Here is a 111,741-nt window from a genome sequence, read left to right as displayed (position 1 = left end):
GGCGCGACCGCGCGCCTGCTCGAAGAGGTCGCGCACGCGCGCGGCCCCCACCCCCACGAACATCTCCACGAACTCCGAGCCGCTGATGGAGAAGAAGGGCACACCGGCCTCGCCCGCCACCGCCTTGGCGAGCAGGGTCTTGCCCGTGCCCGGCGGCCCCACCAGCAGCACCCCCTTCGGGATGCGCGCCCCGAGGCGCCCGTAGCCCTTGGGGTCCTTGAGGAAGGCGACGATCTCGCGCAGCTCCTCCTTGGCCTCGTCGACCCCGGCCACGTCGTCGAACTTCACCCCGGTGTCGGCCTCCACGTAGACCTTCGCCTTGCTCTTGCCGATGGAGAGGAAGCCCGAGCCGAGGCCCTGCTTCTCGGCGATGCGGCGGAAGACGAAGAGCCACAGGCCGAAGAAGACCAGCGCCGGCACCACCCACGAGAGCAGGTCGCGGAAGAAGGTGTCCTCCACCGCGCCGGTGAACTGCACGCCGTGCTCGGAGAGCGTGCGCGCGATGGCGGGATCGACACGGGTGGTGACGAAGCGCCGCTCCACGCTGCCGTCCGGGCGGACGATGTCGCCGGTGATGTAGTTGCTGCCGATGACGATGTGATCGACCCGCCCCTCCTCGAGCAGCTGCTCGAAGCGGCTGTAGGGGATGGTCTCCACCTGGGTGGCCTGCACCCACAGGTGCTGCAGCATGAGGATGCCCAGGAGGGCCACCAGCAGGTAGCCGAGGTTGAACTGCTGCTCGCGGTTCATGGATCCGCCCCGCTCGTTGCACCGCGACCAAGATGGGGGCGGACCCCCGCCCCTTCAACGCTCAGGCTGCCGCCCGGCGGGCCAGGACCTCGGCCAGGGCGGCGGTGAGCCGCCTCGCCGTCGGCAGATGCAGGAACTCGTTGGGGCCGTGGGCGTTGGCGCCGGGACCCAGGACGCCGGTGACGACGAAGGCGGCCTCGGGGAAGCGCTCGGCGAGCATCGCCATGAAGGGGATGCTGCCCCCCTCGCCCATCTGCATCATGGGGGCGCCGAAGAGCCCGCGCGAGGCCTCGTCGAGGGCCCGCTCCAGCCACGGCGGCAACGGCGGCGCGTCCCACCCCGCAGCCACGGTGTCGGGCTCGAAGCGCACGTGCGCGCCGTGGGGCGGATCGGCCTCCAGGGCCGTGCGCACCGCCTCCGCCGCGCGGCCCGGATCCGCCGTGGGCGGCAGCCGGATCGAGAGCCTCAGCACCGTCTCCGGGCGCAGCACGTTGCCCGCCGCCGCGACCGCCGGCAGCCCCGCCGCGCCCGTCACCTCCAGCGCCGCGCCCCAGGTCCGCCGCAGCACCAGCTCCGCCGGATCCTCCGCCCCGGGCCGCACCCCCGCAAGCAGCGGGAAGCGCCGCCACAGCGTCTCGCCGAGGACGGCCCCGGCGGCCTCCGCCTGCACCCGCCTCGCCGGCGGCACCTCCACCGCCAGCGCGGGCAGGCGCAGCCGCCCGCTCGCCCCCTCCTCGATCCGTTCCAGCAGCAGCCGCGCGATGCGGAAGCTGGAGGGCACGACGCCGCCGGCATCCCCCGAGTGGACGCCCTCGCCCGCCACCGCCACCCGCAGCGTCCCCGCCACCAGGCCGCGCAGGGAGGTGGTGAGCCACAGCCGCGCCCAGTCACCGCAGCCGGAGTCGAGGCAGACCACGAGCTCGGGGGAGCCGATGCGGCCGGCGAGCGCCTCCACATGGGCGGCGAGATCGGGCGAGCCGCTCTCCTCGGAGCACTCGGCGAGGATCAGGCAGCGCGGGTGCGGGCGCCCCTGGGCCTGGAGCGCGGCGAGGGCGGTGAGCGCGGCGAAGAGGGCGTAGCCGTCGTCGGCGGCGCCGCGCCCGTAGAGCCGCTCGCCCTCCACCACCGGCGTCCACGGGCCGAGGCCCTCGCGCCAGCCGGTCATCTCGGGCTGCTTGTCCAGATGCCCGTAGAGCAGCACCTCGCCGGGCCCGGTGCCCGCCACCTCGACCCAGAGCAGCGGCGTGCGCCCCGCAAGGCGCGACACCCCCACCGTCATGCCCCGCACCGGCTGGGCCCGGCACCAGGCCGCGGCATGGGCCACCGCCGCCTCCAGATGGCCGTGCCCGGCCCAGTCCGGATCGAACGCCGGCGACCGCGCCGGGATGCGCACGTACTGCGCAAGCGCCGGCAGCACCGCCTCCTCCCAGCGCCGCGCCACCCACGCCATCAGCCCCTGCATCACGCCGCCCCTGCCGCGCACCGCGCCCATTCCACCAGCCTATGCGCCCGCCACCGCGGCCACAAGGGCCGCCGCCTCGGCGAGCTGGATCGCCGCCCCCACGACGTCGCCGGTGAGCCCCCCGAGACGGCGCAGGGCCCAGCCGCGGACCCCGAGGACCGCCCCGCCCGCGCCGGCCCAGGCGGCGAGCGCCGGCACACCGCCCAGCGCCACGCTCGCCCCCAGCGCCACCCCGGCGCCGGCGAGGCAGGCCCGGCGTGGCGCGTGGCGCACCGCGGCCTCGGCCATGCCCCCGGGCCGCACGTAGGGCGTCCACGCCAGCAGCACCGCCGCGAGGGCGCGCGCGGCCACCGCCGCCACCGGCGGCACCACCCATCGCCCCTGGGCGACGAGGGCCGCAAGCCCCTGGTGCGCGAGCAGCAGCACGAGCACGATGGCGGTGACGCCGGCGGGACCGCTCGCCGGATCCTTGAGGATGGCCAGCGTGCGCGCGCGATCGCCGAGCCCGCCCACCCAGGCGTCGGCGGTGTCCGCAAGCCCGTCGAGATGCAGCGCACCGGTCACGAGGACCCACACCGCCAGGGCCACGGCCGCCGCAAGCCCCGCGCCCGCCCCCGAGGCCGCGGCGCCCCAGGCCACCAGGGCCACCGGCGCGCCCACGGCCACGCCCGCCACCCCATACCACGCCAGCGAGGCGCCGTGCTCAGGCCCCGTCGGCCGCGGCACCGCCGGTACCGGCCAGCGGGTCAGCAGCCCCAGCGCGATCCGCAACGGCCTCAGCATCGTCCCCAGCCGCTCGCGAACGACATCCGGATCATCATGTGCCACGATCCTGTCAGGGCTGCCAGAAGGAGGTCGGCATGGCCACGGCCAGCCACGAGGTCCGCATCGGCAAGCAGGGGCGGGTGGTGATCCCGGCCGAGCTGCGTGCCGCCCTGAAGTCAAAGCCTCGAGATCGCCTGATCGCCCGCGTGGAGGGAGACCGTCTGGTACTGGAGACTCGCGAGGCCCTCATCGAGCGGATGCAGGCACGATTCCGGCACATCCCGCCGGAGGTCAGCCTCGTCGACGAGCTGATCAGCGAGCGACGACAGGACGCCCGGCGCGAAGAGGAGGCGCTGCGGAGATCGTGATGAGCGTGGTCCTCGACGCCTCGGCGCTGCTGGCCCTCCTGCACCGGGAGCCGGGTGACGGGCAAGTGGCCGCAGCACTTCCAGGGGCGCGGGTGTCCACCGTCAACTGGTCGGAGGTACTCGCCCGGGCCATCCAGAAGGGTGTCCACACCGACGGGCTCACCGAGGAGCTCGCCGAGGCAGGGGTCCTCTTTCGACCGTTCCCGGTCCATCACGCGGAGATGGCTGCCAGGCTCCGCGGGCGCACCCGACCATACGGCTTGTCCCTCCCCGACCGTGCCTGCCTGGCGCCGGCCCTGGACGAGGGGCTGGCCGTGCCCACCGCCGACCGCGCATGGCGCAAGCTCGAGGCCGGCGTGGAGATCCGGCTCATCCGCCGAGCTCCGGCGGCACATGGGCAATCAGGCTCGCCCAGCGCCGCCCCGCCTCGTCCACGCCGCAGCGCAGGCGGGTGCGGCATGCCGGCGGGACCTCGATGCGCAGCAGCGCCTCGTCCGGCATGCCCAGCACCAGGCCCAGGATGAGGCGGATCACGCCGCCGTGGGTCACCACCAGCACCGGACCGGTGCCGGCAAGGACCGCCTCCCAGCCCGCACACACCCGGGCGCGGAAGGCCTCCCAGGACTCGCCCTCGGGGGGCGTGGCGGCCGCCGGATCCACGAGGCGCTGCAGGTAGCCGGGCTCGTCGGCAAGCTCCCGGGTCGTGCGCCCCTCCCAGCGGCCGAACCCCATCTCGGCGAGCTCCGCCACCGTCTCCAGGCGCGTCCCGGTCCGCCGGGCCAGCCGCCACGCGAACTCGCTGCACCGCCGCAGCGGCGAGGTGAGGATCCGCCGCCACGGCCCCGCACCGCGCAGCGCCGCCTCCATCTGCCGCCAGACCTCCGGGCTCAGGGGATCGTCCCGGCCGCCGCCGCGCAGGATGGGGCCGCCCTCGCAGGCGCCGTGGCGCAGGAGATCCACCTCCATCACGCCGGGCCCCCGCTGACGCCGGCCTCCTCGAAGGTGGCCATGCCGTCGTGGAGGGCGCAGGCGAGGCGCAGCACCGCCACCGACGCCGCCGCCCCCGTGCCCTCGCCGAGACGCATGCCGAGGTCGAGCACCGGCTCGGCCCCGAGCGCCGCCAGCAGGCGGGCATGACCGCCCTCGGCGGAGCGGTGGCCGAAGAGCAGCCACGGCCGGACCTCGGGCCGGACGCGCACCGCCGCGAGCGCCGCCGCGCCGGCGATGAAGCCGTCCACCACCGCCGGGATCCCCGCCTGGGCGCAGGCGATGTAGGCGCCGGCGATGGCGGCGATCTCGAAGCCGCCGAGGCGGCGCAGCGCCTCCATGGGGTCGCCCGCGGCCGCCCGGTGCAGGGCCAGCGCCCGCCGGATCGCATCCACCTTGCGCGCAAGCCCCGCGTCGTCCACCCCGGTGCCCCGGCCCGCCACGGCGTCGGGCGCCAGATCCAGCAGGGCCGCCGTCAGGGCCGCGGCGACGGTGGTGTTGGCGATGCCCATCTCGCCGGCGACGAAGAGGTCGCAGCCGGCCTCCCGCGCCCGGGCCACCGCCTCGCGCCCGGCGCCGAGCGCGCCGGCGAGCTGCCCGGGTGTCATCGCCGGGGCGCGGGTGAAGTTGGCCGTGCCGGCGCCCTGCCGCGCCGCGACCACGCCCGGCAGCGGCCCCGGATCGGCGGCGGCGCCCACGTCCACCACCTCCAGGCTCGCCCCGAGGGTGCGCGCGAGCACGCTGATGGCCGCGCCCCCGCGGGCGAAGTTGCGGATCATCTCCACCGTGACCGCCTGGGGGAAGGCGCTCACCCCCTCCTCGGCGACGCCGTGGTCGGCGGCGAAGACCACGATTCGCACCCGATCGAGGCGCGGCCGCGCCCGTCCCTGCAGGGCCGCCAGCCGCACCGCCAGCGTCTCGAGCCGTCCCAGCGACCCGGGCGGCTTGGTCAGCCGCTGCTGGCGCAGCCGCGCCGCCTCCCCCGCCGCGGCGTCGGGCCGGCGTACCGGCTCCCTCGTCCATGCCGTGGTGCTCATGATCCGCCTCCCTTGAGCAGCAGCGGCAGGCCCGCCACCATCAACGTGACGCGCTCGCAGCGCGCCGCCACCTCCTGGTGCAGCCGGCCCGCCTCGTCGAGAAACCGCCGCGCCAGCGTCCCCTCCGGGATCACCCCCATGGAGGTCTCGTTGGCCACGAGGACGAGGCGGCCGGGAAGCCGCGGCAGCACCTCCAGCAGGGCCGCCACCTCAGCCCCGCGGCGCTCCGCCTCCGTCTCCACGAAGAGGTTGGTGAGCCACAGGGTCAGGCAGTCGACGATGAGGCACCGCCCCGGCGCCGCCTCGCGCGCGAGCGCCTGGGCCAGGGCGAGCGGCGCCTCCACCGTGCGCCAGTGCGCCGGCCGCCGCGCCCGATGCGCGGCGATGCGCGCCCGCATCTCCTCGTCCAGCGCCCGGGCCGTGGCCACGCAGACCACCTCCAGCCCCGAGGCCGCCGCCTGCGCCTCGGCGTGCCGGCTCTTGCCCGAGCGCACGCCTCCGAGGATCAGCTCCCGCATCGGGGCACCTCCCGCCGTCGTCTCCGCCCGCGCACGGGGCGACGCCCCTCCAGCAGGGCCAGCACCGCCTCCATGTCCAGATGGGCCTCGACGGCGTCGGCGAGCCGCTCGAGCGCCGCCTCGCGCGCGGCCTCCATGTCCGGCGCCGCCCCCGGCGCCTCCAGCCCCGCCCAGGCGAGCAGCGCCTCGCAGGCGGCGGGCTCGTCGAAGAGGCCGTGGACGTAGGTGCCCATCACCTGCCCGTCCTCGGACACCGCACCGTCCGGCCCGTCGGCGAGCTCCGCCACCGGCCGCGCGAGCCCCGGCCCCTCGCTCACCCCGGCGTGGATCTCGTAGCCGCGCACCGGTGCGGCGGCGAAGACGAGCCGGCCGGCCACCTGCGCCAGCCGCTTCTGCGGCCGCAGCACCGTCTCCACCGCCAGCAGCCCGAGCACCGCCGTGGAACCCGCCCCGCCCTCGACGCCCTCGGGGTCGTGCACCGCCCGCCCCAGCATCTGGAAGCCGCCGCAGATCCCCAGCACCCGCCCCCCGTAGCGCAGGTGACGCAGGATCGCCGCCTCCCAGCCGCGCCGGCGCAGCCAGTCGAGATCGGCGCGCACGGCCTTGCTCCCCGGGAGCACGATGAGGTCCGCAGGCGCCGGATCGCGGGCGAAGCGCAGGTCCACCCGCGGGTGCAGCCGCAGGGGATCGAAATCGGTGTGGTTGCTGATGCGGGGCAGCGCCGCCACCACCACGCGCAGCACGTCCTGCGCCGGCGCCGCCTGCCTCTGCGCCGCCCCGACCGTCCACGCGGCACAGCACGTCCCGCCTGCCGCGTATCCGCCTCCCCACGACGGCGGCTTGCGCCCGCTCCCGCAGCCGCGTGCTTCGCACGCCCGTGTCCCGGGCGCCGCCTGCACCGCCTCCACGGCGTCCTCCGCCTCCAGCACGAGGCCGTGCAGGTACGGCAGCACCCCGAGCACGGGCCGTCCGGTGCGCCCCTCGAGCCACTCGAGACCCGGCGCGAGCAGCGCCGGATCGCCGCGGAAGCGGTTGATGACGAAGCCGCGCACCTGCGCGCGCTCACGCGGCGCGAGCAGCTCCAGGGTGCCCACGAGGTGGGCGAAGACACCGCCGCGGTCGATGTCCGCCACCACCGCCACCGGGCAGTCCACCGCCTCGGCGAAGCCCATGTTGGCGATGTCGCCCTCGCGCAGGTTGACCTCGGCGGGGCTGCCGGCGCCCTCCACCAGCACCGCCTCGAAGCGCGCCGCGAGCCGCTCGAAGGCCGCCACCACCGCCTCCCGCAGGCGCGGCTTCAGGGCGTGGTAGGCGCGCGCGTCGAAGGTGCCGATGGCCCGCCCGCACAGGACCACCTGCGCCCCGCGGTCGCTCTCGGGCTTGAGCAGCACCGGGTTCATGTCCCGCTCCGGCGCCAGCCCGCAGGCGCGCGCCTGCACCGCCTGGGCGCGGCCGATCTCGCCGCCGTCGGCGGTCACGGCGGCGTTGAGGGCCATGTTCTGTGGCTTGAAGGGGGCCACGCGCACCCCGCGCCGGGCGAGCGCCCGCCCGAGGCCCGCCACCAGCGTGCTCTTGCCCGCATCCGAGGTGGTGCCCTGGATCATGAGCACGCCCCGCCTCACGGCCCGCCCTCCGCGCTGCGCACCGCCTCCAGGGCCCGGCACAGCCGCTCGGCGCCGTCGAGCAGGCGCGGCGTCGGCCTCTGCAGGAGATCGGCGTCGAGGCCGATGAGGTGGCCCCGCCCCACCGCGCGCAGGAAGGGGAAGCGGCGCCAGAAGGCGGCCCAGCCCTCGCGGCCCTCGCGCAGGCCGAAGACGATGGCGTCGGGGTCGGCGGCGATCACCGCCTCGACGGTCACCGTCGGCGCGAGCTCGGCGAGCTGCGCGAAGACGTTGCGCCCGCCGCAGAGCTCGATCAGGCGGCTGATGATCTGGGGCCCGCCGACGGTGATGAGCGGCCGGTCCCAGACCTGGTAGAAGACGCGCACCGGCCGGCGTCCCGACCAGCGCGCGCGCAGGGCGGCCAGCCGCGCCCGGAAGCGCGCCGCCGCCTCGCCCGCGCGCTCCTCGGTCCCCGCCAGCCGCCCCAGGGCCTCGATGGCGGCGGCGATGTCCTCCAGCCGCCGCGGCTCGGTGGCGAAGACGGCGAGCCCCGCCGCCTCCAGCCGCGTCAGCGCCGCGCCGTTGCCGCTCGCCCAGCCCACCACCAGATCCGGATGCAGGGCCACGATGCGCTCGAGATCCAGCGCCCGGTAGCCGCCGACGCGGGGGATGGCGCGCGCCTCGGGCGGGTAGTCGCTCCACTCCACCGCGCCCACGATGCGCCCTCCCGCCCCGGCGGCGAAGAGGAGCTCCGTGGCATGGGGGGCGAGGCTCACGATGCGTCGCGCCGGCGCCGCGAGGCGCACGGTCACCCCGCGGTCGTCGGTGGCCGTGACCGCCGCCGCGGGCAGTGCGGCGAGGACGAGCCAGAGGACGGCCGCGGCCCGCATCATGGCGCCGCGGCCCCGAAGAGGGCCGCCGCCGCGGCCGGGTTGGACGGGAAGTAGAAGTGGACGAAGCTCGCGGTGAGCGCGCCGCTGCGGTAGACGGACTCGCCCGCCCGCCCCGCCGGGTCGCGGGCCACCGCCGCCGGCGCGAGCGCGACCTCGGCGCGGGCGTGGTGGAAGCTGTGCCCGCGCAGGGGCCCCGCCCCGAGGTCCACCTCCTGATAGCCGATGAAGGCGACCTGCCCGCCCACCTCGGCCCGCCCCGGGAGGATGCCCGCCATGGGGCGTGCCCGCCCGTCGTGGGCGAGGACGTCGAGCAGGTAGAGGAGCCCGCCGCACTCGGCGAGCAGCGCCCGGTCCGCCCGGCAGTGGGCCTCGAGCCACGCCCGCGTCCGCGCCGCCGCCGCAAGCCGCTCCAGGTGCAGCTCCGGATAGCCCCCGGGGAGCCAGACCGCGTCGGCGGCGGGCACCGCCTCGTCGGCCAGCGGCGAGAAGAAGGCGATCTCGGCCCCCATCGCCCGCAGCAGCTCGAGATTGGCCGGGTAGAGGAAGGCGAAGGCGGCGTCGCGGGCGACGGCGATGCGCCGACCCGCGAGCAGCCGCGGCGGCGGGGGCGGCAACGGCCCCGCCGGCGGCGACCACGGCGTCGCGGCCCCCTCCAGGCCGAGGGCGTCGGCGAGGGCGTCGAGACGGGCCGGCAGGTCCGCCACCTCGCCGGGCAGCACCAGGCCCAGGTGCCGCTCCGGAAGCAGGCCCTCCGCGCGCGCGGGCAGCGCCGAGGCCGCGCTGATGGGCTGGCGCGTGCTCCGGCAGGCCCTCCGCGCGCGCGGGCAGCGCCCCCCACCAGGCGAGCCCCGGGGGGAGGCTCCGCCGCAGCATCTCGGCATGCCCGGGGCCGGCCACGCGGTTGGCGACGACCCCCGCCACCGCGAGGCCCGGCCGGTAGGCCGCAAGCCCCAGGGCGACGGCGCCGAAGGTCTCCGCCATGGCGGCGGCGTCGATCACCAGCAGCACCGGAAGGCCCAGCCGCGCGGCCAGCGCCGCGGTCGAGGCCGGCCCGTCGTGCAGCCCCATCACCCCCTCCACCAGGAGGACGTCGGCCCCGGCCGCGGCGCGGGCAAGGCGCGCCCGGCAGTCCGCCTCGCCCCCCATCCAGAGGTCGAGCTGCTCCACCGCGGCCCCGGTGGCCGCGGCCAGCAGCGCCGCGTCCAGGAAGTCGGGCCCCGCCTTGAAGGCCCGCACGCGGCGGCCCCGGCGTTGCAGCCGCCGCGCCAGGGCCGCCGCCACCGTGGTCTTGCCCTGGCCGGAGGCGGGCGCGCTCACGAGCAGGGCGCAGGCCATCGCCGCCGCCTATCCGCGGGGCCGCGCGTAGCGCAGGGTGAGGAAGACCCCGCGCCCGGGCTGGGGGTAGCCCGCGGCGGTCTCGTAGTCCTTGTCGAGGGCGTTCTCGACCCGGGCCTGCAGCCGCAGGGCGCGCGAGAGCCGGTAGGCGCCGCGCAGGTCGAGCACGGCGTAGCCCGCAAGCCGCCGCGTGTTGGCGAGATCGTCGTAGCGCGGCCCCTCGGCGCGCAGCGTCGCCCCGGCCGACCAGCGCCCGCGGTCGCGGTCCAGCTCGATGCGGCCGAAGGCCCTGGCGCGCCGCGGCAGCGTGTTGCCGCGCTCGGCGCCGTCGCCGCGGTTCTCCGGCTCCTGCAGCGTGGCGCCGGCGCGCAGCGCCCAGTCGCCGAGCCGCAGCGCGGCCTCGCCCTCGAGACCGACGATGCGGGCCTCGTCGATGTTGCGCGGCGTGAAGCTCGCGTCGAAGCCGATCAGGTCGTCGATGCGGGTCGCGAACAGGGTCAGCGACCACCACTGCCTGCGGCGCAGGCCGAGCTCCACGGAACGGGACCGCTCGGGGTCCAGGTCGGGGTTGCCGAAACCAGGGAAGTAGAGCTCGTTGAAGGTGGGCGCCTTGAAGGCGGTGCCGTAGGCGGCGACGAGGCGCAGCCCGGCGCCCACCTCCCGGCCCCAGGCGACGCTGCCGGTGACGTGATCTCCGAACTGCTCGTTGTCGTCGTGGCGCAGCGCGAGCGCCCAGTCGCCGGCCGCGCTCCCCGCCTGCCACTGCGCGAAGACGCCGGTGTCGCGGCGCGTCTCCACGGCGTAGCCCGCGGTGCCGCCCACCTCGTCGTCCAGGTAGTCCACCCCCAGGCTGAGGACGCCGGCGCCCACAGGGAGGTCGGCCTGGACGGTGGCGCTGTCGCGCTCGGTGACGAAGCGGCTCACGAAGGCGCCGTCGAGGGTGTTGTCGGACTCGTCGCGGGCCCGCCCCAGGCGCACCGTCCACAGCGCCTCCCCCCGCTCGATCCGCGTCTCGAGACGCACCACCTCCTGGAGGGTGTCGGCGCCGTTCTGGAAGGCGCCGTCGAACTCGGTCTCGCCCTCGGACCGAAGCCAGCCCAGCTCCACCTCCACATCCCCGACGCGCCCGCCGAGGCTGAGGCTGGCCCCGAGGTTGCGGTAGCCGTCCTCGTCGGGCTTGATGGCAAAGCAGCCCTCCGTGAGACTGCCGCGGCAGGCATCGATGCCGTCGGTATCGAGGCCGGACAGCCCCAGGGCGTACCAGGCCTTTCCGCCGCCGCCGCGCAGCGAGAGGCTGGCGCTGGCGGTGGCGCGGCTGCCCGCGCCGAGGGCGGCGGAAAGGTCCGGCCCGCCCCCGCGCCGGGTGAAGATCTGGATCACGCCGCCGATGGCCTCGGAGCCGTAGAGGGCCGAGCGCGGCCCGCGCACGATCTCGATGCGCTCGATCTCGGCGAGCGGCAGTTGCTCGAAAGCGGTCGTCCCGAGGGTGGCCGAGCCCACCCGCACGCCGTCCACCAGCACCAGGACGTGGTCGGACTCGGTGCCACGCAGGAAGAGCGAGGTGGCCTTGCCGTCGCCGCCGTTGTTGGCGATCCCGATGCCGGGCAGGCCGGCGAGCAGCTCCTGGACGCTGCGGACCTGGCTGCGCTCGATGGCCTCGCGCGTGATCACGGTCACCGAGGCCAGGGTCTCGTCGGCAGTCTCGGCGGTGCGCGTGGCGGTGACGATGAGGGGGGCGGCGGTCTCGGCGGCGACGGCGGGGCCGGCCGCGAGCAGGGCCGCGACGAGGGCGGTCTTGCGCATGGATCTCCTCCTCCGTGCACACCCGCACGGGTGCGGTGCAACATCGGCGCGCGGAGGAGGGTGGGGAGGAGACGCCCGGCACGACCGGCTCCGCCCGGCGCCGCCCTCCGCAGCGCCACCGGCAGCGTCTCGGGCCGGTCTCCGGGCTCGCGGGCGGGGCCGTGCGACCCCGGGGGCTGCGCCTTCCCATGCCCTAAGGCACAGTGGCCTCGTGCAGCCCCCTCGACCCGCCTACCGTTGCGGGGGCAGCGCCGGACTTGCTCCCGTGGGAGCGCACCGGTCTTCCCGTTTCACCTCCGGCTCCGGCCGGAGGCACCCGAGACATCCCTCCCGCGGGAGGGGCCGCCAATCTAGGCGCCGGGCCCGGAGGCTGTCAAGGCGCCGGGCCGCCCCCGTGGCGGTGCGCGGAGGCGGCCGGTATGATCAGCATTCCGCAAGGGTCGCCGGGGGTACGACGGGGGTGCTCAACCGCATCGGACACAAGATCCTTCTCATGGTGGGGATCGTCGCCACGCTCGGCCTGGTCTCCACGACCTACTACCTGACGCTCAACGAGGAGCGCAACATCATCCGCCAGAACGAGGCGACGGTGCGCAAGCTCGCCGAGAGCGTGATCCAGGCGCTGCAGACGGTGATGCTGGCGGGCTATGCCGACGTCGCCCAGACCTTCGCCGACAACCTCAAGCGCGTCTCGGACGTCGCCGACTTCCGCATCCTGCGCACCAGCGGCATCGAGGCCTTCCGCGACAACGAGACCATCCGCGCGGTCAACCGCCGCCGCGGCGAGGAGGAGTTTCCGCCGCACGAGACCGAGGCCGTGGTGCGGGTCCTGCCGGCCGAGCACAGCGCCCTGCAGGAGGCGCTGCGGACCAAGGAGATGGTCGCCTACTACGAGTGGGACTCCAGCGGACAGCGCTATCTCACCTTCCTCGCCCCCATCCGCAACCAAAATCGCTGCCACCGCTGCCACGGCGGCGACCACGAGGTGCGCGGCCTCCTCAAGCTCACCACCTCCATGGCCCCGGTGGAGCAGGCCGTGCGCGAGACCTGGCAGCGCGGGCTGGTGCTGATGGCGCTGGCGGTGGCGCTGGTGCTCGCGACCACCGGACTGCTCATCCGCCGCTCCGTGGTGCGTCCCATCACCGAGGTCACCGACGCGATGGTGCACGTGGCCGAGGGCGACCTCACGCGCCGCGTTCCGGTGGTGAGCGACGACGAGCTCGGCCGCATGGCCTCGAGCTTCAACCGCATGATCCAGCGGGTGCTGAAGAGCTACACCGGCCTGCAGCAGGAGCAGGACAAGCTGACCACCATCATCCTCAGCGCCCGCGAGGGCATCGTGGTCACCGACCGCACCGGCCAGGTGGTGCTGGTCAACCCGGCGGCCGAGACGCTGGTCGGCAAGGACATGCGGCGCATCGCCGCCGAGGGCTTCCTCAACCTCTTTGACGACCCCGAGGCCATGGTGGAGTGGCTGTCCCGGGACCACGCCGACGAGCCGGTGGTCCTGCACCGCGGCGGGCGCGTGCTGAGCGTGCACGTCGCCACCATCCGCACCCGCAAGGACCAGGTCGTGGGCTCGGCGGCCCTCATCCGCGACATCACCAAGGAGAAGCAGCTCGAGGAGGAGCTACGCCGCGCCTCCGTGACCGACCCCCTCACGGGGCTCTACAACCGGCGCCACCTCGACGAGACCCTGGCCCGCGAGTACCGGCGCGCCGAGCGCTACGAGCTGCCGCTCTCGGTGGTCATGTTCGACGTCGACCACTTCAAGCGCTTCAACGACGAGCACGGCCACGAGCAGGGCGACCGGGTCCTGCAGGCCATCGCCGAGGTGACGCGCCGCGCCGTGCGCAACACCGACATCCCCTGCCGCTACGGCGGCGAGGAGTTCCTCGTGATCCTGCCCAGCACCCCCCTCGACGGCGCCGCGCACCTCGCCGAGCGCCTCCGCGAGGAGGTGGAGCGCACCCCGGTGGACGGCCTGCGCGTCACCATCAGCGTCGGGGTGGCGGCCCTGCCCGAGCATCGGGGCCAGGGGCCCGACGACCTCGTGGAGGCGGCCGACGCCGCCCTCTATCGGGCCAAGCAGGCGGGACGCAACCGCGTCTGCCGCGCGGCCTGAGCCCGCCGCCGAGGCGCTCACGGGGCCGGCGCGAGCTCGAAGCGCAGCGTCCCCGAGACGCTCTTGTGCTGGTCGTAACCGCGGTCGAAGACGGCGATGGCGCCGCGGATCGTGCGCCCGGGCTGGAGGCGTGCGTCGTCGGCGTGGCCGGTGTCCAGGGCGCGGGAGAACTCCACCTGCCAGAAACCGTCGCGCCAGACGCCCTTCGCCTTCACGTCCGCCCGGCTCCCCGTGGGGCCGCCCGCCACGGGCTCGACACTGGGGATCTCCGTGGGCCCTGCGCCCAGCGGCTTCCTTCGCAGGCGGTAGACACCCTCGCCCTCGTCCGGGCGCTTGCGGATGTAGACCGTGCGGCCGTCCGGCCCGTCGTACTCGGCCGCGTCCTCCAGGGGGTCGTGGCCGATGACGAAGTGGAGGTCGTCGGCGAAGCCGGCTGCATCGGTGCGACCCGCGGCCCAGAACCAGACGTCCACCTCGTAGTCGGCACGGGTGAGCATGCACCAGTCGTAGCTGCCGCCCATCTCGAAGCGCACGGCGAAGGCGTCGTCGCGCTCGCGCCCCCGGCGGTAGCGGTTGCCCCGGCGCTTCCACGGCCGGTGCTCTCGGTTCTCCTCCGAGTCCGGCCAGCGCGCCGCGAGGTAGATGCGGTCGCCGGCCATGCGGGCAGCGAGAACCACCACACGCTCGCCGGTGGTGTTCTTCTCGTCGCCCTCCAGCGCCGGGCCGACCGGCACCGGCACCCAGCGGGCGTCCTCCCACTCGGAGAGGTCCCCGTCCACCACCGGCGCCGCACCCGCCCACGGCACCGGCACCGCCACCTCCGCCGGCTCGCGTGGGATCTGCTCGGCACCCGCCCCCGCCGCGGCAACGGCGAGGGCGAGCGCCCAGCGGACGCGCCCCCGCGCCACCTCAGCGCACCACGATCTCGCCTTCCATGCCCCTGTCGCGATGGTCGTCGATGGTGCAGTAGACGGGGAAGCTGCCCTTCCCCACGGCGACGAAGAAGAGCTCCAGCTCGCCGCCCGGCTTGATCTCGAAGGCCTTGAAGTACGGGGCCTTGACCTCGACCTTCTCGGCCTCGGCCTTGCGCCAGGCCACCGCCTTGTAGAACTCCGGGGCGGTGAAGTAGTGCGCCTTCTCGCCCTCGTTCTCGATCACGAGCTTGTAGGGCTTCCCCGCCTCGAGCACGATCCGGTCCGGCGCGTACTCGTACTCCTCGATACGCACCTCGATCCGCTGCGCCTGCTTCCAGTCCGCCGCCTTGACGATGGCCTCGCCGTCGCGGATGGGGTCCTGCCCCGCCGCCCCCATCACCGGCACGATCCCCGCCAGCATGACGACCCCGATGCGCTTGTACATGGCCGGACCTCCCCAGCATTGAACGTCGCGGTATTGTACATCGGCAGCGGCACCCCGGTCCTGAAGCGCGATCCGCCCCTCCGGACGGAAAAGGGCCGGGGCCGCCACGCGGCCCCGACCCGGGCACGAAGGCGTCAGCGGTTGCCCACCGCCTGGCTCGGATCCACCTCGTACATCGCCGGCAGCGAGTGCGCGATGCCCTTGTGGCAGTCGATGCAGGTCTTGCCCTCGTCCAGGGCCCGGCTGTGCTGGGCCACGGCGCGGCGCCCCTGCACGGCGAAGTCCATGGAGTCGAAGTCGTGGCAGTTGCGGCACTCGCGCGAGTCCGTCTCCTTCATCGCTTTCCAGACGTGGCGCGCGAGCTCCAGCCGCTTGGCCTCGAACTTCTCCGGCGTGTCCACGGTGCCCATGAGCCAGTGGTAGAGCTCGTTGGAGGCCCTGATCTTGCGCACCACCTTGTGTACCCAGGGCCTCGGCACGTGGCAGTCCGGACAGGTGGCCCGCACGCCGGTGCGGTTGCTGTAGTGGACGGTGTCCTTGTACTCCTGGTAGACGTTGTCGCGCATCTCGTGGCACGAGATGCAGAACTGCTCCGTGTTGGTGGCCTCCATGGCGGTGTTGAAGCCGCCCCAGAAGATGATCCCGGCGACGAAGCCCACGCCCAGGAGCCCCCCCACGGACCACTTGGCCGCGGGGCTGCGAAGCCGCGCCCACAGCCCCGGACGCGCCGCCGCGCGCCCGTTCACCGCTCGCTCGTTGGTGGCCATGACTCGCTCCTTTCCCGCGCCTCAGCGGCGGATCGTGGGCAGGGGCTTGAACTCGTTCTCCACCAGCGGCGGCGCATTCACCTGCGGCACGTGGCACTGGGTGCAGAAGTAGCGGCGCGGCGCCACGTTGGCGAGATCGTTGCCCTCGCGGTCCTTGAAGTGGGTGATGCTGATCTTGGTCGCCCCCGACTCGCGGGCGTTGGCCCAGCTGTGGCAGGTCAGGCACTTGTTGAACTTGAGGTCGATCCTGTAGCCCTGGATGCTGTGCGGGATGAGCGGGGGCTGGGTCATGTAGTCCCGCGCGTACGGGGCGCGGTCCTTGACGTACTGCTTGAGCTCCGGCGGCGGCGTCGTCTCCTCCACCGCATGCTCGCCCCGCAGGGAGTGGATCCCCGCCGACTCGGCGTCGGCGCGCGGCAGCCACACCGCGCCTGCCGCCACGATCACGAGACCGATCCGCATCACCTTGTTCATGGCTGAACCTCCGCACTCCTGGAAATCTCGACCGAATCCTCCCGCCCGCCGCCGCGCAGCCCGAACCGGAACACGTCCTGCGGGCAGACGTCGATGCAGCGGCCGCAGTTGGTGCAGTCGCCGGAAAGCACCACCGGACCGGCCCCCCCGGTCCCGCGCAGCGGCGCGCGCAGGACCTGCGGCTCGGGGCAGACGCGGTAGCAGTCCATGCACTCGTCGCAGCGCGCACGCTGCTCCGCCCGCACCCGCACCTGGGCCACCCTGCCCAGCAGCCCGTAGAAGGCCCCCATGGGACAGAGATGGCCGCACCAGGCCCGCCGCGCCAGCAGCAGGTCGGCGAGGAAGACCGCCGCGATCACCGCCCAGCCGGCGCCGAAGCCGAAGATGAGGCCGCGGTGCAGGATCGAGACCGGATTGACCAGCTCCCACGCCGCCATCCCGGTGGCCGCCGCCACCGCCAGCACCGTCCCCAGCAGCCAGTACCGCAGCCTCGGCGAGACGCCCGCCCCGCCGCGGATGCCCAGCCGGTCATGGAGCCAGCGCGCGGCGTCGGTGACCGGGTTGACGGGGCAGACCCAGGCGCAGTAGACGCGCCCACCCACGAGGGCGTAGAAGGCGAGGACGATCCCCGCCCCCACCAGCGCCGCGAGCTCCGGCACATGCCCCGCGGCCAGGGTCTGCGCCAGCACGAATGGATCCGTCAGGGGCAGCACCCCCAGGGTGAGGCTGGAGGAGAGGTTGCCCTTGACGATCCACAGCCCGAACCAGGGCCCGGCGAGAAAGAGCCCCAGCACCGCGAGCTGGCTCGCGCGCCGCAGCACCAGCCACTTGTGGGCCGGCCACCAGCCCCGCACGCGCACCGCTTCCCTCCCGGGGATCCGTTCCATGGCTCACCCTCCCGGCAGCCGGTCCGGCAGGTCGATGACGCCGGGCACCAGCGACCGCCCCGCCTTCGCCTTCTCCTCCCAGCCGAGCCGGTAGTGCCGGCCCATGGCGCCGCGCGCGAGGCGGCGCGGGAGGACCCGGATCGCGGCCTCGTCGAGCACGCAGGCGTGCTCGCACTTGCCGCAGCCGGTGCAGGCGTCGGCGTGGACCACGGGTTCGAAGATGGCGTGGACCCCGGTGCGGGTGTTCTCCCGCATCTCCAGCGTGATGGCCCGGTCGATGAGGGGGCAGACGCGGTAGCAGACATCGCAGCGCAGCCCGCGCAGGTTGAGGCAGTTCTCGCGGTCGATGAGGACCGCAAGCCCCATGCGGGCGTCGTCGATGTCGGTCAGCCCCTTGTCCAGCGCCCCCGTCGGGCAGGCCGCCACGCAGGGGATGTCCTCGCACATCTCGCAGGGGACCTCGCGGGCGACGAAATAGGGCGTACCCGCGGCGACGTCCTCGCCCAGGCGCGCAAGGCGCAGGGTGTCGAAGGGGCAGTCGCGCACGCACAGGCCGCAGCGGACGCAGGCGCCGAGGAAGTCCCGCTCCGCCAGCGCCCCCGGGGGGCGCAGCGCCACCGCCGGGCGCGCCGCCACGCGCCGGGCGTAGAGGCCGAGGCCGAGCCCGATCATCGCCATCCCCGCCGCCCCCCGGGCGAGGCCCACGAGGAAGCGACGCCGGGCCGCCTCGGCCGCCGCGCGTCCCTGTCCGTTCCCGCCGGACACCGCGCCGCCCTCAGGCCCGCGTGACCCGGACCGCGCACTTCTTGTAGTCCGTCTCCTTGGAGATGGGGCAGGTGGCGTCCAGGGTCAGCTTGTTGACCAGCCGCGCGGCGTCGAACCAGGGGATGAACACCAGCCCCCGCGGCGGCCGGTTGCGGCCGCGGGTCTCGACGCGCACGGTGATCTCGCCGCGGCGGCTCTGCACCTTGGCGGCCATGCCGCGGCGCAGGCCGCGCTCGCGCGCATCGTCCGGGTGCATGAAGACCACCGCGTCGGGGAAGGCGCGGTAGAGCTCGGGCACCCGCCGGGTCATGGAGCCGGAGTGCCAATGCTCGAGCACGCGGCCCGTGACCAGCCACAGGTCGTACTCGCCGTCGGGCACCTCCGCGGGCGGCTCGTAGGGCAGCGCGTAGATCACCGCGCGCCCGTCCGGCTTGCCGTAGAAGCGGATCCCCTCGCCCTCCTTGACGTAGGGGTCGTAGCCCTCGCGATAGCGCCACAGGGTCTCCTTGCCCTCCACCACCGGCCAGCGCAGGCCACGGGCCTGGTGGTACATGTCGAAGGGCGCAAGATCGTGGCCCTTGCCGAGGCCGAAGAGGCGGTACTCCTCGTAGAGGCCCTTCTGGATGTAGAAGCCGAAGTGCTCCGACTCCAGGTTGTCGTAGACGTTGCCCGCGGCGTCGCGCACCGTCCCCTTCTCGTAGGGGTACTTGTCCACCTGCCCGTTGCGGAACAGGATCTCGTAGAGGGTCTTGCCGCGATACTCGGGCTTCTTGGCAAGGAGCTCCTCGGGCCAGACCTCCTCGACCTTGAAGCGCTTGGAGAACTCCACGATCTGCCACAGATCCGAGCGCGCCTCGCCCGGCGGGGCCACCTGCTGGCGCCAGAACTGGGTGCGCCGCTCGGCGTTGCCGTAGGCCCCCTCCTTCTCCACCCACATGGCGGTGGGCAGGATGAGATCCGCGGCCATCGCCGTCACCGTCGGGTAGGGATCGGAGACGATGATGAAGTTCTCCGGGTTGCGGTAGCCGGGCCAGGTCTCGTTGTTGAGGTTGGCCGCGGCCTGCATGTTGTTGTTGCACATCACCCAGTAGACGTTGAGCTTGCCGTCCTTGAGCATGCGGTTCTGCAGCACGGCGTGATAGCCGGGCTTGCCCGGGATCGTGCCCTCCGGCAGCTTCCAGATCTTCTCGGCGATGTCGCGGTGCTCCTTCTTCATGACCACGAGATCGGCCGGCAGGCGATGGGCGAAGGTGCCCACCTCGCGCGCGGTGCCGCAGGCCGAGGGCTGCCCCGTGAGCGAGAACGGGCCGTTGCCGGGCTCGGAGATCTTCCCCACCAGCAGGTGGACGTTGTAGATGAGGTTGTTGACCCAGGTGCCGCGGCTGTGCTGGTTGAAGCCCATGGTCCAGAAGGAGGTGACCTTGGTCTTGGGGTCGGCATAGAGCTCGGCCAGGGCCTCGAGGTCCTTCTCCGGCACCCCCGACATCTTCGACACCTTGTCGAGGGTGTACTCGGAGACGAAGCGGGCGTACTCCTCGAAGGTGATGGGCTTGGAGGCGGCCGGGTTGGCCGCGTTCTTGGCCCGCTTCTCGCGCGGGTCGTCGGGGCGCAGGCCGTAGCCGATGTCGGTCACACCGATGCGGAAGTTGACGTGATCCTTGACGAAGGCCTCGTTGACCCGCCCGGTCTGGATGATGTGGTTGGCGATGTAGTTGAGGATCGCCAGGTCCGTCTGGGGCCTGAAGACGATGCCGATGTCGGCGAGGTCGAAGTTGCGGTTGCGGAAGGTGGACAGCACCGCCACCCGGACGTGGTCGGCGGACAGGCGCCGGTCGGTCAGGCGCGACCAGAGGATGGGGTGCATCTCGGCCATGTTCGAGCCCCAGAGCACGAAGGCGTCGGCGTGCTCGAGGTCGTCGTAGCAGCCCATGGGCTCGTCGATGCCGAAGGTGCGGATGAACCCCGCCACCGCCGAGGCCATGCAGTGGCGCGCGTTGGGGTCGATGTTGTTGGAGCGGAAGCCCGCCTTCATGAGCTTGGCCGCGGCGTAGCCCTCCCACACCGTCCACTGGCCGGAGCCGAACATGCCGATGGAGGTGGGTCCCTTCTTGCGCAGGGCCTCCTTGAACTTCTCGGCCATGATGTCGAAGGCCTGCTCCCAGGTGATGGGCGTGAACTCGCCGTTCTTGTCGAACTTGCCGTCCTTCATGCGCAGCAGCGGGGTGGCCAGGCGGTCCTTGCCGTACATGATCTTGGCGAGGAAGTAGCCCTTGATGCACTGCAGCCCGCGGTTGACCGGGGCGTCCGGGTCGCCCTGGGTGGCCACGACGCGGCCGTCGCGCACGCCCACGAGGACGCCGCAGCCGGTGCCGCAGAAGCGGCACGGCGCCTTGTCCCAGCGGATCCGGGTGTCGGCGGCCGCAAGCGCCGTGCCCGCCCCCGGAAGGCTCAGACCGGCCGCGGCCGCGGCGGCGGCTGCGGCCTGCGCCTTCACGAACTCTCGCCTGGTCATCTTCATGGTCATGCCTCCGCTTGGTCCGCAGAATCGCAATACTCGTAAACCGTCGCCGCGACGAGGACGCCGGGCAGGGCGCTGACCCGCGCCAGGGTCTCGGCCACCGGGGTCCGCGGGGTCTCCTCGACGGTGACGACGATGCGATGCGCCCCCGCGCGGCCATGCACCTCCACGCCCTCGACGCCGCGCAGCGCCTCCAGCACCGGCTCGGTGCGCCCGGGCTGCACGTAGACCACGACCCCCGCCACGTCCATCGTCGTCCCTCCGTATTCAGGCGGCGCCGCGCGCCGCGTCCTCCCGCCGTACCATCCGGATCGCGCCCACAGGACAGGGCCGCACGCAGGCGCCGCACCCGTCGCAGCGCGCCGCATCCACCTGCGGTGCGAGCCGCCCGCACAGCGGCCGGAGCGCGATGGCCTCGCGCGGGCAGGCATCGAGGCAGCTCATGCAGCCGATGCCCTGCAGGGCGAGACAGGCCGCATCGAGCCGCGCCTCGAGCATCCAGGGCCGCCCCCGTCCCCAGGGCGCCAGCGCGCCCCGCGCGCAGGCCGTCACGCAGCGGCCGCAGAAGGTGCAGCCGCCGCGGGTGAAGTCGATCTCGGGAAAGCCGCCGCCGCCGCGGCGCAGGATCCGCTCGGGACAGGCGCGGATGCAGCCGTCACACCGGTCGCAGCGGGCGACGAAGACCGCCTCCGCACACGCGCCCGGTGGGCGGAGGGGCTGCGGCAGCCGCCGCCGCCCCCGCAGGAACGCCCTCCGCTCCATGGCGACCCCCATCGCCTCCGGTCCTCCCGCGATCCGACCACGGACAACCTAAGGGGGCGCGGCGGGCTTGGACCTTGATCAGGATCAAGCCTACGGAACGCATGGTTTTTCCGAGCATTCAGCTCGGTTAATATTCTAATAATTGCACGTACTGAGAGACCGCGGCCCCGTCAGCCGCGGCGGCGGGCCTCGTAGAGGCAGACGGCGGCGGCGACCGAGACGTTGAGGCTCTCGACGCCCTCGGCCATGGGGATGGCGACGCGGCTGTGGCAGCGCTCCCGCGTCAGGCGGCGCAGGCCCCGCGCCTCGCCGCCGAGGATGAAGGCGAGCGGCCGGGGCAGCTCCGCCTCGGCCAGCGCGGTCGGCGCGTCCGCCTCGGCGCCCACGAGGTGGACGCCGGCCTCCGCGAGGCGGTCGAGGGCGCGGGCGAGGTTGGTCACCCGCACCAGCGGCAGCCGCTCGGCGGCGCCGGCCGCTGCCTTCTCCGCCGCCGGGGTGAGCCCCGCGGCCCGGTCGCGGGGGACCACCACGGCGGCGGCGCCGAAGGCCGCCGCGCTGCGCAGGGCGGCGCCGAGGTTGCGCGGGTCCTGCACCCCGTCGAGGACCAGCAGCAGCGCCTCGGCGGTGACCAGGCCGGGGAGCGCCGCCTCGTCGAGCTCGGCAAGCCCCGCGCATCGGGCGGCAACCCCCTGATGGGGCAGGCCCGGGAAGCGCGCATCCAGCTCCGCCCTCGGGACCTCGCGCACGGGGATGCGCCGGCGGGCGGCGGCCGCGCGCACCCGCGCCGCGCGCCGGTCACGCCGCGGCGCCGCCAGCTCCACCGCCTCCACCGCCGCCCGCGGCGACTCCAGCGCCGCGAGCACCGCGTGGACGCCGCAGATCCAGCGCCCGGGGCTCACCCGTCGGCCGCCCCGACGCCGGCGGCGCGGCGCTCCGCCTCCCGGACACCGCCGCCCTCGAGGATCGTGACCTCGACACGGCGGTTGCGCGCGCGACCCGCCTCGCTGTCCTCGGGCGCAAGGGGCGCACCCTCGCCGAGCCCGCGCAAGATCATGCGCCGGCGCGGCACGCCCGCGGCCTCGAGGACCCGGGCCACGGCCTCGGCGCGCCGGTGCGAGAGCTTATGGTTGTAGTCCTCCGGACCGTCGCCCGGACCGTCGCCCGAGGCGTACCCCGTGATGTGCACGCGCAGCAGCGGCCTCTGCGCAAGGCGCGCGGCCAGGCGCCGCAGTTTGGCCAGGGAGTCGCTATCGAGGACCGCGGAATCCCGCTGGAAGCGGATCCGCAGCGTCCGCTCGGGACCCGCCGCCGCGGCCGCATCCGCCTCCACGGAGGCGGAGACCGCGGACCCGGCGGCCGACTCCGCCATCGCGACGGCCCCTCCGCCCGCACCAGGCGCCTCGGAGGCGGGCTCCGCAGGCGCCTCCGGCGCCGGCCCTTGGGGCGCCGGGGGCGCGGGTACCCCCTGCGGTCCGGACGGGACCGGCGGGGCCGCGTCGTCTCCTGCCGCCGGTGCGGCTTCCTGCGCCTTCTCCCGCAGGCGCCTGAGCCGCTCGCGGATCTCCTCCGGCGTCGCCGGGCGCGCGCGGATCACCCCCGGGGCCTCCACGGGCCGGCTCGGTCGGGCCTGCTCCTTGCCCGCCGGCTCCCGCGCCGCGCCCTCGCCGCACCGGCCGGGCGGCGCGCCGCGGTCGCGCAGCCGTCCCAGATAGGCGCCGGCGGCCCCTTCCGCGAGGGCGTAGCCGGCCGCCGACGCCCCCACCAGCGTGCCGGTGGCGGCGCCCGCCAGGGTCCCCACCACGAGACCGGTCTTCAGGCCGCGGTTGGGATCGCAGGTGGCACAGGCCCCGAGGGCCAGCGACAGCGCCGCCACCAGCGCCGGGCGCGCCGCCCTCATCGCCGCCGCCTCCCGCCGCGACGCCGCCCCCGACTCCCTGCGCCCTCCGCGGGCTCGAGGTCGATCTTGCGCTCGTCCACGTCCACCCGCACCACGCGCACCGCCACCCGCTCGCCGAGCCGGTACATGCGCCGCGTGCGCTCGCCCAGCAGGCGGTGCCTCACCGGGTCGAAATGGTAGTAATCGTTGGGCAGCGAGGTCACGTGCACCAGCCCCTGAGCATAGACGCCGTCGATCTCGACGAAGATGCCGAAGTTGGTGACCCCGGTGATGACGCCCTCGAAGACCTCCCCCACGTGGTCCAGCATGTAGCGGCACTTCATCCAGTCCACGGCGTCGCGCGTGGCCTCGTCGGCGCGCCGCTCGGTCATGGAGCAGTGCTCGCCGTAGCGCGCCATGTCCTCGTGGGCGTAGGGGAAGGTGGCGGCCTTGCCGCCGCGCAGGACATGGCGGATGCCCCGGTGCACCAGCAGGTCCGGGTAGCGGCGGATGGGCGAGGTGAAGTGCAGGTAGGCCTCGTGGGCGAGGCCGAAGTGGCCGGTGTTGTCGGGGCTGTAGACGGCCTGGGCCAGGGAGCGCAGCACCACGCCCTCGATGAGGTGGGCGTCGGGCCGGCCGCGCACCTGCTCGAGCAGGCGGGCGAAGTCGCGCGCCTGCGGCTCGTCGCCCCCGCCGAGGCCGAGACCAAACTCCTGCAGGAAGGCGCGCAGGTCCTCGAGCTTCTGCGCCGGGGGCGGCTCGTGCACGCGATAGAGGGTGGGGATGCGGTGGCGGCCGAGGAAGCGGGCGGCGGCGACGTTGGCCGCGATCATGCACTCCTCGATGATGCGGTGGGCGTCGGTGCGCACCACCGGGACCACCCGCGCGATGCGCCCGTCCTCGGCGAACTCGATGCGGGTCTCGGTGCTGTCGAAGTCCAGCGCGCCCCGCCGGCGCCGGTCCTCGGCCAGCGCCTGGTAGAGGCGGTGCAGCTCCTCGAGGTGCGGCACCAGGTCCTCCCGCTGGCGCCGTGCCCGCTCGTCGCCGGCGAGGATCGCCGCCACCTCGTCGTAGGTCAGGCGCGCCGCCGAGCGCATGACGCCCTCGTGGAAGCGCGCCCGCGTGATCCGCCCGTCGCGGCTGATGGTCATCTCGCAGGCGATGCACAGCCGGTCGACGCCGGGGTTGAGGGAGCAGAGGCCGTTGGAGAGGACCTCGGGCAGCATCGGCACCACCCGACCCGGGAAGTAGACCGAGTTGCCGCGCTCTGCGGCCTCGCCGTCCAGGGCCGACCCCGGATGCACGTAGTGGGAGACGTCGGCGATGGCCACCACCAGGCGCCAGCCGCCCCGGCGGCGCTCGCACCAGACGGCGTCGTCGAAATCCTTGGCGTCGACCCCGTCGATGGTCACCAGCGGGAGCCGGCGCAGGTCCTCGCGCCCGGCGAGCGCCGAGCGCGCCACCCGGGTGCCGAAGCGCGCGGCCTCCTGCGCCACCGCCTGCGGCCATTCCCACGGGATGCCGTGGATGCGGATGGCGGTATCGATCTCGGTGCCGGGATCCACGTGCTCGCCGAGGATCTCCACCACGCGCCCGATGGGGAGGCTGCCGCTGGTGGGGGCGCGGGTGATCTCCGCCACCACCCGCTGCCCCGGCCGGGCGCCGCCCTCCGCGCCCGGCGGGATCACCACCTCGTGCAGCATGCGGGCCTCGTCCGGGACCACGAACCCCACCCCGGCCTCCTGCTGGAAGCGCCCGACGATGCGGCGCACCGCGCGCTCGAGGACCTCGACCACGCTGCCCTGGGGCACCCCGCCGGGGCCGAGGCCGCTCACCGCCACCACCACGCGGTCGCCGTGCATCACCGAGCGCATCTGCCGCGGCGGCAGGTACACCTCGGTGCCGCCGTCCTCGCCGATGACCCGGCCCCAGCCGTCGGGGTGGGCGAGCACGCGCCCCCGCACGAGATCCATCTTCTCGGCCAGGCCGTAGGAGCCGCGGCGCGTGCGCACCAGCTGCCCGTCGCGGACCATGGCCTCGAGCCGACGCTCGAGCCCCTCCCTTGCCGCCGCCTCGGCCAGGCCCAGCCCGCGCGCCAGCGAGGCCACCGAGGCCGGCCGTCCGCGCCGGCGCAGGAAGCGCACGATGTCCGCGCGCGAGGGGATCTCGACCTTGTGCTGGCGGAGGCTTGCGCGGCGGCGCGCGCCGCGCCGCCCGTCCGATGTCCTGGCCACTGGTGGTTCTCGCTCTTCGTTGACAGCCACCGGCCCCGCGGGTACATTTTGCGCCCGCGCCGAGGTGGCGGAATTGGTAGACGCGCTAGTTTCAGGTACTAGTGGGGGAAACCCCGTGGAGGTTCAAGTCCTCTCCTCGGCACCAGACACCCGAAGGGCCCCGCACGGGGCCCTTTCCATGTTCAGGCCCGCCCGAAGGGGTCGCGCCGGGTGATGATCTCCCCCCGCTCGGGACCGGTGGAGATCATGTCCACGGGCACGCCCACGAACCGCTCCACGAACTCCAGGTAACGCCGCGCGTTCCCGGGCAGCGCCGCCTCGTCGGTGAGCCCCGCGGTGGACTCGTGCCACCCCGGAAGCTCCTCGTAGACCGGCTCGCAGCGGGCGAGCGCCTCGGCCCCCGCAGGCGGGGCATCCAGCAGCCGCCCGCCGTCGCGGTAGCCCACGCACACCCGCACCCGCTCCAGCCCGTCGAGGACGTCGAGCTTGGTGATGCAGAGGCCGTCGACGCCGCTCAGGCGCACGCTGCGCCTCAGCGCCACCAGATCGAGCCAGCCGCAGCGGCGCGGCCGCCCGGTGGTGGAGCCGAACTCGTGCCCGCGCTCGGCGAGCCGCCGCCCGGTCTCGTCCTGCAGCTCGGTCGGGAAGGGGCCGCCGCCGACCCGGGTGGTGTAGGCCTTGGTGATGCCGAGGACATAGTCGAGGTCGCCGACGCCGACCCCGCTGCCGACCCCCGCCGCCCCGGCGACGCAGTTGGAGGAGGTCACGTAGGGATAGGTGCCGTGGTCGATGTCCAGGAGCGCCCCCTGGGCGCCCTCGAAGAGGAGGTCGGCGCCCGCCTCGCGCAGCCCGTGCAGCGTCCCGGCCACGTCCGTGACCAGGGGCCCGATCACCTCCGCCGCCGCCAGCGCCCCCTCGAGCACGGTGTCGTAGTCCACCGCCTCGGCGTTCAGGTAGCGGGTGAGGACGAAGTTGTGATAGTCCATGACCTCGCGCAGGCGCTCGGCGAAGCGCGCCGGCTCCAGCAGGTCGGCGACGCGCAGCCCCCGCCGCGCCGCCTTGTCCTCGTAGGCAGGCCCGATGCCGCGGCCGGTGGTGCCGATGGCGTCGCGGCCCCGGGCCCGCTCGCGGGCGAGATCCAGCGCCTGGTGGTAGGGCAGGATCAGGGGGCAGGCCCCGCTGACGCCGATGCGCTCGCGCGCCGGCACCCCGCGCGCCTCAAGCCCCTCGATCTCCCTCACCAGAGCGTCGGGGGCCACCACCACGCCGTTGCCGATCAGGCACCGCACCCCCTCATGCAGGATGCCCGAGGGGATCAGGTGCAGGACCGTCTTCTCGCCGTCGATGACCAGCGTGTGGCCGGCGTTGTGCCCGCCCTGGAACCGCACCACCGCCGCCACCCCGGGGGTGAGCAGGTCCACCACCTTGCCCTTGCCCTCGTCCCCCCACTGGGTGCCGACCACCACCACGCTCCTACCCATCGTCGCCCTCCCCCGGGGGCGCGGAGACCTCCTCCGCGACCCATGCGTCACCGCGCCGGACGAGCACCCGCGCGCAGCCCATCGCCCGCGGCGTCTCCCCCGGCAGCCCAAGCGCCTGCACCACCCGCTCGCCCCGCGCGCGCAGCCGCGCCACCGCCTCGGCGAGCGCCGCATCCTCCACCGCGGGGGCGAGGACCGCCCCCTCGCCCGCCTCCGCCGCCGCCGTCCCCAGGGCGAGCAGCAGCCTCAGGTCGGTGCTGAACCCCGTCGCCGGGCGGGCGCGCCCGAAGGCGGCACCGACCCCGTCGTAGCGCCCGCCGCGCGCCACCTCCTCGCCGCAACCCGCGACGAAGGCGGCGAAGACGACGCCGGTGTGGTAGCGGTAGCCCCGCAGCTCGGCGAGATCCACGTGCAGGCGCACCGCGGGGAGCCGGGCGCCGAGCCTGCGCGCCAGCGCCTCGAGCCGAACCAGCGCCCGCATCGGCCCCTCGCCGCAGGGGGCGAGGACCTCCGCCGCCCGCGCCAGCACCTCCACCCCGCCGTGCAGGCGCGCCAGGGCCGCGAGCGCGGCCCGCTCGGGCTCCGCCACCCCCCACGCCGCGAGGCGCTCGGCGATGGCCGCCTGCGCCTTGCGCTGCAGCAGGCCGAAGAGCTCCGCCTCGTCCTCCGGCGCGAGGCCCACGGAGGCCGCCAGGGCGCGGAAGATGCCCACGTGGCCGAGGTCGAGGAGAATCCCCTCGAGGCCTGCGCAGCGCAGCGTCTCCACCATCAGGCACGCCACCTCGGCGTCGCTCTCGACGCCGTCGTGGCCGTAGAGCTCGGCCCCGGCCTGGATGGGGCTGCGCCCCCCCTGCGCGCCCTGGGGCCGGGCCCGCAGGACGCTGCCCACGTAGCACAGCCGCGTGGGCACCTCGGCGCGGATCCGGCTCGCCTCGATGCGCGCCACCTGCGGGGTCATGTCCGCCCGCACCCCCAGCATGCGCCCGCTCGCCGGATCCACCAGCTTGAGGGTGTCGAGCTCGAGATCGCCGCCGGTTCCGGTGAGCAGCGACTCCAGGTGCTCCACCAGCGGCGGCACCACCAGGCGGTAGCCCCAGGCGTGGAAGAGGTCGATGAGGCGCCGGCGCAGGGCCTCGGCCCGCTCCGCCTGATCGGGCAGGAGCTCCTCGATCCCCTCGGGCAGCAGCCAGGGTGCGGGACGCGGCATGGTCACACCAGACGCACGAGCAGCGCCCCGGCCGCCATGGCCACGAGCCCCGCAAGACGCAGGCGGCGGTCGTCGAGGGCGGCGAGGCTCGCCACCGCGGCGCGGTAGCCGCGGGGGCTGACGAAGGGCAGCAGCCCCTCGATGACGAGGACGAGGCCCAGCGCCTCCAGCAGCCGTGTCCCCACCGCGCGCCTCCCCGCCCTCAGCGGCCCCCGGCCCCACCCAGGGAGTCGCCGAAGTAGCGGAAGAAGTCCGAGTCGGGCTTGAGCACCAGCACGTCGCGCTCGTCGCGGAAGATGCGCCGGTAGGCCGCGAGGCTGCGGTAGAGGGCGTAGAACTCCGGATCCTCGCCGAAGGCCTCGGCGTAGATGCGCGCCGCCTCGGCATCGCCCTCGCCGCGGATCGCCTCGGCGTCCCGGAACGCCTCGGCGAGGATGATGGTGCGCTGGCGGTCGGCGTCGGCGCGGATGCGCTCGGCGGCCTCGGCGCCGCGCGAGCGGAACTCGCGGGCGACGCGGGCGCGCTCCGACTCCATGCGGCGGAAGACCGAGCTCGAGACCTCCGGCGGCAGATCCACGCGCTTGATGCGCACGTCCACGATCTCGATCCCCATCTTGGCCGCCTCGCGGTTGGCGTTCTCGGTGATGATGCTCATCACCTGCGCCCGCTCGCCGGAGACCACCTCCTGGATCGTACGCTTGCTGAACTCGCTGCGGAGCCCGTCCTTGATGAGCTGGTCGAGGCGCAGCCCCGCCTGGAAGGCGTCCCCGGCCACCGCCGTGTAGTAGCGCCCGACGTCGCGGATGCGCCACTTGACGAAGGCGTCCACGATCACGTTCTTCTTCTCCACCGTGAGGAAGCGCTCGGGCTTGGCGTCCAGGGTCTGGATGCGGGCATCGAACTTGCGCACGTTCTGCACCACCGGGATCTTGAAGTGCAGCCCCGGCGAGAAGTCGGTGCGCACGATCTCGCCGAGCTGGAAGAGGATCGCACGCTCGCGCTCGTCCACGGTGAAGGCGGCGAACCACACCGTCGCCACGAGCGCGAGGACCGCGGCCACCCCCAGCGACTGGATCCTCGCCATCAGCGCGTCCTCCCGCTGCGCAGCCGCTCCCGCTCGCGCACGTCGCGGCGGCGCGACTCGCTGCCCTGCCCACCGGCCGAGCCCTGCGGCACGACCGGCGCCACGCCATCCGCCCCCTGCTGCCCGAGCATCCGGTCGACGGGGAGGTAGATGAGCGGCATCCCGGCACCCTCGGTGTCGAGGACCACCTTGCCGGCGTTGGCCAGCACGGCCTCGATGGTCTCGAGATAGAGCCGCTCGCGGGTGACGTCGGGGGCCCTCCGGTACTCCTCGAGCAGCTTGCGGAAGCGCTGCACCTCGCCCTGGGCGCGCGCGATCACCTCCTCGCGGTAGGCGGCCGCCTCCTCGAGCTGCCGCGCCGCCGCGCCGCGGGCCTTGGGGATGATCTCGTTGGCGTAGGCCTCGGCCTCGTTCTTGAGCCGCTGCTCGTCCTCGCGCGCCTTGATGGCGTCGGCGAACGCCGCCTGCACCTCCTCGGGCGGCTGCGCATCCTGGAGGGTGACGTTGGTCACCCGCAGCCCGGTGTCGTAGCCGTCGAGGATCGTCTGCAGCAGCTCGCGCACGCGCGTCGCCACCTCGGCCCGCCCCTCGGTGAGGACGAAGTCCATGCGGCTGCGCCCGACGATCTCGCGGACCGCGCTCTCCGTGGCCTGCTTGAGCGTCTCGTCGGGGTCGCGCACGCTGAAGAGGTACTTGCGCGGGTCGCTGACCTGGTACTGCACGGCGAGGCGGATGTCGACGATGTTCTCGTCCGCGGTGAGCATGAGCGCCTCGGCCGGCACCGAGCCGCCGCCGCGGCCGCCCACCCCGGAGCGGTAGCCCACCTCGACGAAGCGGCGCCGCTCCACGTCCACCAGCTCGACCCGCTCCACCGGGTAGGGGATGTGCCAGTGCGGTCCCGGCAGGGTCGTCGCGCGGTAGGCCCCGAACCGCAGCACCACACCGCGCTTGCCCTCGTCCACGATGTAGATCCCGGACAGCCCCCAGACCACGAGGGCGACGACGATCACGCCGAGGATGCCGCCCGCCCCGCCGCGGCCGATGCCGCCGCCGCGGCCGCCTCGTCCGAAGACGCGCCCGAGGCGGGCCTGCAGCCGCCGCACCACCTCGTCGAGGTCCGGCGGCCCCTGTTCCCCGCCACCGCCACCCCAGGGGTCGCGGCGCCCGTCACCGGGGTCGTTCCATCCCATGCCCTGCTCCCGCTGCTGATTCCGGCCCCGCGGGGCCCGGCCCGCCCCCGCGGGGCCGGCCATTGTAGGGAGGCGCGAGCGCCCGCGGCAACCGCTAGCCGGTTCGCGCCTCCGGCAGCCCCTCGCGGCGGCGCAGACGCTCGTAGTGGCTGCGCTCGAGATCGATCTCCAGCTCCCAGCCGCCGTCGTCGCGCACCCGCTCGCCGCAGACCGCGCCGAGGGCGAAGAGCCGCGCCCGCAGCCGCCCCGCCCCGGCGGGCAGCGCCAGCCGCCCCCGCACCCGCTCCGCGGCCACCTGCCGCGCGAGAACCTCGCGCAGGAGATCGAGGCCGGCGCCGGTGCGCGCCGACAGCCACACCCTCAGCCGCCCCCGCGCGGGATCCTCCTCCAGCCGCGGCGCGAGCCCCAGACGGTCGATCTTGTTGTAGACCTCCACCTGCGGCACGTCGGCGGCGCCGATCTCCTCCAGCACCGCCTCCACCTGCGCCGCCTGGTCCTCGCGCTCGGCCGCGCTGGCGTCGATGACGTGGATCAGCACCGAGGCCTGCGCGGTCTCCTCCAGGGTCGAGCGGAAGGCGGCCACCAGCTCGTGGGGCAGGTGGCGGATGAAGCCGACGGTGTCGGCCACGAGCAGCGGCCGCCCCCGCCCCAGCTCGATGCGACGCAGGGTGGGGTCGAGGGTGGCGAAGAGCTGGTCGGCGGCGTGGACCCCCTCCCCGGTGAGCCGGTTGAAGAGGGTGGACTTGCCGGCGTTGGTGTAGCCCACGAGGGCCGCCACCGGCAGCTCCGCACGCCGCCGCGCCCGCCGGCCCTGCTCGCGCCGGGCCCGCACCCGCTCGAGCCGGGCGCTGATCTGGCGCATGCGCTCGCGGATCATGCGCCGGTCGGTCTCGAGCTGCGTCTCGCCGGGCCCGCGCAGACCGATGCCGCCCTTCTGCCGCTCGAGGTGGGTCCAGCCGCGCACCAGCCGGGTGGAGAGGTGGCGCAGCTGGGCGAGCTCCACCTGCAGCTTGCCCTCGAAGGTGCGCGCGCGCTGGGCGAAGATGTCGAGGATCAGCCCCACGCGGTCGAGCACGCGCACCCCCACGAGCCGCTCGAGGTTGCGCTCCTGGCTGGGGCTGAGGGCGTGGTTGACGAGGATGAGCTCGGCGCCGGTGGCCGCCGCCTGGGCACGCACCTCCTCCGCCTTGCCGGCGCCGATGAAGTAGCGCGGATCCGGCTCGCGCCGCCGCCCCGTGACCTCACCCACCGGCTCGGCGCCCGCGGAACGGGCGAGTTCGCGCAGCTCCTCCAGCAGCTCCCGCCGCGTCTCGCTGCCGAGATCGACGTGGACGAGCAGGGCCCGCTCGCCGCTGCGCGGCCGCTCGAAGAGCGCGCTGGGGACGGCCTCGTTCCGGCGCCGGCTCACGGGCTGGGCGACGGCTCAGTCCTCGCCCTGCTCACCGCCGCCCTGGCCGAGATGCAGGCGCACGTTGCGGGAGGGCACCACCGTGGAGATGGCGTGCTTGTAGATCATCTGGCTGACGCTGTTCTTCAGCATCACCACGTACTGGTCGAAGGACTCGATCTGCCCCTGCAGCTTGATGCCGTTGACGAGGTAGATGGAGACCGGGATGCGCTCCTTGCGCAGGGTGTTGAGGAAGGGATCCTGCAACGACTGGGCCTTGGACATCGCGTCACTCCTGGTTGTTCTTCTCGCGCAGCGCCCGCTGCGGTGCCCCCGACGACGCACGCGGCACCCCCCCGGACGCGGGCGATTGTAGCACAGCGGCCCCGCCCGCCCGGCGGGCGCGCCCTTGTTCATTGGACGCGGCGCCGCCCGCCGAATTCCCCGCGAGCGGCGCCATCATGGCCGCCACTCGCTCGAGGCAGCGCGGATCCAGGGGGTCCACCGCCACGAGCCCCGGCCAGCGCCGCAGCCAGGTGAGCTGGCGCCGTGCAAGCCCCCGTGTCGCCGCCACCGCCTGCGCCGCCATCTCCTCGCGCCCCACGGCGCCATCCAGGTGGGCCCAGGCCTGACGGTAGCCCACGGCGCGGATGGCGGGCAGCGTCGGGTCGAGATCGCCGCGGGCGCGAAGCCGCGCCACCTCCTCGAGGAAGCCCGCATCCAGCATGGCCTGGAAGCGCCGCTCGATGCGGGCATGAAGCGCGGCGCGGTCCGAGGGCACGAGGGCGATGCGCGTCAGCGGCCAGGGCGCCGGCCGCCCGCCTCGTGCCTGCCACCAGCTGAGGCTGCGCCCGGTCACGCGCCAGATCTCCAGCGCGCGCTGGATCCGCTGGGCGTCATGGGGGCGGATGCGGGCGGCCGCCTGCGGATCCACCCGCGCCAGCTCGGCGTGCAGCGCCGGCCAGCCGCGCTCGGCGGCCTCGGCGTCGATGGCGGCCCGCACCTCAGGCACCGCCTCCGGCAGCGGCGCAAGCCCCCGCTCCAGGGCGTGGAAGTAGAGCATCGTGCCGCCCACCAGCAGCGGCAGCCGTCCGCGCGCGTGCGCCTGCTCGACGGCCTCCGTGGCCTCGCGCACGAAGCGCCCCGCCGAGTAGCGCTCGGCGGGGTCGGCCACGTCCACGAGCCGGTGGGGGAAGCGCGCGCGCACCTCGGGCGGGGGCTTGGCGGTGCCGATGTCGAGCCCGCGGTAGACCATGGCCGAGTCGACGCTGATGATCTCCACCGGCAGCCGCTCGGCCAGCGCGCAGGCGAGCTCCGTCTTGCCCGTGGCCGTCGGCCCCATGAGGAAGACCACCGGCGCCGTCATCACCGCCCCCGCAGGAAGAGCCGGTCCAGCTCCTCCAGGGAAAGCTCGCGCCACGTGGGGCGGCCGTGGCTGCAGTGGCCGGCGCGCTCGGTGCGCTCCATGGCCCGCAGCAGCGCCTCCTGCTCGGCGGGCTCGAGCCGCCGCCCCGCCCGCACCGAGCCGTGGCAGGCCATGGTCGCCAGCACCTCGTCCACGGCGCGCAGCAGCGCGCCCGCATCGCCCGCCTCGGCGAGCCCCTCGAGCACGTCGCGGGCGAGCGCCGCCGCATCCGCACCCGCAAGGAGCGCCGGGACCCGCCGCACCACCACCCGCTCCGGCCCCACGCGGCCGAGCTCCAGGCCCAGCGCGGCGAGCGCCTCCGCGTGCGCCTCGGCGAGCTCCGCGCGGCGCCGCCCCACCTCCACCACCACCGGCACGAGGAGCTGCTGCGACGGCACCCCGCCTCTGCGGTGCGCCTCGCGCAGGGCCTCGTAGGTGATGCGCTCGTGGGCGGCATGGATGTCCACCAGGATCAGCCCGCGGGCCGACTCGGCGACGAGATAGACGCCGTGGATCTGGCCCAGGGGCCGCCCGAGCGGCGGCAGCGCCGGCGCCGCCCCCTCGGCGACCGCCGCGGGGCCCTCCGGCGCGCCGTAGACGGCCGCGGCCTCGCGCACGCCGAGAGCCAGTCCCGGCTGCACGGGCGCGGCGGGTGGCGCCTGCACGGGGGCGCCGGACGGGACGCGCACGGGCGGGGCCTGCACCGGCACCGCCGGGCGCGCCAGCGCCGTGCGCACGGTCTGCGCCACCAGCTCGTAGACCGCGCCCGGCCTGCGCAGCCGCACCTCGAGCTTGGCCGGATGGACGTTGACGTCCACCTCGGCGGGATCCATCTCCAGGTAGAGGAGAAAGGCCGGCTGGCGGGCGTGGTGCAGCACGTCCTCGTAGCCGCGGCGCACCGCCGCCACCAGCAGGCGGTCGCGCACGGCGCGCCCGTTCACCAGAAGGTGCTGGAGGTCGGAGCGCCCGTGGGCCTGCTCGGGCCGTCCCAGCCAGCCCCAGAGGCGCACCCCGGCCTGCTCGCGCTCCACCCACACCGCCCCCTCGGCGAAGGCCTCGCCCATGAGCGCGGCGAGGCGGCGCGCGCGCCCCGCCTCGTCGGCCGCCGCCGGGGCGTGCAGCAGCAGCCGCCCGTCGTGGCGCAGGGTGAGGGTGACGTCCTCGCGCGCGAGCGCGACGCGCCTGACCGCAAGCTCCACGTGGCCGAGCTCGGTGCGGGTGCTGCGCAGGAACTTGCGCCGCGCCGGCGTGTTGTGGAAGAGGTCGCGCACATCCACCGTGGTCCCGGGCGGATGCGCCGCCGGCACCGGATCGCGCGCCGCGCCCTCCAGACGCCAGGCGGTGGCCGCCCCGGCGGCGCGCGAGGTGAGCACGAGCCGCGAGACCGAGGCGATGGCGGGCAGCGCCTCGCCCCGAAAGCCCAGGGTCGCGACCCGCTCCAGGTCCTCGAGGCGGGCGATCTTGCTGGTGGCGTGGCGCTCGAGAGCGAGCACGAGCTCCTCGCGGCTCATGCCGCAGCCGTCGTCGCGCACGCGCACCCGCCGCACGCCGCCCTCCTCCACGTCCACCTGCACCGTGCGCGCACCGGCGTCGAGGGCGTTCTCCACGAGCTCCTTGACCACCGAGGCGGGACGCTCCACCACCTCGCCGGCGGCGATCTGGTTGACCAGCTCGGGCGGCAGGAGACGGATGCGGGGCGGGCTCACGGGCGCGATTCTAGCAGGCCCGCGCCCGGCGCTCAGTTGGGCACAGCCGCCCCGGGGATGCGCAGCACGCGGCCGACGCGGATGAGGTCGCCGCGCAGGTCGTTGGCCGCCCGCAGGTCGTCGACGCTCACCCGGTAGCGGCGGGCGATCTCGGCCAGGGTCTCGCCGCGACGGATGACGTGGTGGGTCGCCGCCCACCGCGTGCCCGGCGGCGGCCGGCTGCGGAAGTAGTCCACGAGGCCCTCGGCGATGGCCTGCGCGATGCGCTCCTGGTGACGCGGGTCCCGCAGCCGGCGCGCCTCGGACGGGTTGGTGATGAAGCCCGTCTCCACCAGCATCGAGGGCACGTCCGGGGCCTTGAGGACGACGAAGCCCGCCCGCTGCACCTCGCGGCTGTGCAGCCTCCCCGCCCGCCCCAGCCGCTGCAGCACCCGCCGGGCGGCATCGATGCTGGCCTCGAGGCTGCCGGTCTGGGACAGATCCAGGAGCACCCGGCGCAGGGTCTCGTCCTTGTCCTCGAGGCTCACGCCGCCGATCTGGTCCGCCGCATTCTCCTGGTCCGCCAGCCACTTGGCGGCCTCGGAGCTCGCCCCCCGGCGCGAGAGGACGAAGACCGAGGCGCCGCGCGCGCTGCGGTCGCGGAAGGCGTCGGCGTGGATGGAGACCAGGAGGTCGGCGCGCGCGCGGCGGGCGATCTCGAAGCGCTCGCGCAGGCCGACGTAGTAGTCGCCCTCGCGCACGAGGAAGGCCCGCATCCCCGGCTCGGCCTCCAGCCTCGCCACCAGCCTGCGGGCGATGGCGAGGACGACGTCCTTCTCGCGCAGCCGGCCGTGGCCGATGGCGCCGGGATCGTCGCCGCCGTGGCCGGCGTCCACCGCCACCACGATGTCGCGCAGCGCCTCGGACGGCGCCGAGGCCTGAGCCACCACCTTGCGCTCCGGCGTGAGGAGGTCGACGACCAGGCGGTGGCCGTAGGGCGGGTTCGGGGGCAGGAGGAAGCTGCGCACCCGCGCCTGCCGCTTGAGATCGGCCACCACCCGCAGCGTGCCCCCCTTCCGCTCCCCCACGCGAAGCACCCGGACGAAGGCGTCCTCGGCCACCGGCAGGGGCACCGACGCCGCCAGCCGCGCCCCCTCGAGGTCGATGACGACCCGCTCCGGATCGCGCAGGGTGAAGACGGTGTGCTCCAGCGGGGCGTCGAGGTCGAAGACGAGGCGCGTGCTCTCGGGCGCGGCCCACAGCCGCAGCCCCTTGACCGGGACGGGGGCGGCCGTCGCCGAGACCGCCGCCAGCATCAGAAGCGCCGCCCACAAGCGTCGCACGCGCATCCCCCTTGGTCGCGGAACCCGTCCGCCCCGGCCCTCCGGCCCCGGCGTGACGCCGGGCGAGGCCGCGGCGGGACCCCTCCCGCGGCAGTATACCCGGTGTAGCCGGAATTGCCACACCGGTTTCTCTTTCTGCACGGGAGGATACGGAAGCTTTCTCGAGAACGGTTCAGGATTCCGCCGCGGCCGCCTGAACCAGCGCCGCCACAAGGCGTTCCCCCAGCGGGGTCTGCGCCTCGGCGACGAGGTCCCGGCCCTGCGCCCGGTGCGCCAGCCGCAGGACGAGGTCCGGCGCCGGCAGGTGCCCCGCCCCGCGCTGCGGCCACTCCACGAGCAGCACCGCACGGCCGTCGGCGAGGTCGCGGATCCCCAGGAACTCCAGCTCCTCCGCATCCGCCAGGCGGTAGAGGTCGAGGTGCAGGAGCCGCAGCCCCCCCGCCTCGTAGGGCTCCACCAGGGTGTAGGTGGGGCTGCGCACCGGCCCCGGGTGGCCGAGGGCGGCCAGCAGCCCGGCGACGAGGGTGGTCTTGCCCGCACCGAGGTCGCCGCTGAGGTGGAGCACCGCCCCCGGCGCGAGCGCAGCCGCGAGGGCCGCCCCGGCGCGACGCGTGGCCGCCTCGTCGGCGAGGCGAAGATGCACCGCCCCGCTCACGGATTGGCGAGGCCGCGGATCCACGGCATCAGGTCGCGCGCCAGGAGGCCGCGCTCGCCGCCTTCGGCGGCCGCGAGGTCTCCCGCCCTGCCGTGCAGCCAGACCCCGGCGCGCGCCGCCTCCTCCAGCCCGAGGCCCTGCGCCGCAAGCCCCGCGATGACCCCCGTGAGCACGTCGCCCATGCCCCCGCTCGCCATGCCGGGGTTGCCCGTCGCGGCGAGGGCGAGCCCGGCGGGGCCCGCCACTACGGTGCCCGCGCCCTTGAGCACCGTCACCCCGCCGTGGCGGGCCCGGATCGCCTCGGCGGCGGCGAAGCGGTCCCGCTGCACTGCCTCCGTGGCGCAGCCGAGCAGCCGCGCCGCCTCCCCCGGATGGGGCGTGAGGACCCAGTCGTCGCGGCGCAGGGACCGCCCGGCGAGGAGGTTGAGGGCGTCGGCGTCCACCACCCGGGGCCCGCCGTCGGCGAGCACCGCCTCGAGCATCGTCTGCGCCCAGGCGTCGCGGCCGAGGCCCGGCCCCACCGCCACCACCGTGGCCCGCGCAAGCAGCGGCGTGAGGGCCCCGCCGTCCTCCACCCCCACCGCCATGAGCTCCGGGCGCGCCGCCACCAGCGCCGCCACGTGCTCCGGCCGCGTCGCCACCGTCACCAGCCCGGCACCCGCCCGCGCCGCCGCCTCCCCCGCGAGCAGCGCCGCCCCGGCCATGCCGTGGTTGCCGCCCACCACCAGGACGTGCCCGTGCTCCCCCTTGTGCGCGCCGCGCCGGCGCCGCCCGAGACCGGTGCCGGCAAGGCGCGGGATGCCGCCGCCGACGGCGGCGTAGGCCTCGTCGGGCACGCCGATGCGGGCGAGGCGCACCTCGCCGGCGTGGTCCGGCCCCGCCGCCGTGAACAGCCCCCGCTTGAGGCCGACGAAGGTCACGGTGGCGTCGGCGCGGACCGCCGCGCCGCGCACCGCGCCGGTGTCGGCGTCGAGCCCCGAGGGGATGTCGAGGGCGAGGACGGGGCGGCCCGAGGCGTTGACCGCCGCCACCGCCTGCGCCCAGGCCCCGGCGAGGTCCCGGTCGAGGCCGGTGCCGAGGAGGGCGTCGACGACCACCCCCTCCAGACGCGCGGGATCGAAGGGCTCGACCCCGCCCCCGGCCTCGCGCCAGGCCCGCCAGGCATGGGTCGCATCCCCCCGCAGCCGCTCCGGCTCCACCAGCGCCATCACCCGCACCGCACGGCCGCAGGCCCGCGCCCGCGCCGCGAGGACGTAGCCGTCGCCGGCGTTGTTGCCGGCGCCGCAGAGCACGGTCACCTGCGCCGCGTCCGGCCACCGCCGCGCCAGCACGCGCCAGGCCGCCTCCCCGGCCCGCCGCATGAGGGTGTAGCCGGGAATACCGCAGGCCTCGATGGCGTGCCGGTCCAGGGCACGCACCTCGGCCGCGGTGTAGAGCCTGAGCTGCGGGTCGATCGCCTCCATCGCCTGCGCTCCTGCCGCCCCTCCCGGGGGCGACTATACTGCGCCATCCGGCCCGAGGCCCCAAGCCCGATGGACCCGCACCGGCTCGCCGAGGACATCCGCCGCTGGGCCCGCGAGCTCGGCTTCGCGGGGGCAGGCTTCGCGCGCGCCCCGCGCCCCGCCGACCTCGCCCGTCTCGACGCCTGGCTGGCCGCCGGCCGCCACGGCGCCATGGAGTGGATGGCGCGCCACCGCGCCCTGCGTGCCGACCCGGCCGCCCTCCACCCCGGCACCCGCACCATCATCAGCGTGCGCATGCACTACACCCCGCCGACCGCGGCGCCGGCGCAGGCGGTGCTCGCCGACCCGCGCCGCGGCTACATCAGCCGCTACGCCCTCGGCCGCGACTACCACAAGGTGCTGCGCGGCCGCCTGCGGGCGCTGGCGCGGCGCATCGAGGCGGCCGCGGGACGGTTCGGGCACCGCGCCTTCGTGGACAGCGCGCCCGTCCTGGAGAAGCCCCTGGCGCGGGAGGCCGGCCTCGGCTGGATCGGCCGCCACAGCAATCTCGTCCACCCCCGGGAGGGGTCGCTGTTCGTTCTCGGCGAGCTCTACACCGACCTCGAGCTGCCCGCCGACCCCCCGTTCGCGCGCGACCACTGCGGACGCTGCACCGCCTGCATCGACGCCTGCCCCACCGGGGCCATCGTCGCCCCCTACCAGGTGGACGCCCGCCGCTGCATCAGCTACCTCACCATCGAGCTGCGCGGTCCCATCCCGGAGCCACTGCGCCGCCCCCTGGGCAACCGCATCTTCGGCTGCGACGACTGCCAGCTCGTCTGCCCCTGGAACCGCTTCGCGCGCACCGCGGCGGTGGCCGACTTCGACCCCCGCCACGGCCTCGATGCACCGGCGCTGACCGCCCTCTTCGCCTGGGACGAGGCGACCTTCCTCGCCCGCACCGAGGGCAGCGCCCTGCGCCGCACCGGCTACGAGGGCTGGCTTCGCAACGTCGCCGTCGCCCTCGGCAACGCCCCGCCGGACCCGGCGGTGGCGGCGGCGTTGCGCGCCCGCGCCGACCATCCCTCGGCGCTGGTGCGCGAGCATGTCGCGTGGGCCCTTCGCGAGCAGGCACGAAGGCGCGGCGCCCCGCCGGCCGGGTAGGCGGCCGCGCTACTCCACCAGGGGCCGGCGGCCGCGGCCCTTCCCCGCCGCCCGCTCCGCCGCCGGCTCCAGTCCCAGGACCTCGTGGGCGAAGCGCTCGGCCGGCAGCGGCCGCGCGAAGAGGAAGCCCTGCAGCAGGTCGCAGCCCGCGGCGCGCAGCACCTCGCGCTGGCGCTCGGTCTCGACCCCCTCGGCGGCGATGGCCATGCCGAGGCGGTGCCCGAGCTCGATGATGCCCTCCACCAGCGCGCGGTCGGCGTCATCCTCCACGAGGTCGCGGACGAAGACCCGGTCCACCTTGAGCACGTCCACCGGGAAGCGCTTGAGATAGGCGAGCGAGGAGTAGCCGGTGCCGAAGTCGTCGATGGCCACCCGCAGCCCCATCTCCCGCAGCGCCCCCACGGTGCGCATGGCCGCCTCGGGGTGGCGCATGAGCGTCCCCTCCGTGATCTCCACCGCGAGGAGCTCGGCCGGGACCTCCTCCTCGGCCAGGATCGCCTCCACCTGCCGGGGCAGCTCGTCGCGCTCGAACTGGAAGGCCGACAGGTTCACCGCCACCCGCACCCGCCGCCCCTGGGCGGCCCATGCGCCGGCGGCGCGGCAGGCCAGGCGCAGCATGCGCTCGCCGAGGCGCAGCACGAGCCCCGTCTCCTCGGCCAGCTCGATGAACTCCGCCGGCGGGATCATCCCCCGGCGCGGGTGATGCCAGCGGACCAGCGCCTCGGCCGCCACTACCTCTCCGCTCGCCGCATCGACGATGGGCTGGAAGTAGGGCAGGAGCTCCTCGGTCTCCAGGGCCCGGCGCAGGTCCCCCTCCAGGTTGAGGCGGGCGCTGACCGCGTCCTCCATGCCGCGCTCGTAGAACTGGAAGGCGTTGCCCGCCTCCTTGGCCCGGAACATGGCGGTGTCGGCGCGCTTGATGAGGGTGGCCACGTCGCGGCCGTCGTCCGGGTAGATGGCGATGCCGATGCTGGCGCTGACGTACATCTCCCGCTCGATGAAGACGAAGGGCCGGTTCAGGACCTCGCCGATCTTGCGCGCGACACCGGCGGCGAGCTCCCGCGAGCGCAGCCCGTCCAGCATCACCGTGAACTCGTCGCCGCCGAGGCGGGCCACCAGGTCGGCGCCGCGCACGCAGCCCTGGAGGCGCTCGGCCACGGCCTTGAGGAGGAGATCGCCGATGTCGTGGCCGAGGGTGTCGTTGACGTTCTTGAAGCGGTCCAGGTCGAGGAAGAGCACCGCGATGCGGCTGTCGCCGCGGGGACGGGCGATGGCCTCGCCGAGCCGCTCGACGAAGAGGGCCCGGTTGGGCAGCCCGGTGAGCGGATCGTGATAGGCGAGGTGGCGCACCCGCTCGTCGGCGCGCACCATCTCCACCAGGCGGCCGACCCGCTGGCGCAACACGCCGAGGTGGATGGGCTTGGAGACGTAGTCGGTGGCGCCGACGGCGAAGGCGCGCTCCACCGACTGCGCGTCGTCGAGCGCGGTCACCACGAGGATCGGCACCATCGACCCGCCCGGCATCTGCCGGATCCTGGCGCAGGCGGTGAAGCCGTCCATGACCGGCATCACCGCGTCGAGCAGGATCACGTCCGGGAGCTGACGTTCGCAGATGGCGAGGGCCTGGGCGCCGTCGGCCGCCTCCTCGACGCGGTAGCCGTCCTGTCCGAGGACACGGCGCAGCATCTCGCGCTGGCCGCGGTCGTCGTCCACCACCAGGACCCGCGGCGGCGACGCCGGGGCGGGCTCCTCCGCCGCCGCCTCGGTCTCGCGCCGCGGCGCATCGGCGCGCCGCAGCGTCTCGGCGACGAGGCGGTACTCGAGGCGCAGCGGCTCGAGCTGCGCCAGGGCCGCCTCGGGCCGGGATGCCTTGAGCGCCGCCTCCGCCTCGGCGGCGATCGCCGCGAGCCGCCGCGCGCCGAGGTTGGCGGCCGCCCCCTTGACGCCGTGCGCAAGCCCCGCCCCGCCCTCGAGATCGCCCCGCTCGATGGCCTCGGCGAGCGCCTCCACGAGGGGCGGCGTGTCCGCGAGGAAGGCCTCCACCATGCGCCGGTAGGCGGGGCCCAGCTCGCGGCGAAGCTCGGCCTCGCGCTCCTCGTCCAACACGTCGTCCGCACCGTCCCCGTGCTCCTGCACGCCCGCCTCGGCGGCCGGCCTCGCCTGCACCCATTGCGCCAGAACGGCACGCAAGGCCTCCATCCGCAGGGGCTTGACCAGGACGCCGTCCATGCCCGCCTCCTCGCAGCGGCGGGCGTCGTCCACCGCCGCGTGCGCCGTCATCGCGACGATGGGGATGCGGCGGACCTCGTTCTCCAGCACGCGGATGCGCCGCGTGGCGTCGAAGCCGTCCATGACCGGCATCTGGCAGTCCATGAGCACCAGATCGTAGCGGCGGCGCGTCACCGCCTCGACGGCGTCGCGGCCGTTGGCCGCCACGTCCACCTCGCAGCCCAGCCGCTCCAGCATCCCCACCGCGACCTGCTGGTTGGCACGGTTGTCCTCGACCACCAGCACGCGCGCGCCCAGCGGCAGGGGCTGGGCCGCAGGCGCGGGCGCAGGCTCCACCTCCTCCGCCCGGCCGGCCAGGCGGCGGACCGCGTCGCGGAACGAGGCGCGGCGCAGCGGCTTGTCCAGCGTGAGGTCCGCCGGCGCCGCATCCCGCCAGCCGCCGCGCCCGATGCTCAGGACCTTGATGCGCCGCTCCTGCGAGGCCGCGGCGAGACGCAGCAGCACCTCCGCGGCCGAGCGCCCCCCCACCATCTCGTCGATGACGAGGATGTCGAAGCCGCCCTCCCCGGCCCCGCCCGGCAGCGCCGCCTCCACGGTCTCGATGCGCTCGGCGATGACGCACTCGGCGCCGTCCTCCTCGAGCACCTGCTGCATCATCGTCCGGGCCACGCCGTCGTCGTCGGCGACGAGCACCCGCAGCCCCGCCAACGGCCTCTGCCTCGCCGGCCGGCCGTCGCGCGCCTCGCGCAGCGGCACCTCGAACCAGAAGGTGCTTCCGCGACCGGGCTCGCTCTCGACCCCGATGCGCCCCCCCATGGCCTGCACGAGGTCGCGGCAGATGGCGAGCCCCAGCCCCGAGCCGCCGTAGCGGCGGGTCGTGGAGCCGTCGGCCTGCACGAAGGCGTCGAAGATGCGCTCGCGCGCCTTCGGCGGGATGCCGATGCCGGTGTCGCGGACCTCCACCCGCAGCCGGCGCTCGTCCCCGTCCTTGCCGCGGACGCCCAGATACACCCCCACCTCGCCGCGGTGGGTGAACTTGACCGCGTTGGAGACCAGGTTCATGACGATCTGGCGGAAGCGCGCGGGATCGCCCATCACGAGCCGCGGCGTGTCGGAGCCGACCACGCTGGCGAGATCGAGGCCTTTCTTCTGCGCCTGCCGGGCGTAGAGGGCGATCACCTCCTCGATCTCGCGCACGACGTCGAACTCCACCGCCTCGAGCTCGAGGCGGCCGGACTCCGCGCGCGAGAAGTCGAGGATGTCGTTGATGAGCGCCAGCAGCGCCTCGGCGGAGCTCAGGGCGACGTTGACGTGCTCGAGCTGGCGCCGGTCGAGCCCCATCTCGCGCAGCAGCTCCAGCATGCCGATGATGCCGTTGAGCGGGGTGCGGATCTCGTGGCTGACGTTGGCCACGAACTCGCCCTTGAGGCGCGCGAGCTCCATCGCCGCGTCGCGGGCCTCCACGAGCTCCCGCGTCCGCCCCTCCAGCGCCCGCACCATGCCGTTGAAGGCGCGCTCCATCTCCTCGACGTCGCGCGGGCCGCGCATCTGTGCGCGCACCGTGAGGTCGCCCGCGCCGGCGCGGTGCATGGTCTCGGCGAGGTGCGCCAGCGGCCGGGTCACGCGCGCGGTGATGACCCAGAGCGCCAGCAGCAGCGCCGCGCCCAGGGCCGTGGCGATGCCGAAGTGGGTGAGACGGATGTCGCGCACGGTGGCGGCGAGGCTCGCCTTGCCCACCGTGACCACCACCTGGCCGAGCAGCACGGGCTCGGCCACCGTCTCGCCGAAGGGCGAGGGCGCCTCCGCCTCGCCCGAGAAGACCGGGGCGGCGAACTCCCACCGCCGCCGCATGTCGCGGGCCAGCACCGCCTGCCGCGGCGGCTCCGGCAGCGCCGGGCCCGCCGCCCCCATGGCCAGCAGCGCCCGCCCCTCGGCATCGTAGACGGCGACCCCCAGCACGTCGGGGAAGGACATCGCCGCGCTCATCGCCTCGGCGACGTTCTCCGGGCTGCCCACGAGGAGCGCGAGCCGGCTCTGGGCCGCGAGCCGCTCGGCGAGGCTGACGCCCTGCGAGACCAGGGTGCGCTCCACCGTCTCCGCCGTGCGCTCCGTGATCACCACCGTGCTCACCACCGTGAGCACGGCGATGCCCACCGCCATCGCCGCGATCAGGATGGTGCGAAAGCCCGGCCGCCGCCGCTCGCGGGCGGGCACCGCGGCCGGCCCGTCGGCCTCGCGCCGGTCCTCTGCCTGCTCGTCCCTCACCACGTCGTCACCGCTGCGGGAAGACCACCTCGGCGGCGCCGAGGATCTCCTCGCCCAGCTCGATGCCCATGTGGCGCGCCGTGCGCAGGTTCACCGCGAGGGCGAGCGCCTCCAGCGGCCGGATCCCGGCGGGGCCGCGGCCCGCCGCCGCCTCCGCGGCAAGGCGCGCGAGGCGCCGCCCGAGCCCGAGGCTGTCGGGATAGGCCGCAAAGAGCGCCCCACGCCCGGCATGCGCGGGGCTCGAGGAGAAGAGCACGAAGCCCTGCTCCCAGGCCCGGCGCACCAGCTCGGCGAGCACGACCTGCTCGGCCACGGCGCGCCGGTCCCGCAGCAGCCACACCGCCTCCTCCGCCCCCCGCAGCCCCCGGGTCATCTCCAGCAGCCGCCGCGTCCCCTCACGGGCGTCGGCCACCGCCTCGGCGTGAAGCGAAAGCCCCATCGCCGGCGCCGCCTCCTTCGCCCGCGCCACCAGCCAGCCGCTCTCCTCCACGCTGTAGACCACGTGCACGCGCCGCACCCCGGGTGCGATGCGCCGCAGGCGCGCGAACACCGCCCCCGGCTCCGGCACCAGGCTGACCCCGGTGACGCCCTCCGCCGGACCGGGGCGCAGCGACACCGCCCCCACCACCACCGGCAGCGCGCCCTGCAGCGTGCGCGCCGCCTCCATCCCCTGCCGCCCGAGGGCGATGACGGCGTCGAGCCGCCGCCTGCTCGCCCACGCGGCGAGCGCCTGCGGGTCCGTGTCATCCGAGACCGCCAGCGTCTGCACCCCTCCCCCGTTCGCGTCCTCGATGCCCTCGACGATGCGGAGGAAGAGCGCCCGGTACGGCTCGGGCACGTCCGGGTAGACCACGCCCAGCGCGAGCGCCGGGGCCGCCGCCACCGGCCCCAGCATCAGCGCGAGCACGCATCCCGCCAGCGCCCGCACGAGCGTCCTGCGATCGGCATCCCTCATTGCATCGCTGCCCCGATTCCGTCCGGCGGCCCCGTGCCGCGCTCAGCGCCGGTAGCGCACCTCGACGAACCAGCTCCGCCCCGGCAGCGGCAGATCGTCCGGGATCAGACCCGGCGCCGGAGACGGCTCCCGCGCATCGGCGTCGAAGAGGTTGCGCACCGAGGCGGCAAGCTCCAGCCCGCGCCGCAGCTCGTGCCGCAGCACGAGATCCGCCGTGGCGTAGTCGTCCACCTCGTCGCTGCGCGGGTCGTCCGGCGCCCGATTGCGGTCGAGGACGGCGTTGGCCTGGGCGCTCACGCTCCAGCGCGGCCGCGGGTTCCATGCCCCCCGCAGGTAGAGCTGCGCCCGCGGCGCATGGCCGGGATCGGCGTCGGCGTCCTCGTCGCGGGCCCGCTGCAGCGCGAGGTTGGCGGTGAGGGCGAAGCCCGGCGCCGGGCGCCAGTCGAGCTCCGCCTCCATCCCGTAGCCTGTCTGCTCGCCGCTGTTGGCGGCCCGGGCGGTGGCGCCGCTGCCGGTGGGGACGAAGCGGATGATGTCGCGCCAGCGGTAGTAGAAGACGTTGGCCCCGATCCGCAGGGTGCCCGCCGGGCGGTACTCCAGGGCGCCCTCCCAGGTGTCGATGGTCTCGGGCTCGAGGTCCGGGTTGCCCAGGGCGACGGGGTTGTTGACGTTGAACTGCTCGGCGAACGACGGCGCACGGAAGGCGCGGCCGTAGAGGAACTTGGCGGTCAGCGCCACGGAGGCGTCCCAGACCAGCGCGAGGCGCGGGTTGAAGGTGCCGCCGAAGTCCGAATAGTGGTCGTAGCGCGCCCCCCAGGTGAGGTTCCAGTCGCGCGCGAGGCCCCACTCGTCCTGGACGAAGACGTACCCGAGGGTGCGCCGCTTCTCCGGCACGAAGACCGCGTCCGTGTCGCTGACGTCCACCAGTCCGCCCAGGGGCACCGGGAAGCCGGTGGCCGGGTCGCTCACGAAGTTCTTGCGCTCCTCGCTCCGGTAGAGATCCGACACCGCCCACCCGGCGCCGAGACGCAGGTCGTGGCCGCGGATGCCGGTGTAGAAGGCCGAGACCTCGAGCCGCCCGTGGCGCTCGAAGACCCAGGGATTGCCGAGGACGCCGTCGGGGAAGCTGCAAAGGGCCGTGCCGGGAGGGGTCTCGCCGGTGGTGCAGCCCGGCGCACCCGTCGCGGCGGCCTTCCCCACGAGAAAGGCCGCCCCCGGCGGGAAGAGCTGCAGGTCGGTCTTGTTGCTGAGGTCCAGGAAGCTGCCGCGGACGGTGAGGTCCCAGTCGGGGCGCAGGTCCGCCCGGTGCCAGGTGACGTCCAGCAGGAGGCGGTCGCCCTCGCCCTCCCCCTCGGGGTCCAGGGCCTGGGCGGCGCCGGCGCCGATGCCGCCGTTGCGCCGAAGCTGCGCCCCCAGCCGCGCAAGCCACGGCCCCCGCGCCAGGGTCAGCCACGCGTCCAGCCGGTCGAGGCCGAGCTCGGCGGGGCCGGGGGCGAGGGACGCGCTCGTCAAGCTTCCGTCCAGGGCGGTCTGGGCGTCGGCGCCGATGGTGCGCCCGCCGCCGTCGGTGGTGTCGGCCTCGAGGCTCAACGCGGCGCGGAAGCCGGCCCACTCCCCGCCGGTCTGGAACCAGGCGCCGGCGCTGTCGAAGCGCCCCGCCCGCGCCCCGAGCGCGACGCCCCGGATCTCGTCCGGACCCTTGGTGACCACGTTGACGACGCCGGCGAAGGCGTCGGCGCCGTAGAGGGCGGAACCGGGCCCGCGGATGACCTCGATGCGCTCGATGGCCTCCACGGGCATGCTGCCCCACGACTGGCCGCGGTTGCCCGTGAAGACGTTGGTGATGGGCACGCCGTTCACGAGCACCAGCACCTGCGGGTTGACCTCGGTGTAGATGCCGCGGATGAGGTACTGGGCGTTGTAGCCCGCCGGCGAGACCGAGACGTGCACCCCGGGCACCGCCTCCAGGGCCTCGCCGAGGTCGCGGGCCCCCATGGCGCGCAGGTCCTCGGCGGTGATCACGGAGGCCACCGCGGGCGCCCGCCGCAGCGGCTGGCTGCGCCCGGTGGCGATGGCCACCATGTCCTCGCCGCCGAGATAGTCCAGCAGCCCCTCCGGGGCCGTCCCCCCCTGCGCCAGGGCCGCCCCCGCGGCGAGGACGAGCGGCAGGCAGGCCGCGGCGATCACAGTGGCACGACGCATCCGAACCTCTCCCCCGCCCCTTGGGCGGGCCCTCTCACCGACCCTTCGTCTCCTCTGGATCGGCAGGCGGCGCCGATTCCGTAGTCCCGGGCCAGCGCCGGCGCGCGGGTCCTTCGTATGCAAGACTCGTCACCGGGAGCGGGAAGAAGCCGTTCTCCTCGTGCTCGAGCGCCTCCAGGTAGCAGGGCGGCATGCCGGCGGCGAACACCAGCAGGGCACCGACGTAGTAGTCCCGCGGACTCATGCCCATGTCGGCGCATAGGGCGGCGGTCAGCCCGGCGAAGTTCATCTGGAAGCGCCACCGCCCTGCCTGCAGGAAGGCCTCCACCTCGCGGGCGAGGGCGAGATGGGGACCGCCGTCCAGCCCCAGCTCCCGCGCCCGCGCCAGCAGATGGGGGATGCGCTCATCACCCCGCACGATGGGCCGCCCGAAGCCGGGGACGCCGCGGAAGCGGCGGAGCTCCTCGGTGACGATGGCCTCGATGGATTCGCCCGCCTCGCGCCGCGCGCGGGCGCGGCGCAGGAAGTCGGCGGCGCGCAGATCCGCCCGGCGACCGTAGATGGTGGCCTCGGAGACCGCGATCGCGGCGCCGACGGCAAGGGCGGCGGTGCTCCGCGCGGTGCCCGCGAGGGCGCAGACGCGGTTGTTCCAGATGCGCGGGTCTGGGTAGCTGGTGTAGACCCACATGGCGTGGATGAGCTCGATCTGCGCCCGCGTGTAGCGCCGCCCCTGCGCCCCGTAGAGCCAGAGATCCACCCAATCGGCGCGGGCGAGGTCGCGGTGCAGGTCGAGCCCGCGGAAGACCACCCGCTCGCCGGGAAAGCACTTGCCCATGCGGGTGCGGTAGCGGCCCTCGGTGCGGCGCAGCCTCCCGGGGCCGTACGGCGTGCGCGCCCTCACGGTGCACCCTCCCCTGCCCCGCCCGGGTCGTCCAAAAGCTCGAGCCCCTCGGCGAAGAAGGGGTAGCGCCGCCACCCGAGCCCCTGCTGCTCGAGGGCGTGCACCGCCGCCCCGGGCAGGCGTAGGAGCAGGTGCAGCATCTCCGCCTGCTCCGGCGACAGCCCGAGATCGGCGTAGGCGGCGGCGGCAACGCCGCTCATGGCCAGGGGACAGCCCACGGCCGCCTCCAGCACCGGCCGCTGCGCACGAAGCCACGCCAGCCGCTCCCCCGCCCCGGTGGCGGCGAGCGCATCCAGGGTACGCCGCACCGGCTCCGCACAGGAGGCGCCGTTGGGGTCGAACCCCACAGGATGCTCCGGCGCCGGCCAGACGTCGGCCCGCGGCTCCACCGGCGGCTCACGCAGCCAGCACACCCAGGCCTCGAGATCGGTGCCGCAGGCGTGCCAGCCCCGCACCGCCCACCAGACCTCGCGGCCGCCGCCGAGCCCCCCCGCGCCCACGGCGAGCGCGGCCATCAGGGCCGAGGCGGCGCTCGATCCGCCGGCCCCCGCGGCCATGGCGGCGTTGACGCTGGGCTCGCGCGGGCCGGGGTTGGCGAGGGCCAGGGCCAGCCGATCCAGCAGGCGCGCCTGCGCCGCCGTGGGGGGATCCCCCGCGAAGAGGAGAAAGAGATACTCGATGAAGCCGGCCTTGGTAAGGAGCTCACCGTAGACGTCGAAGCCGCGACAGTAGCAGGCACGCGCCGCGAACTCGTTGTCGGCCTCGGGCTCCTCCTCCCAGATGCGGCTGCGGATCACATCGCGCGGAAGCTCCACGGGCGCCTCCGCCTCAGGCCTTACCCTGCAGGACGCGCACCCGCTTGCCCATGGGCGGGATCTCCTCGGGATCGATGCGCACGTCCAGCAGCGTAGGCCCGGGACGGGCGCAGATGGCCGCCACGTCCAGCGCCTCGAGGTCCTGCGGCGAGCGGATCACATGCCCGGGCACGCCCATGGCCCGCGCCATGGCGGCGAAGTCGGTCTCGGGCAGCTCGGTGCCGATGCGCTCGGCGCCCCCGAGCCGCTGGCCGTGCTTGACCATGCCGAGGGCGCCGTCGTTGAGCACCACGAAGACCACCGGCACCCGCTCCTGGAGGGCCACCGTGATCTCCTGACCGCTCATGAGCATGGCGCCGTCGCCGACGATGCAGACCACCGGGGTGCCCCTGGCCCCCACGGCTGCCCCCACCGAGGCGCCGATGGCCCAGCCCATGGAGGCGAAGTTGACGCAGGTCCGGTAGAGCCCCCCGTGGGCGTCCCGGCGCCCGGCCACCCGCCGGTCGTAGGGGTGCAGGTAGTGGATCGTCCAGGCCAGGCTGCTGCCGGTGTCGGCGAAGTAGCGCGTGCTGGGCGGAAACAGGCGGGTGAGCTCCGTCATCAGCCGCTGCGGCTTGATGGGCGCGCCCTCGTCCCGGCACTTGTCCTCGTCGTCGAGCTCGAAGTGCCGCCGGGGCGCCTCCCCGCTCGCCGGCGCCCCCCAGACACTCCGCCGGGCCCCCTCCAGCAGGTCCTCGCGCGTGGCGTAGCCCCGCTCCAGCAGATGATCCTTGACCCGCTCGAAGATGGAGAGGATGCGCCCGCGGACGTGGAGCCGGGCCATGGGGGAACGGGTGAGATGCCCCTCCGTGCTCTCCACGTGGACCAGTCTGCGGTTGAGCAGTCCCCGCTCGTCCCAGGCATTGCTCTCGAACTCCCCGAGCCCGGTCCCGACGGCAACCACCAGATCCACGCCCGGATCCTCCAGCACCCGCTCGGCGCTGCGATGACCGGCAAACCCGATGACCCCGCGGAAGAGCGGGTGGTACGGACTCACCAGACCCTTGCCGTGCGGCGTAGTGAGGACCTGCGCCTCGAGCAGCAGCGCCACCTCGAGGAGGGTGCCGATGGCCTCGCTGCATCCGTCACCGATGACGATCACCGGCCGGCGCGCCTCCGTCAGCGCCTGGCAGAGCCGCTCCACGGCGTCCTCGTCCATCAGCGACGGCCGCCTCAGCAGCGCGGCGAGATCGAAGCTCGGCGACGAAACCGGCGCGGGGCCGCGCAGGATGTCCAGCGGAATGCTCAGATGCGCCGGCCCCGCCGGCGACTGGAAGGCGGACAACACCGCCGAGGCGAGCTTGCGCTCCAGCTGCTCCGGGTGCGAGACGAGGGTGTTGTACCGCGTGCAGTACTGGAACATCCCGACCGTGTTGACGCCGGTGCACGACGATTCCTGGATCGCCCCCTTGCCGAAGGTGTTGAGGGCGGTCTGGGCCGTGATCACCAGCATCGGGATGTTGTTGTCGTAGGCGGACGAGACCCCGGTGATCAGGTTGGTGGCACCGGGACCCGTGGTGGAGCAGCACACCCCCAGCCGCCCCGTGATCCGGGTGTAGCCGTCGGCCATGAAGGCGGCCCCGGTCTCGTGGCGGGCGACGATGGGCCGCGGCCCGCCACGTCTTGCGCTGCGCGCGAGCGCGTTGTAGAGCGGTTCGATGGCCCCACCGGGGACACCGAAGACGTACTCCACCCCGAGCTGCTCGAGGTAGGCGACGATCAGATCGGCGGCCTCGATGCGGGATTGTGCCTGCACATCGGCGACGGACGGATCCACGGCAGCCATAGCCCCACCTCCCTCTCCCGACCCTTGCGGTCGGTTTTTTTGGTCTGATCCTCGGTGGTTCTTTTATCTTTTTCTTATCCAACTTGAACTGGATTATGTAGACGCTTCTTTTGCCTTGCAAGCCGTGCCGGGGGACGGCGTTCAGGAGGGAAGCCGCAGGAGATGATCGCGGTAGTGCCGCAGCTCGCGGATGGAGTCGTGGATGTCGGAGAGGGCGAGGTGGGCCGGGTCCTTGCGGAAGGCCGCCGCCACCTCCGGCGCCCACCGGCGCGCCAGCTCCTTGAGGGTGCTGACGTCGAGGTTGCGGTAGTGGAAATAGGCCTCGAGGCGGGGCATGAGGCGGGCGAGGAAGCGGCGGTCCTGGCAGATGCTGTTGCCGCACATGGGCGAGGCGCCCTCGGGGACGTGCCGGCGGAGGAAGGCGAGGGTGCGCTCCTCCGCCTCGGCCAGGGTCACGGTGCTCGCGCGGACGCGCGCGATGAGGCCCGAGGCGCCGTGATGGCGGCGGTTCCACTCGTCCATCGCGGCGAGCACCTCGTCGGGCTGGTGGATGGCCAGCACCGGCCCTTCCGCCACCACCTCGAGCCGCGCATCCGTGACCACGGTGGCGATCTCGAGTATGGTGTCGCGCGCCGGGTCGAGGCCCGTCATCTCGAGGTCGATCCAGATGAGACGGTCGGCGCCGGGCGCCTCGCTTGCTTCGCTCATGACAGGCTCTCGAGCTGATCTCCGCCGGCAGGGCCCGGCGATTGTAGCAGAGGCCGCACGGTGAACCCGGCGGCGGCGGCGTTCTCGGCCCTGGTGGCCGCGGTGACGGCGGTGGAGCTCGCCCTCGCCGCGCGCCAGGTCCGTTTTCTCGCACGCCGGCGCGCCCAGGGCCCGCGGGCCGCGGACTACGGCGCGGCGCGGGCCCGTCTCGGCGCCGTCGCCGCGGTGCAGGAGGCGGTGCTGGCGCTCGCCTGGACCGTGGGCGGCGGCCTCGACGCCCTCGACCGCGCAGGCCGGGCGGCGGGGCTCGAGGGCCTCGCCCTGGGCCTCGCCGTGGTCGGCGCCTTCGCGCTGCTGTCGGCGCTGCTGCACCTGCCCCTCGCCGCGTACCGGACCTTCGTGGTGGAGGAGCGCTTCGGCTTCAACCGCACCACGCCGCGCCTCTTCCTCGCCGACCTCGGGCGCATGGCCGCCCTCGCGGTCGTCCTCGGCGGCCCTGCGGCGGCGGCGGCGCTGTGGCTCGTGGCCGCGGCCCCGCGCACGTGGTGGCTCTGGGTGTGGCTGCTCTGGATGGCCCTCAACCTGCTCCTGGCCTGGATCTTCCCGGTCCTCATCGCGCCGCTCTTCTTCCGCCACCGGCCGCTCGCGGACCCGACCCTGTCCGAGCACATCCGGGACCTGCTGCGCCGCTGCGGGCTGCGGGCGCGCGAGGTGCTGGTGGCCGACGGCTCGCGCCGCAGCGCCCACGGCAACGCCTACTTCGCCGGCCTCGGCGCGGCCCGCCGCGTCGTCCTCTTCGACACCCTGCTCGCCCGCCTGGGCCCGGAGGAGGTGCTCGCCGTCGTCGCCCACGAGCTCGGCCACGACCGCCTCGGGCACATCCGCCGCCGCCTCGCGCTCGCCGCCGCCGTCTCGCTCGCGGGCCTCGCCCTGCTCGGCTGGCTCGCCTCGCAGCCGTGGCTCCAGAGCGGGCTCGGACCCGCCCGGCCCGCCCCCCACGGGACCCTGCTCCTGATCGTCGTCGCCGGTCCCTGGCTCGCCGCCCCGCTCACCCCGCTCGTCCACGCCGTCAGCCGCCGCCACGAACGCGAGGCCGACGCCTACGCCGCAGCCGTCGTCGGGCGCGTGCCGCTGCGCAGGGCGCTGCTCACCCTCTACGAGGACAGCGCGGCGGCGCAGCCGGACCCGCTCTACTCGGCCTGGCACGACAGCCATCCGCCCCCGGCCGAGCGCCTGGGCTGGCTCGGGGCTACACTGCCGCAGGACGGGGCGGCGCCACGGGCGCAGGCGCCCCGCGAGGAGGCAAGGCGATGAGCGACGATCTGGCGAAGAGACGCTGCCGGCCGTGCGAGGGCGGGACGCCGCCGCTGGAGCCGGCGCAGGCGCGGCACCTGCTCGGGCGGCTGGCCGAGGGCTGGGCCCTCACCGACGACGGCCGTGCCATCCGGCGCACCTTCCGCTTCGCGAACTTCCACGAGACCATGGCCTTCGTCAACGCCGTGGCCTGGGTCGCCCACCGCGAGGACCACCACCCGGAGCTCGCGGTGGGCTGGGGACGGTGCACCGTGACCTGGAGCACCCACGCCGTCGGGGGGCTGTCCGAGAACGACTTCATCTGCGCCGCCAAGGTGGACCGGCTGGTGGAGGAGGCGTGAGCCGGGAGGGGGCGGCTTGAGGCGGGCGCACCCGCCGCCGCGCCGGCGCCAGGCGGGACCGGGCGCGGGGGAGGAGCGCGGCGGCCTGGTGCTCGCCAACTACGGCCGCTTCCTCGCCGTGGAGGGGGGGGACGGGACGGTGGTGCGCTGCGTCGCCCGCGCCCGTCTGCGCGACGTCGTCTGCGGCGACCGCGTCGGCTGGGTCCCGGACGGCTCGGGCCAGGGCGTGGTGGTCTCGGTGGCGCCGCGCCACGGCGTGCTGCTGCGCCCGGACCGGCGCGGCAGGCCCCGCCCCGTCGCCGCCAACCTCGACCGCGTGGTGGTGGTGGTGGCGCCGCAGCCGCCCTTCGACCGCCACCTCCTGGACCGCTACCTGGCGGCGGCGGAGCTGTGCGGCATCGGCGCCGCCGTCCTCGTCAACAAGGCGGACCTCCTGGACGAGGCGGCGCGCGCCGACTGGCGGGCGCGGCTCGCCCCCTACGCCGACATGGGCTACGCGGTGGCGTTCGCCAGCACGTGCACCGCCTCCGGGATCGACGCCCTGGCGGCGCTGCTGGCCGGGCGGACCAGCATCCTCGTGGGCCAGTCCGGGGTGGGCAAGTCGTCGCTGGTCAAGGCGCTGCTCCCGGACCTTCCGATCCGCATCGGGCGCCTGTCCGAGGCCACCGGGCTCGGCCGCCACACCACCACCGCCACCACCCTCTACCACCTGCCGCGCGGCGGCGACCTCATCGACTCGCCCGGGGTGCGGGCCTTCGCCCTGTGGACCACGGAGCCGCGGGAGGTGGCGCGGGGCTTCGTGGACATCGCGCGCCTCGCCCCGGCGTGCCGCTTCGCCGACTGCCGCCACCTCGGCGAGCCCGGCTGCGCGGTGGAAGCGGCGGCCGCGCGCGGCGCCCTCGACCCGGAGCGGCTCGCGAGCTACCGCCGCATCGTCGCCGGGTGAGGGGCCTTGCTCAGCCGGGGGGCCAGCCCATCTGGCGGCCGCCGAGCACGTGCATGTGCAGGTGGAAGACGAGCTGGCCGCCGGCCTTGTTGCAGTTGACCACGGTGCGGTAGCCGTCCTCGGCGACACCCTCCTGCTCGGCCACCCGGCGCGCGGCGAGGAACAGCCGCCCCGCAAGCGCCGCGTCCGCCTCCTCGAGGTCGTTGAGGGTGGCCACGTGCCGCCTGGGCACCACCAGCACGTGCACCGGCGCCTGGGGGTTGATGTCGCGGAAGGCCAGCACGTGCTCGTCGTCGTAGACCACGTCGGGCCGGATCTCGCCGGCCACCATCTTGCAGAAGAGGCACTCTTCGCTCATGGCTCACTCCTCGTCGGCCACCTCGCGCCGCCCCGCGAGGGCGTGCGACAGCGTCCCCGCATCCAGGTACTCCAGATCCCCGCCGAGGGGGACCCCGCAGGCGATGCGCGTCGCCCGCACGCCGGCCGCGCGCGCCATCTCGGCGATGTAGTGCGCCGTGGCCTCGCCCTCCACCGTGGGGTTGGTGGCCAGGATCACCTCGCGCACCTCCCCGCCCCGCAGCCTCGCCTCGAGCCGGTCCAGACCGAGCTCGCGCGGGCCGATCCCGTCCAGGGGCGAGAGCCGCCCCATGAGGACGAAGTAGAGCCCGCGGTAGACCCCTGCGGCCTCGATGGCCTCCACGTCCGCCGGCGTCTCCACCACGCAGAGCACGCTGCGGTCGCGCCCGCTCCCGGCGCAGAGCCGGCAGCGGGGCTCCTCGGTGAGGGTCCGGCACGCCTCGCACCGCCCCACCCGCTCCATCGCCTCGCGCAGGACCTGCGCTAGCCTCCGCCCGCCCTCGCGATCGCGCTCCAGCAGATGATAGGCCATGCGCCGCGCCGAGCGGGGCCCGACCCCGGGCAGCACCCGCAGGGCCTCCATCAGCGCCTCGATGAGGGGCGAGGCGGCGGCCATCCCCTCAGAATGGCAGCTTCAGGCCCGCGGGCAGCCCCATGCCCGCGGTGAGGCCCGAGAACTTCGCCTGGATCGCCTCCTCGAGCCGGCGCGCGGCGTCGTTGAACGCCGCCGCCACCAGATCCTCCACCATCTCGGGATCGTCGTCGGCGAGCAGGCCGCGGTCGATGGCCACGCGGCGCACCTCGTGCCGCCCGCTCATGGTCACGCGCACCAGGCCGCCGCCGGCCTCGCCCGTGACCTCCAGCGCGGCGATCTCCTCCTGCGCCTTCTGCATGGCCTCCTGCATCTTCTGGGCCTGCTTCATCAGATTGCCCAAGCCTCCACGCATCGCTCACTCGCCTCCTCTGGCATCCGTCCCACCGTCCCGCGGACGCACGCTGCCGTGCTCGATGCGCGCATCGAGCACGGCCTGCAGCCCCTGCACCACGGGGTCCTCCCGGATCGCGGCCTCGGCCGCCGCCTGGCGCTCGCGCGCCTCGCGCACACGCCGCTGCGCCGGGGTCTCCGCCTCGGGCTCGGCGACCACGATCTCGAGGCGCAGATCCTCGCGCCCGAGATGCCGCGCCAGCGCCGCCCGCAGCCGCCCCTCCACGGTGGCGCTGCGAAGCTGCGCCCGCGCCGGGTCGAGGCGCAGCCGGATGCGCCTGTCGTCGCGCGCCTCGAGGACGCAGTTGAGGGCCAGCTCCCGCGCCATGCCGCGCACCCCCGAGGCCTCCACCAGCGCCCCCCAGTCCCCGCCGCCGCCCGCGCCCGCCGCGACCTGCAGCGGTGCGGCCGGCTTCGCCGAAGGGGCCTGCGCACCGACGGGCTCGACCCGGGGCGGGCGCGGCCCGCCCTGGTCCGCCGTCCCGCCCGGGGGGACGCGCGTGGCCAGCCCCTCGGGGCGGAAGACCAGCATCCGCACCAGCGTCATCTCGAAGGCGGTGCGCGGATCCGGGGCCAGGGCGAGGTCGGCGCGGGCCGTGAGCGCGATCTGGTAGTGGAGCTGCACCGCCTCGGGGCTAAACCGCGCCGCCAGCTCGCGCACCGTCTCCGGGTCGTGGAGGGCGCCCTCGGCGCTCTCCGGGACCACCTGCGCCAGCGCCACCTCCTGCAGCAGCCCCACGAGGTCCGCGAGCACGGTCTCGCAGTCGGCGACCTCGTCGGCCACCTCCCGCGCCACCGCCAGCAGCCGCGCCCCGTCGCCCTCGGCCAGGGCCTCGAGGATCGCTTTCAGGCGTCCCCCCTCGGCCTCGCCGAGCATGGCCCGCACGTCGGCGTCGCGCACCGCGCCGGCGCCGTGGACGATGGCCTGGTCGAGCAGGCTCAGCGCATCGCGCATGCTCCCCTCCGCCGCCCGCGCCAGGCGCACCAGCGCCGCCTCCTCGTGCTCGATCCCCTCCTCGCGCAGGATGCGCCCGAGCTGCGCCGCGATGCGCTCGCGCGGCAGCCGCTTCAGGTGCAGCTGCAGGCAGCGCGAGAGCACGGTCACCGGCAGCTTCTGCGGGTCGGTGGTGGCGAGCAGGAACTTGACGTGCTCCGGCGGCTCCTCGAGGGTCTTGAGCAGCGCGTTGAAGCTGTGGGCCGAGAGCATGTGCACCTCGTCCACGAGGTACACCTTGTAGCGGCCGCGGCTCGGCGCGTACTGGACGTTGTCCAGGAGCTCCCGCGTGTCCTCGACCTTGGTGCGCGAGGCGGCATCCACCTCGATCAGATCCACGAAGCGGCCCGCGTCCACCTCGCGGCAGCTCGTGCAGCGCCCGCACGGCGCGGCGCTCACCCCCTCCTCGCAGTTGAGGGCCTTGGCGAGGATCCGCGCCAGCGTCGTCTTCCCCACGCCGCGGGTGCCCGTGAAGAGGTAGGCGTGATGGAGCCGGCCGCTGTCCAGCGCGTGCACGAGGGCGCGCACCACGTGCTCCTGCCCCACCACCTCCTCGAACCGGCGGGGGCGCCACTTGCGGGCCAGTGCGAGATAGCTCATGAAGGACGATCGCCGATGGAGTGGCGGGCCGGGCCCGCCCGGGCCCGGCGCCCGCAATGGGCGGCCGCTCGTGCCAGCCGCACCCCGGCGCCCGAGTCCGCTGCTACGGCTGCTCCCTTCCGGGCCTGACCGGGTTCACAGCGTATCGTCGCGGGGGGACCGGCACAAGCCGGCCATCGACCCGGCGCAGGGTACAGGGAAGCCCCCACCGCCGCAAGCGGCCCTCAGCCCGCCGCCCCGCCGGCCCCGCGCACCGCGGCGGCGAGGGCGGCGCCGAGGTCCTCACAGAGCGCCCCCAGCAGGGCAAGCTCGCCCTCGTCCCACGCCCCCGGCTCGGCCCGGTACAGCGCGAGCACGCCCACGACCCGCCGCCCCCACGGCACCGGGAGGAAGAGCGCGGCACGCAGCCCCCGGCCGAAGGCCTCCTCGCGCCAGGGCTCGCCGCTGCCGATGCGGGCGAGATCGTCGACGTGGACGGCGCGGCCGAGCAGGGCCTCGCGCCACGGGCCGGCAGGGACGCGGCCCGGACCCAGCGCCGCGACGTCCACCCCCTTCGCCGCACCGCCGGCCCAGGCGAGGGCCGCGCCGGGCTCGGCCCGTGCGACCCAGACCGCGGCGTAGCCGCCCTCCTCCACCAGCGCCTGCGCCAGGACGCGGGCGCCGCCCGCCCCCCCGGGCGCGGCGGCCAGCGCCTCGGCGCCCCGCCGCTGCAGCCTCAGGGCGCGGTTCTCCCGCGCCAGGTCGAGCTCGCGGCGGCGCAGCTCCGTCACATCCAGCATGACGCCGACGAGCCCGCCGCCCGCGGCGTCCGTCCACGCCCCTTTCTCGCGCACCCGCCGCACCGCGCCGTCGGGACGCCGCACCCGGTACTCGACGACGTAGCCGCGGCGCCGCGCCACCGCCTCCCGCAGCGTCTCGCGCACCGCCCGCGCGTCGGTGCCGTCGACCCGCGCCAGCACCTGGTCGCGATGGCGGATGCGGGCATGCGCGCCGAGGCCCAGCATCGCCCCCGCCGCCGCCGACCAGCGGCCGCGGCCCCAGGGGTCCGAACGCCATACCGCGACCCCGCCCGCGGCGAGGGCCGCCTCCGTCCAGCCGAGGCGTCCTTCCAGGGCCTGCCGCACCCGCCTCATGCGATGGATGTCCTCGCCGAGGGCGGCGAGGCGCAGCGCGCGCCGGCGCTCGCGCCCGGCGACGAGGAGCGTCACCGCAAGGCCGAGCGCCGCCACCGCCGCGCTCGCAGGCCACGCCCCCGCCGGCACGACGGGCGCCCCATGGACGGCGAGGGGAAGCTCCGCCCCGGGGAGCGAGACCACGCGCCGCAGCAGCACCCGCCAGCCGGCGGCGAGCCCGTCGCCGCGCCCCTCGAGGGCGACCCGCAGCCCGGCATCGCTCTCGGGCGCGCCCACGACGACCCAGAGGACGCCATCCCCGGTGCGCAGCGCCAGCGTGCCCAGCCACGGCGCCTCGCCGGCGCCGGCGGGCACGAACCAGAGGGGTCCCCCCTCCGGCTCCAGCGCGGCCCGGTAGAGGACCGCCGCCGCCCCCGAGGCGCCCTCGCGCACCACCAGGGCCTCGGTCGCCCCCGCCCAGCCCACCGCCCCGATCCCGGGCTCGCCCACCAGCAGGTGGCGGGCCAGCCGCTGGAAGCCCGAGGCCCGGGCCGGTGGGGTCTCGAGGGCGATGGCGGCAAGCCGCGCCGCCTCCCACAGCCGCGCCAGGGAGCGCTCGACGCGGTTCATGAGCCGCAGCGCGCGGGCATCGCGCTCGGCGCGCGCGGCCTCCGCCTGCTCCACCCGCACCAGCGCCTCGACGAGCCCGCCCGCAGAAAGGCTCAGGAGGATCCCCACGACCAGGATCGGCAGCGGCCACCGCGCCACACCCCGCCGTCCCTCGTCCCTCGATGCCGCTGCCATCCCGTGCCCGCCCCTGGCCATGCACCGGTCCCTGACGCCTCCGCCCAAGCATAGCAGCACCGACACCCCCGGGGCGGATGCGGCCACCCCCTTCCGCACGGTGCGAGGTCTTGCCGCCCCGCCCGGATGCGGGCAGAATATGCGGATATTCCCATCCACTGGTGACGACATGCCGCGCACCCCCGAGGAGCTCTTCCGCGCCCTCGCCGACGGCACCCGCCTTCGCCTCGTGCTGCTGCTGGCCGCCGAGGGCGAGCTCTGCGTCTGCGAGCTGACCCACGCCCTCGATCTCGCGCAGCCGCGCATCTCGCGCCATCTGGCGCTGCTGCGCGACCTCGGCATCCTCGAGGCGCGCCGCGAGGGCCAGTGGGTCTTCTACTCGGTGGCCCGCGATCTGGCCCCGTGGGCGCGCCGCATCGTGGAGACCACGACGGAGGTGCTCGCGGGGTCGGTCCTCGCCGCCGACCGCGCCCGCCTCCAGACCATGCCGCAGCGGCCGCCGGCCCGCCGCTGCGCCTGACCCGGGGGAGCCGCGCATGCCGCGTCGGGTGCCGCGCGTCCTCTTCCTGTGCACGGGCAACAGCTGCCGCTCGCAGATGGCCGAGGGCTGGCTGCGGGCGCTGGGGCGCGGCCGTGTCGAGGTGCAGTCGGCGGGGATCGAGGCCCACGGCAAGAATCCGCGCGCCATCGCGGTCATGGCCGAGGCGGGCGTGGACATCTCGGACCAGGAGTCCACGCGCCTGACCCCCGAGATGCTGGCGTGGGCCGATCTGGTGGTCACCGTGTGCGGCCACGCCGACGCGCACTGCCCCACCCTGCCGCCGGGCACGCGCAGGCTGCACTGGCCTCTGGAGGACCCGGCGCGGGCGCAGGGCAGCGAGGCGGAGGTGATGGCGGTCTTCCGGGCGACGCGGGACGAGATCCGGCGCCGGGTCGAGGACCTGCTGGACACGCTGGACGAGGAGCACGAGACGTGAGCGCACAGTGCGAGGCGACGGCCCGCCGCGAGGCGGGCGCCCCCATGGGCATCTTCGAGCGCTACCTCACCGTGTGGGTGCTGGCCTGCATCGGCGCCGGCATCCTCCTCGGGCAGCGCTTCCCGGGCCTGTTCCAGGCCCTCGGCCGGCTCGAGGTGGCCCGCATCAACCTGCCGGTGGCGGTGCTCATCTGGCTCATGATCATCCCGATGCTGCTGAAGATCGACCTGCGGGCGCTGCGCGGGGTGCGCCGGCACTGGCGCGGGGTGGGCGTGACCCTCTTCGTCAACTGGCTGGTCAAGCCGTTCTCCATGGCGGCGCTGGGCTGGCTGTTCCTGGGCCAGCTCTTCCGCCCGTGGCTGCCGGCGGAGCAGATCGACAGCTACATCGCCGGGCTCATCATCCTCGCCGCCGCACCCTGCACGGCGATGGTCTTCGTCTGGAGCCATCTGATGCGCGGGGAGCCGCACTTCACCCTCTCCCAGGTGGCCCTCAACGACGTCATCATGGTCTTCGCCTTCGCCCCCATCGTCGGCCTGCTGCTGGGCGTCTCCTCCATCACCGTGCCGTGGGAGACGCTGCTGCTGTCGGTGCTGCTCTACATCGTCGTGCCGCTGACCGCGGCGGCGGTCTGGCGCGGCCGGCTCCTCGCCCGTCCCGGCGGCGTCGCCCGCCTGGAGGCCACCATCCGCGCCCTCGGCCCGGTCTCGCTGGTCGCCCTGCTGGCGACGCTGGTGCTGCTCTTCGGCTTCCAGGGCGGCTTCATCCTCGCCCAGCCGCTGGTGATCGCGCTCATCGCCGTGCCCATCCTGGTGCAGGTCTTCTTCAATTCGGGGCTGGCCTATCTGCTCAACCGCGCCGTGCGCTCGCCCCACTGCGTCGCCGGGCCCTCGGCCCTGATCGGCGCGAGCAACTTCTTCGAGCTTGCCGTGGCCACCGCCATCGCCCTCTTCGGCTTCGAGTCGGGCGCGGCCCTGGCCACCGTGGTCGGGGTCCTCATCGAGGTGCCGGTGATGCTCGCCGCGGTGCGCATGGTCAACGCCACCCGCGCCTGGTACGAGCGCCGCGATGGGGTCGAGCCGTACGAGCGCTGCTGCCCCACCGCCCTCCACCTGCACCACGGCGGGGGCTGAGCCGCCTCAGTAGAGCAGGCAGCGGACGCGGTGGCCGGTACCGAGCTCGCGCACCGCGGGCAGCGCGCGCGCACACGCCGGACGCGCCTCCGGGCAGCGCGGATGGAAGGGGCAGCCCGCGGGCGGGCTCAGCGGCGAGGGCGGCTCGCCGGCGAGCCGCAGGGCCGGCGCCTCCCGCCCGGGGACCGGGCGCGGCACCGCGGCCAGCAGGGCCTGGGTGTAGGGGTGCGCCGGCCGGGTGAGCACGGCCTCGACCCCGCCCTCCTCCACGATGCGCCCCAAGTACATCACCGCCACCCGCTGGGCGAGATAGCCCACCACCGCGAGGTTGTGGGTGATGAAGAGGTAGGCGAGGCCCAGCCGCCCCTGCAGCTCGCGCAGGAGGTTGAGGATCTGCGCCTGCACCGAGACGTCGAGCGCGCTGGTGGGCTCGTCGCAGACCACCAGCCGCGGCTCCACGGCGAGGGCGCGGGCGATGCAGATGCGCTGGCGCTGCCCGCCCGAGAACTCGTGGGGGAAGCGCGCCGCCGCCTCCGGCGGCAGCCCCACCGCCTCCAGCAGCTCCGCCACACGCCGGCGGCGCCCCTCGCGCCCGCCGCCCACGCCCTGCACCACCATGCCCTCGGCGACGATGTCCCCGACCCGCATGCGCGGGTTCATGGAGGCATAGGGATCCTGGAAGATCATCTGCAGGGCGCGCCGCCGGCGCCGCAGCGCCCGGGCGGGCAGCGTGGTGAGCTCCACGCCGTCGAAGCGCACCCGGCCCGCGGTGGGCTCCACGAGGCGCAGGATCGCCTTGCCCACGGTGGTCTTGCCGCAGCCGGACTCGCCCACGAGGGCCACGGTCTCGCCCGCGGCGAGCGCGAGATCGACGCCGTCGACGGCCCGCACCCAGGCGGCCGGACGGCGCAGCGGCCCGCGGCGCACCGGAAAGTGCACCCGCAGCCCCTCGACCTCGAGCAGGGTCCCGGCCGCGGCGGTGCCCGCGGCCGGTGCCGGGCGCGGCGGCCGCGCCGGGGCGGGCTCCGCCGGGTGGTGGCAGCGCACGCGGTGATCGTCGGCGAGCCGGCGCCAGTCCGGGGCCTCGGCCCGGCAGCGCCCGTCCGCCCGCGCGCAGCGCGGGGCGAAGCGGCAGCCCTCGAAGGGGCGGTCCAGCGGCGGGACCATGCCGGGGATCACGGCCAGGGGTTCGCCGCGCCGCGCCGGGTCGGGCAGGGCGGCGAAGAGCCGCGCGGTGTAGGGGTGGGCGTGGTGGTGGAAGAAGCGCCCGCGGGGGGCCTCCTCGACGATCTCGCCGGCGTACATCACCGCGACCCGGTCCGCCGTCTGCGCCACCACGCCGAGGTCGTGGGTGATGAGCAGCATGCCCATGCCCCGCTCGCGCTGCAGCCGGCGCAGCAGATCCAGCACCTGGGCCTGGATGGTGACGTCGAGGGCCGTGGTGGGCTCGTCGGCGATGAGGAGCTCGGGCTCGCCGGCGAGCGCCATGGCGATCATGACGCGCTGCTTCATGCCGCCCGAGAGCTGATGCGGCCAGGCGTCGAGGCGCGCCGCCGGGTCGGGGATGCCCACCGCGGCGAGAAGCTCGGCCGCCTGCGCCCGCGCCTGCGTCCCGCGCAGCCCTCGGTGCACCGCCAGGCTCTCCATGATCTGGCGCCCGACGGTGAGGACGGGATTGAGGGCGGTCATGGGCTCCTGGAAGATCATCGCCATGCGCCCGCCGCGCAGCCGCCGCATGGCGTGCTCGGGCAGGGTGAGGAGCTCCTCGCCGGCGAGGCGCACGCTGCCCGCGACGACGCGCCCGCCGGGCTCGGGCAGCAGCCGCATGAGGGCGAGCGCCGTCATCGACTTGCCGCAGCCCGATTCGCCGAGCAGCGCCACCACCTCGCCGCGCCGCACCGCGAGATCGACCCCGTCCACCGGGCGCACCGCGCGCGCCCCCTCGCCGATGCGGACCGCAAGCCCGCGCACCTCCAGCAGCGCCTCCGCGCTCATCCGCTCCCTCCCGCCAGGCCGGCCCGCAGGCGCGGGTCGAGGGCGTCGCGCACGTGGTCGGCGAAGACGTTGGCCGCGAGCACGAGCCCGAACATGAACAGGAACGAGGCCGCAAGCGACCACCAGACCACCGGCTCGCGCGCCAGCTCCAGCCGCGCGCCGTTGATCATGTTGCCCCAGCTCTCCATGGTCGGGTCGACGCCGACGCCGACATAGGACAGCACCGCCTCGGCCAGCACCAGCCCGCTGAAGTCGAGGACCACGGTGATGAGCACGATGTGCCAGACGTTGGGGACGACATGGCGGGCGAGGATGCGCAGGTGGCCCGCGCCCTGGGCGCGGGCCGCGGCGACGTAGTCGAGCTCGCGCAGCTTCAGGGCCTCGCCCCGCAGCAGCCGGCACAGGTGGGTCCAGCTGGTCACGCCGAGGATCACGCACAGGAAGAGCAGCCGCGCGTCGGCGCGGGCCTCGTTGGTGGGAAACGCCTCCGGATGGGTCCCCATGTAGACCTGGAGCATGAGCACCGCGGCGGCGATGAGGAGCACCCCGGGGATGGAGCTGAGGGTCGTGTAGGTGTACTGGACCAGGTCGTCCACCCGCCCGCCGAAGTAGCCGGCGGCGGTGCCGAGGGCGACGGCGAAGGGCAGCATCACGAGGGTGGTCAGGGTGCCGATCACGAGCCCCGTGCGCACGCCCTTGAGCGCCTGGTAGAGGACGTCCTCGCCCACCTTGTCCGTGCCCAGCACGTGGTAGTGCGGCGCAAGCGCCGCCACCGCGCCGGCGAGCACCCCCAGCGCAAGCCACGTCGCCGCCCCCGCCCGCGCCGCCGCGCTCCACCGCCGGCCCCGCTGCGCCCACGCCGCAGGCAGGAGCGCCAGCGCCCCGGCCGCGAGCCCCGCCGCGGCGCCGAGGCCGCCGCGGCGCGCGATGTCGGCCGCCCGCCCGGCCTCGTCGCGCAGGTGCGCCCCGCCGAAGCGCAGGCGGGGGCGCACCCGCTCCACCCGCCCGTCGGGGCGCTGCACCATCTCGCCGCTGAGCTGGCGCAGGGCGAAGGGCGCCGAGTACGTCTTCTCCACATGGGTGCGCAGCGGCGTCAGCGCCAGGTCCAGCACGCTGAGCACGGCGCCGTCCGGGCCGCGCAGATGCACCGAGTCGGCGAGCCCCACCCCGGCGTAGGCCGCAAGCACCACCGCCGAGGCCGCCCCCAGGGGCCGGCCCACGATGCGGCCCCAGGTCTCGCGGGCGGCACCGCTGCGGCGCAGCCCGAGCGCCAGCCCCAGCACCGCCAGCGCGAGTCCCCACACGAGGGCGTCGGTCCACAGCAGCACCGGCTGCCAGCCCACCGCGCTCATCGCAGCCGCACCCGCGGGTCCGCCAGGGTGTAGGCCACGTCGGTGGCGATCAACCCGAGGATGTAGAGGACCGAGCCGATGAAGACCATGACGCGGACGATGGCGAAGTCCTGGGCGGCGATGGCGTCGATGGTGTAGCTGCCGAGCCCAGGGATGCCGAAGAAGGACTCCAGGATCAGGCTTCCCAGGAAGAGCATGGGCAGGATCACCACCGCCCCGGTGAGGATCGGGATCAGGGCGTTGCGCAGGACGTGGCCGAAGAGCACGCGCGGCTCGGCGAGCCCCTTGGCGCGCGCGGTGCGCACGTACTCGCGGTGAATCTCCTCGAGAAACAAGGTGCGGTACCAGCGCACCCCCGAGCCGATGCCCGAGACCACCCCCACCGCCACCGGCAGGATCAGGAAGCGCCAGGCGTCGAGCCCGTCGCCGAAGCCCGAGATGGGCACCAGCCGCATGAGCCGGCCGATCAGGTACTGGCCGGCGATGACGTAATAGAGGGGCGAGATCGACATCAGGATCACCGCCGCCACCTGCGCCCAGGCGTCCAGGTAGCTGGCGCGGAAGAGGACGATGAAGAGGGCGATGGCGATGTTGGTGGCGAGCCCCACGAGGAAGACCGGCACCGCGATGGCGAGGCTCGGCCCCATGCGCTGGCGCAGGTCCTCGCCGATGTCGCGCCCGGCGTCCGAGCGGCCGAAGCGGAGCAGGAACAGCCCCAGGGACTTCTGGAAGAAGACGGTCTCGGTGAACCGCCCCAGGCCCTCGGCCTCGGGGTTGTAGAGCAGGGGCCGGTCGTAGCCGCGCTCGTGCTTCCACTGCTGGATCGCCTCGGGGGTGACGCGCTTGACCCCGAGGTGGATGCGGGCCATGTCGTCCGGCGTGTTGACGACGAAGAACAGCACGAAGGTGATGAGGTTGACGCCGAGCAGGATCGGCACCGCGTAGAGCAGGCGGCGGACGAGGTAAGCGGTCATGCCCCGCCCTCCCCGAAGGCGGTGCGCCGCTCGCGCCGCCGATAGGCGGCCCAGGCCGGGAGCACCGCCGCCGCCAGCAGCCCCAGCGCCACCCCCAGCGGCCACAGCACGGGCCGGTTCCACGCCCCGCGCAGCCGCTCGCGCAGCGCCGGGTCGATGCGCACGTACTTGAGGGTGTCGTTGGCCATGGCGTTGAGGCTCGCGTTGCCGTACCAGGCGTGGTGCAGGAGGAAGCGCTTCGGGTGCAGCCCCCACACCCACGGCGCGTCGCGGCGCACGATCTCCACCATGCGGTCGATGACCGCCTGGCGCGCGGGGCCGTCGGGCATCGCGCGCATGCGCTCGAAGAGGCGGTCGAACTCGGAGTCCGCGTAGTTGGCCGCGTTCTCCCCGCCGTGGGCCGCCTTGCCGTTGGCCCCGTAGAGCAGGAAGAGGAAGTTCTCGGGATCGGGGTAGTCGGCGTTCCAGCCCCAGAGGAAGATCTGGGCGTCGCCCCGCGCCATCTTGTCCTGGAAGCGGTTGTAGTCGGTGGCGCGGATCACGAGCTGGATGCCCAGCTTGGCGAACTGCTTGCGGAACCAGTCCAGACGCGCCTTGTCCTCAGGACCCGTGGCGGTGACGTCCAGGTGCAGGACCAGCGGCCGCCCGGTCCGCGGATCGCGCCCGTCGGGGTAGCCCGCCTGCGCGAGCAGGGCGCGCGCCTCGTCGAGGCCCCGCCGCACCGGCCGCCCGTCCACCCAGCGGTAGACATACGGGTTGACACCCGCCGCCCCCGGGCGATGGCCGAAGATCCCGGGCGGGATCGGGCCCTGGGCGGCGATGCCGCGGCCGTTGAGGAAGATCGCGATGTACTCGTCGTAGTCGATGGCGATGGAGAGCGCCCGGCGCAGCAGACGCGCCGACGCCGACCCGCCCCCCACCACCGGGTCGAGCATGTTGAAGCCGAGGTAGAAGATCGACGGGGCGACGTCCGTGAGCAGCCGGATCCCCTGGGCGGCAAGGGCGGGGCTGACCTCGGCCTCGCCGCGCCCGCCGATGCGCACCGCCTGATCGAAGCTGTCGGAGCTGATCCCCGAGACGTCGTACCAGCCCTGCAGGAACTTGTTCCAGTACGGGATGTCCTCCTTCTCCAGGCTGTAGACGGCGCGCTCCACCAAGGGCAGCGCCTGCCCGGCATCGCGCAGCAGCCCGCGCGCCTCGTCCCCGGGCGCGCCCTCGACGGGGTAGGCCTCGCCGTGGAAGTTCGGGTTGCGCGCGAGCACCATGCGCCGGTTGGGATTGTTCTCCACCAGCATGAACGGGCCGCTGCCGATGGGGTACCAGTCCATGGTGATGTTGCGCTCGGCGAGCCCCGGCTGGGCGTAGAAGCGGTCGGCCTCCGGCGGCACCGGTGCGAAGAAGGGCATCGCGAGCCAGTAGATCATCTGCGGGTAGCGCCCGCGGATGCGGATGCGGTAGGTGTAGCGGTCCACCACCTCGGCGCCCTCGAGGCGGTAGCGCCCAAGGTCCAGGAAGCCGCGCCCGCCCGCCTCCCAGTCGGCCCGAAGCCGCGCGGCGAGCTCGGCAAGCCCCACGATGTGCTCGGCCATGAGGCCGAGGATCGGCGAGTGCAGGGCGGGGTGCGCGAGGCGCTTGATCTGGTGCACGAAGTCCGCCGCCGTCACCTCCCGCGTGCCGCTGCGGGGGAAGTCGGCGAGGCGGCGCACCCGCCGCAGCAGCTCCGGCGGCGCCCGCGCATAGAGCAGACGGCCCGCATCGTCGCGGGCGAGCGCCGGATGCGGCTGGTAGCGCATGCCGCGGCGGATGCGGATCTCGTACACCGTGAAGGCCACCGCCTCGGGCGGCGCATCGGGGGGGAGCACCCGCCCCGCGCCGTCGAGGAGGATCTCGCGGGGCATCGCCGCCGCCGCCAGCGGCTCCAGGGTGTAGGGCCGCTTGAGGTAGTGATAATGCAGCGGCGGCTCGTAGATCTGGGCGATGAAGGCGTACTCGTTGGCGCTGTAGGCGCGCGCCGGGTCGAGGTGCTTCGGCCGCTCCTGGAAGGAGGCGTAGAGGATCGGGCGCCCCGCCTCCTCCACCGGATAGGGGCTGTTCCAGGGCCGGTCGCTGCAGCCCGCGGCAAGGAGCGCCGCCGCCATCGCCGCGCCCCACCGCGCGATCGGTATAATGCCGCCCTTGCGCCGGCGCCGGGGCTGGGTCCGCGACCGCATGACGGCGGCGATTATATCCCGCAGCCCGGGGCGGCAGGTCTCAGCGGGGGAGGAAGAACCATGGGATTCCTGACCGGCAAGCGCGCCCTCATCGTGGGGGTCGCCTCCAACCGTTCCATCGCCTGGGGGGTGGCCCGGGCCATGCACCGCGAGGGCGCCGAGCTCGCCTTCACCTACCAGAACGACAAGCTGCGCCGCCGCGTCGCGGAGCTCGCCGCCGAGCTGGGCTCGGATCTGCTCCTGCCCTGCGACGTCACCCGCGACGAGGACCTCGAGGCCCTGGCCCGCGGGCTCGGGGCACGCTGGGACGGGCTCGACATCCTCGTCCACGCCGTCGCCTACGCGCCCAAGGAGGAGCTGGAGGGGGCCTACGTGGACACCGTCACCCGCGAGGGCTTCCGCATCGCCCACGAGGTCTCCAGCTACAGCTTCACCGCCCTCGCCAAGGCCCTGCTGCCGATGATGGCGGGCCGCGAGGCCGCCCTCCTCACCCTGACCTACCTCGGTGCCGTGCGCGCGATCCCGCACTACAACGTCATGGGCCTGGCCAAGGCCAGCCTCGAGGCCAGCGTGCGCTACCTCGCCGCCGACCTCGGCCCCCGCGGGATCCGCGTCAACGCCATCTCGGCCGGCCCCATCCGCACCCTGGCCGCCTCCGGGATCCGCGACTTCCGCCGCCTGCTGGACTACGCCGAGCGCCACGCGCCGCTGCGCCGCAACGTCACCATCGACGACGTGGGCAACGCCGCCGCCTTCCTCTGCTCCGACCTCGCCGCGGGGATCACGGGGGAGATCCTGTACGTGGACGCCGGCTACAACGTCACCGCGATGGGCCTCTCCGAGGCCGGCACCGACTGAGGGGCGGGCGGCGCGCGCCCGCCGCGCCGGCTACAGGTTCTCCTCGAAGATCCGCACGCCGAGCTGCTGGCGCAGGCGGCCCACCAGGCCGGCGAGCTCGTCGCGCCCGCGCCCCTCGGCGATGGCCTCGCGCAGCCGCCGCCGAAGCTCGGCGTCCGCCGCCGAGGGATCCCCGGGCTGGACGCGGGCCACGCCCACCACCATGCGGTCCCCGCCGCCGAGGGCCACCACCCCCCACGACACCGCCCCGGCACCGGGCCCCGGCAGCCGGAACGCCGCCTCGGCCACCTCCGGCGAAAGCCCGCCGCCGTCGCGGCCGACCCCATCGCGGCGCTCCACGGCGAGGCCCTGCGCCGCCGCCACCTGCTGCGGATCCTCCCCCGCCGCGAGCCGCCCGCGGAGCCGCTCCGCCAGGGCCTCGGCCTCGCGCGCGGCCTTCTCGGCGCGCACCGCGGCGGCCACCTCGTCGCGGACCTCCTCCAGCGGACGCACCCGCTCCGGCCGCTGCTCGATCACCCGCAGCACCACCATCCGGTCCGGGGCGAGCTCCAGCGGGTCGCTGTTGAGCCCCTCCTCCAGCACCGCGGCCGAGAAGGCCGCGGCGCGCACGCGCGCATCGGCGGCGATGCCGGCGCCCTGCTCCGGCGAGAACCAGTCGGTGGTCTTCACCGCAAGGCCCAGCGCCTCGGCCGCGGGCTCCAGCGACTGCGGGTTCTCGTAGGCGAGGGTCGCGAGCCGGTCGGCGAGCTCGAAGTAGCGCTGCTCGGCCTGGCGCCGGCGCAGCTCCTCGGCCAGCGTCTCGCGCACCGCCTCGAAGGGCCGGCCCTCGCCGCCCCGCCGCTCCAGCACCTCGATCAGGTGCCAGCCGAAGGCGCTGCGCACGGGCTCGCTCACCTTGCCGGAGGGGAGCGCGAAGGCGGCCTTCTCGAAGGCCGGGTCCATGATCCCCTGCTGGATCCAGCCCAGATCCCCGCCCTGGGGGGCCGAGCCCGGATCCTCCGAGGCCTCCTTCGCCACCTCGGCGAAGTCCTCCCCCGCCTCGATGCGGGCCCGCACGGCCTCGATCCTGCTGCGCGCCGCCGCCTCGGTGGCCTCGTCCGCATCCGGCGGCACGGCGACCAGGATGTGGCGCACGTGCCGCTCCTCCGGGGTGACGAAGCGGTCGCGGCCCTCCTCGTAGGCCTGCCGCAGGGCCTCCTCGCTCACCTGCACATCCCGCGCGAGCGCCTCCACCGACAGCTCCAGATAGGCCGCCTTGACGCGGCGCGGCTCGCGGTAGCGGTCCTTGTGCGCCTCGTAGTGGCGGGCGATCTCGGCCTCGGTCGCCTCCGCGGCCTCGGCGAAGCGGGCCACCGGCACCCGGATCAGCACCAGGTCGCGCCGCTCGAGCTGCAGGCGCAACGCCTCGTCCACCTCGGCGGCCGCCACCAGCGCCGTCCCCTGCACGGCGAGGGCGAGCTGCTCGCGCACGAGGGCGCCGCGCAGGCCCGCCTCGAAGGCCGGCGCGCTCTCTCCGCGGCGCGCGAGGAAGGCCTCGTACCGCCCCCGGTCGAAGCGCCCGTCGCGCTGGAAGGCGGGGTTGGAGGCGATGAACTGCGCCACCTGGACGTCGCCCAGGCGCATCCCGGCCTCGCGCGCCGCCTGCAGCAGGACCTCGCCCTCGATGAGGCCGTCGAGGACCTGGCGCTTGAGCGCGATCTCGTCCGGGGCGAGCTCGTCGAAGCGCTCCCCCAGGGTCTCGCGCAGCCGCTCCCGCTGCGCGCGGTAGGCGCGCTCGAGCTCCGCCTGCAGGATCTCGCGCTCGCCCACCTTGGCCACCACCACCCGCGAGGCGGCCTGGAAGTACTGGTTCACGCCCCAGAGGGCGAAGGGGACGGTGATGAAGAGGACGATGATCCAGGCGAGCCAGCCCTGGGCGCGATCTCGGATCCACTGCAGCATCGGCGCAACCCGCTCCCGTTCGAGGCCCCGGTGGGCAAAGAAAAGGGGCGCCCGCCTCGGGCGCCCCTCTTAGCGTTGGCGGAGTGGACGGGACTCGAACCCGCGACCCCCGGCGTGACAGGCCGGTATTCTAACCAGCTGAACTACCACTCCGAAATCTGCACCCGTGGTGGGTGCTGAGGGACTTGAACCCCCGACTTTCGCCTTGTAAGGGCGACGCTCTCCCAGCTGAGCTAAGCACCCCGGGAAGGCGCGCTAGTTTACGGCATCCTTGAGCGCCTTGCCAGCCTTGAAGGCGGGGACACGCGAGGCGGCGATGGTGATGGTCTCCCCGGTCTTCGGGTTGCGGCCCTCGCGGGCGGCCCGCTGGCGCACCGTGAAGGTGCCGAAGCCCACCAGCGAGACCTGCTCGCCGCGGGCGAGGGCCTCGGTGACCGCCTGCACCATGGCATCGAGGGCACGCGCCGCGGCGGCCTTGGAGATGTCCGCACCCTCGGCGATGCGGTCGATGAGCTCGCTTTTGTTCATGGATTCCCCCTTTTTGTCTCTGCGGGCGCACCGCGATGCGACCCGCCGTCGCATGGCGCCGCACCCGGCGCAGGTCGGCTTTATAACGGTCCGCTTTCCGGCCTGTCAAGGAAGCCTGCGGCCTCCGGCGCGCCCCCCTTCAGTGGGCACGGATGCCCTTCGCCGTGCGCCGCTTGGGCTTGTCCGCCTTGTCCTCGGCCGGCGGCGGCGCCGACTCCCCCTCGCCCTCGGCCGCCACCGGCCGCGGCATGCGCACCAGCGCCAGCTCGAGCACCTCGTCGATCCACCGCACCGGCCGGATGTCCAGGCTCTTCTGGATGTTCCTGGGGATCTCGGCGAGGTCCTTCTCGTTCTCCCACGGGATGAGCACGGTGGTGATGCCGCCCCGGTGGGCCGCGAGCAGCTTCTCCTTGAGCCCGCCGATGGGCAGGACCTCGCCCCGCAGCGTGATCTCGCCGGTCATGGCGACGTCGGCGCGCACCGGGATCTCGGTCAGCGCCGAGACCAAGGCCGTGCACATGGCCACGCCGGCGCTGGGCCCGTCCTTGGGGATGGCGCCCTCGGGGACGTGGATGTGGACGTCGTACTTCTGGTGGAACTCGGGGTCGATGCCCAGCGCCGCCGCCCGCGAGCGGACCACGGTCATGGCCGCCTGGATCGACTCGCGCATGACCTCGCCGAGGTGGCCGGTGTGGATCAGCCGGCCCTTGCCCGGAATCACCGCCGCCTCGATGGTGAGCAGCTCGCCGCCCACCTCGGTCCAGGCGAGCCCCGTCACCTGCCCCACCTGGTCGCGCTCCTCGGCGCGGCCGAAGCGGAAGCGACGCACGCCGAGGTAACGGTCCAGGTTGCGCGGGGTCACGAGGCGCCGCCCCTTGCGCGGGTGCAGGAGGATGTCCTTGACCACCTTGCGGCAGATCTTGGAGATCTCCCGCTCGAGGTTGCGCACGCCCGCCTCGCGCGTGTAGTAGCGGACGATGTCCCGCACCGCCGCCTCGGTCACCTTGAGCTCGCCCTCCTTGAGCCCGTTGGCCTTCATCTGCTTGGGCAGGAGGTAGCGCTCGGCGATGGCGACCTTCTCGTCCTCGGTGTAGCCGGGCAGGCGGATGACCTCCATGCGATCCAGCAGCGCCGGCGGGATGTTCAGGGTGTTGGCGGTGGCCACGAACATGACCTCGGAGAGGTCGAAGTCCACCTCCAGGTAGTGGTCGTTGAAGGTGTGGTTCTGCTCCGGGTCGAGCACCTCCAGCAGCGCCGAGGCCGGATCGCCGCGGAAGTCCATCGACATCTTGTCGATCTCGTCGAGCAGGAACAGGGGGTTGCGCGTGCCCACCTTGGCCAGCTTCTGGATGATCTTGCCCGGCAGGGCGCCGATGTAGGTGCGCCGGTGGCCGCGGATCTCGGCCTCGTCGCGCACCCCGCCCAGGGAGACGCGCACGAACTTGCGGTTGGTGGCGCGGGCGATGGACTGCGCCACCGAGGTCTTGCCCACGCCCGGCGGCCCCACCAGGCAGAGGATCGGCCCCTTGAGCTTCTCCACCCGCTGCTGCACCGCCAGGTACTCGAGGATGCGCTCCTTGACCTTCTCGAGCCCGTAGTGGTCGGCCTCGAGCACGCGCTCGGCCTGGGCGAGGTCGCGCGAGACCCGGGTGCGCTTCTTCCAGGGCACGCTCACGAGCCAGTCGATGTAGTTGCGCACCACCGTCGCCTCAGCCGACATGGGCGACATCATGCGTAGCTTCTTGAGCTCGGCGAGGGCCTTCTCCTTGGCCTCCTTGGACATGCCCGCCTTCTCGATCCTGCGCTGCAGCTCGTCGGCCTCGCTGCCGCCCTCCTCGAGCTCGCCCAGCTCCTTCTGGATCGCCTTCATCTGCTCGTTGAGGTAGTACTCGCGCTGGCTCTTCTCCATCTGCCGCTTGACGCGCGAGCGGATGCGCTTCTCCATCTGGAGGATGTCGATCTCGCCCTCGAGCACCCCCATCAGGTGCTCGAGGCGCTGGCGTACCTCCGCGAGCTCCAGCAGCCGCTGCTTGCCCTCGATCTTGAGCACGAGATGGGCGGCGATGGTGTCGGCGAGCCGGCCCGGATCCCCGATCCCGGCGAGCGAGCTCAGGACTTCGGGGGGGATCTTCTTGTTGAGCTTGACGTACTGGTCGAAGAGCTCGGTCACCGTGCGCACCAGAACCTCGGCCTCGCGCTCGTCGGCGAGCGGCGCCTCGGGGACGCGCTCGGCCTCGGCCACGAACATCCGCTCGGTCTCGACGTAGGTGCGCACGCGCGCCCGCTCGACGCCCTCCACCAGCACCTTGACGGTGCCGTCCGGGAGCTTGAGCAGCTGCAGGATGGTGGCGAGGGTCCCGAAGCCGTGGATGTCCTTGGGCCTCGGATCGTCGATCTCGGCGCTCTTCTGCGCCACCAGGAGGATGCGCTTGTCCGCCTGCATGGCCGCATCCAGAGCGCGGATCGACTTCTCCCGCCCGACGAAGAGGGGGATGACCATGTGCGGGAAGACGACCACGTCCCGCAGCGGAAGCACGGGTACGGTGACGGTCTGCATCGCCTGCTCGGACTGTTCGGATGCCATGGATCGGGATCCCTCGGTCGGTGGACGGCGGCGGGCCGCGCCGGCGCCGGCCGCATCATGGGGGCGGGCCGGGCCGGCTTCAAGGGGCGCACGCCCCCGCCGGCGCCTTGCGGCCTCAGTCCGAGGCCGCCCGCTGCTGCTCGCCGCCCTCGTAGATCAGATAGGGCTTGGACTCGCCCTGGATGACCGCCTCGTCGATCACCACCCGCGCCACCCCCTCGAGGGAGGGCAGCTCGTACATGGTGTCGAGGAGCACGCTCTCGAGGATGGTGCGCAGGCCCCGGGCGCCGGTCTTGCGCTCCATGGCCCGGCGGGCGACGGCGCGCAGGGCGTCGTCGCGGAACTCGAGCTCGACCCCCTCCATCTCGAACAGCCGCCGGTACTGCTTGACCAGGGCGTTGCGGGGCTCGACCAGGATCCGCACCAGGGCCGCCTCGTCGAGCTCCTCCAGGGTCGCCACCACCGGCAGCCGCCCCACGAACTCGGGGATGAGGCCGTAGCGGATGAGATCCTCCGGCTCGACGTTGATCAGGATCTCGCCCAGGTTGGCCCGCTCGGCCTTGCTCTTGACCTCGGCGGCGAAGCCGATGCCGCCGCGCTCCGAGCGCTGGCGGATGATCTTGTCGAGGCCGTCGAAGGCGCCGCCGCAGATGAACAGGATGTTGCGGGTGTCCACCTGCAGGAACTCCTGCTGCGGGTGCTTGCGCCCGCCCTGGGGCGGGACCGAGGCGACGGTGCCCTCGATGAGCTTGAGCAGGGCCTGCTGCACCCCCTCGCCCGAGACGTCGCGGGTGATGGAGGGGTTGTCGGACTTGCGCGAGATCTTGTCGATCTCGTCGATGTAGACGATGCCGGTCTGGGCCTTCTCGACGTCGTAGTCGCACTTCTGCAGCAGCTTCTGGATGATGGACTCGACGTCCTCGCCGACGTAGCCGGCCTCGGTCAGCGTGGTCGCATCGGCGATGGCGAAGGGGACGTTGAGCAGGCGGGCCAGGGTCTCGGCGAGCAGCGTCTTGCCCGAGCCGGTGGGGCCGATGAGCAGGATGTTGCTCTTGGCGAGCTCCACCTCGTCCTTGGCGCGGGCGTGCTCGAGCCGCTTGTAGTGGTTGTAGACCGCCACCGCCAGGATCTTCTTGGCCCGGTCCTGGCCGATCACGTACTCGTCGAGGATCTGCTTGATCTCCTGGGGCTTCGGCAGCCCCTTGCTCCCCGCCGCGGCGGTGCGGTCCTGCATCTCCTCGCGGATGATGTCGTTGCAGAGCTCGACGCACTCATCACAGACGTAGACGGAGGGGCCCGCGATGAGCTTGCGGACCTCGTGCTGGCTCTTGCCGCAGAACGAGCAGTAGAGCAGCTTGCCGTCGTCGCCCCTGCCCCGCTTGTCGTCGCTCATGGCGCCACCTCAGGCCTTACGGCGTGGATCGTCGCCGCCATCATTGCAATGATCGGCCGCGGACTTCAACCCCTGAACCCGGCCCCCTTGACCTCCGTCAGGCCGTGCCGCCGCATCCGCACCGAGCGGGCTCCAGGGGAGAAGGGCAAGCACCGCCGCCATGCCCTTCGGACGCCCCGGAGGGGGTCCAGGTTCCGCGCCGGCGCCGCCGTGCGGGGCGGCGGCCGCTCAGGCCTCCTGGCCGGCCCCCTGGCGCCGCTCGAGGACGCGGTCGATGAGGCCGTACGCCACCGCCTCCGCGGCGGTCATGAAGTTGTCCCGGTCGGTGTCCTGCTGGATCTTCTCCAGGGGCTGCCCGGTATGGTGGGCAAGGATGCGGTTGAGCCGGTCGCGCACCTGGAGCATCTCGCGGGCATGGATCTCGATGTCCGCCGCCTGGCCCTGCACCCCGCCCAGGGGCTGGTGGATCATGATGCGGGAGTGGGGCAGCGAGTAGCGCTTGCCGGCCGCGCCGCCGGCGAGGATCAGCGCCCCCATGCTCGCCGCCTGCCCGATGCACATGGTGCTGACGTCGGGCTTGATGAACTGCATGGTGTCGTAGATGGCCAGCCCGGCGGTCACGATCCCCCCGGGCGAGTTGATGTAGAGGTGGATGTCCTTGTCCGGGTTCTCCGCCTCGAGGAAGAGCAGCTGGGCCACCACGAGGTTGGCGGTGTGGTCGTCCACCGGCCCCACGAGGAAGACCACCCGCTCCTTGAGGAGACGGGAGTAGATGTCGTAGGCCCGCTCCCCGCGCGCGGTCTGCTCCACCACCATGGGGATGAGATTGAGGGCGCGCTCGGGGATCCGCTGCTGCTCGGCCATGGGGACTCGCTCCTTGCTCACGCGGCCTCGGCCTGCCGCGGGTTCATGATCTCGTCGAAGCTGTGCGCGCGCTCGGTGACCTTGGCCTGCTCCAGGAGCCAGTCGATGATCTGCTCCTCCAGCACCAGGTGCTCCACCGCCGCCCGCGCCTGCGGGTTGGCATGGTACCAGCGGACCACCTCCTCGGGGTCCTCGTAGGCCGCCGCGCGGCGCTCGATCTCGGCCCGCACACGCGCCTCGTCGAGCTCGATGCCGGCCTTCTTCATGGCCTCGCCGAGCAGCAGCCCGGCGGCCACCCGCCGCCGCGCCTCGGCCTCGAAGAGCGCGTCCGGGGCCTGCTCGGCCCCGGGGCCGAGCTGCTTGCGCAGGGCGTCGATCTCCTCCTTGACGAGCGCCTGGGGAAGCTCCACCGGATTGGCGGCGAGGAGCGCCTCCACCACCGCCCGCTTGGTCATGGCGCGCAGGGTGTCGGCGAGCTCCCGCTCCATGTTGGCGCGCAGCTCCCGGCGGAAGCGCTCCATGTCGCCGTCCTCGATCCCGTAGGCCCGGATGAACTCCGCATCCACCTCGGGCAGCACCGGCTCCTCGACGCTGCGCACCCGCACCTCGAAGCGCGCCGGCCTGCCGGCGAGCTTCCTGTCGCGGTAGTCCTCCGGGAAGGTGACCTCCACGACGCGCTCCTCGCCCGCCTTCGCGCCCACGAGCTGCTCCTCGAAGCCCGGGATGAGGCTGCCGGCGCCGATCACCACCGGCACCTCCTCGGCCCGGTTGCCGCCGAACTCCTCGCCCTCGCAGGTGCCGTGGAAGTCGATGGTGACCCGGTCGCCCTCGCGCGCCTCCCGCGCCACCGCCTCCCAGCGGGTGCGCTGGCGGCGCAGCCGCTCGATCATGGCGTCGATGTCGGCGTCGGTGACCTCCGCGGTCGGGCGCTCGATCTCGAGCGCCGCCGGGTCGGCGAGCTCGATCTCCGGATAGACCTCGAAGGTTGCCGTGTACTGGAAGGGCTTGCCCGCCTCCAGCTCGCCGGGCTCGATGGTGGGGCCGCCCGCCGGACGCAGGGACTCCTTGATCAGGGCTTCTTGATAGGTGCGCGCCATGACGTCGCCGATCACCTCCCGGCGCACCTCCTCGCCGAACTGGCGCTGCACCACCCGGAAGGGCACCTTGCCGGGGCGGAAGCCCGGGACCTTGACACGCCCGGCGAGCGAACGCAGCCGGCTCTCCACCTCCTGCTCAATGGTCTCCGCGGGCACCTCCACCTTCATCCGGCGCCCCAGCCCCTCGGTGACCTCGACCGTGACTCGCATCGTTCCGCTCACTCCCCGCCCCCGGGCCCGGCCCGGTGGTGACAACAACAAGGCCGCCCCCGTGGGAGCGGCCACCGCCTCGATGCCTCGCGGCGCCCCGCCGGTGGCGGCCGTCTCACCGCCCGCCCCTGCCTGGTGCGAAAGGAGAGACTCGAACTCTCACGGGGGGTCACCCCACCGGCTTCTAAGGCCGGCGCGTCTACCAGTTCCGCCACTTTCGCCCGTGCGACGCCGAACGCCTATTATACCGCCGGCGGTCCGGGCCGCACCCCCGCGGAGGCGCCATGCGTGCCATCGGCATCCTGTCCCTCGCCCTGCTCGTCGCCGGCTGCGCCGGGACCGGGAGCTTCCGCCGCGCCCTCGACGGGCTCGTCGGCCGCCCGGCCGGCGAGGCCGTCGAGCGGCTCGGCTACGGCTACCTCGAGCACGCCCTGCCGCAGGGCCGGCGGGCGCTGACGTGGCGCCGGGTCGAGACCGGCGTGCAGCCGGGCCTCGAGGCCCCGACCCACATCTTCGTCGGGGGCGACGAGGGCGACGTCCGCTGGATCACGGTGATCCCGGGACCCGGCCTGCCCCCCGAGCCCTACGTCATCACCTGCGAGATCACCCTCTTCGTCGACGAGAGCGGGATCGTGCGCGGCTGGCGCGCCCAAGGGGCGGCCTGCCGCGGCAGCCCCTGGCCCGAGCCCGTGCTGCGCTCCGATCAGACCCCCTCGCGCAGCCCGCGGTAGACGATCTTGAGGGTGAAGAGCAGCGGCACCGCCGCGATCATGCCGAAGAAGCCGAACTGCCCCCCCGCCACCACCACCGCCACGATCACCGTCAGCGGATGCAGGGCCGCGGCCTGGGCGATCACCAGCGGCACCACCAGGACGTTGTCCACGATCTGCGCAAGGAGCACCGTCCCGGCGGCGGCCGCCACCTGCCAGAGCTCGGGCTGCGGCGCCGCCAGCGCCACCAGCACCGGCCCCGCCATGGCCAGCAGCGGCCCCACGTAGGGGATCACGTTGAGCAGCCCCGCGAGCGCCCCCAGCAGCACCGCGAGATCGAGCCCCACGAGGGCGAAGCCGACCCCGGTGATGCAGGCCATCACCAGCGACTGCAGCATCACCCCGCGCACGTAGGCCTCGAGGCGGCGGGCGACGCGGCCGTAGATGCGCCAACCGGCCTCGAAGGCCCGGTTGGGCAGCAGCCCCATGAGGCGGTCACGCAGGGCCCGGAAGTCGCGCAGCAGGAAGAAGGCCAGCACCGGCACCAGCAGCACCAGCCCCGCGGCCTCGGCGAGGGCCCCGCCCACCGCGCGCAGCGCCGCCGCCCCGAGCCGCTGCAGCTCCCCCACCAGCGGCGGCAGCATCGAGCGCAGGTCGACCGACAGCCCCAGCGTCGCCTCGAGCCAGTCCTGCAGCGCCGCCGCCGCGCGGCCGAGGCCGGCCCAGATCGCCGGCAGGCGCGCCTGCAGCTCGCCGAGCTGCGCCGCCAGGGACGGGACCGCCACCGCCAGCGCCAATGCGGCCCCGCCCACCAGCACCGCAAGGGCCGCGAGCACCGCCACCCCCCGCCCCAGCCCGCCGCGCTCGAGCGCGGTCACCAGCGGCTCCAGCGCCGTGCGCAGCAGCAGCGCCAGCACCAGGGCCGGCAGCAGCGGCGCAAGCAGCCAGGCGAGCGCCGCACCCGCCGCCGTCACCGCCACGAAGAGCGCCCCGGCGCGCAGGGCCGGCAGCCGCCACAGGGTCACGCCGCCGGCTCCTCCAGCAGCCGCCGCGCCAGCACCGAGGCCAGGTTGAGGGCGAGCCGCGCCCCCGCGCGTGGCTCGCGCCCCATCCACGCCTCCACCTCGAGGCGCAGCAGGAAGGCCGCCTCCACCCGCTCCAGGGCCACCGCATCCACCCCCCGCGGCGCCTCCAGGACGAGCCCCGTCTCGCCCGCGAAGTCCCCCGCGGCGAGCTCCGCCACGGCGTCTGCGCCGTCGCGGATCTCCACCCGGCCGCTGACCACGAGCAGCGCCCCGGCCGCGGGTTCGGCGGCGCGGAAGAGGACCTCGCCGGGGGCGTAGACGCGGCGGTGCGTGGTGGCGGCGAGCCGCCGCAGCGCCGCCGCCGGCACGCCCTCGAACAGCGGGGTGGCCGCCCACAGCGCCGCCACCCGCTCGGGCCACGGCGGCGGGCGTCGGAACAGGTTGCGCCACAGGGCCCTTCTCGCCATGTCCCCCCCTTCTCCGGTTCCGGCCGCGATCGCGCCGCGCCAGCCTAGCACAGCCCGGCCTCCGGACGCCGCCGGCTCTGCTATGGTTGCGCATGGGAAAGGGGGCGGAGCTTCCGGCGTGAGCAGGGAAGGCGACTGGACGACGGCGCTCGCCGCCCCGCCCGCGGGCGAGGCGCGCGGGACGCTGATCGCGGCCTACCGCGCCGTGCGCGGCTTCAGCGAGCGGATCTGCCGCCCGCTGGAGATCGAGGACCACGTGGTGCAGAGCATCCCGGAGGTCAGCCCGCCCAAGTGGCACCTCGCCCACGTCACCTGGTTCTTCGAGACCTTCGTCCTCGCCCCCCTGGCCCCGGACCATCGCCCCTTCCGCCCCGCCTACGCGCAGCTCTTCAACAGCTACTACGAGACCGTGGGCAGCTTCTGGCCGCGCCCGCGCCGCGGCCTGCTCTCGCGCCCCACGGTGGCGGAGATCCTGCGCTACCGGGCCCACGTGGACGCGGCCATGACCGCGCTGCTCGCGCAGGCCCCCGCCGCCGCCTGGCCCGAGATCGCCTTCCGCACCGTGCTCGGCCTCCACCACGAGCAGCAGCACCAGGAGCTGCTCCTCACCGACATCAAGCACAACCTCGGCATCCACCCCCTGCGCCCGGCCTACCGCGACGACCTCGCGCCGCCGCCGGCGGTGGCGCCTGCGTCCATGGACTGGATCGACCACCCCGGGGGACTGGTGGAGATCGGCCACGGCGGCGCGGGCTTCGCCTACGACAACGAGACCCCGCGCCACCGGGTCTGGCTCGCGCCCTTCCGCATCGCCTCGCGGCCGGTCACCTGCGGCGAGTACCTCGCCTTCGTGGAGGACGGCGGCTACCGCGACCCGCGCTGGTGGCTTGCCGACGCCTGGGTGCGGGTGCGCGACGAGGGCTGGCGCCATCCGCTGCACTGGCACCGCGGCCCGGAGGGGTGGGAGGTCTACACCCTCGGCGGCGTGCGCCCCCTCGCCGCCGACGAGCCGGTGGCCCACCTGAGCTTCTACGAGGCCGACGCCTACGCCCGCTGGGCGGGGGCGCGGCTGCCCACCGAGGCGGAGTGGGAGGTGGTGGCGCGGGAGACCGCGCCGGAGGGCAACTTCGTCGAGGACGACCACCTCCATCCGGTGCCGGTGGCGGAGGGGGCGGGCGTGCGCGGGATCTGGGGCCAGGTCTGGGAGTGGACGGCGAGCCCCTACCGCCCCTACCCCGGCTTCCGCCCGCTCGCCGGCTCGCTCGGCGAGTACAACGCCAAGTTCATGGCCAACCAGATGGTCTGCCGGGGCGGCTCGTGCCTGACCTCGCGCACCCACGTCCGCGCCACCTACCGCAACTTCTTCTACGGCCACGACCGCTGGCAGATGACCGGGATGCGCCTCGCCGCCGACCCATGAGCGTGCGCCTGACCGACCTCGCCCCGCCGCCTGCGCGCTTCCGCGAGGCGGTGCTCGCCGGCCTCGCCCGCCGCCCGCGCGCGATCCCGCCGGTCTTCCTCTACGATGGCGAGGGCTCGCGCCTGTTCGAGGCCATCACCGAGCTGCCCGAGTACTACCCGACCCGCACCGAGCTGGCGATCCTGCGCGCGGCGGGTCCGGAACTCGCCCGCCTGCTGCCGGCGGGGGCGCTGGTGGTGGAGCTCGGCAGCGGCTCGGAGCGCAAGATCCGCACCCTGCTCGCCCACCTCCGCCCGGCCGCCTACCTGCCCATCGACATCTCCCGCGACCACCTGCACGCGGCCGCCGAGGCCCTCGCCCGGGACCACCCCGGGCTCGAGATCCTGCCCACCTGCGCCGACTACACCGCCCCCCTCGCCCTCGACCACGCCCCCGCTGGCCTGCCCCGGGTGGTCTTCTACCCCGGCTCGAGCATCGGCAACTTCGAGCCCGGCGAGGCGCGGGCGGTGCTCGCCCGCAGCGCCGCCCTCGCCGCCGGCGGGCACGTCCTCGTGGGCGTCGACCTGCCCAAGGATGCCGCCGTGCTCGAGGCCGCCTACGACGACCCCGCCGGCGTCACCGCCCGCTTCAGCCGCAACCTGCTGGCGCGCATGCGCCGGGAACTGGGGGCGGAGGTGGCGCCGGCCGCGACCGCTTCACATTCGACCCCGGCGAGCCCCTCCGCATCGAGCACGCCTACAAGTACGACCCCGACGCCGTCCTCGCCCTCGCCGGCGAGGCGGGGCTCGCCCCCGTCGCCCTGTGGACGGACCCGCAGCGGCGCTTCAGCCTCCACCTCCTCGCCGCCCGGGGGCGGCGAGCCCCCGATCAGCGCTCGAGGACGTAGGTGCCGGGCGCGGGCGCGAGGGCGGGGAAGGCCTCGCTGCCGGGGGCGCGCGCGGGGACCTCGTCGCCGCAGCGCTCCCCGAGCCAGGCCGCCCAGTCCTCCCACCACGTCCCCGCGACCTTGGGCTGGCGCTCGCGCCAGGCCTCGGCGTCGGCCGCACCCGCGGCCTCCCCCGCCCAGTAGGCCCGCTTCGGCGGCTGCACCGGCGGGTTGACCACGCCGAGGACGTGGCCGGAGGTGCTGAGGGCGTAGCGCACCGGGCCCTTGACCAGGCCGCAGATGCGGAAGCTCTGCCGCCACGGGACGATGTGGTCCTGCTCGGTGCCGACGGCGTAGAGGGGCTGGGCGATGCGCCCGAGGTCGATCTTGCGTCCGCCGAGCACGAGGGCGTCGGACTGGGCGAGGCGGTTGTGCAGATAGAGCTCGCGCAGGTAGAAGCGGTGCATGGCCTCGGGCATGCGCGTCGAGTCCATGTTCCAGTAGAGGACGTCGAAGGCGGGCGGCTCCTCGCCCAGCAGGTAGTTGTGGACCCAGTAGTGCCAGATGAGGCTGTTGGGCCGCAGCATGCGGAACGAGGTCGCCATCTCGGCGCCGTCGAGATAGCCGCGCCCGGCCATCCGGCGCTCGATCTCCTCCACCGCGGCCTCGTCGATGAAGGCGCCGATGTCGCCGGGGTCGGAGAAGTCCACCAGGGTCGTGAACAGGCTCCAGTGCGCCACCGGCAGGCGCGACTTGGGCTTGGCCTCCCGGTTCATCCAGGCCATGTAGGCCGCCACCGCGGTGCCGCCGATGCAGTAGCCGGTCAGGTGCACCTGCGGCACCCCGCAGATCTCGCGCGCGGCCTCCACGCAGGCCCCCACGCCCTTGAGGACGTAGTCCTCGAAGGTGGTGTCGCGCATCTCCGGACCGGGGTTGCGCCAGCTCGTGACGAAGACCGTGAAGCCCTGCCCGGTGAGCCAGCGCACCAGGCTCTTTCGCTCGTTGAGGTCGAGGATGTAGTACTTGTTGATCCACGGCGCGACGATCACCACCGGGATCGCGCGCACCCGCTCGGTGGACGGCGCGTACTGGATCAGCTCCACCAGCTCGTTGCGCATCACCACCGCCCCCGGGGTTGTGGCGAGGTTCCCGCCCACCCGGAAGCGGGACATGTCCACCATGCGCGGCAGGCCCTCCGGGGCCTCCTCGATGAAGTGCCGCAGCCCGTCGGCGAGGCTCGCCCCGCCGGTCTGGAGGGCGCGCAGCAGCGCCACCGGATTGCCCCAGAGGAAGTTGGTGGGCGCGAGCGCATCCACATACTGCCGCGTCCAGAACCCGGCGCGGCGCCGCTCTTGCTCGTCGAGGCCGGGCGCGCCGTAAGCGAGGTCCACCAGCCAGCGGCTCAGGAGGAGATACTGCTCCTTGAGCGCGTCCCACCCGGGGTGGGCGCTCCAGACCGGGTCCTGGAAGCGCTCGTCCTCGGCCACCGGGACCTCGACGTCGGGCATCGGCAGGCCGAACCAGCGTGCCCCGACCTGGGCCGCCACCGCCGCCATCCCCCCCTGCAGCCGCAGCAGCTCGCCCCACAGGGCCTGCGGGTGCTCCAGCCACGCCTGCTGCGCCCGCGTCAGGGAACGGGCGATGCCGTAGGGGTCGGGCTGCGGCGCGGCGCCGCAGGCGGCGATGGCGCGGTTCTCCTTCCGTGCTTCCATGGGGGTGTCTCCGTCCGGATGGTGCAGTGCAGCATAGTCTAGCGGACGGCGCGGGCCTGCGCCAGCCGGGGCGCCCTCAACCGCCGCCGAGCGGCGGCGCGAGAACGACCCGCGGCGGGGGCGAGGTCTCGATACGCAGCCGGGCGCGCATCACCGGGTCCATGTAGAGCACCCCGGCCTCGTCCACGAGCAGGGCCCCGGAGGCGCCCATGGCCGCGGCGACCTCGTGCCAGCGCGCCACCCCCGCCACCACCAGCGCGGTGGCGGCCGCATCGGCCCAGGCGCCGTCGTGGTGCAGCACCGTGGCCGAGGTGACGCCCTGCACCGGCCACCCGGTGCGCGGATCGAGGATGTGGGCGTAGCGCACGCCCTCGTGGACGTTGAAGCGCTCGTAGTTGCCGGAGGTGTAGACGCTCTCGTCCCCGCTCACCTCCAGCGCGGCGAGCACGCCCCGCCCCTGGGGGTGGCGGATGCCGATGCGCCACGGCGCGCCGTTGCGCGAGCCGATGGCGCGCAGGTCCCCGCCGGCGTTGACGATGGCGTCGGCGATGCCCAGCTCGCGCAGGCGGGCCACCGCCAGATCGACGGCGTAGCCCTTGGCGATGCCCCCGAAGTCCAGCGACACCGCCGGGTTGCGGCTGCTGACGCAGCCGGCGGCGTCCACCGTGACGTCGTCCATGCCCGGGTCGGCCGCCACCAGGGCGCGGATGCGCTCGGCCGGGGGCGGCGGCCTGCCCGTGAGCGGCTCGTCGCTGTGGAAGCCCCAGAGCTCGATCAGCCGGCCGATGGCCGGGTTGAACAGCCCGCCGCTCGCGGCGTAGGCCCGCTGGCTCAGGCGCACCAGCTCGGCGAGCTCCCGCGGCGGGCAGGCGCGCCGGCCCTCGGCCAGCGCCCGGTTGAGCGCCACCAGCGCGCCCGGCCGCCACGGGTGCCACTCGCGGTCGAAGCGCTGGAAGTCCTGCCCGATGCGGGCGATGGCCTCCCGCGCGCGCGCCTCCTCGACCCCGGCGATGGTGAAGTCGACGTAGGTGCCGAAGACCACCAGGCGCTCGCGCACGAGCGGCGGCGGCTGCCGCTGGCAGCCGGCCGCGAGGACCGCCAGCGCCATCAGCAGCGCCGCCCGCCGCATCAGCCGCCGAGGCATCCCTCGAGCCCTGCCACCACCCCCTCGAGGAGCCGCCGGTACGCCTCGGGGCCGGGCCGCAGCCCCGCCCCGACGACGTCCACCGCCACCACCGGCACCCGCGTCCCCGCCACCAGCCGCGCCAGCAGCCGCGGGGGGAACTGGGGCTCGCGCACCACGCACGCCACCTCGCCGCGGGCGATGCGCGCCCGCAGCTCGCCCACGTGCCGCGCCCCCGGAAGCCGCTCCGGATCGGGTGCCACCGTCGCCACCACCCGCAGTCCGAAGCGGGCGGTGAGGTAGCCCAGGGCGTCATGGTAGACCACCAGCCCCCGCCCCCGCAGGGGCGCGAGCCGCCGCGCCATCGCCCCCTCCAAGGCCGCGAGATCCGCGGCGAAGCGCGCGGCCCGGGCGCGGTAGCGCTCCGCCGCGGCCGGATCCAGCGCCGCGAGCCGCTCCGCCAGCGCCTGCGCCAGCACCGCCGCGTTGGCCGGATCCAGCCACAGGTGCGGGTCCACCCCCTGGGGGCCGGCCTCGCCGCCGCGAAGCCGCACCCCCGCGAGCGCCGTCCAGGTCAGGACCCGCTGCGCCGGCAGCGCGGCGACGGCGCGGGCAAGCCCCGACTCCAGGGTCGGCCCCACCCAGACCACGAGGTCGGCCTCGGCGAGGGCGCGCGCGGCCGAGGGCCGCAGCGCCGCACCGTGGGGCGACTGCCCCCCGGGCAGGAGCAGCCGCAGGGACGCCGCGCCGTCGGTGACTGCGGCCGCGACCGCCGCCGCCGGCGGCACCGTCGCCACGACGCGCGGCGCCGCACCCGCCGCAGCGGCGAGGAGCAGGAGCAGCACGGCGAGGCCCGGGCGCAGCATGGCACGTTATGTTATAACATTGCTGCATCAGGGCCCACCGCGGGTTCCGGGGCGGGGGCGAGGGAACCGAGGGCGCTCGCCGTGGGGAACGGCTGCACCGATCACGGACGCTGCATCGAGGAGGCGGTGACCCGCGCCGAAGCGGCCTGCCGCCGCAGCGGCGCGCGCCTGACGCCGCTTCGCCGCCGCGTGCTCGAGCTCGTCTGGCGCGGCCACCGCCCGGTGGGCGCCTACGAGATCCTCGACGGCCTGCGCGCCGAGGGGCGCCGCGCCGCGCCCCCGACGGTCTACCGCGCCCTCGAGTTCCTGCAGGGGCTGGGCCTCGTCCACCGCATCGCGAGCCGCAACGCCTGGCTCGGCTGCCCGCGCGGCGGACCCCACGCCGGCGGCTTCCTCGTCTGCGCCGCCTGCGGGCGCACCGAGGAGATCGAGGACCGGGCGCTCGCCGCCGCCGCGGCGGCGAGCGCGGCCCGCCACGGCTTCTCCGCCCCGCCCCGCGCGGTGGAGGTGGTGGCGCTCTGCGACGGCTGCGCCGGCACCCATGGCGGCTGACCCCGGGACGCTGCTGGAGCTGCGCGAGGTCTCGGTAGCGGGCGCGGGCGGGCGGCCGCGCCTCGAGGCGGTGTCGCTGCGCCTTGCCCGCGGCGAGATCGTCACCCTCATCGGCCCCAACGGCGCCGGCAAGACCACCCTGGTCCGCGTCGCCCTCGGCCTCGAGCCGCCGACCGCCGGCAGCGTCTGGCGCCGCCCGGGGCTGCGCGTCGGCTACCAGCCGCAGCGGCTCGCCCTCGACCCGCGCCTGCCGCTGCCGGTGCGGCGCTTCCTCGCGCTCACCGGCGAGGTGCCGGCGGATGCGGCCCGGGCGGCGCTGGCGGAGGTGGGGGCGGCCCACCTCTGGGACCGGCCCCTGCACCGGCTCTCGGGCGGGGAGCTGCAGCGGGTGGGCCTGGCGCGGGTGCTGGCGCGCCGGCCCGAGCTGTTGGTGCTCGACGAGCCGAGCCAGGGGATCGACCTCGCCGGGCAGGAGACCCTGTTCGAGGTCATCCGCCGCACCCGCGACCGCACCGGCTGCGCCGTGCTGATGGTCTCCCACGACCTCCACCTGGTGATGGCGGGCACCGACCGGGTGCTCTGCCTCGACCGCCACGTCTGCTGCCAGGGCCGCCCCGAGGCGGTGAGCCGCGACCCCGCCTTCGGGCGCCTCTTCGGCAGCGCCGCGCTCGCCCTCTACAGCCACCACCACGACCGCTGCGAGCATGGATGAGCTGCTGGCACGGGCGCTCGCCGCCGGCGCCGGGGTCGTGCTCGCCACGGCGCCGCTGGGCTGCTTCGTGGTCTGGCGGCGCATGGCCTACTTCGGCGACGCCCTCGCCCACACCGCGCTGCCCGGGGTCGCCGCCGGCATCGCCCTCGGGATCGCGCCGCAGGCCGGCGCCGCCGCGGTGCTCGTCGCCGCGGCGCTGCTCCTCGGCACCCTGCGCCGGCGCGGACGTCTCGCCGACGACACCCTGCTCGGGATCCTCGCCCACACGGCGCTCGCCGCCGGCATCGTCCTCATCGGCGCCCTCGAGGGGCTGCGGCTGGACCTGCTGGGCTATCTCTTCGGCGACCTCCTGGCGGTGGACGACGCGGGCCTCGCCTGGATCGGGGCGACGGCGCTGGCGGTCAACGGGGCCCTGGTGCTGCTGTGGCGGCCGCTCGTCGCCGCCACCGTCTCCGAGGAGCTCGCCCGCGCCGAGGGCATGCGCGTGGGCGCCGCCCAGACCGCCTACGCCGTGCTCGTGGCGCTGGCGGTGGCGGTGGGGATGCAGGCGGTGGGGGTGCTGCTGGTCACGGCCATGCTGGTGATGCCGGCGGCGGCCGCGGCGCTGCACGCGCGCACGCCGGAGCAGATGGCGCTGCTCGCCGCCGGCGCGGGGCTCGCCGCCGTCGCCGCCGGCCTCGCCGCCGCCTTCCGCTGGGACCTGCCGGCGGGCCCGGCGGTGGTCCTCGCCGCCGCCGCCCTCCTCGCCCTCGCCGCCCTCGCCGCCCTCGCCGCCCGGCGCTGAGGCGCCTCAGGCGGGCTCCGGCGGCATCACGTGGATGGCCTCGCCGAGGAGGCTGAAGGCCACCTCGTCGCCCGCCCGCACCCGGTTGCGCCGCACCACGTGGGGCGGCAGGTCCATGTGCACCAGGGCGTCGCCGGGCTGGGTGCGGATCAGCACGTTGACCATGCCCCCGATGGCCTGGGCCTCCACCACCCGCCCGCGGCAGGGGTTCTCCGCCTCGCCGCGGGAGGGCCGGTCCCGCCGGTGCAGCAGCACCAGCTCCGGGGGGATGCACCAGGTCACGGCCTCCCCCGGACGGTAGCGGGGCGCAAGGGGCGCCTCCAGCCGCCCCCCGGCCCAGCGCAGCACGGTCACCCCGTCGGCCTCCCGGTGCCCCTCCACCGTGGCCGGGAAGACGTTGCGCAGGTCCAGCAGCCGCGCCACGCGCGCATCCCGCGGGCGACGCCGCACCAGCTCCGGCGCCCCCGCCTGCAGCAGCTCGCCGTGGTGCAGCACGCACAGGCGCGTCCCCAGGACGTGGGCCTCCTCCAGGTCGTGGGTGACCAGGACCACCGGAACCGCCAGCCCGCGCACGATCTCGGCCATCTCCAGCCGCAGCTTGCGCCGCGTGACCTGGTCCACGGCCGAGAAGGGCTCGTCGAGGAGCAGCACCCGCGGCTCGCGCGCGAGCGCCCGCGCCAGGGCCACGCGCTGCTGCTCGCCCCCGGACAACCGCCCCGGCCGCACCCCGCCCTTGCCGCCCAAGTGCACCCGCTCCAGCAGCGCCTCGGCGCGGCGGCGCCGCTGCGCCGCCGGCAGATGGCCGAGGGCGAGGGCGACGTTGTCGCGCGCGCTCAGATGCGGCAGCAGCGCGTAGTGCTGGAAGACCATCCCCACCCGCCGCCGCTGCGGCGGCAGCGCCACCCCGGCGGCGGTGTCGAGCCAGGTGGCGCCGTCGCAGCGGATGCGCCCCGAGGCCGGCCGGTGCAGCCCCGCGATGGTGCGCAGGAGGGTGGTCTTGCCGCTGCCGGAGGGGCCGACGAAGACCACGGTCTCGCCCGGGGCGGCCGCGAACTCGGCAAGCAGCCGGCGCGCCCCGCGGTCGCGCACCGCCACCTCCAGGCCCGCCTCAGGCATGGTCCCGGCGGCGCCGTTCGAGGGCGAAGACGGCGCCGATGGTGAGCACCGCGAAGAGCAGCAGCAGCGCCGACATGCGCGCCGCGGCGGCGTCGTCGAAGGCCTGGACGCGGTCGTAGATGGCGATGGAGACGGTGCGCGTCTCGCCGGCGATGTTGCCGCCGACCATGAGGACCACGCCGAACTCGCCCATGGTGTGGGCGAAGGCGAGGACGAGGCCGCTCAGCACCCCGGGCCAGGCCAGGGGCAGCTCCACGCGCAGGAAGGTGGCCCAGCGGCCGAGGCCGCTCAGCCACGCCGCCTCCCGCATCTCGGCCGGCACCGCCTCGAAGGCCCGCAGCATGGGCTGCACCGCGAAGGGCAGGCTGTAGACCACGGAGGCGAGCAGCAGCCCGGCGAAGGAGAAGGCGAGGGTGTCGCCGGTCAGGCGCAGGAACAGCCGCCCCAGCACCGCCTCGGGGCTGAAGAGCGCCAGCAGGTAGAAGCCCAGCACCGTCGGCGGCAGCACCAGGGGCAGGGCCACCAGGGCCTCCACCACGCTGCGCCCGGGGAAGCGTCGCCAGGCCAGCAGCCGCGCCGTCGCCAGCCCCATCCCCGCCAACACGAGGGTGGTCCATGCGGCCAGGCGCAGGGAGAGGGCGAAGGCCTCCCAGTCCACTCAGCCTCCCGGGAGCAGAAAGCCGTAGCGGGCCAGCACCGCGCGCGCCTCGGCCCCTTGCAGGTAGGCATAGAGGGCGCGCGCGGCGGCGCCGGCGCCACGGATCAGCACCATGCGCTGGCGCAGCGGGCGGTGCAGCCGCGCCGGCACCAGGCGCCAGCGGCCGCGCCCGGCGAGGGCCGGGGCCCTGGCCATGGAGAGGGGGATGATGCCGGCGTCGGCGCCGCCCTCCACCGCGAAGCGCGTCGCCTGGGCGGCGTTGTCGCCGAGGACCAGCAGCGGCTCCACCGCCGCCCACACCCCCGCCGCGCGCAGGGCCTCGGCCGCCGCGCGCCCGTAGGGGGCGTGCGCGGGGTTGGCGATGGCGAGCCGGCGCAGGCGGCCGTCCCGCGCGGCCGCTCCCAGCCCCTCCAGGGAGCTCACTTCCCCGATGCGCGAGCCCTCAGGGACGAAGAGGACGATGCGCCCCTCCGCATAGAGCGCGCCCTCGCCCTCGGTCCGGCCCGCCTCGGCGAGGCGGCGCACGTAGCCCTCGTCGGCGCTCATGTAGAGCTCGAACGGGGCCCCCCGCAGGATCTGGCGCGCGAACCGCCCGGATGAGCCGAGGCTGAGGCGGACGTGGTGGCCGCTTGCGACCTCGAAGCGCGGCAGGATCTCGCCGAGGGCGTAGGTCAGATCGGCCGCCGCGGCGAGGCGCACCTCGCCCGCCGGCGCCGCGCCGGCCCAGAGCAGCAGCGTCGCCCAGAGCAGCAGTCTCGCCATGCCCCCTCCCAGCCGTGGCCCCCGATTCTATCGGCGCGCGCCGCCGCACCGCCAGCGCGCTACAATGGCCGGGAGCCGACACCCGGGAAAGGCGGCCCGATGAAGACGGTGACGCGCGCGTTCATCCTGGGGCTCGTGCTCCTGCTGGGCCCCGCCCCCGCCTCGCCGGCGCCGCCGCTGCGCATCGGCCTCACCGCGGTCATCCTCGACGACCGCACGGGGCTTCTGGAGCAGTGGCGCGACTACCTGGCGCGGCGTCTCGGCCGGCCGGTGGCGTTCGTCCAGCGCACCGCCTACCGCGAGGTGGTGGAGCTGCTCGTCACCGGGCGCGCCGAGGCCGCCTGGCTCTGCGGCTTCCCCTACGTGCGCTTCCGCGAGCGCCTGCGGCTGGTGGCGGTGCCCCTCTATCGCGGCGAGCCCCTCTACCAGTCCTATCTCATCGTGCCCGCCTCCGACACCGACACGCGCTCCATCCTCGACCTCAATGGCAGGGTCTTCGCCTACTCGGACCCGGACTCCAACTCCGGCTTCCTCGTGCCCCAGTACCGCCTGCGCACGCTCGGGCGGGATCCGGCCCGCTTCTTCCGCCGCACCTTCTTCACCTGGGCCCACCGCAAGGTGGTGGAGGCGGTGGCGGTGGGCCTCGCCGACGGCGGCGCCGTCGACGGCTACATCTGGGAGAGCCTCGCGCGCACCGAGCCGCAGCTCACCGCGCGCACCCGGGTGGTGGAGCGCTCGCGCAAGTTCGGCTTCCCGCCCATCGTCGCCCGTGCCGACGCGGACGAGGCGACGGTGGCGGCCCTGCGGCGGGTGCTGGTGGGGATGGCGCGCGACCCCGAGGGCCGGCAGATCCTCGCGCGGCTCAATCTGGACGGCTTCACCCCGGGCGACGACACCCTCTTCGCCGACATCCGCGCCATGATGCTCGCCGTCGCCCCCTGACGCCATGACCCTGCGGGATCTCAGCCTGCGCTACAAGGTGCCGCTGCGCACCACCGTCCTCATCCTCGTCACCGCGCTGGTGGTGACCAGCGCCCTGCTCGTGCGCGCGGCGCAGGACCTGCGCGCCGACCTCACCGCCACCGCCACCGCCACCGGCCGCCTGCTGGCCCGCACCCTCACCCCGGCGCTGCTGCACGACGACGTCTGGAAGGCCTACGAGATCATCGCCTCGGCCCTTCCCGAGGCCCACGCCCGCGGCGGACTGCGGCCGGACCTGCTGATGATCCTCGACCCCATGGCCCGGGTCTACGTCTCCACCGAGCCGCGGCGCTTCCCGATGCAGAGCGACCCCGGCGAGGACGGCCCCGAGTACGCCGCCGTGCGCGACCTCGTCGCCGCCGCGCGCACCGGCACCGAGCAGACCTTCACCCCCCCCTCGGGTCAGGGCTTCCACGTCACCGTGCCCATCGTCTCCGACGGCGTCCTCCTGGGGACGCTGGTGATGTCCTACCCGCGCGAGATCTTCCGCCAGCGCATCCTCGGCTTCGGCGGCCGCGCCGTCGCCGCGACCCTGCTTGCGGTGGTCTTCCTGCTGCCGCTGGGCGCCTACTGGGGGGCCCAGTACGCCGAGCCGCTGGTGCGCCTGGCGCGCGCCATGCGCGCGGTGGGCCGCGAGGTGCCGGAGCGGGTGGAGCTGGAGCTGCCCGCGGCGGGGGACGAGATCGGCCAGCTCGCGGTCCAGTTCGAGCGCATGGTGGCGGAGCTGCGCGAGAAGCAGCGCCTGGAACAGCAGATGGTGGTGGCCGAGCGGCTCGCCGCCATCGGCCGCTTCACCGCCGGCATCGCCCACGAGATCAACAACCCCCTCGGCGGGCTGCTCAACGCCGTGAGCACCCTGCGCCGCCATGGCTGCGACGACCCCCTCACCCAGCGCACCGTCTCCCTGCTCGAGCGCGGCCTGCACCAGATCCGCGAGACCGTGGCCGCGCTCCTGGTGGAGGCGCGTCCCGACCCCCACCCCCTGACCCGGGAGGACATCGAGGACGTGCGCCGGCTGGTGGCCCCGGAGGCGGGCCGCCGCGGCATCACCCTCGCGTGGGACAACCGCATCCCCGAGCGCACCCGCCTGCCCGCGAGCCTGGTCCGCCAGGTCCTCATCAACCTCCTGCTGAACGCCGTCCAGGCCGCCCCCGAGGGCGGCCGCGTGGGCGTCCGCGCCTCGATCGAGGGCGGCCTCGTCCGGCTCGAGGTCTGCAACGACGGCCCCCCGATCCCCGCCGAGGCCCTGCCGCGGCTGTTCGAGCCCTTCGCCACCACCAAGGCCGGCGGGCGCGGGCTCGGCCTCTGGGTCACCTACCAGATCGTCGACGGCCTCGGCGGGGAGATCCAGGTCACCAGCGAGGCCGGGGACACCCGCTTCCGCGTCACCCTCCCCCTGGACCGGGAGGACGCACCCGGCCACCCGCCCGATCGGGAGATCGGTGTCCTCCCATAGGGGATACATGGCCCCTGTCTAACAAAACGTTATTGGCAGCCCCGGGCGGCCGCCCATTAGACTTCCTGATCCCTGCAGCAGAAGAGTCGATGGGCACCCGCGCGTCCGCCGGCGACCGCTGCGGGATCCAGCGCGCAACCCGCCGAGACGATCCTGCGGGCCGGCACACCGGCCTTGGGTGCGGCCGCCCTGCGGCCGCGGGGGCGCCGGCGGCCGGGGGCCCGCAACGGGAGGAGGTGCGGTCTTGCTGAGCATCGGGATTCCGAAGGAGACGGCGGCGGGGGAGACCCGCGTCGCCGCCACCCCGGACAGCCTTCGCCGGCTCCTCGGCGAGGGCGTCGAGGTGGTGGTGGAGGCCGGCGCCGGCGAGGCCGCCGGCTTCCGCGACGCCGACTACGAGGCGGCCGGGGCCCGCGTCGCGGACGCCGCCGCCGTGTGGTCCTGCCCCGTGGTGTGCAAGGTGCGGCGACCGGCGCTGGCCGAGCTGGAGGGCGCGGCCGAGGGCGTGCTGGTGGTCGGGCTGCTGGAGCCGCACCGCGACGAGGGGCTGTTCGAGCGCCTCGCGGCGCTGCGGGCGAGCGCCATCGCCATGGAGCGCATCCCCCGCATCACCCGCGCCCAGGGCATGGACGCCCTCTCCTCGCAGGCCAACATCGCCGGCTACCGGGCGGTGATCGAGGCCGCCGCGGCCCTCCAGCGCTTCTTCCCGATGATGATGACCGCCGCCGGCTCGGCCCGCCCGGCGCGGGTGGTGGTGCTGGGGGCGGGTGTGGCCGGCCTGCAGGCCATCGCCACCGCGCGCCGGCTCGGGGCGGTGGTGGAGGCCTTCGACGTGCGCCCCGAGGTCGCCGAACAGGTGCAGTCCCTGGGGGCCTCCTTCATCGACATCCGCCTGGAGGAGGACGCCCACGGCGAGGGGGGCTACGCCCGCGAGCTCTCCGCCGACAGCCAGCAGCGGCTGCGCGACGCCCTCGGCGAGCGCCTGCTCGACGCCGACGTGGTGATCAGCACCGCCCTCGTACCCGGCCGGCGCGCCCCGCTGCTCATCGAGGCCAAGACCGTCGAGCGCATGCGCCGGGGGGCCGTGATCGTGGACCTCGCGGCGGCGAGCGGCGGCAACTGCGAGCTGACGCGCGCCGACGAGATCGTGCGCGTGGGCGACGTCACCATCCTCGGCCCCACGAACCTGCCGGCGCGGCTCGCCACCGACGCAAGCCAGTTCTACGCCCGCAACGTCGCCAACCTCATGGGGCTGCTGCTGCACCGGGAGGACGGCGACGCGAGCCTGGTCCTCGACACCGGCGACGCCATCGTCGATGCCGCCCTCGTCGTGCACGAGGGCGACATCCGGCACGCCCCCACGTCCTAGCGCCCATCGCGGAGGTCCCGCCATGTCTGCACCCATGGAGACCCTCTACGTCTTCGTGCTCTCCTGCTTCATCGGCTACTGGGTGATCTGGGGCGTCACCCCGGCCCTGCACACGCCGCTCATCTCCCTCACCAACGCCATCTCCGGCGTGGTGATCGTCGGCGCCATGCTCGTCGGCGGCTTCGGCGACGGCGCCCCCGGGGCGGCCTGGCTCGGCTTCCTTGCCACCCTGCTCGCCTCCATCAACATCTTCGGCGGCTTCGCGGTGACCGAGCGCATGCTGCGCATGTTCCGCGGCCGCGACGGGGGCTGACGGCGATGCATGCGCAAGACCTCTACGCCCTCGCCTACCTGGTGGCGGGCTCGCTCTTCATCCTCGGCATCAAGGGCCTCACCCATCCGGCGACGGCCCGCCGCGGCAATCTCCTCGCCATGGCGGGGATGGCCATCGGGATCGCCGCCACCGCGCTCCTGCCGCAGGTCCGAAGCTACGGCCCCATGCTCGCCGGCGTCGTCGGCGGCGCCGCGATCGGGATCCCGCTGGCGCGCCGCATCCCGATGACGGCGATGCCGCAGCTCGTCGCGCTGCTGCACAGCTTCGTGGGGCTTGCGGCGGTGCTGGTCGCGGCCGGCACCTTCCTCACCCACCGCGCCACGGGCGGGACGGGCGGCGTGCTGCTGACCGAGATCTACCTCGGCGCCGTCATCGGCGCGGTGACCTTCACCGGCTCCCTGGTGGCCTTCGGCAAGCTCCATGCGCTGCTGCCCTCGAAGCCGCTGCGCTTCACCGGCCAGCACGCGATCAACGCCGCCCTCGCCGCCGGCGCCCTGCTCGCCGGCATCGCCTTCCTCGCCGCGCCCGGGCTGGCGCCGCTGCTGACCGGGACGCTGCTCGCCTTCGCCCTCGGCGTCCTCCTCATCACCCCCATCGGCGGCGCCGACATGCCCGTCATCGTCTCCATGCTCAACTCCTATTCGGGGTGGGCGGCGGCGGCCACCGGCTTCACCCTCGGCAACCACCTGCTGGTGATCACCGGCGCCCTGGTGGGCTTCTCGGGCGCCATCCTCTCCTACATCATGTGCCGGGCCATGAACCGCTCGCTGCTGAAGGTCCTCTTCGGCGGCGTCGGATCGGGCGGGACGAGCGCGGTGGCCCAGGCGGCGGAGCGGGGGGCCAAGGTGGCGGCCCCCGAGGATGCGGCCTTCCTCATGGCCAACGCCGCCAAGGTGATCATCGTCCCCGGCTACGGCATGGCCGTGGCCCAGGCCCAGCACGCGGTCAAGGAGCTGACCGAGGCGCTGGGCGAGCGCGGGGTGACGGTGAAGTTCGCCATCCACCCGGTGGCGGGACGCATGCCCGGGCACATGAACGTGCTCCTGGCCGAGGCCGAGATCCCCTACGACCAGGTCTTCGAGATGGAGGCCATCAACCCGGAGTTCGCCACCGCCGACGTCGCCCTCGTGGTAGGCGCCAACGACGTGGTCAACCCGGCGGCGCGCCACGACGCCTCCAGCCCCATCTACGGCATGCCCGTGCTGGAGGCCCATCGCGCCCGCCACGTCTTCGTGATCAAGCGCAGCCTCAAGCCGGGCTACTCCGGGGTGGACAACCCGCTCTTCTACGAGGAGAACTGCTCCCTGGTGCTGGGCGACGCCAAGGAGGTCTGCGAGCGCATCGCCCAGGACGTGCGCGCCCTCTGAAGACCGGGGCGTCCGCGGCCGGGCCGCGGACGCCCCCCGTCAGCCCGTCTCCTCGAAGAGCATGTCCTCGCGGTAGGTCTCGCCGGCGATGCGGCAGAGATCGCGCACCTTGGCCCGCCCCAGCCCCTTCTCGGTGGTGACCAGGTTGAAAAAGCGGTAGAGGGGGTCGCCCTCGATGCTGAGGACCACCAGTTCCTCGCCGTAGCGGCCGTTGGAGAGCGACAGGCGCGAGACCAGCCCCGCCCCCTGGCCGCGGCTCACCATGAGCTTGACCAGCTCGCTGCTCTGCAGCTCCATGACGATGTTGAGATCGCTGTCGTTCCTGCCCTCCACGGCGAGGCGCTCGCTGAGGAGCTGGCGCGTGCCCGAGTTGGGCTCGTGGGTGACGAGCGGCAGCTCGCAGAGCTCGTCCAGCGTCACCGTACGGCTGCGCCGCTTCGCCAACGGGTGGTCGCGGTTGCAGATCACCACCACCTCGTCCTTGAGCAGCGGCATGACGTGGTAGCGCGACTCGTCCACCGACTGCTCGACGATGACCGCATCCAGATAGCCCGCCGTGAGACGCTCCAGGAGCCGGTCCGAGGCGTGGACCTCGGTGCGGATGCGCACCTTGGGGTTGGCCTCGTGGAAGGCGATCAGCAGCCGCGGCAGCATGTAGGAGGTCGCGCTGCGGTTCGCCCCCAGGTAGAGATGGGCCTCGTCGCCCTCGGCCACGTCCTTGGCCGTGCGCTGCGCCTCCGAGGCCAGCAGCTCGAGGCGCTGCGCGTACTCGTAGAAGACGCTGCCCGCCGGCGTCAGCCGCAGCCCCGACGGCATCCGGGTGAAGAGCTCGAAGCCGAGGTATTCCTCCAGCTTCTTGATCCGCACCGTCACCGCCGGCTGCGAGACGTAGGCCTCGCGCGCCGCCACCGTGAAGCTGAGGTGGCGCGCGGCGAGCAGGAACATGCGCAGGTTCTGGCTCAGGATCATGACCCACCCTCCCCCGGCGTCGCATCCCCGTCCGCACCCTCGGCGCCACCCCGCCCGTCGCCGGCGCGGATGCCGTGGCGGCGCATCTTCTCCCACAGGCTCTTGCGGCTGATGCCGAGGGCCTCCGCGGTCTCCGCGATGCGCCAGCCGTGGGCCTCGAGCGCGTCGCGGATGTACTGCGCCTCGCAGTGCTCGAGAAAGCCTCTAAGGTCCATGCGCTCGGCCGCGGGCTGCGCCGCCCCCTGCCGGCCCAGCCCCAGCTCGCGCGGACCGATGGCCGGGCCGTCGGCGAGGATGCAGGCGCGTTCCACCGCATGGCGCAGCTCGCGCAGGTTGCCCGGCCAGTCCTGCTCCATCAGGTAGCGCTCGGCCACCGGGAGCAGATGGCGCGGCTCGCCGTGGGCGCGCGCGAACTCCTCGACGAAGCGGTGCGCGAACCACAGCACGTCCTCGCGGCGCTCGCGCAGGGGCGGGATGGCGACGTGGGCGACATGGATGCGGTAGTAGAGGTCCTCGCGGAACGCCCCCGCCTCCACCATCGTGCGCAGATCGCGGTTGGTGGCGCAGACCAGGCGCACGTCCACCTCCAGCGGCTGCTCCCCGCCGACGCGCTGCACCGTGCGTTCCTGCAGCGTGCGCAGGAGCTTGGCCTGCATCGCCGGCGACATCTCCGCCACCTCGTCGAGGAACAGGGTGCCGCCGTGGGCGCGCTCGAAGACGCCGCGGTGGCTGCGCACGGCGCCGGTGAAGGCCCCCTTCTCGTAGCCGAAGAGCTCCGCCTCCAGCAGCGACTCCTGGAAGGCGGCGCAGTTGACCGCCACGAAGGGGCGCTCGGCGCCGCCGCATGCGTGGAGGAAGCGGGCGGCATGCTCCTTGCCCACGCCGGACTCGCCCGTGATCAGCACCGTGGTGCGGTGCGGGGCGAAGCGGCGCAGCATCGCCTCCACGGACCGCATCGCCGGGGAGACCCCGAGGACCGCCTCGCCGCCGTCCTCGGCGAAGAGCTCCGGCGCCGTCCCGCGCAGCTTCTCCAGCAGGGCGTCGAGGTCGAAGGGCTTGGTGATGTAGTCGCGCGCCCCCAGCTTGAGCAGCCGCACCGCCTGCTCCACCTGGCCGTAGCCGGTGATGAAGATGACGGGCGGCACCGCCGGCAGGCGCTCGCGCAGGGCGAGGAAGAGATCCTCGCCGCTGCCGTCGGGCAGGCGGATGTCGCTCACCACCGCGGCGTAGCCGCCGCGCCCGAGCGCACGCAGGGCGGCCCCGACGTCACGGAACCAGTCGCAGGCGACCCCCTCCAGCAGGAAGCGGTCGCTCAGCGACTCGCCCATGATGGGATCGTCCTCCACCAGGCACAACCGTGCCATGCCATCCTCCCCGGCGGTCCGGATCGTTCATTGTATCAGCGCCTCGCCGCCCCACCGCCGGCCGGCGCCAGCGCCGGCGGGCGACGAGGACGGCGTCGGGCCCCTCGGGCTCGGGCGACGGCGCAAGGCGATAGAGCACCCGCGCCGCCACCGCCACCGCCTGGGGCGGGACGGCGAATCGGCGGCGGGCCGGCCGGTCGGGCCACAGGGTCCGGTCGACCCAGCCCCCGTCGGCGTACTCCCAGCCGAAGCGCCAGCGCGCCTCGGCCACCACGCGCCCGGCACCGTCGCGGGCCTCCGCCACCAGCCACAGGGCCCGCCCCGAGGTCCCCCCGGGCACCGCATGCCCCGCCCGCGCCGCCAGCACCAGCTCCACCTCGTCGCCCCGCCACAGGCCGGTCAGATCCACCGACCCCGGCAGCAGCGCCCCCGTGGCGGGTCCCCGTAGGGCGTGGGGCCGTCCCCGCGGGGCGTGGCAGTCGATGCAGGTCCGCCCGGCGCGCGCCGCCCGGCTCGCTGCATAGCTGCGCAGGGTGTTCTCCCCCGGTGCGTCGTGGCAGCGGGCACAGGCCCGCACCGGGTCCGCCTGCGCCCCGGGATGGCCCTCGCCGTGGCAGGCGGCACACCCGACGCCCGGGCCCCCAGCGGGGGCGTGGCAGCGCAGGCAGGCGGGGTCGCGCCCCGCCCGCCCCCACTCCGCCACGAAGCCCGGGGTCGAGGCCGCGCGCGCCATCGCGGTGCCGGCGAAGTCCGCGGTCGCCCCCGGGTGGCAGCCGGCGCACGCGGCCAGCGCCGCCGCCACCGCCGCCCAGGCCACGCCTCAGCGGAAGACCTGGGCGGGGGTGTTCATCTCGCACAGCCCCCGCGGCACCACGAAGGGGACGGAATCCGGGCGCACCCGCCCCACCCCCGGGACCTCCAGCGCAAGTCCGGCGGCCTTCCACGCCTCCACGCCCCCCGCCAGGCGATAGGCGCGGTAGCCCGTCCGGGCGAGCGCCGCCCCCCATCGCGCCACCAGACCCTCGTCGGCGTCGGCCGGCAGGAGCAGCACGGCGCGCCCGCCCCCCTCCGGCAGGCCCACCGCCTCGGGCCGCGCGGGGTCGGCGTGCAGCGCCCCCACCGGCGTGCCGGCGAGGTAGTCCCCCTGCGGGCGCAGGTCGATCACGGTGACCGCCTCGCCGGCCTCGAGCCAGCGCGCCAAGGCGGCCGCGTCCACGGCGCCGACCTGGGCCGCCGCCGCGCCCGCGGCGAGGGCCAGGAGGACGGCGGCGAGACGCCGCATCAGGCGGGCAGCCCCTCGCCCGCCGCCCCCGGGCAGCCGCCGCGGGCCACCTCCACCGCCAGCGCCTCGCCCGCCTGAGGGCGCAGGGCGGCCAGCGCAGGGGCCACGCCCAGGGCGGCGATGCGGTCCGGCGGCAGCACCACCGCCGCCGCACCGCCCTCGCGGCGCAGGTTCTCGAGGTGACGCAGCTCCGTCACCCCGCCCGAGATCCAGATCGCGCCGTCGTAGCGGCTGCGCGCACGCACCAGGGCCTCGAGGTCGAGGCCGCGGCCGCGCTCCTCGGCCTGGCTGCCGTGCAGCCACACGGTACCGAAGCCGAGCTCGGCGGCGCGCACCACCCAGCGGCGCACGTCCTGGTCGCCGTCGCCGACCCGCCGCGCCAGCATCGCCCCCATGTCCGGGACGTAGAACTTGAAGCTCTCGGTGCCGAGATGCGGCGAGAACTCGTAGCGCACCGTGGGCTGGTACACGGTGGTGCGCGGCACCCAGACGAGATCCGGCCAGGCATCGCGCAGCCGCGCCGTCTCCTCGAGCCCGCCGTCGCAGACCCAGACCGTGTCGGGCCGCCCGTGCCAGGCCGGTGCCACCTCCGGATCGACACCGCAGAGGGCAAGGGGCGCCCCTTCCGGAAGCGGAGGCAGCGGCCCCTCCAGGGCCTGCGGGCCGAGGGCGAGACCCTCCACCCCCGCAAGCCCCTCCACCGCCTCCGCCTCCGGCGGGGTGCCGAGCTCCACCACCAGTCGCGTCACGCTCATTCCGGTCACCTCCTCTCCGCCGCGGGCCCGCGGCGGTCAGTCGTCCTCGTCCTCCAGGAGGCCCTCCCAGAAGGCCTCGTGCTCGGCGCGGGCCTCGTCGCTGATGACGGCCTCGCGCGCCCTGCGCTCCTGCGCCACCGCCCGCTCCACCGCCTCGGCGACGCGATCGAAGGCCTTCGCCGCCTCGCTCTCCGGGGCCGCCACCACCAGCGGGCGGCCGCTGTCCGCGAGCTCCTGCGCCCCCGGGTCGAGGGGGATGCCGCCGAGGTAGCGCACATGGCGGCGCCGCGCCAGCAGCTCCACCCCGCCCTCGGCGAAGAGGCGCTGGCGCTCGCCGCAGCAGGGGCAGACATAGGCGTCCATGTTCTCCACCACCCCGAAGACGGGGATGTCGAGGTCGTGGAACATGGCGATGCCGCGCTCGGCGTCCACCGCCGCGAGCCGCTGCGGCGTGCTCACGATCACCGCCCCGGTCACCGGCACCTGCTCCAGGATCGTCAGCTGCACGTCGCCGGTGCCCGGCGGCAGGTCCACGAGCAGGATCTCCAGGTCGGGCCAGGCCACCTCCCGGAACATCTGCATCACCGCCTGCGCCACCAGCGGCCCCTTCCAGACTACGGCGGCCTCGGGCGGCAGGGCGTTGGCCACCGACACCGACCACACCGCGTGGCTGTGGGCGGGGATGACGCGCCCCTGCTCGTCGAGATCCAGGCCCTGCCCGGTGCCCATCATCCGCGCCACCGAGGGGCCGTAGATGTCGGCGTCGACGATGCCGACACGACGGCCGCGCCGTGCCAGGGCGCAGGCGAGGTTGGCCGCCACCGTGGACTTGCCCACCCCCCCCTTGCCGCTGGCCACGAGGACCACGTCCTCCACGCCCGGGATCGGATCCGGCTCGGGGGTGCCCCGCGCGAAGGGGTCCTCCGCCGGCCCCTCCGTCACCACATCCACCGGAAACGACCGCTGCCCGCTCATGCCGAGGCCTCCACGCGCGCGCCGAGACCCAGCCGCTCCACGAGGGCGGCGGCGATGCGCTCGATCCCCTCCGCGGTGCGCGAGCCGGGTGCCGCCGTGACCACCGGACGGCCGCCGTCGCAGAGCTCGCTCACCTCGGGCTCGAAGGGGATCTCCGCCAGCAGCGGCAGCCCGGTCTGCTCGGCGAGCTCGTGCGCACCGCCGGCGCCGAAGACCGCCGCCACGTGGCCGCAGCCGCGGCAGGCCACGCCGCTCATGTTCTCCACCAGGCCGAGGCAGGGCACCGCCATGTCCGCGAACATCTCCATGCCGCGGCGCACGTCGTCCACCGAGACCTGCCCCGGCGCGGTGACGGTGACGATGCCGGCAAGCCGCACGTAGCGCGCCACCGCGATGTGCACGTCGGAGGTCCCGGGCGGAAGGTCGATGAGGAGCACGTCGAGCTCGCCCCAGGCCACGTGCTCGAACAGCTGCGGCAGGCCCTCGTCCACCAGCGATCCGCGCCAGATCAGCGCCTGCCCCTCCGGCAGCAGGAAGCCGAGCGACATGACCTTGACCCCGTGCCCGACCTTGGGCTCGATCCGGCCCTGCTCCGGATCCTCCTCGGCCCGGCCCGAGAGGCCGAGCAGGGTCGGGCAGGAGGGTCCGTAGACGTCCGCGTCCAGCAGCCCCACGCGCAGGCCGCGCTGGGCCAGGGCGACGGCGAGGTTGACCACCACCGTCGACTTGCCCACGCCCCCCTTGCCGCTGTGCACGCCCACCACGTGGGCGATCCCCGGGATGCGCTCGCGCTGCGCCACCGGCCGCGGCCGCGGCTTGACCACCACGCGCTCGACCCCGGGCAGCGACTCCACGTAGGGCGCGATCACCTGCGCCAGCTCCTCCTGGAGCGGCTCCGGCACCTTGTCCGGGTCGATGAGGATGCGCACCGCGCCGCCCGTGGCGACGACGTCGTAGACCTGCCCCGAGGTGACCACGTCGCTGCCGTCGACGCCGACGGTGACCGCCGTCAGCGCCGCCAGCACCCGCTGCTCCAGGCCCAGCTTGCGGGCCGCGTCCTCTACGGACACTTCAGGCCCTCCCTCAGATACGCCTTGATGCGCGCCGCCTCCTCGGGGTCGATCACGGCATCGGCCCCGTTGGCGCTGCGCATGGTGTCCACGATCGACGGCCGGTCCGCCGGCGCGAAGACGCAGACGTCCGGCAGCTCATGGCAGGTGGCGCAGCGGGTGCGGAAGAGCTCCGCCGGCGTGCGCGGCTGGGCCGACCACCACCACGCCGCGCCGCCGAGCGAGACCGCCGCGACCGCCACCAGCCACCGCACCTCAGCCTCCGAGCCAGGACATCCATTCGTCGTCGAGCTCCCGCTCGTTGCGGCAGGTCGGGCACAGCCCGTCCTCCGACTCCGGCAGATAGGGCGTCTCGCAGTGGGCGCAGGGCACCAGCGCCCGTGCCATCAGCACCACCGTCCCCTCGCGCACCACCGCCGGCGGGGCCGGCTCCGGGTGGATCGCCTTCGCCGGGCAGATCCGCTCGCACAGGGCGCAGTCGGTGCAGCGGGCGGCGTCGTAGACGATGCGCCGCTCCCCGTCGCTCTCCTCCGCCCGCAGCGCCCCCGTGGGGCAGCGGGTGCCGCAGCTCAGACAGGCGGTGCAGTGGGCCTCGATGCGCCGCCCCCGCCACGGCGGAGCCTCGAGATCGGCGACCCAGGGCAGCCCGGCGAGCCGCGGCGCGAGCACCGCCTGGTAGGCCGCCTCGCGCTGGCGCTCCACCTCGCCCTGGAAAAAGGGCGACGGCTCGTCGAGGTCGAGGCGCTCGTCCTCGTCCTCGGCGGCGAGCGCCCAGGTGGCGGGCACCGCCGCCAGCGCGCCGTCGGCGGCCCTCGCCCCCGCGAAGCGCAGGAAGGCGCGCCGGCTCATGCGCACCTGGTCGGCGCGCGCGCGCACGTCCCCTGCCTGCGCCGCGCCTTCCTCGGCGCCGTCGGCCGCCCGCAGCTTGGGCGCCTGCGGCCCGAACCACGCCGAGAGCCGCTCGTGGACCTGCTCCACCGCCGCGCGGGCGTCACCCCGCGCGCAGCCCTCGCAGCCCTCGAGACCGTGCAGCACCACCTCGGCGACGCCGTCGGCGGCCATCGCCGCCACCAGGCGCGCATCGAGGACCGCGTGGCAGGGGATCACGACCCCGCCTGCGCGGCTGCGACTCTCCCGGCAGTGCAGCCGCACCGTCTCCTGCCCGGCCACCGTCTCCAGCAGCCGCGCCGGGGAAAACCCCGTCAGCCGTAAGGCCCCCGCCGGACAGGCCGGGACGCAGGCGCCGCAGCCGGTGCAGCGCTCCCCGTCCAGCGCCACCTCGTCCAGGCTCAGGGCCAGGGCCTCATGGGGGCAGACGTCGGCGCAGGCCGAACACCATTCGCTGCGGCCCCTGAGGTTGAGACAGAACTCGTCGTCCACCACCAGGGCCGAGCCGTCGAGGGCCTGCACCGCCTGGGCGAGATCGTCCATCCTCACGGGGCCGCCTCCTCCCTGCCGCGGGCCACCTTGCGCCCCAGCCACTGGGTGAGCGCCACCGCCGTGCCCAGGTTGGTGGCCAACGGGACGTTGTTGAGGTCGCAGGCACGGTAGAAGGGGGTGATGTCGGGCTCGTCCGGGGCCGCACCCGCAGGGTCGCGCAGGAAGAAGACCGCGCGCACGCTGTTGGTGCAGACCAGCCCGCAGAGCTGGATCTCGCCACCCTTGCGCCCGGAGAAGAGGTGCGTCACCTCGAGGCCGAGCCGCTCCTCGATCGCGGCCCCGGTCTCGCTGGTGGCGAGCAGCCGGTAGTGCTCGAACACCTCCCGGCGCTTCTCCATGAGCTTGAGCAGCTCCTCCAGCCGCCCCTCGTGCGCGATGAGAATGACCGTCTGTGCCGCCGTCATGTTCCCCCGCCGGCGCCGGCTCCGATGCTCCGGCGCGCCTGCATCGCGGCCCGTCCCGCGGCCCGCGCCGCCGCACCCTGCCGCAGCCGCTCGTAGAGTGCGAGATGCATCCGCGCAAGCCCCGCAAGCGCCGCCTCCGCCTGCGCCGCCTCCGCCAGCGCCCGCCGCATCGCGGCGAGACGTCCGGGCTGCGCCGCGAGTGCCGCCAGCGCCTCCCGCAGCGCCGCCCCCTCGCCCGCCTTCACGGTAACACCATCCCGCCCCTCCGCGAAGTCCATGCCCTGGACGCGGTGAGTGCGCAGCACCGGCAGCGCGCAGTCGCGCGCAAGCGCAAGCTGGGGGCTGTGGCAGAGCTTGGTGTAGGGCAGCACCAGCAGATCCGCGTCGCGCAGCAGCCAGGCCCCCTCCGCGGGCTCCAGGTAGCGGTCGATGACGCTGACCCGCACCCGCCGCCGCGCCGCCCCCAGCCGCCCCGCCGGCACCCCCCGCAGCGGGTCCTGGCCCGCGAGCACCAGGTGCAGCCCCGGAGCCTCGAGCCCGGCGAGAGCCTCCAGCAGCACCCCTACGCCCTTGCTGGGCGCGCCGTGCCCGAAGACCAGCAGGCGCAGCTCGCCCGCGGCCCTGGGCGCAAGCTCCGGCGGCCTGCGGCGCGGGAAGCCCGGAAGCCCCATGAGGTTGGGCGTGCGCTCGTCCACCACCACGCGCTCCCTGGGCAGGCCGAAGATCTCCTCCAGCGCCCAGCCCAGGTGGGCGTCCCGGGCCACCACCGCATCCAGCGCCCGGTACCAGAGCAGATGCGCCGGCAGCCGCCGCAGCCGCCCGCGGTGGGGCAGGATGTTGTGCGGACTCGCGAGCACCGCCGCGCCCTGCCGCTGCGCCCAGCGGGTGAACCGCCACGCCTGCCACGCGCTGTCCACCCACTGCAGGTGAACCACCTCCGGGCGCCAAGTCGTCACCTCACGGCGCAGCCAGCCCCAGCAGTCCCGCCCGGGGCAGTGCCGCCGCTCGAAGGGCGCCTGCCACCCCGCGAGTTCGTCCCCCGCCGCCGTCGCCATGCGCACCCGCGCCCCCGCACCGGCGAGGCCCGCAGCAAGGGCCTGGGCGTGGTGGGCAAGAAAGCCCCGCCCGCTCGCCTCCACCATGAGCACCTTCATGGCCATTCTCCGAGTATAGCGGTCGGGTTCCGAGGCCGAAAAGGGGGCGGCTGTGCCGCCCCGTTCCCTCCCCTCCCGGCCTCAGAGCCCAGAGGCCTTGCGGAAATCGGCGTCGTAGTCGAGCTTTTTCGGCTCGCGCGCGTTGAGCGCAGCCAGCTCGCGCAGCCGGCGCTTGTCCACGAGGCGGGCGAGATCCGACCAGATGACCTGCCCCGCGACCCGCGCCACCTGCTGGTAGAAGACGTGGAAGCTCGCCTCGGCGGCCCGCCGGCACCAGCCCACGGCCCAGGGCCCGAGGCACTCCACCATGAAGCGCTCGCGCCGCGCCCGCGCCTGCGCCGCCGCCGCCTCGTCGCCCCCCTCGAGGGCCGCGGCCTCGGCCTCCCAGAGGGCGGCCACGAAGCCCAGCATGGTGCCGATGTGATCCGGGAACTCCCCGCTCAGCCGCCGCCGGTAGGCGAAGCCCGCCTCGCGGTAGGCCTCCTCCACCTGCTGCGCCGGCTCGCGGTACATCATCCCGGTCTCCACCACGGACCAGTAGGGGACCACGCCCCCGGGGGCCACGAAGCAGGTGGTGAACTCTTCGGCCAGCTCGGCGAGCAGCGTCTCGGCATCGGCGCGGAAGAACGCCTCGTCGAAGGGCATGCCGGCCTCGGCCAGCGCCCCGCGCAGCTCGCCGCGCACGAGATCCAGCAGATCGCGGTCCACCTCCTCCTCGAGGCAGCGCCCCAGAAACCCGTACAGCCCCGCCTGTGCCCGGCACAGGGCGAGGCGGTCCTCGGTATCCAGCTCAGTTGCGGCCATCTCGGCCTCCTCTGCTCCGTTTCGACCCCGGCGCGTCCGCCCGCAGGCGACCGGGGGCGGGGCCACGGCCCCGCCCCCGCGCCGGTCAGTGACCGCCGGCCTTCACCTCGGGCTTCGGCAGGCTGTCCCAGTCGATGTCCACCTCGGGGTGGTTCGCGCGGTGGAGATCGCCGGTGTAGGCGTAGCGGAGCTGATGCTCGTAGGCCTTGACCGCCTTCTCGAAGTCGGCGACCACGTCACCGTACTTGTCGCCCGGCTGGGCCTTGGTCACGGTGACCACCGTGTCGTACCAGCCCTGGGAGCCACCGATGGGGTCCACCTGCACCGGGATGATGGAGTTGGGGTGCACGCCCTTGTCGTCCCACCAGACGTTGTGGGTGATGTCGGGATCGCCACCCTGCGCCCACTCCGCGGCCTTCTCCTTGTGCTTGAGCTGCGCCAGGCGCCCGTAGGCGGAGTGGCCGCAGGCGGTGGAGACCGCCACCACGTCCGGGTGGATGCCCTCGGTGACGTGCACCCGCGTCACCATGTAGCCGATGGGCGAGGTGATGCGGATGAGGTCGCCGTCCTTGAGGCCGCGGGCGGCCGCCGTCTTCGGGTTCATCCACGCCGGGTTCTTGTGGTAGAGCTCGGCGAGGTACTTGATGGAGGCCGTGCGGCTCTGGGTGTGGACGTTGACCTTGTAGGTGGTGAGCACCAGCTCGTCCGGCTTCTTGTTGCGCGAGGGCAGCCGCTTGTAGGTCGGCAGCGGGTTGAAGCCGTACTTGCGGTAGCTCTCCTTGTAGAGCTCGATCCGCCGCGACGGCGTGCCGAAGCCGACGTAGTTGCGGCCGCGGATGCGCACCCCGATGGGATGGCCGTCCTTGCGGATGACGCCGTCGGGCCCCACCTCGGCGCCCTCCATCTCGGCCGCGCTCAGCTCGCGCTTGTGCAGCTGGTAGTCCGGCTGCACCTCCTCGCCGTTGCGGTCGACGATCTTGGCCGTCTCCTTGTCCACCTTGCCGTAGATGGGCCACACCCCCTTGGCCTTGAGGAAGTCCCAGCCGCCCTCCTCCTTGAGCCCGGGGATGTTGTCGAAGTGGGCCCGCATCCACTCCTCGGGGTTCTTGAAGGCGAAGTACTTCTTGATCCCGAGCGAGCCGTCCGGATCCACCTTGTGGATGATGTCGATGAGGGTCTGGCGGAACTCCTGGGTGCCGCCCAGGGGCTGGATCACCGGCTGCCGGATGGACAGGCAGGGATAGAGCCCGCCCGGCATGGACTCCGGATCGTGCCGCTCGAGGTAGGTCACGTCCGGGATGATGAGGTCGGCAAGCTCCGTCGTCTCCGACATGTAGGGGCTGAAGGAGACGTAGAACGGCACCAGCTTCTCGTCCTTGAGGAAGCGCTCCCAGACGTGCGCGGCCGGATAGGTGTAGACCGGGTTGTCGTAGTAGGCGAACCAGACCGACACCTTGGCCTCGCCCGCCATCACCTGGTACGGCGCATGCGTGGAGACCGCGTGCGACGCGAGCGGATAGATGGGCGGCGCGCCGATGACGCTCGGCACCGGCGGCTTCGGCGGCACCGGCTCGGGCTGCGGCCAGCCCATGCCCCGGGGCAGGCAGTAGCCGCCGCGGGTCTCCACGTTGCCCGTGATGACGTTGAGCATCTGGATCGCGGCCTCCTGGTAGGAGCCGTAGACGTGCTTGCACGGGCCGCGGTAGGAGAAGGTGGTGGCGGGCTTGGTGGTGGCGAACTCCCGCGCGATGCGGCGGATGTCGCGCGCCGACACGCCCGACTCCTTCTCCGCCCACTCCGGCGTGAAGGGCTTGAGGTGGGCCTTGAGCTGCTCCGGCGTGACGTTGGTCCAGTCGCGGATGAACTCGTCGTCGTAGAGGCCCTCGTTCATGATCACGTGGGCCATGGCCAGGGCGATGGCGGCGTCGGTGCCGGGATAGGGCGCGTGCCACTCGTCGGACCAGCCGGCGGTGTTGGACATGCGCACGTCGAAGGTGACGATCTTGGCCTTGTTGCCCACGACGCCGTCGACGCAGCGCTGGGCGTTGGGGTTCATGAAGTACGCCGCCTCCAGGATGTTGGAGCCGAAGTTGAGGATGTACTTCGTGTTCGCCCAGTCGCAGGACTCGATGTCGGGACCCCAGGCCGGCTCCAGCCCGACCTTCTTCGAGGACTCGCAGATGTTGGTGTGGTTGACCAGCGAGTTGGAGCCCAGCGCGTGCATGAAGCGCTTGATGGCGCCGCCGGTGCGGTTGCGACCCCACTTGAAGACGATCTCGTTGCGGATCCCGGGGTCGTGCTCGCGGATCGAGCGGTCGATGACCTCGCGCAGCTTCTTGGCGACGATGCTGGTGGCCTCGTCGTAGCTGATGCGCCGCCACTTGCCCTCGCCGCGCTTGCCGGTGCGCATCAGCGGGGTCATGATGCGGTCGGGGTCGTAGACGTGGAGCCACCCCGAGTTGCCCTTGGCGCAGAGCTTGCCGCGGGTGTTGGGGTGGTCCATGTTGCCCTCGAGCTTGACGATGCGGCCGTTCTCCACGAAGGCCACGCCGCCGTCCTCGATGTTGCAGGTCAGGCAGGTGTAGGGCACCGCCTTGCGCTCGGCGCCGGTGACCGCGGAGTAGTCGCGCCCGCCCAGATCCTGCTCCATGGCCTTGAGGCGCCGGGAGCCGAGGGTCAGGCCGCTGGCACCGGCAACCGCGCCGCCCAGCTTGAGGAAGTTGCGTCGGCTGATCTTGAGCTCGCTCATGGCGTCGTCTCCTAGCGAAACCGGGCTCAGAAGGTGAGCATGGGGAGCTGGCCCGCGAGGAGGTAGACCTCGCGGTAGGTGTAGGCGCCGATGGTGGCGAGCACCGCGGCCAGGGTGATCATGGCGGGCGAGGCCCCCAGGCCCGGCACCAGCACCAGCACCAGCGGGACCAGGACCCCGACCACGAGGCTCAGGAGCCAGAACTTGGTCCCGAACTCCTCGTTGATGATCTGCCAGGCGATCTGCTCCTCGGCGGAGCCGTAGTTCACGCGCAGCACACCGGCGATGAAGATCACCAGGGTCGCCACCAGCGAGAAGGCGAGCACCCGGCGCAGGAATGCCGCCGTCTCCTCGTTCATGGCCCCGGTGGCCATGGCGATCACCGACATGAGGGCGACACCGGAGTTCACCGAGAGGGCGACGAACATGAGCGGGATCGCCGGCGAGTGCCACAGCTCACGCGCCTGGTTGGCCATCAGGTCCCAGCCGGTGTAGAGCGGCAGCAGCAGGGCGAGGACGGAGCCTGCGATCCCCACCGGGCGGAGCAGACCGTCGCGCCCGGTGAACACCGCGAAGGCGAAGACCAGCGCCGCAAGCCCGAACAGGACCACGAACAGCGAGCCCCAGGAGAGCGGAGAGCTGACGTGGAAATAGAGCAGCGGATACAGGAACCGCCCGGGCTGGCCGAGATCCTCGATGAGGATCACGCCGCAGACCGCGAGCAGCACCAGCACCACCACGGAGGCGATCTTCTGGGTCGGCTGCAGCGCCGCGGTGCCGCCGCCGAAGACGTTGGGCGCCGCGGCGAGGACGAAGGTCATCGCCGCCATGCCCACGAGGAAGAAGTAGATCGCCAGCTCGCGCCCCCAGGGGAGCACGTTGTACTGCATGTACTCGAACATCTCGTCACCCCTCCCCGATCAGAGCACGCCGGCGAAGAACCGGCTGCCGCGGTTGTGCCGGATGAAGGCCTTGAGGTCCGCCTTCGCCGCGTAGGACTCGGGCGCCGTGTAGCGCTCCTCGGCGATGGCCCGGTCCGGCTTGATGTAGTAGACCTGGGGCGAGGTGCCCTTCTCCGGCTTGAGGACCACGGTCTTGTGGCGCGCGACCAGGCGCGAGACCTCGCTGTTGGGGTCGTTGAGGTCGCCGAAGATGCGCGAGCGCCCGAGGCAGGTCTGCACGCAGGCCGGGACCAGCCCCTTCTCCACGCGATGCTGGCAGAAGGTGCACTTGTCCACCACGCCGCCGATCTTCACGTGGGAGCGGTTCTTGGGCAGGACGTGGCGGGCGTTGTAGGGGCAGGCCGCGATGCAGGTGCGGCAGGCGATGCACCGCTCGTAGCGCTGCAGGACGAAGCCCTCGTCGTGCTTGTAGGTGGCCTCGGTGGGGCAGTTGCGCACGCACGGCGGGTTGTCGCAGTGGTTGCACAGCCGCGGCATGAAGTGGCGGCGCGTGTTGGGGTAGCGCCCGGTGTCCTTGACCTTGACGATGGTGCGCCACACCCCCAGCGGCACGTCGAACTCGGACTTGTCGGCGCAGACGCACGCCATGCAGCCGATGCAGCGTCGCAGGTCGATGACCATCGCCCAGCGCTTGCGCCCGGGCACACCCAGCGACGGCTCGGCCTGCAGACCCGGAGAGCTGAATGCCATCTTCACTCCTCCTCGTAGGCCGTTTGAAAACCCGCACGCCCCCACCTCGGCGAAGACGTGGCGCTTTGGCTTTGCAACCTGCATGCCATGAGCAGCCGACCGCGGCCGCAGGCCCGTTCCCATGCGGATCGCAGGGCTGTTTCCGAGCGCGCCACTCCGAAAAGGCGCCCCCCGGCGTTACCTGCGGGTAACACCGGGGCGCATCCACCCCCGGTTGGTTCCGGCGCGGAAACGCCGCGGAATGCGTCGGAAAGACAGGGCCTTGGAAGGAAGGTGCGAACGCGTCGCGTTCGCCGTGTTACCGGGCGGTGACGCGGCGCGGAGGGCTCAGTCGGTCTCGGGCACGTCGAGGACGCAGTAGAGGCGCACGCCGCCGTCCTCGGTCTCGCGCAGCTTCAGCCGCGGCAGCAGCACCGCCTGGACGGGGAAACGGCGCCGATGGCGCGCCGGGTCGTGGCGCTCGCCGTAGGCGGTGCCGGTGATCTTGAGCTGCTTGTGCTTGAGGTGCTCGCCGTCGCGGTCGTCGATGGCCTCCACCTTCTCGGTGACGAAGCGCTTGAAGACCCAGCCGTGGGCGTCCATCTGGTAGAGGAGCTCGGACAGCAGCCCCACCACCAGCGTCGACTCGTTGAAGCCGTACCAGGAGATGGGCACCGCCTCGCGCTCCTCCACCGTCTCCTGCTCCCACATGTAGAGGCAGAGCGCGGTGGCCGCCGCGTTGTAGGCCTCGGTGCGGTCGCGGGCGAAGATCTCCAGCCCGACGCCGCCCTTCGGGTCCTCCTTGAAGACGAACCGCGCCATGGTCATTCCCCCCCGTCGCTGCCGTGCACGACGCCGGCGGCGCGAAGCGCCGCCACCGCCTCGCGATCATAGCCCAGGGCGACGAGCAGCGCCGGACCGTGGGCGCCGAGGGCGGGCGCACCACCCGGGCGGCGCGGGATGCGGCCGTCGAGCCGCAGGGGCGGCACCCGTCCGGCCGCCTCGCCCCCGACGCCGCGGGCGGCGAAGTGCGGATCGGCGGCGGCCTCCAGCGGGTCCAGCACCGGCGTCACGCAGCAGCCCGCATCGGCCAGCTCGGCGGCCCAGGCGTCACGCGACCGCGTCGCGAAGAGGGCCTCGAGGGCGGCGGCCACCTCGCTGCGGCGGGCCTCGTCGCCGCAGTGGGCGTCGGCCCACTCCGGCCGCCCCAGGGCCTCGCAAAGCCGGCGCCAGAAGCGCTCCTCCAGCGCCCCCACGGCGAGGTGGCGCCCGTCGGCGCAGGCGTAGACCCGGTACCACGGCAGCGCCCCGGTGAGGGTGTCGCCCCCCGGCGGCGGGGCCTCGCCCCGCGCCCGCGCCGAGGCCAGCGGGACCACCGCCTGCGCGAGCACCGCCTCGGCCATGGCCACGTCCACGTGCCGTCCGCGCCCGCTCCTGCGCGCCTCCATGAGCGCGGCGAGGATCCCCAGCGCCGCCGCGAGGCTGCCGCCGGCGATGTCGGCCACCTGCAGCGCCGGCACCGCCGGCCCGGCCGGGTTCGCGCTCTGCTGCAGCACCCCCGTGATGGCGAGGTAGTTGATGTCGTGCCCGGGCCGGTCGCGGTAGGGGCCGTCCTGGCCGTAGCCGGTGATGGAGCAGTAGACGAGGCGCGGGTTGCGCGCGCGCACCGCCTCCCAGCCGAGCCCCAGCCGCGCCGTCACGCCGGGCCGGAACCCCTCCACCAGGACGTCGGCGGCCTCGGCGAGGCGCAGCGCGATCTCGACCCCCTCCGGCCGCTTGAGGTCGAGGGCGATGCTCGCCTTGCCGCGGTTGATGTCCTCGAACAGCCCCGCCGGCGCCATCCGGCGCAGCGGATCCCCCTCTGGCGGCTCCAGCTTGATGACCTCGGCGCCGAGGTCGGCCAGGTGGCGCGTGCAGAGGGGCCCCGGCAGGAGCTGGGTGAGGTCGAGGATGCGCACCCCCGCGAGCGGGCCCGTCACCGCGGTCTCACTCCTTGCCGAGGGCCTCGATGAGCTCGGGCACGGCCTCGTTGAGGTCGGCCACCAGACCGTAGTCGGCCACCTCGAA

Annotated in this window: 99 protein-coding genes, 4 tRNA genes, 1 other RNA gene, 4 pseudogenes and 1 riboswitch (1 of these 109 only partly in view); of the genes and pseudogenes, 23 read left to right on the top strand and 85 right to left on the bottom strand. The window is 74.4% G+C overall.

The features are described 5' to 3' along the window. From ftsH to EDC57_RS06175, 3 genes are all read right to left on the bottom strand, one after another. Positions 1-750, bottom strand: partial view of an ATP-dependent zinc metalloprotease FtsH gene (gene ftsH, locus EDC57_RS06185; RefSeq protein WP_123401035.1) — the beginning only. It extends 1,062 nt beyond the left edge of the window; the window shows 750 of its 1,812 coding nt (coding positions 1-750); the start codon lies at positions 748-750; the stop codon falls past the left edge of the window. A 61-nt stretch (positions 751-811) separates the two neighbouring features. Further along, entirely contained in the window at positions 812-2,242 is a 1,431-nt protein-coding gene (locus EDC57_RS06180; protein WP_123401034.1) for a M20/M25/M40 family metallo-hydrolase, read from the bottom strand. 9 nt (positions 2,243-2,251) lie between these two features. Then, positions 2,252-2,995, bottom strand: coding sequence for an adenosylcobinamide-GDP ribazoletransferase (locus tag EDC57_RS06175; protein ID WP_245995165.1), 744 nt, complete (start codon positions 2,993-2,995; stop codon positions 2,252-2,254). A 77-nt stretch (positions 2,996-3,072) separates the two neighbouring features. Here EDC57_RS06175 and EDC57_RS06170 point away from each other — a divergent pair, with 77 nt between their 5' ends. Beyond that, on the top strand, positions 3,073-3,345 hold the full coding sequence (locus EDC57_RS06170) for an AbrB/MazE/SpoVT family DNA-binding domain-containing protein (RefSeq protein WP_123401033.1): 273 nt from the start codon (positions 3,073-3,075) through the stop codon (positions 3,343-3,345). Beyond that, a pseudogene (locus EDC57_RS06165) lies at positions 3,345-3,680 on the top strand (PIN domain-containing protein); the annotation flags it as partial. The gene EDC57_RS06170 and the pseudogene EDC57_RS06165, both read left to right, overlap by 1 nt. Before the next feature lie 34 nt (positions 3,681-3,714). On the opposite strand, the gene EDC57_RS06160 reads toward EDC57_RS06165, so the two are convergent. The 7 genes and pseudogenes from EDC57_RS06160 to EDC57_RS06130 all read right to left on the bottom strand — a co-directional run bounded on the left by EDC57_RS06160 (position 3,715) and on the right by EDC57_RS06130 (position 11,519). Beyond that, a complete protein-coding gene (locus EDC57_RS06160; protein WP_123401032.1) occupies positions 3,715-4,311 on the bottom strand; it encodes a histidine phosphatase family protein in 597 nt (198 codons plus the stop codon). After that, complete coding sequence (gene cobT / locus EDC57_RS06155) at positions 4,311-5,369, bottom strand: nicotinate-nucleotide--dimethylbenzimidazole phosphoribosyltransferase (protein ID WP_123401031.1); 1,059 nt, start codon at positions 5,367-5,369, stop codon at positions 4,311-4,313. The genes EDC57_RS06160 and cobT overlap by 1 nt, the downstream gene beginning before the upstream one ends. Further along, positions 5,366-5,887: a bifunctional adenosylcobinamide kinase/adenosylcobinamide-phosphate guanylyltransferase gene (gene cobU / locus EDC57_RS06150; RefSeq protein ID WP_123401030.1), complete on the bottom strand. Its 522-nt coding sequence runs from the start codon at positions 5,885-5,887 to the stop codon at positions 5,366-5,368. The genes cobT and cobU overlap by 4 nt, the downstream gene beginning before the upstream one ends. After that, positions 5,875-7,491 carry a cobyric acid synthase gene (locus EDC57_RS06145; protein ID WP_170165114.1) on the bottom strand — a complete coding sequence of 539 codons (1,617 nt, stop codon included), beginning with the start codon at positions 7,489-7,491 and terminating at the stop codon, positions 5,875-5,877. Before EDC57_RS06145 ends, cobU begins: the two co-directional genes overlap by 13 nt. 14 nt (positions 7,492-7,505) lie before the next feature. Next, positions 7,506-8,381, bottom strand: coding sequence for a cobalamin-binding protein (locus EDC57_RS06140; RefSeq protein WP_123401028.1), 876 nt, complete (start codon positions 8,379-8,381; stop codon positions 7,506-7,508). Next, positions 8,378-9,716: pseudogene (locus EDC57_RS06135) on the bottom strand (nucleotide-binding protein). Before EDC57_RS06135 ends, EDC57_RS06140 begins: the two are co-directional and overlap by 4 nt. Before the next feature lie 9 nt (positions 9,717-9,725). Beyond that, positions 9,726-11,519 (bottom strand): TonB-dependent receptor domain-containing protein, encoded by a 1,794-nt coding sequence (locus EDC57_RS06130; protein ID WP_123401027.1) that lies wholly within the window; start codon positions 11,517-11,519, stop codon positions 9,726-9,728. Between the two features lie 125 nt (positions 11,520-11,644). Continuing rightward, positions 11,645-11,843, bottom strand: a riboswitch (cobalamin riboswitch). A 136-nt stretch (positions 11,844-11,979) separates the two neighbouring features. On the opposite strand from EDC57_RS06130, the gene EDC57_RS06125 reads away from it, so the two are divergent. Then, positions 11,980-13,644 (top strand): diguanylate cyclase, encoded by a 1,665-nt coding sequence (locus tag EDC57_RS06125; RefSeq protein ID WP_211331913.1) that lies wholly within the window; start codon positions 11,980-11,982, stop codon positions 13,642-13,644. A gap of 17 nt (positions 13,645-13,661) precedes the next feature. On the opposite strand, the gene EDC57_RS06120 is transcribed toward EDC57_RS06125, so the two are convergent. From EDC57_RS06120 to rnr, 12 genes are all read right to left on the bottom strand, one after another. Further along, positions 13,662-14,552 carry an ethylbenzene dehydrogenase-related protein gene (locus EDC57_RS06120; protein WP_170165060.1) on the bottom strand — a complete coding sequence of 297 codons (891 nt, stop codon included), beginning with the start codon at positions 14,550-14,552 and terminating at the stop codon, positions 13,662-13,664. A 1-nt stretch (position 14,553) separates the two neighbouring features. Beyond that, on the bottom strand, positions 14,554-15,003 hold the full coding sequence (locus EDC57_RS06115) for a cupredoxin domain-containing protein (protein WP_123401025.1): 450 nt from the start codon (positions 15,001-15,003) through the stop codon (positions 14,554-14,556). A 134-nt stretch (positions 15,004-15,137) separates the two neighbouring features. Further along, on the bottom strand, positions 15,138-15,770 hold the full coding sequence (locus EDC57_RS06110; RefSeq protein ID WP_123401024.1) for a NapC/NirT family cytochrome c: 633 nt from the start codon (positions 15,768-15,770) through the stop codon (positions 15,138-15,140). A 21-nt stretch (positions 15,771-15,791) separates the two neighbouring features. Beyond that, positions 15,792-16,244: a nitrate reductase cytochrome c-type subunit gene (locus EDC57_RS06105; protein WP_123401023.1), complete on the bottom strand. Its 453-nt coding sequence runs from the start codon at positions 16,242-16,244 to the stop codon at positions 15,792-15,794. After that, on the bottom strand, positions 16,241-17,131 hold the full coding sequence (napH, locus tag EDC57_RS06100) for a quinol dehydrogenase ferredoxin subunit NapH (protein WP_123401022.1): 891 nt from the start codon (positions 17,129-17,131) through the stop codon (positions 16,241-16,243). The genes EDC57_RS06105 and napH overlap by 4 nt, the downstream gene beginning before the upstream one ends. 3 nt (positions 17,132-17,134) lie before the next feature. Continuing rightward, on the bottom strand, positions 17,135-17,896 hold the full coding sequence (gene napG, locus EDC57_RS06095) for a ferredoxin-type protein NapG (protein WP_123401021.1): 762 nt from the start codon (positions 17,894-17,896) through the stop codon (positions 17,135-17,137). Positions 17,897-17,906: 10 nt separating this feature from the next. Continuing rightward, positions 17,907-20,414 carry a nitrate reductase catalytic subunit NapA gene (gene napA / locus EDC57_RS06090; protein ID WP_123401020.1) on the bottom strand — a complete coding sequence of 836 codons (2,508 nt, stop codon included), beginning with the start codon at positions 20,412-20,414 and terminating at the stop codon, positions 17,907-17,909. A gap of 2 nt (positions 20,415-20,416) precedes the next feature. Next, a complete protein-coding gene (locus EDC57_RS06085; RefSeq protein WP_170165059.1) occupies positions 20,417-20,665 on the bottom strand; it encodes a chaperone NapD in 249 nt (82 codons plus the stop codon). 16 nt (positions 20,666-20,681) lie between these two features. Next, positions 20,682-21,176 carry a ferredoxin-type protein NapF gene (gene napF / locus EDC57_RS06080; RefSeq protein WP_123401822.1) on the bottom strand — a complete coding sequence of 165 codons (495 nt, stop codon included), beginning with the start codon at positions 21,174-21,176 and terminating at the stop codon, positions 20,682-20,684. 170 nt (positions 21,177-21,346) lie between these two features. Next, entirely contained in the window at positions 21,347-22,075 is a 729-nt protein-coding gene (rlmB, locus tag EDC57_RS06075; protein ID WP_123401018.1) for a 23S rRNA (guanosine(2251)-2'-O)-methyltransferase RlmB, read from the bottom strand. Beyond that, positions 22,072-23,073, bottom strand: a complete 1,002-nt coding sequence (locus EDC57_RS06070) for an OmpA family protein (protein ID WP_123401017.1) — start codon at positions 23,071-23,073, stop codon at positions 22,072-22,074. Before EDC57_RS06070 ends, rlmB begins: the two co-directional genes overlap by 4 nt. Continuing rightward, complete coding sequence (rnr, locus tag EDC57_RS06065) at positions 23,070-25,286, bottom strand: ribonuclease R (RefSeq protein WP_123401016.1); 2,217 nt, start codon at positions 25,284-25,286, stop codon at positions 23,070-23,072. The genes EDC57_RS06070 and rnr overlap by 4 nt, the downstream gene beginning before the upstream one ends. A 58-nt stretch (positions 25,287-25,344) precedes the next feature. Between rnr and EDC57_RS06060 the strand changes: the two genes are divergently transcribed. Then, positions 25,345-25,431, top strand: a tRNA-Leu gene (locus EDC57_RS06060). A gap of 37 nt (positions 25,432-25,468) precedes the next feature. On the opposite strand, the gene EDC57_RS06055 is transcribed toward EDC57_RS06060, so the two are convergent. From EDC57_RS06055 to EDC57_RS06000, 12 genes and pseudogenes are all read right to left on the bottom strand, one after another. Continuing rightward, entirely contained in the window at positions 25,469-26,767 is a 1,299-nt protein-coding gene (locus EDC57_RS06055; protein WP_123401015.1) for an adenylosuccinate synthase, read from the bottom strand. Further along, positions 26,760-27,974: an ATP phosphoribosyltransferase regulatory subunit gene (locus tag EDC57_RS06050; protein ID WP_123401014.1), complete on the bottom strand. Its 1,215-nt coding sequence runs from the start codon at positions 27,972-27,974 to the stop codon at positions 26,760-26,762. The genes EDC57_RS06055 and EDC57_RS06050 overlap by 8 nt, the downstream gene beginning before the upstream one ends. Positions 27,975-27,976: 2 nt before the next feature. Next, entirely contained in the window at positions 27,977-28,159 is a 183-nt protein-coding gene (locus tag EDC57_RS06045; RefSeq protein WP_123401013.1) for a DUF2065 domain-containing protein, read from the bottom strand. A gap of 17 nt (positions 28,160-28,176) precedes the next feature. Continuing rightward, positions 28,177-29,058 carry a protease modulator HflC gene (gene hflC, locus EDC57_RS06040; protein WP_123401012.1) on the bottom strand — a complete coding sequence of 294 codons (882 nt, stop codon included), beginning with the start codon at positions 29,056-29,058 and terminating at the stop codon, positions 28,177-28,179. Then, on the bottom strand, positions 29,058-30,248 hold the full coding sequence (gene hflK, locus EDC57_RS06035; protein WP_123401011.1) for an FtsH protease activity modulator HflK: 1,191 nt from the start codon (positions 30,246-30,248) through the stop codon (positions 29,058-29,060). Before hflK ends, hflC begins: the two co-directional genes overlap by 1 nt. 94 nt (positions 30,249-30,342) lie before the next feature. Further along, positions 30,343-31,656: a ribosome rescue GTPase HflX gene (gene hflX / locus EDC57_RS06030; protein ID WP_123401010.1), complete on the bottom strand. Its 1,314-nt coding sequence runs from the start codon at positions 31,654-31,656 to the stop codon at positions 30,343-30,345. A gap of 15 nt (positions 31,657-31,671) precedes the next feature. Further along, positions 31,672-31,920, bottom strand: a complete 249-nt coding sequence (hfq, locus tag EDC57_RS06025) for an RNA chaperone Hfq (RefSeq protein ID WP_123401009.1) — start codon at positions 31,918-31,920, stop codon at positions 31,672-31,674. 211 nt (positions 31,921-32,131) lie between these two features. Beyond that, positions 32,132-33,001 (bottom strand): annotated as a pseudogene (gene miaA / locus EDC57_RS06020) (tRNA (adenosine(37)-N6)-dimethylallyltransferase MiaA); the annotation flags it as partial. Further along, on the bottom strand, positions 33,001-34,746 hold the full coding sequence (mutL, locus tag EDC57_RS06015; protein WP_123401007.1) for a DNA mismatch repair endonuclease MutL: 1,746 nt from the start codon (positions 34,744-34,746) through the stop codon (positions 33,001-33,003). The gene mutL and the pseudogene miaA, both read right to left, overlap by 1 nt. Before the next feature lie 32 nt (positions 34,747-34,778). Then, a complete protein-coding gene (locus EDC57_RS06010; RefSeq protein WP_123401006.1) occupies positions 34,779-36,074 on the bottom strand; it encodes an N-acetylmuramoyl-L-alanine amidase in 1,296 nt (431 codons plus the stop codon). 166 nt (positions 36,075-36,240) lie between these two features. After that, positions 36,241-36,711, bottom strand: coding sequence for a tRNA (adenosine(37)-N6)-threonylcarbamoyltransferase complex ATPase subunit type 1 TsaE (gene tsaE, locus EDC57_RS06005; RefSeq protein WP_123401821.1), 471 nt, complete (start codon positions 36,709-36,711; stop codon positions 36,241-36,243). Positions 36,712-36,719: 8 nt separating this feature from the next. After that, entirely contained in the window at positions 36,720-38,186 is a 1,467-nt protein-coding gene (locus EDC57_RS06000) for an NAD(P)H-hydrate dehydratase (protein WP_123401005.1), read from the bottom strand. A 69-nt stretch (positions 38,187-38,255) separates the two neighbouring features. Between EDC57_RS06000 and queG the strand changes: the two genes are divergently transcribed. Next, complete coding sequence (queG, locus tag EDC57_RS05995; RefSeq protein WP_123401004.1) at positions 38,256-39,329, top strand: tRNA epoxyqueuosine(34) reductase QueG; 1,074 nt, start codon at positions 38,256-38,258, stop codon at positions 39,327-39,329. Between the two features lie 9 nt (positions 39,330-39,338). On the opposite strand, the gene EDC57_RS05990 is transcribed toward queG, so the two are convergent. The 7 genes from EDC57_RS05990 to orn form a co-directional block, all read right to left on the bottom strand. Continuing rightward, entirely contained in the window at positions 39,339-43,823 is a 4,485-nt protein-coding gene (locus EDC57_RS05990; protein WP_148051436.1) for an EAL domain-containing protein, read from the bottom strand. A 7-nt stretch (positions 43,824-43,830) separates the two neighbouring features. Continuing rightward, the gene (locus EDC57_RS05985; RefSeq protein ID WP_123401002.1) at positions 43,831-44,778 is read right to left on the bottom strand and encodes an ABC transporter substrate binding protein; all 948 of its coding nucleotides are present in this window, start codon (positions 44,776-44,778) and stop codon (positions 43,831-43,833) included. A 42-nt stretch (positions 44,779-44,820) separates the two neighbouring features. Then, positions 44,821-46,980 (bottom strand): TonB-dependent receptor plug domain-containing protein, encoded by a 2,160-nt coding sequence (locus EDC57_RS05980; protein WP_123401001.1) that lies wholly within the window; start codon positions 46,978-46,980, stop codon positions 44,821-44,823. A gap of 34 nt (positions 46,981-47,014) precedes the next feature. Then, the gene (locus tag EDC57_RS05975; protein ID WP_211331911.1) at positions 47,015-47,881 is read right to left on the bottom strand and encodes a citrate synthase family protein; all 867 of its coding nucleotides are present in this window, start codon (positions 47,879-47,881) and stop codon (positions 47,015-47,017) included. Continuing rightward, entirely contained in the window at positions 47,878-48,696 is an 819-nt protein-coding gene (locus EDC57_RS05970) for a citrate synthase family protein (RefSeq protein WP_123401000.1), read from the bottom strand. The genes EDC57_RS05975 and EDC57_RS05970 overlap by 4 nt, the downstream gene beginning before the upstream one ends. A gap of 13 nt (positions 48,697-48,709) precedes the next feature. Then, positions 48,710-50,521 (bottom strand): thiamine pyrophosphate-binding protein, encoded by a 1,812-nt coding sequence (locus EDC57_RS05965; protein ID WP_123400999.1) that lies wholly within the window; start codon positions 50,519-50,521, stop codon positions 48,710-48,712. A 141-nt stretch (positions 50,522-50,662) separates the two neighbouring features. Next, positions 50,663-51,229, bottom strand: coding sequence for an oligoribonuclease (gene orn / locus EDC57_RS05960; RefSeq protein ID WP_123400998.1), 567 nt, complete (start codon positions 51,227-51,229; stop codon positions 50,663-50,665). A gap of 60 nt (positions 51,230-51,289) precedes the next feature. On the opposite strand from orn, the gene EDC57_RS05955 reads away from it, so the two are divergent. The 3 genes from EDC57_RS05955 to rsgA are packed head-to-tail and all read left to right on the top strand — an operon-like array spanning position 51,290 to position 53,830. Beyond that, positions 51,290-52,543 carry a M48 family metallopeptidase gene (locus tag EDC57_RS05955; RefSeq protein WP_123400997.1) on the top strand — a complete coding sequence of 418 codons (1,254 nt, stop codon included), beginning with the start codon at positions 51,290-51,292 and terminating at the stop codon, positions 52,541-52,543. Next, complete coding sequence (locus EDC57_RS05950) at positions 52,540-52,884, top strand: 4a-hydroxytetrahydrobiopterin dehydratase (protein WP_123400996.1); 345 nt, start codon at positions 52,540-52,542, stop codon at positions 52,882-52,884. The genes EDC57_RS05955 and EDC57_RS05950 overlap by 4 nt, the downstream gene beginning before the upstream one ends. 16 nt (positions 52,885-52,900) lie before the next feature. Beyond that, positions 52,901-53,830 carry a ribosome small subunit-dependent GTPase A gene (gene rsgA / locus EDC57_RS05945; RefSeq protein ID WP_123400995.1) on the top strand — a complete coding sequence of 310 codons (930 nt, stop codon included), beginning with the start codon at positions 52,901-52,903 and terminating at the stop codon, positions 53,828-53,830. Between the two features lie 10 nt (positions 53,831-53,840). Here rsgA and EDC57_RS05940 read toward each other — a convergent pair whose 3' ends face one another. The 6 genes from EDC57_RS05940 to EDC57_RS13310 form a co-directional block, all read right to left on the bottom strand. Further along, complete coding sequence (locus tag EDC57_RS05940) at positions 53,841-54,188, bottom strand: histidine triad nucleotide-binding protein (RefSeq protein ID WP_123400994.1); 348 nt, start codon at positions 54,186-54,188, stop codon at positions 53,841-53,843. 3 nt (positions 54,189-54,191) lie between these two features. After that, positions 54,192-54,803, bottom strand: coding sequence for a recombination mediator RecR (gene recR / locus EDC57_RS05935; protein ID WP_123400993.1), 612 nt, complete (start codon positions 54,801-54,803; stop codon positions 54,192-54,194). Between the two features lie 4 nt (positions 54,804-54,807). After that, positions 54,808-55,134 (bottom strand): YbaB/EbfC family nucleoid-associated protein, encoded by a 327-nt coding sequence (locus EDC57_RS05930; protein WP_123400992.1) that lies wholly within the window; start codon positions 55,132-55,134, stop codon positions 54,808-54,810. A gap of 3 nt (positions 55,135-55,137) precedes the next feature. Next, the gene (gene dnaX / locus EDC57_RS05925) at positions 55,138-56,766 is read right to left on the bottom strand and encodes a DNA polymerase III subunit gamma/tau (RefSeq protein ID WP_123400991.1); all 1,629 of its coding nucleotides are present in this window, start codon (positions 56,764-56,766) and stop codon (positions 55,138-55,140) included. Positions 56,767-56,834: 68 nt separating this feature from the next. After that, an RNA gene (ffs, locus tag EDC57_RS05920) (signal recognition particle sRNA small type) lies at positions 56,835-56,931 on the bottom strand. Between the two features lie 59 nt (positions 56,932-56,990). Beyond that, a complete protein-coding gene (locus EDC57_RS13310) occupies positions 56,991-58,646 on the bottom strand; it encodes a GAF domain-containing protein (RefSeq protein ID WP_123400990.1) in 1,656 nt (551 codons plus the stop codon). A 205-nt stretch (positions 58,647-58,851) separates the two neighbouring features. Here EDC57_RS13310 and EDC57_RS05910 point away from each other — a divergent pair, with 205 nt between their 5' ends. From EDC57_RS05910 to arsB, 3 genes are read left to right on the top strand one after another with little or no spacing between them, the layout of a single operon-like run. Then, positions 58,852-59,202, top strand: a complete 351-nt coding sequence (locus EDC57_RS05910) for a metalloregulator ArsR/SmtB family transcription factor (RefSeq protein ID WP_123400989.1) — start codon at positions 58,852-58,854, stop codon at positions 59,200-59,202. Positions 59,203-59,218: 16 nt separating this feature from the next. Continuing rightward, positions 59,219-59,659: an arsenate reductase (thioredoxin) gene (gene arsC, locus EDC57_RS05905; protein ID WP_123400988.1), complete on the top strand. Its 441-nt coding sequence runs from the start codon at positions 59,219-59,221 to the stop codon at positions 59,657-59,659. Then, the gene (gene arsB / locus EDC57_RS05900; protein WP_211331910.1) at positions 59,656-60,792 is read left to right on the top strand and encodes an ACR3 family arsenite efflux transporter; all 1,137 of its coding nucleotides are present in this window, start codon (positions 59,656-59,658) and stop codon (positions 60,790-60,792) included. The genes arsC and arsB overlap by 4 nt, the downstream gene beginning before the upstream one ends. 6 nt (positions 60,793-60,798) lie before the next feature. Here arsB and EDC57_RS05895 read toward each other — a convergent pair whose 3' ends face one another. The 4 genes from EDC57_RS05895 to EDC57_RS05880 are packed head-to-tail and all read right to left on the bottom strand — an operon-like array spanning position 60,799 to position 67,251. Further along, a complete protein-coding gene (locus tag EDC57_RS05895) occupies positions 60,799-62,787 on the bottom strand; it encodes an ABC transporter ATP-binding protein (RefSeq protein ID WP_123400987.1) in 1,989 nt (662 codons plus the stop codon). Next, positions 62,784-64,139: an ABC transporter permease gene (locus EDC57_RS05890; protein WP_425454792.1), complete on the bottom strand. Its 1,356-nt coding sequence runs from the start codon at positions 64,137-64,139 to the stop codon at positions 62,784-62,786. The genes EDC57_RS05895 and EDC57_RS05890 overlap by 4 nt, the downstream gene beginning before the upstream one ends. Further along, positions 64,136-65,113 carry an ABC transporter permease gene (locus EDC57_RS05885; protein WP_123400985.1) on the bottom strand — a complete coding sequence of 326 codons (978 nt, stop codon included), beginning with the start codon at positions 65,111-65,113 and terminating at the stop codon, positions 64,136-64,138. The genes EDC57_RS05890 and EDC57_RS05885 overlap by 4 nt, the downstream gene beginning before the upstream one ends. Continuing rightward, positions 65,110-67,251, bottom strand: coding sequence for an ABC transporter substrate-binding protein (locus EDC57_RS05880; RefSeq protein ID WP_123400984.1), 2,142 nt, complete (start codon positions 67,249-67,251; stop codon positions 65,110-65,112). Before EDC57_RS05880 ends, EDC57_RS05885 begins: the two co-directional genes overlap by 4 nt. A gap of 132 nt (positions 67,252-67,383) precedes the next feature. Here EDC57_RS05880 and EDC57_RS05875 point away from each other — a divergent pair, with 132 nt between their 5' ends. Continuing rightward, positions 67,384-68,181 carry an enoyl-ACP reductase FabI gene (locus EDC57_RS05875; RefSeq protein ID WP_123400983.1) on the top strand — a complete coding sequence of 266 codons (798 nt, stop codon included), beginning with the start codon at positions 67,384-67,386 and terminating at the stop codon, positions 68,179-68,181. 30 nt (positions 68,182-68,211) lie between these two features. On the opposite strand, the gene EDC57_RS05870 is transcribed toward EDC57_RS05875, so the two are convergent. The 9 genes from EDC57_RS05870 to EDC57_RS05830 all read right to left on the bottom strand — a co-directional run bounded on the left by EDC57_RS05870 (position 68,212) and on the right by EDC57_RS05830 (position 77,019). Continuing rightward, positions 68,212-70,122, bottom strand: a complete 1,911-nt coding sequence (locus EDC57_RS05870) for a SurA N-terminal domain-containing protein (protein WP_123400982.1) — start codon at positions 70,120-70,122, stop codon at positions 68,212-68,214. 76 nt (positions 70,123-70,198) lie between these two features. Beyond that, positions 70,199-70,275: transfer RNA gene (locus tag EDC57_RS05865), tRNA-Asp, on the bottom strand. Between the two features lie 14 nt (positions 70,276-70,289). After that, positions 70,290-70,365 (bottom strand) — tRNA-Val (locus EDC57_RS05860). A 12-nt stretch (positions 70,366-70,377) separates the two neighbouring features. Further along, a complete protein-coding gene (locus EDC57_RS05855; protein WP_123400981.1) occupies positions 70,378-70,650 on the bottom strand; it encodes an HU family DNA-binding protein in 273 nt (90 codons plus the stop codon). A gap of 139 nt (positions 70,651-70,789) precedes the next feature. Then, entirely contained in the window at positions 70,790-73,234 is a 2,445-nt protein-coding gene (gene lon, locus EDC57_RS05850) for an endopeptidase La (RefSeq protein ID WP_123400980.1), read from the bottom strand. 115 nt (positions 73,235-73,349) lie between these two features. Continuing rightward, positions 73,350-74,627 (bottom strand): ATP-dependent Clp protease ATP-binding subunit ClpX, encoded by a 1,278-nt coding sequence (clpX, locus tag EDC57_RS05845; protein ID WP_123400979.1) that lies wholly within the window; start codon positions 74,625-74,627, stop codon positions 73,350-73,352. Positions 74,628-74,855: 228 nt separating this feature from the next. After that, a complete protein-coding gene (clpP, locus tag EDC57_RS05840; RefSeq protein WP_123400978.1) occupies positions 74,856-75,491 on the bottom strand; it encodes an ATP-dependent Clp endopeptidase proteolytic subunit ClpP in 636 nt (211 codons plus the stop codon). 17 nt (positions 75,492-75,508) lie between these two features. Further along, positions 75,509-76,798, bottom strand: a complete 1,290-nt coding sequence (gene tig / locus EDC57_RS05835) for a trigger factor (protein WP_123400977.1) — start codon at positions 76,796-76,798, stop codon at positions 75,509-75,511. A gap of 133 nt (positions 76,799-76,931) precedes the next feature. Further along, positions 76,932-77,019, bottom strand: a tRNA-Leu gene (locus EDC57_RS05830). Positions 77,020-77,082: 63 nt separating this feature from the next. Between EDC57_RS05830 and EDC57_RS05825 the strand changes: the two genes are divergently transcribed. Beyond that, on the top strand, positions 77,083-77,529 hold the full coding sequence (locus EDC57_RS05825) for a hypothetical protein (protein ID WP_123400976.1): 447 nt from the start codon (positions 77,083-77,085) through the stop codon (positions 77,527-77,529). Here EDC57_RS05825 and EDC57_RS05820 read toward each other — a convergent pair. Next, entirely contained in the window at positions 77,502-78,533 is a 1,032-nt protein-coding gene (locus EDC57_RS05820; protein ID WP_170165058.1) for an AI-2E family transporter, read from the bottom strand. The two genes, EDC57_RS05825 and EDC57_RS05820, sit on opposite strands and share 28 nt — an antisense overlap. Then, positions 78,530-79,000: a cyclic nucleotide-binding domain-containing protein gene (locus tag EDC57_RS05815; RefSeq protein ID WP_123400974.1), complete on the bottom strand. Its 471-nt coding sequence runs from the start codon at positions 78,998-79,000 to the stop codon at positions 78,530-78,532. Before EDC57_RS05815 ends, EDC57_RS05820 begins: the two co-directional genes overlap by 4 nt. 118 nt (positions 79,001-79,118) lie before the next feature. Between EDC57_RS05815 and egtB the strand changes: the two genes are divergently transcribed. Continuing rightward, positions 79,119-80,420: an ergothioneine biosynthesis protein EgtB gene (gene egtB / locus EDC57_RS05810; protein WP_245995164.1), complete on the top strand. Its 1,302-nt coding sequence runs from the start codon at positions 79,119-79,121 to the stop codon at positions 80,418-80,420. After that, positions 80,417-81,306: pseudogene (locus tag EDC57_RS05805) on the top strand (L-histidine N(alpha)-methyltransferase). The gene egtB and the pseudogene EDC57_RS05805 overlap by 4 nt, the downstream one beginning before the upstream one ends. Here EDC57_RS05805 and EDC57_RS05800 read toward each other — a convergent pair. The 3 genes from EDC57_RS05800 to EDC57_RS05790 all read right to left on the bottom strand — a co-directional run bounded on the left by EDC57_RS05800 (position 81,288) and on the right by EDC57_RS05790 (position 84,986). Continuing rightward, a complete protein-coding gene (locus EDC57_RS05800) occupies positions 81,288-82,997 on the bottom strand; it encodes a PHA/PHB synthase family protein (protein ID WP_123400972.1) in 1,710 nt (569 codons plus the stop codon). The pseudogene EDC57_RS05805 and the gene EDC57_RS05800 overlap by 19 nt on opposite strands. A 76-nt stretch (positions 82,998-83,073) precedes the next feature. Continuing rightward, positions 83,074-84,141: an FAD:protein FMN transferase gene (locus tag EDC57_RS05795; RefSeq protein WP_245995163.1), complete on the bottom strand. Its 1,068-nt coding sequence runs from the start codon at positions 84,139-84,141 to the stop codon at positions 83,074-83,076. Continuing rightward, entirely contained in the window at positions 84,126-84,986 is an 861-nt protein-coding gene (locus EDC57_RS05790) for a metal ABC transporter solute-binding protein, Zn/Mn family (RefSeq protein WP_123400971.1), read from the bottom strand. Before EDC57_RS05790 ends, EDC57_RS05795 begins: the two co-directional genes overlap by 16 nt. An 81-nt stretch (positions 84,987-85,067) precedes the next feature. Between EDC57_RS05790 and EDC57_RS05785 the strand changes: the two genes are divergently transcribed. Genes EDC57_RS05785 through EDC57_RS05775 form a run of 3 tightly spaced genes read left to right on the top strand, consistent with a single transcriptional unit; the run spans position 85,068 to position 87,034 of the window. Then, on the top strand, positions 85,068-85,538 hold the full coding sequence (locus tag EDC57_RS05785; RefSeq protein WP_123400970.1) for a Fur family transcriptional regulator: 471 nt from the start codon (positions 85,068-85,070) through the stop codon (positions 85,536-85,538). Beyond that, on the top strand, positions 85,528-86,250 hold the full coding sequence (locus EDC57_RS05780; protein WP_123400969.1) for an ATP-binding cassette domain-containing protein: 723 nt from the start codon (positions 85,528-85,530) through the stop codon (positions 86,248-86,250). The genes EDC57_RS05785 and EDC57_RS05780 overlap by 11 nt, the downstream gene beginning before the upstream one ends. Beyond that, positions 86,243-87,034 (top strand): metal ABC transporter permease, encoded by a 792-nt coding sequence (locus EDC57_RS05775; protein ID WP_123400968.1) that lies wholly within the window; start codon positions 86,243-86,245, stop codon positions 87,032-87,034. The genes EDC57_RS05780 and EDC57_RS05775 overlap by 8 nt, the downstream gene beginning before the upstream one ends. A gap of 6 nt (positions 87,035-87,040) precedes the next feature. Here the strand turns inward: EDC57_RS05775 and EDC57_RS05770 are convergent, their stop codons facing one another. The 3 genes from EDC57_RS05770 to modA are packed head-to-tail and all read right to left on the bottom strand — an operon-like array spanning position 87,041 to position 89,570. Continuing rightward, complete coding sequence (locus tag EDC57_RS05770; RefSeq protein WP_123400967.1) at positions 87,041-88,150, bottom strand: ABC transporter ATP-binding protein; 1,110 nt, start codon at positions 88,148-88,150, stop codon at positions 87,041-87,043. After that, positions 88,143-88,808 (bottom strand): molybdate ABC transporter permease subunit, encoded by a 666-nt coding sequence (modB, locus tag EDC57_RS05765; RefSeq protein WP_123400966.1) that lies wholly within the window; start codon positions 88,806-88,808, stop codon positions 88,143-88,145. The genes EDC57_RS05770 and modB overlap by 8 nt, the downstream gene beginning before the upstream one ends. Continuing rightward, positions 88,809-89,570 (bottom strand): molybdate ABC transporter substrate-binding protein, encoded by a 762-nt coding sequence (modA, locus tag EDC57_RS05760; protein WP_123400965.1) that lies wholly within the window; start codon positions 89,568-89,570, stop codon positions 88,809-88,811. It abuts the gene before it with no gap. A 99-nt stretch (positions 89,571-89,669) separates the two neighbouring features. On the opposite strand from modA, the gene EDC57_RS05755 reads away from it, so the two are divergent. The 5 genes from EDC57_RS05755 (at position 89,670) to EDC57_RS05735 (ending at position 95,077) form a co-directional block, all read left to right on the top strand. Continuing rightward, positions 89,670-90,512, top strand: coding sequence for a substrate-binding domain-containing protein (locus EDC57_RS05755; RefSeq protein WP_123400964.1), 843 nt, complete (start codon positions 89,670-89,672; stop codon positions 90,510-90,512). Positions 90,513-90,516: 4 nt separating this feature from the next. Beyond that, positions 90,517-92,007 (top strand): sensor histidine kinase, encoded by a 1,491-nt coding sequence (locus tag EDC57_RS05750; RefSeq protein WP_123400963.1) that lies wholly within the window; start codon positions 90,517-90,519, stop codon positions 92,005-92,007. A gap of 244 nt (positions 92,008-92,251) precedes the next feature. Next, positions 92,252-93,376 (top strand): Re/Si-specific NAD(P)(+) transhydrogenase subunit alpha, encoded by a 1,125-nt coding sequence (locus EDC57_RS05745; RefSeq protein ID WP_245995162.1) that lies wholly within the window; start codon positions 92,252-92,254, stop codon positions 93,374-93,376. A 22-nt stretch (positions 93,377-93,398) separates the two neighbouring features. Then, positions 93,399-93,689 carry a proton-translocating transhydrogenase family protein gene (locus EDC57_RS05740; protein WP_123400962.1) on the top strand — a complete coding sequence of 97 codons (291 nt, stop codon included), beginning with the start codon at positions 93,399-93,401 and terminating at the stop codon, positions 93,687-93,689. 5 nt (positions 93,690-93,694) lie between these two features. Continuing rightward, entirely contained in the window at positions 93,695-95,077 is a 1,383-nt protein-coding gene (locus EDC57_RS05735; protein WP_123400961.1) for an NAD(P)(+) transhydrogenase (Re/Si-specific) subunit beta, read from the top strand. A 39-nt stretch (positions 95,078-95,116) separates the two neighbouring features. Here EDC57_RS05735 and EDC57_RS05730 read toward each other — a convergent pair whose 3' ends face one another. From EDC57_RS05730 to EDC57_RS05650, 17 genes are all read right to left on the bottom strand, one after another. Further along, entirely contained in the window at positions 95,117-96,046 is a 930-nt protein-coding gene (locus EDC57_RS05730; protein WP_123400960.1) for a LysR family transcriptional regulator, read from the bottom strand. Beyond that, complete coding sequence (locus EDC57_RS05725; protein WP_123400959.1) at positions 96,043-97,410, bottom strand: sigma-54-dependent transcriptional regulator; 1,368 nt, start codon at positions 97,408-97,410, stop codon at positions 96,043-96,045. Before EDC57_RS05725 ends, EDC57_RS05730 begins: the two co-directional genes overlap by 4 nt. Beyond that, positions 97,313-98,227 carry a hypothetical protein gene (locus EDC57_RS12765; protein WP_170165057.1) on the bottom strand — a complete coding sequence of 305 codons (915 nt, stop codon included), beginning with the start codon at positions 98,225-98,227 and terminating at the stop codon, positions 97,313-97,315. Before EDC57_RS12765 ends, EDC57_RS05725 begins: the two co-directional genes overlap by 98 nt. Positions 98,228-98,230: 3 nt before the next feature. After that, positions 98,231-98,692 carry a rhodanese-like domain-containing protein gene (locus EDC57_RS05715; RefSeq protein ID WP_123400958.1) on the bottom strand — a complete coding sequence of 154 codons (462 nt, stop codon included), beginning with the start codon at positions 98,690-98,692 and terminating at the stop codon, positions 98,231-98,233. Beyond that, positions 98,692-99,447: a hypothetical protein gene (locus EDC57_RS05710; RefSeq protein ID WP_123400957.1), complete on the bottom strand. Its 756-nt coding sequence runs from the start codon at positions 99,445-99,447 to the stop codon at positions 98,692-98,694. The genes EDC57_RS05715 and EDC57_RS05710 overlap by 1 nt, the downstream gene beginning before the upstream one ends. 36 nt (positions 99,448-99,483) lie before the next feature. After that, on the bottom strand, positions 99,484-100,422 hold the full coding sequence (locus tag EDC57_RS05705; RefSeq protein WP_123400956.1) for an Mrp/NBP35 family ATP-binding protein: 939 nt from the start codon (positions 100,420-100,422) through the stop codon (positions 99,484-99,486). Continuing rightward, positions 100,419-101,492, bottom strand: coding sequence for an Mrp/NBP35 family ATP-binding protein (locus tag EDC57_RS05700; RefSeq protein ID WP_123400955.1), 1,074 nt, complete (start codon positions 101,490-101,492; stop codon positions 100,419-100,421). The genes EDC57_RS05705 and EDC57_RS05700 overlap by 4 nt, the downstream gene beginning before the upstream one ends. After that, on the bottom strand, positions 101,483-101,746 hold the full coding sequence (locus tag EDC57_RS05695; protein WP_123400954.1) for a cytochrome c: 264 nt from the start codon (positions 101,744-101,746) through the stop codon (positions 101,483-101,485). The genes EDC57_RS05700 and EDC57_RS05695 overlap by 10 nt, the downstream gene beginning before the upstream one ends. A gap of 1 nt (position 101,747) precedes the next feature. Beyond that, positions 101,748-102,923, bottom strand: a complete 1,176-nt coding sequence (locus EDC57_RS05690; protein WP_123400953.1) for a 4Fe-4S dicluster domain-containing protein — start codon at positions 102,921-102,923, stop codon at positions 101,748-101,750. 2 nt (positions 102,924-102,925) lie between these two features. Next, positions 102,926-103,336 carry a methylglyoxal synthase gene (locus tag EDC57_RS05685; protein ID WP_123400952.1) on the bottom strand — a complete coding sequence of 137 codons (411 nt, stop codon included), beginning with the start codon at positions 103,334-103,336 and terminating at the stop codon, positions 102,926-102,928. Further along, on the bottom strand, positions 103,333-104,490 hold the full coding sequence (locus EDC57_RS05680) for a glycosyltransferase (protein ID WP_170165056.1): 1,158 nt from the start codon (positions 104,488-104,490) through the stop codon (positions 103,333-103,335). Before EDC57_RS05680 ends, EDC57_RS05685 begins: the two co-directional genes overlap by 4 nt. An 81-nt stretch (positions 104,491-104,571) precedes the next feature. Then, on the bottom strand, positions 104,572-105,294 hold the full coding sequence (locus tag EDC57_RS05675) for a TorD/DmsD family molecular chaperone (protein WP_123400950.1): 723 nt from the start codon (positions 105,292-105,294) through the stop codon (positions 104,572-104,574). Between the two features lie 85 nt (positions 105,295-105,379). Then, entirely contained in the window at positions 105,380-108,043 is a 2,664-nt protein-coding gene (locus tag EDC57_RS05670; RefSeq protein ID WP_123400949.1) for a molybdopterin-dependent oxidoreductase, read from the bottom strand. Positions 108,044-108,069: 26 nt separating this feature from the next. Further along, positions 108,070-108,945, bottom strand: coding sequence for an NrfD/PsrC family molybdoenzyme membrane anchor subunit (gene nrfD, locus EDC57_RS05665; protein ID WP_123400948.1), 876 nt, complete (start codon positions 108,943-108,945; stop codon positions 108,070-108,072). Positions 108,946-108,963: 18 nt separating this feature from the next. Further along, on the bottom strand, positions 108,964-109,695 hold the full coding sequence (locus EDC57_RS05660; RefSeq protein ID WP_123400947.1) for a 4Fe-4S dicluster domain-containing protein: 732 nt from the start codon (positions 109,693-109,695) through the stop codon (positions 108,964-108,966). 327 nt (positions 109,696-110,022) lie between these two features. Continuing rightward, positions 110,023-110,496 carry an archease gene (locus EDC57_RS05655; protein ID WP_170165055.1) on the bottom strand — a complete coding sequence of 158 codons (474 nt, stop codon included), beginning with the start codon at positions 110,494-110,496 and terminating at the stop codon, positions 110,023-110,025. 2 nt (positions 110,497-110,498) lie between these two features. After that, positions 110,499-111,653, bottom strand: coding sequence for a CaiB/BaiF CoA transferase family protein (locus tag EDC57_RS05650; RefSeq protein ID WP_123400945.1), 1,155 nt, complete (start codon positions 111,651-111,653; stop codon positions 110,499-110,501). Positions 111,654-111,741: the final 88 nt, after the last annotated feature.

Source organism: Inmirania thermothiophila (assembly GCF_003751635.1).
GTDB lineage: Bacteria > Pseudomonadota > Gammaproteobacteria > DSM-100275 > DSM-100275 > Inmirania > Inmirania thermothiophila.
This window is presented reverse-complemented; position numbering and strand designations above follow the sequence as displayed.

What these genes read in the sequence shown, in the direction of transcription:
- EDC57_RS05880 (WP_123400984.1), bottom strand. Translation starts at nt 67,251, where the DNA reads ATGGCGGCGGCGCTCCTTGCCGCGGGCTGCAGCGACCGGCCCTGGAAC.
- EDC57_RS06145 (WP_170165114.1), bottom strand. Translation starts at nt 7,491, where the DNA reads ATGATCCAGGGCACCACCTCGGATGCGGGCAAGAGCACGCTGGTGGCG.
- clpX (WP_123400979.1), bottom strand. Translation starts at nt 74,627, where the DNA reads ATGAGCGACGACAAGCGGGGCAGGGGCGACGACGGCAAGCTGCTCTAC.
- EDC57_RS05675 (WP_123400950.1), bottom strand. Translation starts at nt 105,294, where the DNA reads ATGGCCGCAACTGAGCTGGATACCGAGGACCGCCTCGCCCTGTGCCGG.
- cobT (WP_123401031.1), bottom strand. Translation starts at nt 5,369, where the DNA reads ATGAGCACCACGGCATGGACGAGGGAGCCGGTACGCCGGCCCGACGCC.
- dnaX (WP_123400991.1), bottom strand. Translation starts at nt 56,766, where the DNA reads ATGAGCTATCTCGCACTGGCCCGCAAGTGGCGCCCCCGCCGGTTCGAG.
- EDC57_RS05940 (WP_123400994.1), bottom strand. Translation starts at nt 54,188, where the DNA reads ATGAGCGAAGAGTGCCTCTTCTGCAAGATGGTGGCCGGCGAGATCCGG.
- EDC57_RS05950 (WP_123400996.1), top strand. Translation starts at nt 52,540, where the DNA reads ATGAGCGACGATCTGGCGAAGAGACGCTGCCGGCCGTGCGAGGGCGGG.
- napF (WP_123401822.1), bottom strand. Translation starts at nt 21,176, where the DNA reads ATGGAGCGGAGGGCGTTCCTGCGGGGGCGGCGGCGGCTGCCGCAGCCC.
- EDC57_RS05740 (WP_123400962.1), top strand. Translation starts at nt 93,399, where the DNA reads ATGTCTGCACCCATGGAGACCCTCTACGTCTTCGTGCTCTCCTGCTTC.
- EDC57_RS05985 (WP_123401002.1), bottom strand. Translation starts at nt 44,778, where the DNA reads ATGAGGGATGCCGATCGCAGGACGCTCGTGCGGGCGCTGGCGGGATGC.
- EDC57_RS05885 (WP_123400985.1), bottom strand. Translation starts at nt 65,113, where the DNA reads ATGACCGCTTACCTCGTCCGCCGCCTGCTCTACGCGGTGCCGATCCTG.
- EDC57_RS05685 (WP_123400952.1), bottom strand. Translation starts at nt 103,336, where the DNA reads ATGACGGCGGCACAGACGGTCATTCTCATCGCGCACGAGGGGCGGCTG.
- EDC57_RS06085 (WP_170165059.1), bottom strand. Translation starts at nt 20,665, where the DNA reads ATGGACGTGGCGGGGGTCGTGGTCTACGTGCAGCCCGGGCGCACCGAG.
- EDC57_RS05855 (WP_123400981.1), bottom strand. Translation starts at nt 70,650, where the DNA reads ATGAACAAAAGCGAGCTCATCGACCGCATCGCCGAGGGTGCGGACATC.
- EDC57_RS05755 (WP_123400964.1), top strand. Translation starts at nt 89,670, where the DNA reads ATGAAGACGGTGACGCGCGCGTTCATCCTGGGGCTCGTGCTCCTGCTG.
- EDC57_RS06050 (WP_123401014.1), bottom strand. Translation starts at nt 27,974, where the DNA reads ATGCCGCGTCCCGCACCCTGGCTGCTGCCCGAGGGGATCGAGGAGCTC.
- EDC57_RS06170 (WP_123401033.1), top strand. Translation starts at nt 3,073, where the DNA reads ATGGCCACGGCCAGCCACGAGGTCCGCATCGGCAAGCAGGGGCGGGTG.
- EDC57_RS05690 (WP_123400953.1), bottom strand. Translation starts at nt 102,923, where the DNA reads ATGGACGATCTCGCCCAGGCGGTGCAGGCCCTCGACGGCTCGGCCCTG.
- EDC57_RS05875 (WP_123400983.1), top strand. Translation starts at nt 67,384, where the DNA reads ATGGGATTCCTGACCGGCAAGCGCGCCCTCATCGTGGGGGTCGCCTCC.
- EDC57_RS05660 (WP_123400947.1), bottom strand. Translation starts at nt 109,695, where the DNA reads ATGGCATTCAGCTCTCCGGGTCTGCAGGCCGAGCCGTCGCTGGGTGTG.
- EDC57_RS05910 (WP_123400989.1), top strand. Translation starts at nt 58,852, where the DNA reads ATGCCGCGCACCCCCGAGGAGCTCTTCCGCGCCCTCGCCGACGGCACC.
- cobU (WP_123401030.1), bottom strand. Translation starts at nt 5,887, where the DNA reads ATGCGGGAGCTGATCCTCGGAGGCGTGCGCTCGGGCAAGAGCCGGCAC.
- lon (WP_123400980.1), bottom strand. Translation starts at nt 73,234, where the DNA reads ATGGCATCCGAACAGTCCGAGCAGGCGATGCAGACCGTCACCGTACCC.
- hflK (WP_123401011.1), bottom strand. Translation starts at nt 30,248, where the DNA reads ATGGGATGGAACGACCCCGGTGACGGGCGCCGCGACCCCTGGGGTGGC.
- EDC57_RS06180 (WP_123401034.1), bottom strand. Translation starts at nt 2,242, where the DNA reads ATGGGCGCGGTGCGCGGCAGGGGCGGCGTGATGCAGGGGCTGATGGCG.
- EDC57_RS05670 (WP_123400949.1), bottom strand. Translation starts at nt 108,043, where the DNA reads ATGAGCGAGCTCAAGATCAGCCGACGCAACTTCCTCAAGCTGGGCGGC.
- EDC57_RS05800 (WP_123400972.1), bottom strand. Translation starts at nt 82,997, where the DNA reads ATGGAAGCACGGAAGGAGAACCGCGCCATCGCCGCCTGCGGCGCCGCG.
- EDC57_RS05705 (WP_123400956.1), bottom strand. Translation starts at nt 100,422, where the DNA reads ATGAGCGGGCAGCGGTCGTTTCCGGTGGATGTGGTGACGGAGGGGCCG.
- EDC57_RS06110 (WP_123401024.1), bottom strand. Translation starts at nt 15,770, where the DNA reads ATGGCCACCAACGAGCGAGCGGTGAACGGGCGCGCGGCGGCGCGTCCG.
- EDC57_RS05795 (WP_245995163.1), bottom strand. Translation starts at nt 84,141, where the DNA reads ATGCCTCGGCGGCTGATGCGGCGGGCGGCGCTGCTGATGGCGCTGGCG.
- EDC57_RS05775 (WP_123400968.1), top strand. Translation starts at nt 86,243, where the DNA reads ATGGATGAGCTGCTGGCACGGGCGCTCGCCGCCGGCGCCGGGGTCGTG.
- EDC57_RS05715 (WP_123400958.1), bottom strand. Translation starts at nt 98,692, where the DNA reads ATGCGGCGTCTCGCCGCCGTCCTCCTGGCCCTCGCCGCGGGCGCGGCG.
- EDC57_RS06070 (WP_123401017.1), bottom strand. Translation starts at nt 23,073, where the DNA reads ATGAGGGCGGCGCGCCCGGCGCTGGTGGCGGCGCTGTCGCTGGCCCTC.
- EDC57_RS06115 (WP_123401025.1), bottom strand. Translation starts at nt 15,003, where the DNA reads ATGTACAAGCGCATCGGGGTCGTCATGCTGGCGGGGATCGTGCCGGTG.
- EDC57_RS05870 (WP_123400982.1), bottom strand. Translation starts at nt 70,122, where the DNA reads ATGCTGCAGTGGATCCGAGATCGCGCCCAGGGCTGGCTCGCCTGGATC.
- clpP (WP_123400978.1), bottom strand. Translation starts at nt 75,491, where the DNA reads ATGGCCGAGCAGCAGCGGATCCCCGAGCGCGCCCTCAATCTCATCCCC.
- EDC57_RS05770 (WP_123400967.1), bottom strand. Translation starts at nt 88,150, where the DNA reads ATGCCTGAGGCGGGCCTGGAGGTGGCGGTGCGCGACCGCGGGGCGCGC.
- EDC57_RS05965 (WP_123400999.1), bottom strand. Translation starts at nt 50,521, where the DNA reads ATGGCTGCCGTGGATCCGTCCGTCGCCGATGTGCAGGCACAATCCCGC.
- EDC57_RS06000 (WP_123401005.1), bottom strand. Translation starts at nt 38,186, where the DNA reads ATGGAGGCGATCGACCCGCAGCTCAGGCTCTACACCGCGGCCGAGGTG.
- EDC57_RS05680 (WP_170165056.1), bottom strand. Translation starts at nt 104,490, where the DNA reads ATGAAGGTGCTCATGGTGGAGGCGAGCGGGCGGGGCTTTCTTGCCCAC.
- EDC57_RS05655 (WP_170165055.1), bottom strand. Translation starts at nt 110,496, where the DNA reads ATGGCGCGGTTCGTCTTCAAGGAGGACCCGAAGGGCGGCGTCGGGCTG.
- EDC57_RS06140 (WP_123401028.1), bottom strand. Translation starts at nt 8,381, where the DNA reads ATGATGCGGGCCGCGGCCGTCCTCTGGCTCGTCCTCGCCGCACTGCCC.
- EDC57_RS05895 (WP_123400987.1), bottom strand. Translation starts at nt 62,787, where the DNA reads ATGAGCGCGGAGGCGCTGCTGGAGGTGCGCGGGCTTGCGGTCCGCATC.
- EDC57_RS05890 (WP_425454792.1), bottom strand. Translation starts at nt 64,139, where the DNA reads ATGAGCGCGGTGGGCTGGCAGCCGGTGCTGCTGTGGACCGACGCCCTC.
- orn (WP_123400998.1), bottom strand. Translation starts at nt 51,229, where the DNA reads ATGAGCGAAGCAAGCGAGGCGCCCGGCGCCGACCGTCTCATCTGGATC.
- tig (WP_123400977.1), bottom strand. Translation starts at nt 76,798, where the DNA reads ATGCGAGTCACGGTCGAGGTCACCGAGGGGCTGGGGCGCCGGATGAAG.
- hflC (WP_123401012.1), bottom strand. Translation starts at nt 29,058, where the DNA reads ATGGCGAGGATCCAGTCGCTGGGGGTGGCCGCGGTCCTCGCGCTCGTG.
- EDC57_RS05730 (WP_123400960.1), bottom strand. Translation starts at nt 96,046, where the DNA reads ATGATCCTGAGCCAGAACCTGCGCATGTTCCTGCTCGCCGCGCGCCAC.
- EDC57_RS05750 (WP_123400963.1), top strand. Translation starts at nt 90,517, where the DNA reads ATGACCCTGCGGGATCTCAGCCTGCGCTACAAGGTGCCGCTGCGCACC.
- EDC57_RS06175 (WP_245995165.1), bottom strand. Translation starts at nt 2,995, where the DNA reads ATGCTGAGGCCGTTGCGGATCGCGCTGGGGCTGCTGACCCGCTGGCCG.
- recR (WP_123400993.1), bottom strand. Translation starts at nt 54,803, where the DNA reads ATGGCCGCCGCCTCGCCCCTCATCGAGGCGCTGATGGAGGCCCTGCGG.
- EDC57_RS06105 (WP_123401023.1), bottom strand. Translation starts at nt 16,244, where the DNA reads ATGAACAAGGTGATGCGGATCGGTCTCGTGATCGTGGCGGCAGGCGCG.
- napA (WP_123401020.1), bottom strand. Translation starts at nt 20,414, where the DNA reads ATGAAGATGACCAGGCGAGAGTTCGTGAAGGCGCAGGCCGCAGCCGCC.
- EDC57_RS06010 (WP_123401006.1), bottom strand. Translation starts at nt 36,074, where the DNA reads ATGCGCGTGCGACGCTTGTGGGCGGCGCTTCTGATGCTGGCGGCGGTC.
- EDC57_RS06055 (WP_123401015.1), bottom strand. Translation starts at nt 26,767, where the DNA reads ATGGGTAGGAGCGTGGTGGTGGTCGGCACCCAGTGGGGGGACGAGGGC.
- arsC (WP_123400988.1), top strand. Translation starts at nt 59,219, where the DNA reads ATGCCGCGTCGGGTGCCGCGCGTCCTCTTCCTGTGCACGGGCAACAGC.
- EDC57_RS05790 (WP_123400971.1), bottom strand. Translation starts at nt 84,986, where the DNA reads ATGCTGCGCCCGGGCCTCGCCGTGCTGCTCCTGCTCCTCGCCGCTGCG.
- nrfD (WP_123400948.1), bottom strand. Translation starts at nt 108,945, where the DNA reads ATGTTCGAGTACATGCAGTACAACGTGCTCCCCTGGGGGCGCGAGCTG.
- napH (WP_123401022.1), bottom strand. Translation starts at nt 17,131, where the DNA reads ATGGAACGGATCCCCGGGAGGGAAGCGGTGCGCGTGCGGGGCTGGTGG.
- EDC57_RS06160 (WP_123401032.1), bottom strand. Translation starts at nt 4,311, where the DNA reads ATGGAGGTGGATCTCCTGCGCCACGGCGCCTGCGAGGGCGGCCCCATC.
- EDC57_RS05780 (WP_123400969.1), top strand. Translation starts at nt 85,528, where the DNA reads ATGGCGGCTGACCCCGGGACGCTGCTGGAGCTGCGCGAGGTCTCGGTA.
- hfq (WP_123401009.1), bottom strand. Translation starts at nt 31,920, where the DNA reads ATGTCCAAGGCCCAGTCGTTGCAGGATCCCTTCCTCAACACCCTGCGC.
- EDC57_RS05930 (WP_123400992.1), bottom strand. Translation starts at nt 55,134, where the DNA reads ATGCGTGGAGGCTTGGGCAATCTGATGAAGCAGGCCCAGAAGATGCAG.
- EDC57_RS06130 (WP_123401027.1), bottom strand. Translation starts at nt 11,519, where the DNA reads ATGCGCAAGACCGCCCTCGTCGCGGCCCTGCTCGCGGCCGGCCCCGCC.
- EDC57_RS05980 (WP_123401001.1), bottom strand. Translation starts at nt 46,980, where the DNA reads ATGCGTCGTGCCACTGTGATCGCCGCGGCCTGCCTGCCGCTCGTCCTC.
- EDC57_RS05815 (WP_123400974.1), bottom strand. Translation starts at nt 79,000, where the DNA reads ATGGCGAGAAGGGCCCTGTGGCGCAACCTGTTCCGACGCCCGCCGCCG.
- queG (WP_123401004.1), top strand. Translation starts at nt 38,256, where the DNA reads ATGGACCCGCACCGGCTCGCCGAGGACATCCGCCGCTGGGCCCGCGAG.
- EDC57_RS05710 (WP_123400957.1), bottom strand. Translation starts at nt 99,447, where the DNA reads ATGAGCGTGACGCGACTGGTGGTGGAGCTCGGCACCCCGCCGGAGGCG.
- modA (WP_123400965.1), bottom strand. Translation starts at nt 89,570, where the DNA reads ATGGCGAGACTGCTGCTCTGGGCGACGCTGCTGCTCTGGGCCGGCGCG.
- EDC57_RS05825 (WP_123400976.1), top strand. Translation starts at nt 77,083, where the DNA reads ATGCGTGCCATCGGCATCCTGTCCCTCGCCCTGCTCGTCGCCGGCTGC.
- EDC57_RS05735 (WP_123400961.1), top strand. Translation starts at nt 93,695, where the DNA reads ATGCATGCGCAAGACCTCTACGCCCTCGCCTACCTGGTGGCGGGCTCG.
- EDC57_RS05725 (WP_123400959.1), bottom strand. Translation starts at nt 97,410, where the DNA reads ATGGCACGGTTGTGCCTGGTGGAGGACGATCCCATCATGGGCGAGTCG.